Annotated in this window: 104 protein-coding genes, 4 tRNA genes and 2 pseudogenes (2 of these 110 cut by a window edge); 39 read left to right on the top strand and 71 right to left on the bottom strand. The window is 70.1% G+C overall.

From position 1 onward, the window contains the following. The 4 genes from fusA to ACIQM3_RS02205 all read right to left on the bottom strand — a co-directional run. Positions 1–924: the start of an elongation factor G gene (gene fusA, locus ACIQM3_RS02220; RefSeq protein WP_401617631.1), read on the bottom strand. It extends 1,206 nt beyond the left edge of the window; the window shows 924 of its 2,130 coding nt (coding positions 1–924); its start codon is at positions 922–924; its stop codon lies beyond the left edge, outside the window. 38 nt (positions 925–962) lie between these two features. Beyond that, entirely contained in the window at positions 963–1,433 is a 471-nt protein-coding gene (gene rpsG / locus ACIQM3_RS02215) for a 30S ribosomal protein S7 (protein WP_018101248.1), read from the bottom strand. Positions 1,434–1,435: 2 nt separating this feature from the next. Then, complete coding sequence (gene rpsL, locus ACIQM3_RS02210; protein ID WP_003948652.1) at positions 1,436–1,807, bottom strand: 30S ribosomal protein S12; 372 nt, start codon at positions 1,805–1,807, stop codon at positions 1,436–1,438. A gap of 220 nt (positions 1,808–2,027) precedes the next feature. Continuing rightward, the gene (locus ACIQM3_RS02205; protein WP_401617628.1) at positions 2,028–2,234 is read right to left on the bottom strand and encodes a hypothetical protein; all 207 of its coding nucleotides are present in this window, start codon (positions 2,232–2,234) and stop codon (positions 2,028–2,030) included. Between the two features lie 615 nt (positions 2,235–2,849). On the opposite strand from ACIQM3_RS02205, the gene ACIQM3_RS02200 reads away from it, so the two are divergent. Next, entirely contained in the window at positions 2,850–3,770 is a 921-nt protein-coding gene (locus tag ACIQM3_RS02200; protein WP_401617626.1) for a peptidoglycan-binding protein, read from the top strand. Between the two features lie 145 nt (positions 3,771–3,915). Here the strand turns inward: ACIQM3_RS02200 and ACIQM3_RS02195 are convergent, their stop codons facing one another. The 9 genes from ACIQM3_RS02195 to ACIQM3_RS02155 all read right to left on the bottom strand — a co-directional run bounded on the left by ACIQM3_RS02195 (position 3,916) and on the right by ACIQM3_RS02155 (position 16,352). Continuing rightward, positions 3,916–7,815 (bottom strand): DNA-directed RNA polymerase subunit beta', encoded by a 3,900-nt coding sequence (locus ACIQM3_RS02195; protein ID WP_401617623.1) that lies wholly within the window; start codon positions 7,813–7,815, stop codon positions 3,916–3,918. A 129-nt stretch (positions 7,816–7,944) separates the two neighbouring features. Further along, complete coding sequence (gene rpoB, locus ACIQM3_RS02190) at positions 7,945–11,430, bottom strand: DNA-directed RNA polymerase subunit beta (RefSeq protein WP_401617620.1); 3,486 nt, start codon at positions 11,428–11,430, stop codon at positions 7,945–7,947. Between the two features lie 611 nt (positions 11,431–12,041). Beyond that, the gene (gene rplL / locus ACIQM3_RS02185) at positions 12,042–12,425 is read right to left on the bottom strand and encodes a 50S ribosomal protein L7/L12 (RefSeq protein WP_329231823.1); all 384 of its coding nucleotides are present in this window, start codon (positions 12,423–12,425) and stop codon (positions 12,042–12,044) included. 85 nt (positions 12,426–12,510) lie between these two features. Next, the gene (gene rplJ, locus ACIQM3_RS02180; protein WP_103517761.1) at positions 12,511–13,074 is read right to left on the bottom strand and encodes a 50S ribosomal protein L10; all 564 of its coding nucleotides are present in this window, start codon (positions 13,072–13,074) and stop codon (positions 12,511–12,513) included. A gap of 395 nt (positions 13,075–13,469) precedes the next feature. Next, complete coding sequence (rplA, locus tag ACIQM3_RS02175) at positions 13,470–14,192, bottom strand: 50S ribosomal protein L1 (protein WP_401617617.1); 723 nt, start codon at positions 14,190–14,192, stop codon at positions 13,470–13,472. A gap of 82 nt (positions 14,193–14,274) precedes the next feature. After that, positions 14,275–14,709: a 50S ribosomal protein L11 gene (rplK, locus tag ACIQM3_RS02170; RefSeq protein ID WP_018550660.1), complete on the bottom strand. Its 435-nt coding sequence runs from the start codon at positions 14,707–14,709 to the stop codon at positions 14,275–14,277. 178 nt (positions 14,710–14,887) lie between these two features. After that, positions 14,888–15,811: a transcription termination/antitermination protein NusG gene (gene nusG, locus ACIQM3_RS02165; RefSeq protein ID WP_401617614.1), complete on the bottom strand. Its 924-nt coding sequence runs from the start codon at positions 15,809–15,811 to the stop codon at positions 14,888–14,890. A gap of 74 nt (positions 15,812–15,885) precedes the next feature. Continuing rightward, complete coding sequence (gene secE / locus ACIQM3_RS02160; protein ID WP_031096325.1) at positions 15,886–16,173, bottom strand: preprotein translocase subunit SecE; 288 nt, start codon at positions 16,171–16,173, stop codon at positions 15,886–15,888. 106 nt (positions 16,174–16,279) lie between these two features. Beyond that, positions 16,280–16,352, bottom strand: a tRNA-Trp gene (locus ACIQM3_RS02155). Between the two features lie 214 nt (positions 16,353–16,566). On the opposite strand from ACIQM3_RS02155, the gene ACIQM3_RS02150 reads away from it, so the two are divergent. Continuing rightward, entirely contained in the window at positions 16,567–17,793 is a 1,227-nt protein-coding gene (locus tag ACIQM3_RS02150; protein WP_401617611.1) for a pyridoxal phosphate-dependent aminotransferase, read from the top strand. Positions 17,794–17,917: 124 nt separating this feature from the next. Then, complete coding sequence (locus ACIQM3_RS02145) at positions 17,918–18,931, top strand: adenosine deaminase (RefSeq protein ID WP_401617608.1); 1,014 nt, start codon at positions 17,918–17,920, stop codon at positions 18,929–18,931. Here the strand turns inward: ACIQM3_RS02145 and ACIQM3_RS02140 are convergent. Continuing rightward, positions 18,924–19,505, bottom strand: coding sequence for a TetR/AcrR family transcriptional regulator (locus ACIQM3_RS02140; protein ID WP_401617606.1), 582 nt, complete (start codon positions 19,503–19,505; stop codon positions 18,924–18,926). The genes ACIQM3_RS02145 and ACIQM3_RS02140 overlap by 8 nt on opposite strands. 89 nt (positions 19,506–19,594) lie before the next feature. On the opposite strand from ACIQM3_RS02140, the gene ACIQM3_RS02135 reads away from it, so the two are divergent. Continuing rightward, positions 19,595–20,230 carry an NAD(P)-dependent oxidoreductase gene (locus ACIQM3_RS02135; protein WP_401617603.1) on the top strand — a complete coding sequence of 212 codons (636 nt, stop codon included), beginning with the start codon at positions 19,595–19,597 and terminating at the stop codon, positions 20,228–20,230. 28 nt (positions 20,231–20,258) lie between these two features. Here the strand turns inward: ACIQM3_RS02135 and ACIQM3_RS02130 are convergent, their stop codons facing one another. The 8 genes from ACIQM3_RS02130 to ACIQM3_RS02095 form a co-directional block, all read right to left on the bottom strand. Further along, the gene (locus ACIQM3_RS02130; protein WP_401617600.1) at positions 20,259–21,314 is read right to left on the bottom strand and encodes a UDP-N-acetylmuramate dehydrogenase; all 1,056 of its coding nucleotides are present in this window, start codon (positions 21,312–21,314) and stop codon (positions 20,259–20,261) included. Between the two features lie 64 nt (positions 21,315–21,378). Then, positions 21,379–22,809, bottom strand: a complete 1,431-nt coding sequence (locus ACIQM3_RS02125) for a DHA2 family efflux MFS transporter permease subunit (protein WP_401617597.1) — start codon at positions 22,807–22,809, stop codon at positions 21,379–21,381. A gap of 121 nt (positions 22,810–22,930) precedes the next feature. Continuing rightward, entirely contained in the window at positions 22,931–23,485 is a 555-nt protein-coding gene (locus ACIQM3_RS02120) for a TetR/AcrR family transcriptional regulator (protein ID WP_401617594.1), read from the bottom strand. Positions 23,486–23,593: 108 nt separating this feature from the next. Beyond that, the gene (locus ACIQM3_RS02115) at positions 23,594–24,022 is read right to left on the bottom strand and encodes a MaoC family dehydratase (protein ID WP_401512987.1); all 429 of its coding nucleotides are present in this window, start codon (positions 24,020–24,022) and stop codon (positions 23,594–23,596) included. Further along, positions 24,022–24,474, bottom strand: coding sequence for a MaoC family dehydratase N-terminal domain-containing protein (locus ACIQM3_RS02110; RefSeq protein WP_401617592.1), 453 nt, complete (start codon positions 24,472–24,474; stop codon positions 24,022–24,024). The genes ACIQM3_RS02115 and ACIQM3_RS02110 overlap by 1 nt, the downstream gene beginning before the upstream one ends. Before the next feature lie 110 nt (positions 24,475–24,584). Further along, on the bottom strand, positions 24,585–24,749 hold the full coding sequence (rpmG, locus tag ACIQM3_RS02105) for a 50S ribosomal protein L33 (protein ID WP_003956487.1): 165 nt from the start codon (positions 24,747–24,749) through the stop codon (positions 24,585–24,587). An 89-nt stretch (positions 24,750–24,838) separates the two neighbouring features. After that, positions 24,839–24,911 (bottom strand) — tRNA-Met (locus ACIQM3_RS02100). A 45-nt stretch (positions 24,912–24,956) separates the two neighbouring features. Further along, positions 24,957–25,029, bottom strand: a tRNA-Thr gene (locus ACIQM3_RS02095). Positions 25,030–25,335: 306 nt separating this feature from the next. Here ACIQM3_RS02095 and ACIQM3_RS02090 point away from each other — a divergent pair. From ACIQM3_RS02090 to ACIQM3_RS02050, 9 genes and pseudogenes are all read left to right on the top strand, one after another. Beyond that, a complete protein-coding gene (locus tag ACIQM3_RS02090) occupies positions 25,336–26,559 on the top strand; it encodes an amidohydrolase family protein (RefSeq protein ID WP_401617589.1) in 1,224 nt (407 codons plus the stop codon). Positions 26,560–26,593: 34 nt separating this feature from the next. Then, positions 26,594–27,250, top strand: a complete 657-nt coding sequence (locus tag ACIQM3_RS02085; RefSeq protein ID WP_401617586.1) for an SDR family oxidoreductase — start codon at positions 26,594–26,596, stop codon at positions 27,248–27,250. Positions 27,251–27,437: 187 nt separating this feature from the next. After that, entirely contained in the window at positions 27,438–28,100 is a 663-nt protein-coding gene (locus ACIQM3_RS02080) for a DedA family protein (protein WP_401617584.1), read from the top strand. 92 nt (positions 28,101–28,192) lie between these two features. Then, positions 28,193–29,335, top strand: a complete 1,143-nt coding sequence (locus tag ACIQM3_RS02075) for a sensor histidine kinase (RefSeq protein ID WP_401617582.1) — start codon at positions 28,193–28,195, stop codon at positions 29,333–29,335. Beyond that, complete coding sequence (locus ACIQM3_RS02070; RefSeq protein ID WP_401617580.1) at positions 29,326–29,970, top strand: response regulator; 645 nt, start codon at positions 29,326–29,328, stop codon at positions 29,968–29,970. Before ACIQM3_RS02075 ends, ACIQM3_RS02070 begins: the two co-directional genes overlap by 10 nt. Before the next feature lie 66 nt (positions 29,971–30,036). After that, positions 30,037–31,233, top strand: a complete 1,197-nt coding sequence (locus ACIQM3_RS02065) for an MFS transporter (protein ID WP_401617577.1) — start codon at positions 30,037–30,039, stop codon at positions 31,231–31,233. Positions 31,234–31,772: 539 nt separating this feature from the next. Next, entirely contained in the window at positions 31,773–32,351 is a 579-nt protein-coding gene (locus tag ACIQM3_RS02060) for a hypothetical protein (protein WP_401617574.1), read from the top strand. After that, complete coding sequence (locus ACIQM3_RS02055; RefSeq protein WP_401617572.1) at positions 32,348–32,722, top strand: winged helix-turn-helix domain-containing protein; 375 nt, start codon at positions 32,348–32,350, stop codon at positions 32,720–32,722. The genes ACIQM3_RS02060 and ACIQM3_RS02055 overlap by 4 nt, the downstream gene beginning before the upstream one ends. A gap of 102 nt (positions 32,723–32,824) precedes the next feature. After that, positions 32,825–33,478 (top strand): annotated as a pseudogene (locus ACIQM3_RS02050) (hypothetical protein); the annotation flags it as partial. Between the two features lie 134 nt (positions 33,479–33,612). Here the strand turns inward: ACIQM3_RS02050 and ACIQM3_RS02045 are convergent. Then, entirely contained in the window at positions 33,613–34,044 is a 432-nt protein-coding gene (locus tag ACIQM3_RS02045) for a hypothetical protein (protein WP_401617569.1), read from the bottom strand. A gap of 343 nt (positions 34,045–34,387) precedes the next feature. Then, positions 34,388–34,469 (bottom strand) — tRNA-Tyr (locus ACIQM3_RS02040). A gap of 162 nt (positions 34,470–34,631) precedes the next feature. Here ACIQM3_RS02040 and ACIQM3_RS02035 point away from each other — a divergent pair. Then, positions 34,632–35,120 (top strand): YajQ family cyclic di-GMP-binding protein, encoded by a 489-nt coding sequence (locus tag ACIQM3_RS02035; protein WP_014154639.1) that lies wholly within the window; start codon positions 34,632–34,634, stop codon positions 35,118–35,120. Positions 35,121–35,222: 102 nt separating this feature from the next. Here ACIQM3_RS02035 and ACIQM3_RS02030 read toward each other — a convergent pair whose 3' ends face one another. The 14 genes from ACIQM3_RS02030 to ACIQM3_RS01965 form a co-directional block, all read right to left on the bottom strand. Then, positions 35,223–35,495, bottom strand: a complete 273-nt coding sequence (locus ACIQM3_RS02030) for a GlsB/YeaQ/YmgE family stress response membrane protein (protein ID WP_104788223.1) — start codon at positions 35,493–35,495, stop codon at positions 35,223–35,225. Between the two features lie 78 nt (positions 35,496–35,573). Then, positions 35,574–35,966, bottom strand: coding sequence for a YccF domain-containing protein (locus ACIQM3_RS02025; RefSeq protein ID WP_401617565.1), 393 nt, complete (start codon positions 35,964–35,966; stop codon positions 35,574–35,576). After that, the gene (htpX, locus tag ACIQM3_RS02020) at positions 35,963–36,826 is read right to left on the bottom strand and encodes a zinc metalloprotease HtpX (protein WP_401617562.1); all 864 of its coding nucleotides are present in this window, start codon (positions 36,824–36,826) and stop codon (positions 35,963–35,965) included. Before htpX ends, ACIQM3_RS02025 begins: the two co-directional genes overlap by 4 nt. Positions 36,827–37,045: 219 nt before the next feature. Continuing rightward, entirely contained in the window at positions 37,046–37,510 is a 465-nt protein-coding gene (mscL, locus tag ACIQM3_RS02015) for a large conductance mechanosensitive channel protein MscL (protein WP_401617560.1), read from the bottom strand. A 117-nt stretch (positions 37,511–37,627) separates the two neighbouring features. Next, positions 37,628–39,163 (bottom strand): NADH-quinone oxidoreductase subunit N, encoded by a 1,536-nt coding sequence (locus ACIQM3_RS02010; RefSeq protein WP_401617557.1) that lies wholly within the window; start codon positions 39,161–39,163, stop codon positions 37,628–37,630. After that, positions 39,160–40,710, bottom strand: a complete 1,551-nt coding sequence (locus ACIQM3_RS02005) for an NADH-quinone oxidoreductase subunit M (protein ID WP_401619938.1) — start codon at positions 40,708–40,710, stop codon at positions 39,160–39,162. The genes ACIQM3_RS02010 and ACIQM3_RS02005 overlap by 4 nt, the downstream gene beginning before the upstream one ends. A gap of 27 nt (positions 40,711–40,737) precedes the next feature. Beyond that, positions 40,738–42,738, bottom strand: coding sequence for an NADH-quinone oxidoreductase subunit L (locus tag ACIQM3_RS02000; RefSeq protein ID WP_401617555.1), 2,001 nt, complete (start codon positions 42,736–42,738; stop codon positions 40,738–40,740). Beyond that, the gene (gene nuoK / locus ACIQM3_RS01995) at positions 42,735–43,160 is read right to left on the bottom strand and encodes an NADH-quinone oxidoreductase subunit NuoK (protein WP_401617552.1); all 426 of its coding nucleotides are present in this window, start codon (positions 43,158–43,160) and stop codon (positions 42,735–42,737) included. Before nuoK (ACIQM3_RS01995) ends, ACIQM3_RS02000 begins: the two co-directional genes overlap by 4 nt. Continuing rightward, on the bottom strand, positions 43,160–43,852 hold the full coding sequence (locus tag ACIQM3_RS01990) for an NADH-quinone oxidoreductase subunit J (protein ID WP_401617550.1): 693 nt from the start codon (positions 43,850–43,852) through the stop codon (positions 43,160–43,162). Before ACIQM3_RS01990 ends, nuoK (ACIQM3_RS01995) begins: the two co-directional genes overlap by 1 nt. Further along, positions 43,849–44,460 carry a NuoI/complex I 23 kDa subunit family protein gene (locus ACIQM3_RS01985; RefSeq protein WP_401617547.1) on the bottom strand — a complete coding sequence of 204 codons (612 nt, stop codon included), beginning with the start codon at positions 44,458–44,460 and terminating at the stop codon, positions 43,849–43,851. The genes ACIQM3_RS01990 and ACIQM3_RS01985 overlap by 4 nt, the downstream gene beginning before the upstream one ends. Next, entirely contained in the window at positions 44,460–45,428 is a 969-nt protein-coding gene (locus tag ACIQM3_RS01980) for a complex I subunit 1 family protein (protein WP_104788209.1), read from the bottom strand. The genes ACIQM3_RS01985 and ACIQM3_RS01980 overlap by 1 nt, the downstream gene beginning before the upstream one ends. Next, a complete protein-coding gene (locus tag ACIQM3_RS01975; RefSeq protein ID WP_401617544.1) occupies positions 45,425–46,546 on the bottom strand; it encodes an NADH-quinone oxidoreductase subunit C in 1,122 nt (373 codons plus the stop codon). Before ACIQM3_RS01975 ends, ACIQM3_RS01980 begins: the two co-directional genes overlap by 4 nt. After that, positions 46,543–47,178, bottom strand: coding sequence for an NADH-quinone oxidoreductase subunit B (locus tag ACIQM3_RS01970; RefSeq protein WP_401617541.1), 636 nt, complete (start codon positions 47,176–47,178; stop codon positions 46,543–46,545). Before ACIQM3_RS01970 ends, ACIQM3_RS01975 begins: the two co-directional genes overlap by 4 nt. Then, positions 47,169–47,570, bottom strand: coding sequence for an NADH-quinone oxidoreductase subunit A (locus ACIQM3_RS01965; protein WP_099173887.1), 402 nt, complete (start codon positions 47,568–47,570; stop codon positions 47,169–47,171). The genes ACIQM3_RS01970 and ACIQM3_RS01965 overlap by 10 nt, the downstream gene beginning before the upstream one ends. Positions 47,571–47,797: 227 nt before the next feature. Between ACIQM3_RS01965 and ACIQM3_RS01960 the strand changes: the two genes are divergently transcribed. From ACIQM3_RS01960 to ACIQM3_RS01940, 5 genes are all read left to right on the top strand, one after another. Further along, positions 47,798–48,997 carry a sensor histidine kinase gene (locus ACIQM3_RS01960; protein WP_401617538.1) on the top strand — a complete coding sequence of 400 codons (1,200 nt, stop codon included), beginning with the start codon at positions 47,798–47,800 and terminating at the stop codon, positions 48,995–48,997. Positions 48,998–49,184: 187 nt separating this feature from the next. Further along, positions 49,185–50,537, top strand: a complete 1,353-nt coding sequence (locus tag ACIQM3_RS01955; protein WP_401617535.1) for a sensor histidine kinase — start codon at positions 49,185–49,187, stop codon at positions 50,535–50,537. A 196-nt stretch (positions 50,538–50,733) separates the two neighbouring features. Then, positions 50,734–51,393 carry a LuxR C-terminal-related transcriptional regulator gene (locus ACIQM3_RS01950; RefSeq protein WP_401619935.1) on the top strand — a complete coding sequence of 220 codons (660 nt, stop codon included), beginning with the start codon at positions 50,734–50,736 and terminating at the stop codon, positions 51,391–51,393. 270 nt (positions 51,394–51,663) lie between these two features. Then, the gene (locus tag ACIQM3_RS01945; RefSeq protein WP_401617532.1) at positions 51,664–53,619 is read left to right on the top strand and encodes a 2-oxoacid:acceptor oxidoreductase subunit alpha; all 1,956 of its coding nucleotides are present in this window, start codon (positions 51,664–51,666) and stop codon (positions 53,617–53,619) included. Next, entirely contained in the window at positions 53,612–54,670 is a 1,059-nt protein-coding gene (locus ACIQM3_RS01940) for a 2-oxoacid:ferredoxin oxidoreductase subunit beta (RefSeq protein ID WP_401617529.1), read from the top strand. Before ACIQM3_RS01945 ends, ACIQM3_RS01940 begins: the two co-directional genes overlap by 8 nt. A gap of 7 nt (positions 54,671–54,677) precedes the next feature. Here the strand turns inward: ACIQM3_RS01940 and ACIQM3_RS01935 are convergent, their stop codons facing one another. Next, positions 54,678–55,100: a winged helix-turn-helix transcriptional regulator gene (locus ACIQM3_RS01935; RefSeq protein WP_401617527.1), complete on the bottom strand. Its 423-nt coding sequence runs from the start codon at positions 55,098–55,100 to the stop codon at positions 54,678–54,680. Positions 55,101–55,205: 105 nt separating this feature from the next. On the opposite strand from ACIQM3_RS01935, the gene ACIQM3_RS01930 reads away from it, so the two are divergent. The 6 genes from ACIQM3_RS01930 (at position 55,206) to ACIQM3_RS01905 (ending at position 60,894) form a co-directional block, all read left to right on the top strand. Then, entirely contained in the window at positions 55,206–56,066 is an 861-nt protein-coding gene (locus ACIQM3_RS01930) for an SDR family oxidoreductase (RefSeq protein ID WP_401617524.1), read from the top strand. 117 nt (positions 56,067–56,183) lie between these two features. Then, a complete protein-coding gene (rarD, locus tag ACIQM3_RS01925; RefSeq protein WP_401617521.1) occupies positions 56,184–57,173 on the top strand; it encodes an EamA family transporter RarD in 990 nt (329 codons plus the stop codon). 67 nt (positions 57,174–57,240) lie between these two features. Beyond that, a complete protein-coding gene (locus ACIQM3_RS01920; protein WP_401617518.1) occupies positions 57,241–58,857 on the top strand; it encodes an FAD-dependent monooxygenase in 1,617 nt (538 codons plus the stop codon). Positions 58,858–58,869: 12 nt separating this feature from the next. Continuing rightward, on the top strand, positions 58,870–59,319 hold the full coding sequence (locus tag ACIQM3_RS01915) for a hypothetical protein (protein ID WP_401617515.1): 450 nt from the start codon (positions 58,870–58,872) through the stop codon (positions 59,317–59,319). A 116-nt stretch (positions 59,320–59,435) separates the two neighbouring features. Next, positions 59,436–60,245, top strand: coding sequence for an HAD-IIB family hydrolase (locus tag ACIQM3_RS01910; protein ID WP_401617513.1), 810 nt, complete (start codon positions 59,436–59,438; stop codon positions 60,243–60,245). 103 nt (positions 60,246–60,348) lie between these two features. Beyond that, entirely contained in the window at positions 60,349–60,894 is a 546-nt protein-coding gene (locus tag ACIQM3_RS01905; RefSeq protein ID WP_401617510.1) for a flavodoxin family protein, read from the top strand. Here ACIQM3_RS01905 and ACIQM3_RS01900 read toward each other — a convergent pair. The 5 genes from ACIQM3_RS01900 to ACIQM3_RS01880 form a co-directional block, all read right to left on the bottom strand. After that, on the bottom strand, positions 60,887–61,528 hold the full coding sequence (locus ACIQM3_RS01900) for a TetR/AcrR family transcriptional regulator (protein WP_401617508.1): 642 nt from the start codon (positions 61,526–61,528) through the stop codon (positions 60,887–60,889). The two genes, ACIQM3_RS01905 and ACIQM3_RS01900, sit on opposite strands and share 8 nt — an antisense overlap. Before the next feature lie 198 nt (positions 61,529–61,726). Next, positions 61,727–62,614 carry an ABC transporter permease gene (locus ACIQM3_RS01895; RefSeq protein WP_401617505.1) on the bottom strand — a complete coding sequence of 296 codons (888 nt, stop codon included), beginning with the start codon at positions 62,612–62,614 and terminating at the stop codon, positions 61,727–61,729. Then, complete coding sequence (locus ACIQM3_RS01890; RefSeq protein WP_401617503.1) at positions 62,601–63,587, bottom strand: ABC transporter ATP-binding protein; 987 nt, start codon at positions 63,585–63,587, stop codon at positions 62,601–62,603. Before ACIQM3_RS01890 ends, ACIQM3_RS01895 begins: the two co-directional genes overlap by 14 nt. 123 nt (positions 63,588–63,710) lie before the next feature. Continuing rightward, positions 63,711–64,949, bottom strand: coding sequence for an outer membrane lipoprotein carrier protein LolA (locus tag ACIQM3_RS01885; protein WP_401617500.1), 1,239 nt, complete (start codon positions 64,947–64,949; stop codon positions 63,711–63,713). 209 nt (positions 64,950–65,158) lie between these two features. Then, a complete protein-coding gene (locus ACIQM3_RS01880; RefSeq protein ID WP_401617497.1) occupies positions 65,159–66,169 on the bottom strand; it encodes a polyprenyl synthetase family protein in 1,011 nt (336 codons plus the stop codon). Positions 66,170–66,325: 156 nt separating this feature from the next. Between ACIQM3_RS01880 and ACIQM3_RS01875 the strand changes: the two genes are divergently transcribed. The 4 genes from ACIQM3_RS01875 (at position 66,326) to ACIQM3_RS01860 (ending at position 71,837) form a co-directional block, all read left to right on the top strand. Next, positions 66,326–67,825 (top strand): peptide MFS transporter, encoded by a 1,500-nt coding sequence (locus ACIQM3_RS01875; protein WP_401617494.1) that lies wholly within the window; start codon positions 66,326–66,328, stop codon positions 67,823–67,825. 9 nt (positions 67,826–67,834) lie between these two features. Further along, positions 67,835–69,829 carry a CocE/NonD family hydrolase gene (locus tag ACIQM3_RS01870; RefSeq protein ID WP_401617491.1) on the top strand — a complete coding sequence of 665 codons (1,995 nt, stop codon included), beginning with the start codon at positions 67,835–67,837 and terminating at the stop codon, positions 69,827–69,829. A gap of 110 nt (positions 69,830–69,939) precedes the next feature. Beyond that, on the top strand, positions 69,940–71,169 hold the full coding sequence (gene fahA, locus ACIQM3_RS01865; RefSeq protein ID WP_401617489.1) for a fumarylacetoacetase: 1,230 nt from the start codon (positions 69,940–69,942) through the stop codon (positions 71,167–71,169). After that, positions 71,166–71,837 carry a GPP34 family phosphoprotein gene (locus tag ACIQM3_RS01860; RefSeq protein ID WP_401617486.1) on the top strand — a complete coding sequence of 224 codons (672 nt, stop codon included), beginning with the start codon at positions 71,166–71,168 and terminating at the stop codon, positions 71,835–71,837. The genes fahA and ACIQM3_RS01860 overlap by 4 nt, the downstream gene beginning before the upstream one ends. A gap of 179 nt (positions 71,838–72,016) precedes the next feature. On the opposite strand, the pseudogene ACIQM3_RS01855 reads toward ACIQM3_RS01860, so the two are convergent. Beyond that, positions 72,017–72,121, bottom strand: a pseudogene (locus ACIQM3_RS01855) (ABC transporter permease); the annotation flags it as partial. Between ACIQM3_RS01855 and ACIQM3_RS01850 the strand changes: the two are divergent. Continuing rightward, the gene (locus tag ACIQM3_RS01850; RefSeq protein ID WP_401619933.1) at positions 72,090–72,971 is read left to right on the top strand and encodes a HEAT repeat domain-containing protein; all 882 of its coding nucleotides are present in this window, start codon (positions 72,090–72,092) and stop codon (positions 72,969–72,971) included. The pseudogene ACIQM3_RS01855 and the gene ACIQM3_RS01850 sit on opposite strands and share 32 nt — an antisense overlap. A 35-nt stretch (positions 72,972–73,006) precedes the next feature. Beyond that, positions 73,007–73,615 (top strand): Uma2 family endonuclease, encoded by a 609-nt coding sequence (locus tag ACIQM3_RS01845; protein ID WP_401617483.1) that lies wholly within the window; start codon positions 73,007–73,009, stop codon positions 73,613–73,615. Positions 73,616–73,628: 13 nt separating this feature from the next. Here ACIQM3_RS01845 and recQ read toward each other — a convergent pair whose 3' ends face one another. The 15 genes from recQ to ACIQM3_RS01770 form a co-directional block, all read right to left on the bottom strand. Then, positions 73,629–75,599 (bottom strand): DNA helicase RecQ, encoded by a 1,971-nt coding sequence (gene recQ, locus ACIQM3_RS01840; protein ID WP_401617481.1) that lies wholly within the window; start codon positions 75,597–75,599, stop codon positions 73,629–73,631. A gap of 116 nt (positions 75,600–75,715) precedes the next feature. Then, entirely contained in the window at positions 75,716–77,380 is a 1,665-nt protein-coding gene (gene nuoN / locus ACIQM3_RS01835) for an NADH-quinone oxidoreductase subunit NuoN (RefSeq protein WP_401617478.1), read from the bottom strand. Then, positions 77,377–78,948: an NADH-quinone oxidoreductase subunit M gene (locus tag ACIQM3_RS01830; protein ID WP_401617475.1), complete on the bottom strand. Its 1,572-nt coding sequence runs from the start codon at positions 78,946–78,948 to the stop codon at positions 77,377–77,379. The genes nuoN and ACIQM3_RS01830 overlap by 4 nt, the downstream gene beginning before the upstream one ends. A gap of 4 nt (positions 78,949–78,952) precedes the next feature. After that, positions 78,953–80,848, bottom strand: coding sequence for an NADH-quinone oxidoreductase subunit L (nuoL, locus tag ACIQM3_RS01825; protein WP_401617472.1), 1,896 nt, complete (start codon positions 80,846–80,848; stop codon positions 78,953–78,955). A gap of 12 nt (positions 80,849–80,860) precedes the next feature. Further along, positions 80,861–81,160 carry an NADH-quinone oxidoreductase subunit NuoK gene (gene nuoK / locus ACIQM3_RS01820; protein WP_014154680.1) on the bottom strand — a complete coding sequence of 100 codons (300 nt, stop codon included), beginning with the start codon at positions 81,158–81,160 and terminating at the stop codon, positions 80,861–80,863. Further along, a complete protein-coding gene (locus ACIQM3_RS01815; RefSeq protein WP_401617469.1) occupies positions 81,157–82,011 on the bottom strand; it encodes an NADH-quinone oxidoreductase subunit J in 855 nt (284 codons plus the stop codon). Before ACIQM3_RS01815 ends, nuoK (ACIQM3_RS01820) begins: the two co-directional genes overlap by 4 nt. Continuing rightward, the gene (nuoI, locus tag ACIQM3_RS01810; RefSeq protein ID WP_401617466.1) at positions 82,008–82,604 is read right to left on the bottom strand and encodes an NADH-quinone oxidoreductase subunit NuoI; all 597 of its coding nucleotides are present in this window, start codon (positions 82,602–82,604) and stop codon (positions 82,008–82,010) included. Before nuoI ends, ACIQM3_RS01815 begins: the two co-directional genes overlap by 4 nt. After that, positions 82,597–84,015 (bottom strand): NADH-quinone oxidoreductase subunit NuoH, encoded by a 1,419-nt coding sequence (gene nuoH, locus ACIQM3_RS01805; protein ID WP_401617463.1) that lies wholly within the window; start codon positions 84,013–84,015, stop codon positions 82,597–82,599. The genes nuoI and nuoH overlap by 8 nt, the downstream gene beginning before the upstream one ends. Further along, positions 84,012–86,519: an NADH-quinone oxidoreductase subunit G gene (locus ACIQM3_RS01800; RefSeq protein WP_401617460.1), complete on the bottom strand. Its 2,508-nt coding sequence runs from the start codon at positions 86,517–86,519 to the stop codon at positions 84,012–84,014. The genes nuoH and ACIQM3_RS01800 overlap by 4 nt, the downstream gene beginning before the upstream one ends. Next, the gene (nuoF, locus tag ACIQM3_RS01795) at positions 86,516–87,892 is read right to left on the bottom strand and encodes an NADH-quinone oxidoreductase subunit NuoF (RefSeq protein ID WP_401617458.1); all 1,377 of its coding nucleotides are present in this window, start codon (positions 87,890–87,892) and stop codon (positions 86,516–86,518) included. Before nuoF ends, ACIQM3_RS01800 begins: the two co-directional genes overlap by 4 nt. Continuing rightward, a complete protein-coding gene (gene nuoE / locus ACIQM3_RS01790; protein WP_401619930.1) occupies positions 87,889–88,707 on the bottom strand; it encodes an NADH-quinone oxidoreductase subunit NuoE in 819 nt (272 codons plus the stop codon). The genes nuoF and nuoE overlap by 4 nt, the downstream gene beginning before the upstream one ends. 29 nt (positions 88,708–88,736) lie before the next feature. Then, on the bottom strand, positions 88,737–90,059 hold the full coding sequence (locus ACIQM3_RS01785) for an NADH-quinone oxidoreductase subunit D (protein ID WP_401617455.1): 1,323 nt from the start codon (positions 90,057–90,059) through the stop codon (positions 88,737–88,739). Further along, positions 90,059–90,775, bottom strand: coding sequence for an NADH-quinone oxidoreductase subunit C (locus ACIQM3_RS01780; RefSeq protein ID WP_401617452.1), 717 nt, complete (start codon positions 90,773–90,775; stop codon positions 90,059–90,061). The genes ACIQM3_RS01785 and ACIQM3_RS01780 overlap by 1 nt, the downstream gene beginning before the upstream one ends. Beyond that, complete coding sequence (locus tag ACIQM3_RS01775) at positions 90,772–91,326, bottom strand: NADH-quinone oxidoreductase subunit B family protein (protein WP_014154689.1); 555 nt, start codon at positions 91,324–91,326, stop codon at positions 90,772–90,774. Before ACIQM3_RS01775 ends, ACIQM3_RS01780 begins: the two co-directional genes overlap by 4 nt. A gap of 18 nt (positions 91,327–91,344) precedes the next feature. Continuing rightward, positions 91,345–91,704 carry an NADH-quinone oxidoreductase subunit A gene (locus tag ACIQM3_RS01770; RefSeq protein ID WP_003992243.1) on the bottom strand — a complete coding sequence of 120 codons (360 nt, stop codon included), beginning with the start codon at positions 91,702–91,704 and terminating at the stop codon, positions 91,345–91,347. 902 nt (positions 91,705–92,606) lie between these two features. On the opposite strand from ACIQM3_RS01770, the gene ACIQM3_RS01765 reads away from it, so the two are divergent. Continuing rightward, positions 92,607–93,434 carry a C40 family peptidase gene (locus ACIQM3_RS01765; RefSeq protein WP_401617448.1) on the top strand — a complete coding sequence of 276 codons (828 nt, stop codon included), beginning with the start codon at positions 92,607–92,609 and terminating at the stop codon, positions 93,432–93,434. A 66-nt stretch (positions 93,435–93,500) separates the two neighbouring features. Here the strand turns inward: ACIQM3_RS01765 and mptB are convergent, their stop codons facing one another. Beyond that, entirely contained in the window at positions 93,501–94,994 is a 1,494-nt protein-coding gene (mptB, locus tag ACIQM3_RS01760) for a polyprenol phosphomannose-dependent alpha 1,6 mannosyltransferase MptB (RefSeq protein ID WP_401617445.1), read from the bottom strand. 65 nt (positions 94,995–95,059) lie between these two features. Beyond that, positions 95,060–96,343, bottom strand: a complete 1,284-nt coding sequence (locus ACIQM3_RS01755; RefSeq protein ID WP_401617442.1) for a geranylgeranyl reductase family protein — start codon at positions 96,341–96,343, stop codon at positions 95,060–95,062. A 97-nt stretch (positions 96,344–96,440) separates the two neighbouring features. Here ACIQM3_RS01755 and ACIQM3_RS01750 point away from each other — a divergent pair, with 97 nt between their 5' ends. Continuing rightward, on the top strand, positions 96,441–96,959 hold the full coding sequence (locus tag ACIQM3_RS01750) for a GNAT family N-acetyltransferase (protein ID WP_401617439.1): 519 nt from the start codon (positions 96,441–96,443) through the stop codon (positions 96,957–96,959). 16 nt (positions 96,960–96,975) lie between these two features. Here ACIQM3_RS01750 and ACIQM3_RS01745 read toward each other — a convergent pair whose 3' ends face one another. After that, a complete protein-coding gene (locus ACIQM3_RS01745) occupies positions 96,976–97,668 on the bottom strand; it encodes a demethylmenaquinone methyltransferase (RefSeq protein ID WP_401617436.1) in 693 nt (230 codons plus the stop codon). A gap of 53 nt (positions 97,669–97,721) precedes the next feature. Between ACIQM3_RS01745 and ACIQM3_RS01740 the strand changes: the two genes are divergently transcribed. Next, positions 97,722–97,916 carry a hypothetical protein gene (locus ACIQM3_RS01740; RefSeq protein WP_401617433.1) on the top strand — a complete coding sequence of 65 codons (195 nt, stop codon included), beginning with the start codon at positions 97,722–97,724 and terminating at the stop codon, positions 97,914–97,916. 159 nt (positions 97,917–98,075) lie between these two features. Beyond that, complete coding sequence (locus ACIQM3_RS01735) at positions 98,076–98,897, top strand: DUF3152 domain-containing protein (RefSeq protein WP_401617430.1); 822 nt, start codon at positions 98,076–98,078, stop codon at positions 98,895–98,897. Positions 98,898–98,937: 40 nt separating this feature from the next. Here ACIQM3_RS01735 and ACIQM3_RS01730 read toward each other — a convergent pair whose 3' ends face one another. The 4 genes from ACIQM3_RS01730 to ACIQM3_RS01715 form a co-directional block, all read right to left on the bottom strand. Then, entirely contained in the window at positions 98,938–99,585 is a 648-nt protein-coding gene (locus ACIQM3_RS01730; RefSeq protein WP_401617427.1) for an imidazolonepropionase-like domain-containing protein, read from the bottom strand. A gap of 7 nt (positions 99,586–99,592) precedes the next feature. Beyond that, positions 99,593–100,792 (bottom strand): cyclic dehypoxanthinyl futalosine synthase, encoded by a 1,200-nt coding sequence (gene mqnC / locus ACIQM3_RS01725; protein ID WP_401617424.1) that lies wholly within the window; start codon positions 100,790–100,792, stop codon positions 99,593–99,595. Between the two features lie 72 nt (positions 100,793–100,864). Further along, positions 100,865–102,532, bottom strand: a complete 1,668-nt coding sequence (locus ACIQM3_RS01720; protein ID WP_401617421.1) for a serine/threonine-protein kinase — start codon at positions 102,530–102,532, stop codon at positions 100,865–100,867. 424 nt (positions 102,533–102,956) lie between these two features. After that, the gene (locus tag ACIQM3_RS01715; protein WP_401617418.1) at positions 102,957–103,835 is read right to left on the bottom strand and encodes a menaquinone biosynthetic enzyme MqnA/MqnD family protein; all 879 of its coding nucleotides are present in this window, start codon (positions 103,833–103,835) and stop codon (positions 102,957–102,959) included. A gap of 285 nt (positions 103,836–104,120) precedes the next feature. On the opposite strand from ACIQM3_RS01715, the gene ACIQM3_RS01710 reads away from it, so the two are divergent. The 3 genes from ACIQM3_RS01710 (at position 104,121) to ACIQM3_RS01700 (ending at position 108,157) form a co-directional block, all read left to right on the top strand. After that, positions 104,121–104,324: a cold-shock protein gene (locus ACIQM3_RS01710; protein ID WP_003967102.1), complete on the top strand. Its 204-nt coding sequence runs from the start codon at positions 104,121–104,123 to the stop codon at positions 104,322–104,324. A gap of 488 nt (positions 104,325–104,812) precedes the next feature. Continuing rightward, positions 104,813–107,770, top strand: coding sequence for an AfsR/SARP family transcriptional regulator (locus tag ACIQM3_RS01705; protein ID WP_401617415.1), 2,958 nt, complete (start codon positions 104,813–104,815; stop codon positions 107,768–107,770). 201 nt (positions 107,771–107,971) lie between these two features. After that, positions 107,972–108,157 (top strand): hypothetical protein, encoded by a 186-nt coding sequence (locus ACIQM3_RS01700; protein WP_401617413.1) that lies wholly within the window; start codon positions 107,972–107,974, stop codon positions 108,155–108,157. A 282-nt stretch (positions 108,158–108,439) separates the two neighbouring features. Here ACIQM3_RS01700 and ACIQM3_RS01695 read toward each other — a convergent pair whose 3' ends face one another. Both ACIQM3_RS01695 and ACIQM3_RS01690 read right to left on the bottom strand, forming a co-directional pair. Beyond that, the gene (locus ACIQM3_RS01695; RefSeq protein WP_401617410.1) at positions 108,440–108,592 is read right to left on the bottom strand and encodes a hypothetical protein; all 153 of its coding nucleotides are present in this window, start codon (positions 108,590–108,592) and stop codon (positions 108,440–108,442) included. Between the two features lie 23 nt (positions 108,593–108,615). Next, positions 108,616–109,152, bottom strand: a complete 537-nt coding sequence (locus tag ACIQM3_RS01690; RefSeq protein WP_401617407.1) for a hypothetical protein — start codon at positions 109,150–109,152, stop codon at positions 108,616–108,618. 225 nt (positions 109,153–109,377) lie between these two features. Between ACIQM3_RS01690 and ACIQM3_RS01685 the strand changes: the two genes are divergently transcribed. Next, entirely contained in the window at positions 109,378–110,049 is a 672-nt protein-coding gene (locus tag ACIQM3_RS01685) for a hypothetical protein (RefSeq protein ID WP_401617405.1), read from the top strand. Positions 110,050–110,055: 6 nt separating this feature from the next. Here the strand turns inward: ACIQM3_RS01685 and ACIQM3_RS01680 are convergent, their stop codons facing one another. After that, entirely contained in the window at positions 110,056–112,434 is a 2,379-nt protein-coding gene (locus ACIQM3_RS01680; RefSeq protein ID WP_401617402.1) for a PQQ-binding-like beta-propeller repeat protein, read from the bottom strand. A 194-nt stretch (positions 112,435–112,628) separates the two neighbouring features. Beyond that, on the bottom strand, positions 112,629–113,131 hold the 3' portion of the coding sequence (locus tag ACIQM3_RS01675; RefSeq protein WP_401617400.1) for a VOC family protein. 292 nt of this gene lie beyond the right edge of the window; only the last 503 of its 795 coding nucleotides appear in the window; its start codon lies beyond the right edge, outside the window; its stop codon occupies positions 112,629–112,631.

Raw genomic sequence — 113,131 nt, 5'->3', positions numbered from 1 at the left:
GTCCTTGACGTCGTGGCCCTCGATGGCCTCGACGTCCAGGGGGGAAGGCAGGTAGCGGACGACCGCGTCGAGCAGGGGCTGGACGCCCTTGTTCTTGAACGCCGTGCCACAGAAGACGGGGGTCACGGTGACGGAGTCGGCCGAGCCCTTCGACGCGAGGGTGATCCGACGGATCGCCTCGTGCAGCTGCTCCTCGGTGGGCTCGACGCCCTCGAGGTACAGCTCCATCATCTCGTCGTCGTTCTCCGAGACGGCCTCAAGGAGCTTGCCGCGCCATTCCTCGGCGGCCTCCTTGTGGGTGTCCGGGATCTCGACGGTGTCGTACATCTCGCCCTTGGCGGCTTCTTCCGACCACACGAAGGCCTTCATCGACACGAGGTCGACGACGCCCTTGAAGTCGGCTTCGGCACCGATGGGGAGCTGCATGACCAGCGGAACCGCACCCAGGCGGTCCACGATCATGTCGACGCAGCGGTGGAACTCGGCGCCCGTACGGTCGAGCTTGTTGACGAAGCAGATACGCGGCACGCCGTAGCGGTCCGCCTGACGCCAGACAGTCTCGGACTGGGGCTCGACGCCGGCCACACCGTCGAACACGGTGACGGCACCGTCGAGGACGCGGAGCGAACGCTCCACCTCGACGGTGAAGTCGACGTGACCGGGGGTGTCGATGATGTTGATGGTGTGGTCAACATCATTGAGCGGCCAGTGACAGGTCGTCGCGGCCGACGTGATCGTGATGCCGCGCTCCTGCTCCTGCTCCATCCAGTCCATCGTGGCTGCGCCGTCGTGGACTTCACCGATCTTGTACGAAACGCCGGTGTAGAAGAGGATCCGCTCGGTGGTGGTCGTCTTGCCCGCGTCGATGTGGGCCATGATCCCGATGTTGCGGACCTTGGCCAGGTCAAGCGAAGTGGTGGCCATAAGGCTCAATCTTCTCTCGGTCTCGATGGGGTGAGCGACTACCAGCGGTAGTGCGCGAAGGCCTTGTTGGACTCGGCCATCTTGTGGGTGTCCTCGCGCTTCTTGACGGCAGCGCCAAGACCGTTGGAGGCGTCGAGCAGCTCGTTCATGAGGCGCTCGGTCATGGTCTTCTCGCGACGGGCGCGGGAGTAACCGACGACCCAGCGGAGCGCGAGGGTGGCGGCGCGACCGGGCTTGACCTCGATCGGCACCTGGTAGGTGGCGCCACCGACACGGCGGGACTTGACCTCGAGCGAGGGCTTGACGTTCTCAAGCGCGCGCTTCAGCGTGATGACCGGGTCAGCGCCGGTCTTCTCGCGGAGGCCTTCCATGGCGCCGTACACGATCCGCTCGGCGGTGGAACGCTTGCCGTCGAGGAGGATCTTGTTGATCAGCGAGGTGACAAGAGGAGAGCTGTAGACCGGGTCGATGATGACCGGGCGCTTCGGGGCGGGGCCCTTACGAGGCATTCTTACTTCTCCTTCTTGGCGCCGTAGCGGCTGCGGGCCTGCTTGCGGTTCTTGACACCCTGGGTGTCGAGCGAACCGCGGATGATCTTGTAACGAACACCCGGCAGGTCCTTCACACGGCCACCACGCACGAGCACGATGGAGTGCTCCTGCAGGTTGTGTCCCTCACCCGGGATGTAGGCCGTGACCTCGATACCGGAGGTCAGACGCACACGCGCGACCTTACGGAGGGCCGAGTTCGGCTTCTTCGGGGTGGTCGTGAACACACGCGTGCAGACGCCACGGCGCTGGGGCGAACCCTCGAGCGCGGGCGTCTTGTTCTTCTCGACCTTGTCCTGCCGGCCCTTCCGGACCAGCTGCTGGATCGTAGGCACTACTTCTCCGGTTTCTGTGTGCCGTTCGGTGAAACTAACCTGGAACAGTCACCGACCCACGCGGTCGGGTGTGTCGAACACTGCACGCCCCTGCTGGAAGGCAGAAGGAACACAGATTGCGGTGGCCACTTACGGACTCGCCGTGCGGTTGAGGACACGCACCCGAGCCCAGGCACACCCCAGGCACAAGGCTTGAGCGTACCTACCTCACGGAGCTGGGTCAAAACAAATGCCCCGGGGGCGGCCACCAGGGGGCCGACCACAGGAAGCGCACTCCCAGGACCGCGCCCAGCAGCCCCGGAACCGCCGCGGCCGGCATGGGGCCGCGCACACCCACACGCCAGAAGTGTACGAGCAGCACGATCATCGCGGCCACGGAGATCCGGACCCCGGCGAGTCCGGCCGCGGCACCCGACTGGCACGGCACTCCGATGCGCGCTCCACAATTCGCCGCCCTGCCGGCGAAATTCCACAAGTAAGCACAGAACGCCGCAGCGCCGCCCCACACCAGGAAATTGAGGGCGAACAGGACGAGAACAGTGGAAGAGAAAAAAATGCGTTCGCGTCACCGGCGGGCGTGAAAGCACTCAGCTCGACACCGGGCCCGGCAGCACCGGCGCCAGGGCGCCATCGGGCCCTGTTTTCCGCCCGTCAGCCTCCCGAGGCCGTGATCCAGACCTCACGCATCGGCTCCACCGCGACAGGCTGAAGGCGTACGGAAGCTTTAGCGCAAATCCAGGATATTTCTTGGCTGCTCGGGTGCGGAATGTCTCTCTGACATTCCCTGGGGGCCGCATGGGGCGTAATGCAGAGTTTCACCTCGTGTGTGAGGGCTGCACCCCATAACCCGTTCTCAAATCGGCAGGACCGTGGTATTCCCGCCGACCTGGCGGCAACGCCCGGATGCCGGGTGAGTTCATCTGGTCGCGGACTCCGACGCGATCTGGGAAGCACTCTCCTGACGCTCCCGTGCGAGTGGCCCCGCACCGCCCGGTGCGAAGCCCTTGCCGTACCCGCACGGGCCCGACCGAAAGGAACATCCATGGCCACTCCCCTGACCGCCGAGCAGCTGCTCACCGCGCTGCGCGCCGAAGGCGTCGACGTCGTCGAGCACGCGAGCTGGCGCACCCACAACCGCAACCACAAGGGCGCCTGGGGCCCGCTGAACGGCGTCATGATCCACCACACCGTGAGCAGCGGTACCGACGCGTCCGTGGAGCTCTGCCGCAGCGGCCACTCCGCCCTGCCCGGGCCGCTCTGCCACGGCGTCATCGACAAGGCGGGCACCGTCCACCTGGTCGGCAACGGCCGCGCCAACCACGCGGGCGGCGGCGACCCCGTCGTGCTCCGGCGCGTGATCGCCGAGGACTACGGCGACCGGCCGCCCGCCCCGCAGGAACACGAAGGCAGCGCCGGTGCCGTCGACGGCAACGCCCGCTTCTACGGATTCGAATGCGTCAACCTCGGCGACGGCGAAGACCCCTGGGCCGCCGCCCAGCTCGACGCGATCGAACGGGCCACCGCTGCCCTCTGCCGGGCCCACGGCTGGTCCGCCCGCAGCGTCATCGGCCACCTGGAGTGGTCCGACTGGAAGGTCGACCCGCGCGGCTTCACCATGCCGTCGCTGCGCGACCGTATCGCCGCGCGGCTGAGCGGCCCGGCAAGCGGCGGTTCCGCGGGCAGACCGGTCGGCGGGACGTCCGCCCCCAGGTACGAGCCGTTCCCCGGCACCTCGTTCTTCGACGGCCGCACCAGCTCCCCCGTGATCACCGCCATGGGCCGCCGGCTCGTCGCCGAGGGCTGCTCGTCCTACGCCGTCGGGCCGGGCCCCCGCTGGAGCGACGCCGACCGCCGCTCGTACGCCGCCTGGCAACGCAAGCTCGGCTTCCGGGGCAGCGACGCCGACGGGGTCCCCGGCCGCACCTCCTGGAACGCCCTCAAGGTCCCGCACACGACCGTGTGAGCCGCCCGTGACCCATCCGGCCGACAAGCCGGCTCGCCGTCGTCCTGTGGGAATCCATGCGCTGAACCGCCGGACCACAGGCACGCGGAAGGGCGCCCACCCCGTGCGCGGTACTCGCCGGGGTGGGCGCCCTTCTCACTCACTTCTACTGGTTGTACGGACCGTAGTCGTAGTCCTCCAGCGGAACGGCCTGGCCGGAGCCCGTGCCGAACGGCGAGTAGTCGATGTCGTCGTAGCCGACGGCCGAGTACATCGCGGCCTTGGCTTCCTCGGTCGGCTCGACCCGGATGTTGCGGTAGCGGGAGAGACCCGTACCGGCCGGGATGAGCTTACCGATGATGACGTTCTCCTTGAGGCCGATCAGGGAGTCCGACTTGGCGTTGATCGCCGCGTCGGTCAGGACCCTGGTCGTCTCCTGGAAGGACGCCGCCGACAGCCACGACTCGGTGGCGAGCGAGGCCTTCGTGATACCCATCAGCTGCGGACGGCCGGAGGCGGGGTGACCGCCCTCGGTGACCACACGACGGTTCTCGGTCTCGAACTTCGAGCGCTCGACGAGCTCGCCCGGCAGCAGCTCAGCGTCGCCGGACTCGATGATCGTCACACGGCGCAGCATCTGCCGGATGATGATCTCGATGTGCTTGTCGTGGATCGACACACCCTGCGAGTTGTAGACCTTCTGGACCTCGCCGACCAGGTGGACCTGGACCGCGCGCTGACCGAGGATCCGCAGCACGTCGTGCGGGTTGGTGGCACCGACGGTGAGCTTCTGGCCCACCTCGACCGCGTCGCCCTCGCCGACCAGGAGACGGGCACGCTTGGAGATCGGGAACGGCGTCTCCTCGCTCCCGTCGTCCGGGGTGACGACGAGCTTCTTGGTCTTCTCGGTCTCCTCGATGCGGACCCGGCCCTTGGCCTCCGAGATCGGGGCGACACCCTTGGGGGTACGCGCCTCGAAGAGCTCGACGACACGCGGCAGACCCTGCGTGATGTCGTCACCTGCCACACCACCGGTGTGGAAGGTACGCATCGTCAGCTGGGTACCGGGCTCACCGATGGACTGGGCGGCGATGATGCCGACCGCCTCACCGATGTCGACCAGCTTGCCGGTGGCGAGCGAGCGTCCGTAGCAGAAGGCACAGGTGCCGACCGCGGACTCACAGGTCAGGACCGAGCGGGTCTTGACCTCCTCGACGCCGGCGCCCACGAGGGCGTCGATCAGGACGTCACCGAGGTCGACGTTGGCAGGCGCGATGACCTTGCCGTCGACGACGACGTCCTCGGCGAGCATGCGGGCGTAGACCGAGGTCTCGACGTCGTCCGTCTTGCGGAGGACACCGTCGGCACCCTTGACGGCGATCTTCAGCTTCAGGCCGCGGTCGGTGCCGCAGTCCTCCTCGCGGATGATCACGTCCTGCGAGACGTCCACCAGACGACGGGTCAGGTAACCCGAGTCGGCGGTACGCAGGGCGGTGTCCGCCAGACCCTTACGGGCACCGTGCGTGGAGATGAAGTACTCCAGAACGGTGAGGCCCTCACGGAAGGACGCCTTGATGGGACGGGGAATCGTCTCGTTCTTGGCGTTCGACACCAGACCACGCATACCCGCGATCTGACGCATCTGCATCATGTTTCCTCGGGCACCCGAGTCGACCATCATGAAGATGGGGTTCGTCTTCGGGAAGTTCGCGTTCATCGCCTCGGCAACCTCGTTGGTCGCCTTGGTCCAGATCGCGATGAGCTCCTGCGTGCGCTCGTCCTTGGTGATGAGACCGCGCTCGTACTGCTTCTGGACCTTCTCGTCCTGCTCCTCGTAGCCCTTGACGATGGCCTTCTTGGCCTCGGGCACGACGACGTCGGAGATGGCCACGGTCACACCGGAGCGGGTCGCCCAGTGGAAACCGGCCGCCTTCAGGTTGTCGAGCGTCGCCGCCACGATGACCTTGGGGTAGCGCTCGGCCAGGTCGTTGACGATCTCGGAGAGCTGCTTCTTGCCCACCGAGTAGTCGACGAACGGGTAGTCCTCGGGCAGCAGCTCGTTGAAGAGCGCGCGGCCCAGGCTCGTACGCAGACGGAAGGTGTCGCCCGGCTGGTACTCGGGCTCGCCCTCCTCGGCGACCGGCGGCACCCAGCCACGCGGGGGCATGGTGCCCACCGGGAAGCGGATGTCGACCTTCGCCTGCAGCGACAGCTCACGGGCGTCGAAGGCCATGGTGGCCTCGGCCGTGGAGCCGAACGCACGGTCCGTGCCCTTGACGTTGCGGCCCTCTTCGTCCGTGGTGAGGAAGAAGAGGCCCAGCACCATGTCCTGGGTCGGCATGGTGACGGGACGACCGTCGGCCGGCTTCAGGATGTTGTTCGAGGACAGCATCAGGATGCGGGCCTCGGCCTGCGCCTCCGCGGAGAGCGGAAGGTGCACGGCCATCTGGTCACCGTCGAAGTCCGCGTTGAACGCGGTGCAGACGAGCGGGTGGATCTGGATGGCCTTGCCCTCGACCAGCTGCGGCTCGAAGGCCTGGATGCCGAGGCGGTGCAGGGTGGGCGCACGGTTCAGCAGCACCGGGTGCTCGGCGATGACCTCTTCGAGGACGTCGTACACGACGGTGCGGCCACGCTCGACCATGCGCTTGGCCGACTTGATGTTCTGCGCGTGGTTCAGGTCCACCAGGCGCTTCATCACGAACGGCTTGAAGAGCTCCAGCGCCATCGCCTTCGGCAGACCGCACTGGTGCAGCTTGAGCTGCGGACCGACGACGATCACGGAACGCGCGGAGTAGTCCACGCGCTTGCCGAGGAGGTTCTGACGGAAACGGCCCTGCTTGCCCTTCAGCATGTCGCTGAGGGACTTCAGGGGGCGGTTACCGGGACCGGTGACCGGGCGACCACGGCGGCCGTTGTCGAACAGCGCGTCGACGGCCTCCTGCAGCATCCGCTTCTCGTTGTTCACGATGATCTCGGGGGCACCGAGGTCAAGGAGACGCTTGAGGCGGTTGTTGCGGTTGATCACACGGCGGTACAGGTCGTTCAGGTCGGAGGTCGCGAAGCGGCCACCGTCCAGCTGCACCATCGGACGCAGGTCCGGCGGGATGACCGGCACGCAGTCCAGCACCATGCCCTTGGGCTTGTTGCTGGTCTGCAGGAACGCGGAGACGACCTTCAGGCGCTTGAGCGCACGGGTCTTCTTCTGGCCCTTGCCGGTACGGATGATCTCGCGGAGGCGCTCGGCCTCCTCGTCGAGGTCGAAGGACTCCAGGCGCTTCTGCAGGGCGGCGGCGCCCATGCAGCCGTCGAAGTACGTGCCGAAGCGGTCACGCAGCTCGCGGTAGAGCAGCTCGTCGCCCTCGAGGTCCTGGACCTTGAGGTTCTTGAAGCGGCTCCACACCTCGTCGAGACGGTCGATCTCGCGCTGCGCACGGTCACGCAGCTGCTTCATCTCACGCTCGGCACCTTCGCGCACCTTGCGGCGTACGTCGGCCTTGGCGCCCTCGGCCTCGAGCTCGGCCAGGTCGGTCTCAAGCTTCTTGGCGCGGTTCTCGAGGTCCGAGTCACGGCGGTTCTCGACCTGCTGACGCTCGACGGAGACGTGCGCCTCCAGCGACGGGAGGTCACGTGTGCGGCGCTCCTCGTCGACGAACGTGATCATGTACGCGGCGAAGTAGATGACCTTCTCGAGGTCCTTCGGCGCGAGGTCCAGCAGGTAGCCCAGACGCGACGGGACACCCTTGAAGTACCAGATGTGGGTGACGGGAGCGGCAAGCTCGATGTGACCCATGCGCTCACGGCGCACCTTGGCGCGCGTGACCTCTACGCCACAGCGCTCACAGATGATGCCCTTGAAGCGGACACGCTTGTACTTGCCGCAGTAGCACTCCCAGTCCCGGGTCGGACCGAAGATCTTCTCGCAGAAGAGTCCGTCCTTCTCGGGCTTGAGCGTGCGGTAGTTGATGGTCTCCGGCTTCTTCACTTCGCCGTGGGACCAGGTCCGGATGTCGTCCGCGGTGGCAAGGCCGATCCGCAGCTCGTCGAAGAAGTTGACGTCGAGCACTTGTCGTCAATCCCTCTTTCGGGGGTTCGAGCCCCCTCGCTTCACGCGAGAAATCGGGGCACTTCAGCAATGGTCTGAACGGGTCCGGGGAGAGCCGGCCGGATCACGAGGATCCGGCCGGACAACCCGTCAGACCTCTTCGACGCTGCTCGGCTCGCGCCGGGACAGGTCGATACCGAGCTCCTCCGCCGCGCGGAAGACGTCCTCGTCCGTGTCGCGCATCTCGATGGACATGCCGTCCGAGGACAGCACCTCCACGTTGAGGCAGAGCGACTGCATTTCCTTGATGAGCACCTTGAAGGACTCGGGAATGCCCGGCTCGGGGATGTTCTCGCCCTTGACGATCGCCTCGTAGACCTTCACGCGGCCGGTGACGTCGTCGGACTTGATCGTCAGGAGTTCCTGGAGGGCGTATGCGGCGCCGTAAGCCTCAAGGGCCCACACCTCCATCTCACCGAATCGCTGCCCACCGAACTGCGCCTTACCACCCAGCGGCTGCTGCGTGATCATGGAGTACGGGCCGGTCGAACGCGCGTGGAGCTTGTCGTCGACCAGGTGGTGCAGCTTGAGGATGTACATGTACCCGATCGAGACCGGGTCCGGGAACGGCTCGCCGGAGCGGCCGTCGAACAGGTTGGCCTTGCCCGAGGGCTGGACCAGCCGGTCGCCGTCGCGGTTCGGGATCGTGGCCTGGAAGAGGCCGGTGATCTCGTCCTCACGCGCACCGTCGAAGACGGGCGTGGCGACGTTGGTGCCGGGGGCGACCTGGTCGGCGCCGATGGCCTGCAGGCGCTGGGCCCACTCGTCACCGAGGCCGGAGACGTCCCAGCCGCGGCTGGCGAGCCAGCCGAGGTGGATCTCCAGGACCTGTCCCGGGTTCATTCGGGACGGGACACCCAGCGGGTTGAGGATGATGTCGACCGGGGTGCCGTCCTCCAGGAACGGCATGTCCTCGATCGGGAGGATCTTCGAGATGACGCCCTTGTTGCCGTGACGGCCGGCGAGCTTGTCACCATCGGTGATCTTGCGCTTCTGCGCGACGTAGACGCGGACCAGCTGGTTCACGCCCGGCGGCAGCTCGTCGCCCTCTTCGCGGTCGAAGACGCGGACGCCGATGACCTTGCCGATCTCACCGTGCGGCACCTTCAGCGAGGTGTCGCGCACCTCGCGCGCCTTCTCACCGAAGATCGCGCGGAGCAGACGCTCCTCCGGCGTCAGCTCGGTCTCACCCTTGGGCGTGACCTTGCCGACGAGGATGTCGCCGGCGACGACCTCGGCACCGATACGGATGATGCCGCGCTCGTCGAGGTCGGCGAGGACCTCTTCGGAGACGTTCGGGATGTCCCGGGTGATCTCCTCCGGGCCGAGCTTGGTGTCACGGGCGTCGACCTCGTGCTCCTCGATGTGGATCGAGGAGAGGACGTCGTCCTGCACGAGGCGCTGCGACAGGATGATCGCGTCCTCGTAGTTGTGACCCTCCCACGGCATGAACGCCACGAGCAGGTTCTTGCCGAGCGCCATCTCACCGTTCTCGGTGGCCGGCCCGTCGGCGAGGACCTGGCTCTCGATCACGCGGTCGCCCTCGGAGACGACGACCTTCTGGTTGACCGAGGTGCCCTGGTTGGAGCGCGAGAACTTCGAGATGCGGTACGTGGTGTACGTGCCGTCGTCGTTCGTCACGGTGATGTAGTCCGCGGAGACCTCCTGGACCACACCCGCCTTCTCGGCCTTGAGCACGTCACCGGCGTCGGTGGCACAGCGGTACTCCATGCCGGTGCCGACCAGCGGCGCCTCGCTCTTGATGAGCGGGACGGCCTGACGCATCATGTTCGCGCCCATGAGGGCACGGTTGGCGTCGTCGTGCTCGAGGAACGGGATCATCGCGGTGGCGACCGACACCATCTGGCGCGGCGAGACGTCCATGTAGTCGACGTCGTCGCCGGGGATGTAGTCGATCTCGCCGCCACGACGGCGGACCAGGACACGGGCCTCGGTGAAGCGCATGTCCTCGGAGAGCGTCGCGTTCGCCTGGGCGATCACGAAGCGGTCCTCTTCGTCGGCCGTCAGGTAGTCGACGTCGTCGGTGACGACGCCCTCGACGACCTTGCGGTACGGCGTCTCGATGAAGCCGAACGGGTTGATGCGCCCGTAGGAGGCCAGCGAGCCGATCAGACCGATGTTCGGGCCTTCGGGCGTCTCGATCGGGCACATGCGGCCGTAGTGCGACGGGTGAACGTCACGGACCTCGAAGCCGGCCCGCTCACGGGAGAGACCACCCGGGCCGAGGGCGTTGAGACGACGCTTGTGCGTCAGGCCCGACAGCGGGTTGTTCTGGTCCATGAACTGGGACAGCTGGCTGGTGCCGAAGAACTCCTTGATGGAGGCGACGACCGGCCGGATGTTGATCAGGGTCTGCGGCGTGATCGCCTCGACGTCCTGAGTGGTCATGCGCTCACGCACGACGCGCTCCATACGGGCGAGACCCGTACGGACCTGGTTCTGGATCAGCTCACCGACGTTACGGATACGGCGGTTGCCGAAGTGGTCGATGTCGTCGGTCTCGACCATGATCGAGCGACCGGACTCACCGACGGTCTCGGCCTCACCGGCGTGCAGCTTCACCAGGTACTTGATGGTGGCGATGATGTCGTCGCTGGTGAGGACACCGGCGTCGAGCGGCTCGTCGGCGCCGAGCTTCTTGTTCACCTTGTAGCGGCCGACCTTCGCGAGGTCGTAGCGCTTCGGGTTGAAGTAGAGGTTCTCGAGCAGCGTCTGAGCGGCCTCGCGCGTGGGCGGCTCGCCCGGACGCAGCTTGCGGTAGATGTCGAGCAGCGCGTCGTCCTGGCCCTGGGTGTGGTCCTTCTCCAGGGTGGCGCGCATCGACTCGTACTCGCCGAACTCCTCGAGGATCTGCTCGGTGGTCCAGCCGAGAGCCTTCAGAAGCACGGTGACGGACTGCTTGCGCTTGCGGTCGATGCGGACACCGACCATGTCGCGCTTGTCGATCTCCATCTCCAGCCAGGCACCCCGGGACGGGATGATCTTGGCGGAGAAGATGTCCTTGTCGGACGTCTTGTCGATGGAGGAGTCGAAGTAGACACCCGGCGAGCGCACGAGCTGCGACACGACGACACGCTCGGTGCCGTTGATGACGAAGGTGCCCTTGTTGGTCATGAGCGGGAAGTCGCCCATGAAGACCGTCTGGGACTTGATCTCGCCGGTCTCGTTGTTGGTGAACTCGGCCGTGACGAAGAGCGGCGCGGCGAACGTGAAGTCGCGCTCCTTGCACTCGTCGATCGAGTTCTTCGGGGGCTCGAAGCGGTGGTCGCGGAAGGTGAGCGACATCGACCCGGAGAAGTCCTCGATCGGGGAGATCTCCTCGAAGATTTCCTCCAGGCCGGACTTGGTGGGGACGTCTTGTCCGCTGTCCAGAGCAGCCTCGACGCGAGCCTTCCAGGCGGCATTGCCGAGAAGCCAGTCAAAGCTCTCGGTCTGCAGCGCGAGGAGGTTCGGAACCTCGAGGGGCTCCTTGATCTTTGCAAAAGAGATGCGCAGCGGGGCGGTGCTGGCACCGTTGTTCGTATTCGAGGTCGAGGCGTTGCGCGAGGCGGCCAAGAGGGGGTCCTTCCGAGGGCTCGGACTCACTACGCGCGTACCGGCCCCAAGCCGCACACAGAGACAGGAATCCCAAGATCAGGGAATGTCCGGTCATCGGTGCTAGGCGTGGGCATGCCCCTGGTGACGGGCAGGAGGCAGCTAACAGGCAGCGCAAAGGGTCAGTGTAGCCAAGCGGCACACTGATGTCCAGTCGGGGTTCTCAGAGACCCACGTTGCTCTCAACAGCTGTTCTCAACACCTATGAATAGCCCTCGCGCGGTGTGCGCTCTTCTTTACTGCCCTCTTCGCTCTCGATCCATGCCTCGGATGCGGATCGAGATGACGACGCGTCCTGAGAATTGCGCGCCGCGTGCGGTTCGTCAAGGGCCCGAGGGCCTCAGCGGACGTCCGGCGATCTTCACCTGCGCCCGGAGGACGCCGGTTGACGCCTCTCGGCGCCCCTGGAGAAACGCACGGCGAAGATCACCCTACTCGCAGCGCGCGGAAGATCAAGGCAGCCTCCCGGGGCACGCCAAAGGGCGACCACCCGGATGGGTGATCGCCCTTTGCGATGTGACATCCCGGCCTTACGGCAGGGTCTGCCTCACGGAGTCAGATGACTCGCAGGGTCACTTGACCTCGACGGAGGCGCCGGCGCCCTTGAGGGACTCGGCAGCCTTCTCGGCGGCCTCCTTGGCGACCTTCTCGAGGACGGGCTTCGGGGCGCCGTCGACGAGGTCCTTGGCCTCCTTGAGACCCAGCGAGGTCAGCTCACGCACGACCTTGATGACCTGGATCTTCTTCTCGCCGGCACCCGTGAGGATGACGTCGAACTCGTCCTGCTCGGCCTCGGCCTCGGCGGCGGGGCCCGCACCGGCGGGGCCGGCGACGGCGACGGCCGCGGCGGCGGTGACGTCGAACTTCTCCTCGAAGGCCTTGACGAACTCGGAGAGCTCGATGAGGGTGAGCTCCTCGAACTGGGCGAGCAGGTCTTCCTGGCTGAGCTTCGCCATGATGGCGTCCTTCCACTAATTCGGCAGGTGCCGGTTGTTTATGTAGGCGGGCGTACGGGCCCGCTGCGAGCCGTGGAGCGGAGTGTTACTCCGCCACCTCGGCATCGGCGGGAGCCGGCGTACCGGCACCGCCCTGCTCGGCCTTCTTGGCGCGAAGCGCTTCCGCGGTGCGGACGAACTTCGACGGCAGAGCCTGGAAGAGCTGCGCAGCCTGAGTCTGCTTGCCCTTCATGGCGCCGGCCAGCTTGGCGAGCAGAACCTCGCGGGACTCGAGGTCCGCGAGCTTCTTGATCTCATCGGCGGACAGCGCCTTACCGTCAAGGACACCGCCCTTGATGATGAGGTTGGGGTTGTCCTTGGCGAAGTCACGAAGACCCTTCGCCGACACCACCGGGTCGCCGGTGACGAAGGCAACCGCCGTCGGACCCGAGAACAGGTCGTCCAGCGTGTCGATCCCGGCCTCGTTGGCCGCAATCTTGGTCAGCGTGTTCTTCACCACGGCGTACTGGGCGTTCTCACCGAGCGAACGGCGCAGCTCCTTGAGCTGTGCCACGGTGAGACCCCGGTACTCGGTCAGCACGGCGGCGTTCGAGCTGCGGAACTGGTCCGTCAGCTCGGCTACCGCGGCAGCCTTGTCGGGCCTTGCCATGAGCGTCGGCCTCCTTCCGGGTGATGAGGACCGCTCAGAAGGGGCCGGGAAAGACGAAACGCCCCGGCGCAGGCGCCAGGGCGTAGCTCGACCGGACGGATCCGGGAGCTTTCCACAGTCACCTGCGCAGGTCGCCCGTTCTTGACGGATCCTTCGGTCACCGTTTCCCCTTACGAGGACGCGGCGACGACCAGCGGTCTTTGGCTTCTTGGTGAGAGTACGCGACCGGGGCCGTTCGGAGCAAATCCGTCCCGGTTCGACCGGTGCGGGAGGTTTAAGCGCCTCTCGGACGGCCTGCGGAGCACTCGCGCGTACGAGGACGGGCCCCGCAGCCTCCGAGGAGGCTGCGGGGCCCGTCCCATGCCGTGACGCGGCTACCGGGTGAGCACGGGGGCTCAGACGGCGGCCGGGTCCTCCTCGACGAGGAGGTTGCGCACGCGGTTGGCGTCCAGCGGGATGCCGGGGCCCATCGTCGTGCTCATGGTCGCCTTCTTGATGAAGCGACCCTTCGCGGCGGACGGCTTCAGACGGAGGATCTCCTCCAGCGCCGCGCCGTAGTTCTCGACCAGCTTCGTGTCATCGAAAGAGGTCTTTCCGATGATGAAGTGCAGGTTCGAGTGCTTGTCGACGCGGAACTCGATCTTTCCGCCCTTGATGTCGTTGACAGCCTTGACGACATCGGGGGTGACGGTGCCGGTCTTCGGGTTCGGCATCAGACCACGCGGACCGAGCACGCGGCCCAGGCGGCCGACCTTGCCCATGAGGTCCGGCGTGGCGACGACGGCGTCGAAGTCCAGACGGCCCTTCGCCACCTCGTCGATGAGCTCGTCGGCGCCGACGATGTCGGCGCCCGCGGCTTCCGCGGCCGCAGCACGGTCACCGGTCGCGAAGACCAGGACCCGGGCGGTCTTGCCGGTGCCGTGCGGGAGGTTCACGGTGCCACGGACCATCTGGTCGGCCTTGCGCGGGTCGACACCCAGGGCAAAGGCGACCTCGACGGTGCTGTCGAACTTGGTGGCGGCGGTGTCCTTGGCGATGCGGACGGCCTCGAGCGGGGCGTACGTACGCTCCCGGTCGATCTTCGCGTCCGCAGCGCGGAGGTTCTTGCTGCGCTTCACATCTACTCCTGTGGTTTTCAGAGTGTGGAGTCGTGGTGCGGACCAGCGCTTGGTCCTACCACTGTGGGGCTACGGGGCTGACTCAGCCTTCGACCGTGATGCCCATGGAACGGGCGGTGCCAGCGATGATCTTCGACGCGGCGTCGAGGTCGTTGGCGTTCAGGTCGGGGAGCTTGGTCGTGGCGATCTCGCGGACCTGGTCGGCCGTGAGCTTGGCGACCTTGGTCTTGTGCGGCTCGCCGGAGCCCTTGTCCACACCCGCGGCCTTGAGGATCAGCTTGGCGGCCGGCGGAGTCTTCGTGATGAAGGTGAAGGAGCGGTCCTCGTAGACCGTGATCTCCACCGGCACGACCATGCCACGCTGCGACTCGGTCGCGGCGTTGTAGGCCTTGCAGAACTCCATGATGTTGACGCCGTGCTGGCCCAGTGCGGGACCGACCGGCGGCGCCGGGTTGGCCGCACCGGCGTTGATCTGGAGCTTGATAAGCCCCGTGACCTTCTTCTTCTTGGGAGGCATTGCTCTCTCCGGGTCCTAGTGAGAGTGTTTCGCCGCCATTCCGGTCATCCGGATGGAGGCATACCGCACAACGATAACGGGTATAGCTGCGCGACCAAAAACCGAGCAGGTCAGACCGGCTGCGAAGCCTGTCTGACCTGCTCGGTAGGCATGTGTCCAGAGAAGGGCCGAAAGGCCGTCAGTTCTTCTGGATCTGGTCGAAGCTGAGCTCGACCGGGGTCTCGCGACCGAAGATCTCGACGAGGCCCTTGACCTTCTTCGAGTCGGCGTTGATCTCGTTGATCGTCGCCTGCAGGGTCGCGAACGGGCCGTCGGTGACGGTGACCGAGTCGCCCACCTCGAAGTCCAGGACCTGGACCTCGACCTTGCGGGCCGGAGCCGGCTTGCCCTCGGCCTCGGCCGCCTCGCGGGCCGCCTTCTCCTCGGCCTCGGGGGCGAGCATCTTGACGATCTCGTCCAGGGTCAGCGGGTACGGGTCGTAGGCGTTGCCCACGAAGCCGGTGACGCCGGGCGTGTTGCGGACAACACCCCAGGACTCGTTCGTCAGGTCCATGCGCACCAGGACGTATCCCGGGAGCTTGTTCTGACGGACGTTCTTCCGCTCACCGTTCTTGATCTGGACGATCTCTTCCTCGGGCACCTCGGCCTGGTAGATGAACTCCTCGACGTTGAGCGAGACGGCGCGCTGCTCCAGGTTGGCCTTGACGCGCTTCTCGTAACCGGCGTACGTGTGGATGACGTACCACTCGCCGGGCAGTCCACGGAGCTCTTCGCGCAGGGCGGCGACAGCGTCGACGGGGGCGGCCGGCTCGGCTTCCTCGTCGGCCTCTTCGTCGGCGTCGGATTCTTCCGCGGCCTCTTCGTCGGCGTCGGACTCGTCCGCGGGCTCTTCGTCCTCGACGGACTCGGCAGCCTCTTCGTCCTCGTCGGACTCGACACGCACGGCATCCTGCTCGGCGGGCTCGCCCGCGGCGGCGTCAGCAGCGTCGACCTGGTCCGGGGCCACGGCATCCGCCGCCTCGACGATGTCGAGCTCGTCCTCGGCGGACTCGACGGCGCTCGCCGTAGGCTCGGCGTCGTCGTTCAGGTTCGGGTCAGACACGATGGCTGCTTCTTCCTGGATACAAATGGGTGGAACATGCGAAAGGGGCGCCGATGAGGCGCCCTCCGCGGGGATCAGCCGAAGACGTACTTGATGACCCGCGCAAATCCGAAGTCAATCACGGTGACGAGACCGATCATGACGACCACGAACACGATCACCACGGCCGTGTACGTCGACAGCTGGCTGCGCGTGGGCCATACGACCTTGCGGAGCTCGGCGACGATCTGGCGGTAGAACAGCGCGAGACGGCCCAGAGGGCCCTTCTTGCCGCGCTTGCCGCCCTTCCGGGTCTTCTTCTTCGACTCGGGGGCTTCGTCCTCGGCATCAGGCATGTCGATGGAGCCCACGGCGTCCGTCACGCTACTCACCTGATTCCGGGTCGTGGCCGTGCCGCGCCCGGTGGAGCCGCACGGCGGTGCATTGAAGTACGTACATGCGCACACATCCTGGCGAAGGAGTGTGTAGCAGGGCCGGAGGGACTTGAACCCCCAACCGCTGGTTTTGGAGACCAGTGCTCTACCAATTGAGCTACGACCCTTTGTGGTTTCCACCAACCTACCGCATCTTCACCGGTGGGCCGGTTGGGAAAACGGTGTGGCTGATGAAGGCCAACGACAGGTGAGTGTACGTGCTCAGGGGCGCCGCGTCGAACAGACAACAACCGACCGGTCCTGTCCGGATGCTGTCCGAGTCCTGTCCGGTCCCTGAAACCCCTGTGCCGAGGGGTTTTCCGGTCTGCGAGCATGGGGGGCATGAGCGCTGCAACTTCTCCGTCCGAGCGCCGGGTCTCGGCCCGCATCGGTGCGATCTCCGAGTCCGCCACCCTCGCCGTCGACGCCAAGGCCAAGGCCCTGAAGGCCGCCGGGCGTCCGGTGATCGGCTTCGGCGCCGGCGAGCCCGACTTCCCGACCCCCGGTTACATCGTGGACGCCGCGATCGAGGCGTGCCGAAACCCGAAGTACCACCGCTACACCCCGGCGGGCGGGCTCCCCGAGCTCAAGGCCGCCATCGTGGCGAAGACGCTGCGCGACTCCGGCTACGAGGTCGACGCCTCCCAGGTCCTGGTGACCAACGGCGGCAAGCAGGCCATCTACGAGGCCTTCGCCGCGGTTCTCGACCCGGGCGACGAGGTCATCGTCCCCGCGCCGTACTGGACGACCTACCCCGAGTCCATCCGTCTCGCCGGCGGTGTCCCGGTCGACGTCGTGGCCGACGAGACCACGGGCTACCGGGTCTCGGTCGAGCAGCTCGAGGCAGCGCGCACCGAGCGCACGAAGGTCGTCCTGTTCGTGTCCCCGTCCAACCCGACGGGCGCGGTCTACAGCGAGGCCGAGACCGAGGCGATCGGCCGCTGGGCCGTCGAGCACGGCCTCTGGGTGATGACGGACGAGATCTACGAGCACCTGGTCTACGGGGGCGCGGCGGCCGCCTCGCTCCCCGCGGTCGTGCCCGAGCTGCGTGACAAGTGCATCGTGGTCAACGGTGTCGCCAAGACCTACGCCATGACCGGCTGGCGGGTGGGCTGGATCATCGGCCCGAAGGACATCGTGAAGGCCGCGACCAACCTGCAGTCGCACGCCACCTCCAACGTCAACAACGTCGCGCAGGCCGCCGCGCTGGCCGCCCTCACGGGGAGCCTGGACGCGGTCGCCGAGATGCGGACGGCCTTCGACCGCCGCCGCAAGACGATCGTGCACATGCTCAACGAGATCAACGGCGTGCTCTGCCCCGAGCCCGAGGGCGCGTTCTACGCGTACCCCTCGGTGAAGGGCCTGCTGGGCAAGGAGATCCGCGGCAAGCGCCCCGCGGACTCCGTCGAGCTCGCGGCCCTCATCCTGGACGAGGCCGAGGTCGCCGTGGTGCCGGGCGAGGCATTCGGCACGCCGGGTTACCTGCGGCTCTCGTACGCGCTGGGCGACGACGACCTCGTCGAGGGCATCTCCCGGCTCCAGAAGCTGCTGGGCGAGGCCCGCGACTGACGCGGGAAACTCACCTGCGTGGTGTGGCCCCCGGCTCCGGCCGGGGGCCACTTTTTTGTTCGACGGGTAACTCACATGGGCATCCCGCTACCGCCGCGCCCCTCGGGTGCGGCAAGATCGATCGATGGAGCGTGACGTACGGCTGTTGCCCAAGGCCCACCTGCACCTGCACTTCACCGGGTCGATGCGGCCCACGACCCTGCTCGAACTCGCGGACAAGTACGGCGTGCATCTGCCCGATGCCCTGACCGGCGGGGAGCCGCCCAAGCTGCGGGCCACCGACGAGCGCGGCTGGTTCCGTTTCCAGCGCCTGTACGACATCGCACGGTCCTGCCTCCGCACGCCGGAGGACATCCAGCGGCTCGTACGCGAGACCGCCATGGAGGACGTCGCGGACGGCTCCGGGTGGCTGGAGATCCAGGTCGACCCGACCTCGTACGCCCCGCTGCTCGGAGGGCTCATCCCGGCGATCGAGATCATCCTGGACGCCGTCGACCGTGCGGCCCGCGAGACCGGGCTCGGGATCCGGGTGGTGATCGCGGCGAACCGGATGAAGCATCCGCTGGACGCCCGGACGCTGGCCCGGCTCGCCGTGCGGTACGCGGACCGGGGCGTCATCGGCTTCGGGCTCTCCAACGACGAACGCCGCGGGATGGCCCGGGACTTCGACCGCGCCTTCGCCATCGCCCGCGAGGGCGGACTGATCGCGGCCCCGCACGGCGGCGAGCTGTCGGGCCCGTCCAGCGTCCGGGACTGCCTGGACGACCTCGACGCGGCCCGGGTCGGGCACGGCGTGCGGGCGGCCGAGGATCCGAGGCTGCTTCGCGAGCTCGCGGAGCGGGGGGTGACCTGCGAGGTCTGCCCCGCGTCCAATGTGGCGCTCGGCGTCTACGAGAAGCCCGCCGACGTACCCCTGCGCACTCTGTTCGAGGCCGGGGTGCCGATGGCGCTCGGCGCGGACGACCCGCTGCTCTTCGGTTCCCGGCTGGCCGCGCAGTACGACCTCGTACGCCGTCATCACGCCTTCACCGACGAGGAGCTGGCCGAGCTGGCGCGGCAGTCCGTGCGAGGGTCGGTGGCGCCCGTCGAGGTGCGGGAGAAGCTGCTGGACGGGATCGACGCGTGGCTGGCTAGCTGATGCCGCCCAGCAGGGTGCGGGCGAGGGACGCGGCGAAGTCGTCCAGCGACTGCGGGGCCCCGCCCATCTCGTAGGCGAAGGCACGCTGGGCGCAGGCGCCGAGCAGCAGCGAGGCCGCCGCGTAGGTATCGGCCCCGGGGACGACGCGGCCCGCCCGCTGTTCGGCGCGGAGATAGGCGTCGAGGCCCTGGATCGGCTTGTGCGGGCCGGTGCCCATCTCGCGCATCGCCGCTTCGTGACGGTGCTTGAGCCGGGGCTCGGCGTACAGCGAGGCGAGGACCGGGAAGGTCTGCTCGTAGAAGAGCGCGGCCTGGCGGGCGACCTCGGTGAGGTTCTGTTCCAGATCCCCTTCGCCCGCCTCCAGGTCCCCCAATAGCGGGCCGAGCCTCGGCATGCGTTCGCCGAGCACGGTCACGAAGAGCTCTTCCTTGCTCGCGAAGTACTTGTACAGCGCCGCTTCGGAGCAGCCGGCCGTCTTGGCGATCTCCTTCGTCGTCGTCCGTGCGAGACCGATGCCGAGCATGAGCTCATGAGCCGCATCGACGATGCGGACGCGGGCCGGCTTCTGCTCCATGGATGCTCCAGCAAGGCTTGACGAAGAGGTGAGCGTCCACTCACTCTATGGGTAAGTGAATACTCACCCACTCAGGAGGGGCGTGCGCGATGAGGCTCACAGTGTTCGGGGCGACGGGGGCCGTCGGCCAGGAGGTCGTGCGGCAGGCGCTGGCGGCGGGGCACGAGGTGACGGCGGTGGTCCGTGATCCCGCCCGGCTCCCGGACGGTCTCGGTGGCTCCGCCCTGCACGCGGTCGTGCCGCTGGGCGACGGGGCGGCGGTGCGCGAGGCGGTCGCGGGGCGGGACGCGGTGCTCTCCGGGCTCGGGGCCCGGGGCCGGAAGGCCGGTGACGTCGCGGAGCGGCTCACCGGGCAGGTGCTGGAGGCGATGGAGGCCGAGGGGGTGCGGCGGCTGCTGGTCGTGAGCGCGGCCCCGGTCGGCCCGGAGCCGGCGGACGATCCGCTGCTGGACCGGGCGGTCCGAAGGGTGATCGGCGTGCTCCTCAAGGAGGTGTACGCGGATCTGACGCGCATGGAGGCCGCGCTGGCCGCGAGCGCGACCGACTGGACGTCGGTGCGGCCGCCGAAGCTGACGAACGGCCCTCTGACGGGGGCGTACCGGACGGTCGTGGGCGGCACCCCGCGGAGCGGCCGGTCCATCGCGCGGGCCGATGTGGCCCACGCGATGCTGGCACTGATCGACGAGCCGGCCGCACTGAAGCAGGGCGTGGGGGTCGCCTACTGAGCCTCGGGCCACATGTGGCCCGAGCCGGCTACAGGCTGACGCCCACCGTCACCGGCTCGTTGACGAGCGTGACCCCGAAGGCCTCGTGCACCCCGGCGACGACCTCGCGGGCCAGGGCCAGCAGGTCCTCGGTGGTCGCGCCGCCCCGGTTGGTGAGGGCGAGTGTGTGCTTGGTGGAGATGCGGGCGGGCCCCGTGCCGTAGCCCTTGGTGAAGCCGGCCTTGTCGATGAGCCAGGCTGCCGAGGTCTTCACCCGTCCGTCGTCCGTGGGGAAGGCGGGGGGCGTGACGTCCGCGCCCAGGCGCTCGCCGGCGCGGGCGAGGAAGAGCGCGTGCTCCGCCTCGTCGAGGATCGGGTTGGTGAAGAAGGAGCCGGCCGACCAGGTGTCGTGGTCCTCCGGGTCGAGCACCATCCCCTTGCCCGCCCTCAGCCGGAGGACGGTTTCGCTGGCGGAGGCGGCGGGAACGCGATCACCCTGTTCGACGCCCATGGCCCTGGCCGTCTCGGGGTAGAGGAGGGGCGCCGACTGTCCGCCCGCGTCCTCGAGGCCGAACCGCACTCGCAGCACGACGAAACGGTCGGGCTCGGCCTTGAAGCGGCTGTGGCGGTACGAGAACGCGCACGCCTCGTTCGGGAGGGTGACCGTCTCCCGGGTGTGCCGGTCGTAGGCGACGACCTCGGTGACGACCGAGGACACCTCCTGCCCGTAGGCGCCGACGTTCTGGATCGGTGTCGCCCCGGCGGACCCGGGGATCCCGGCGAGGCATTCGATCCCGGCCAGCCCCGCCTCGACCGTACGGGCCACGGCGTCGGTCCAGACCTCGCCGGCGGCCAGTTCGAGCGCCGTACCGGAGAGCTCGAAGCCCTTGGTCGCGATGCGCAGGGCCGTTCCGTCGAAGCCCTTGTCGCCGATGACCAGGTTGGAACCGCCGCCGACGACCAGGAGCGGGGTGCCGCTGTCGTCGGCCTCGCGTACGGCGGCGATCACCTCCGCGTCGGTGGTGGCCGTCAGGAGACGGTTGGCCGGACCGCCGAGCCGGAAGGTGGTCAGGGGGGCGAGGGGGGCGTCGTGGAGTTCCTGCACGGGGACAAGAGTACGGTCCACGTCCCGGGAGCGGGCCATGGACCGTACGGACGGGGACGGGGTGTCAGGCGGCGACGGACACACGTTCCTCGGAGGATTCGGGCGCCGGGCCGGTCACCCGCCCGCGGCGCGGGATGAGCAGGGCCATGAGCGCGGCGGCGGCCACCACACCGGCACCGATCCATACGGCCGGCACGGTCCCGTCGGTGAAGGCCTGCGGGGAGCCGTATCCGCCCTGGGCGGAGAAGACCGCGGCGAGTACGGCGACCCCGAGGGCCCCGCCGACCTCACGCAGGGCGTTGTTGGCCCCGGAGGCGATGCCCTGCTCCCCCGGCCTGACGCTGGACATCACGAGGCTGGCGGCGGGCGCGAAGTACAGCGCCATGCCGATGCCGCCGACGATCAGGCCGGGCAGCTGGGCCGCGTAGGCGACGTCCGGTTCCAGGACCGCCGCGAAGAGGCCGAGACCCAGTGCCTGGAGGGCGAGGCCGGTCACCACCACGGGGCGGCCGCCGAACCGGTCGGCCAGATATCCGGCGACGGGCGCCACGAGCATCGGCATTCCGGTCCACGGCAGCATCCGCAGGCCCGCCTCGGTCGGCGAGTAGCCCAGCACGTTCTGGAGGAACTGACTGAGCAGGAAGATCGAGCCGAACATGCCCAGGAACATCAGCAGGCTCGCCATGTTGATCCCGAGGAAGGCCCGGTCGCGGAAGAGCCGCATGGGCAGGACGGGGTTCTTCGCGCGGAACCCGTGGCGGACGAAGACACCCAGGAGGAGCGTCCCCGCGATCAGCCCGGTCAGCACGAGCGGGTCGGTCCAGCCGTCGCTCGTGCTGCTGACGAGCGCGTAGACGATGCCGAAGAGCCCTCCGCTGACCAGGACGGTGCCGGGTACGTCGAGCCGCGCCTCAGGGGCGTAGGACTCGGCCAGCCGCAGTCGCGCCAGGGGCAGCAGGATCAGGCCGACGGGGACGTTGAGCCAGAAGATCCACTGCCAGGAGATGTGTTCGGTGAGGCTCCCGCCGATCAGCGGGCCGCTGGCGACCGCGAGTCCGGTGACCGCGCCGAAGAATCCGAGCGCCATCCCGCGCCTGGCGGGCGGGACCGCCGCGGTGAGCAGGGTGAGGGTGAGCGGCATCATGATCGCGGCCCCGACGCCCTGGACGGCCCGGAAGGCGATGAGTTCGTTGATCCCCGGCGAGAGGGCGGCGGCCGCCGAGGCCGCGGTGAAGACCGTGAGGCCGGCCAGGAAGAGCCGGCGCCTGCCGAAGCGGTCACCGAGGGCGGCGCCCGTCATCAGCAGCACCGCGAAGGTGAGCGTGTAGGCGTTCACCGTCCACTCGAGCTCCTCCAGCCGGCCCCCGAGGCTCTCGCGGATGGACGGCAGTGCGGTGGTGACGACGAGGTTGTCGAGCGCCGCCATGAATCCGGCGATGCTCGTGATGACGAGGGCCCAGACGGCTCCCCCGCGGCTGGATGCTTGCTGCTTCACTGCTACCCCCCAAGGGTTAGTTATCAATGACTAACTTAAGCGGACAGAAGAACGGGCGGCCCGCCCGGCGGGCCCGGGTCACCCCGCCCCGCCGGGCCCCCGGGCCGATGGCGCCGTCCGGTCAGCTGGGCCTGGTCGCGAGATGGAAGCCGGACCACACCCGATGGCCGGCCGGAAAGCCCATCGAGGCCAGTGTGTTGATGAGCATGCCGTAGGCGAGGAACGACGTGGTCTCGCCCTGGTCCGCCCCCAGCAGGAGGTGGATCTCGTCCCACATCGCCACCCAGTTGAGCCGCAGGCGCTCACCGAACTCGTGGTCACCCGCGGCTTCGGCCGCCGCGACAGCCGCGTACATCTGCATCTGCATCTGCAGCTTGTCGGGGTCGTCCACGATCAGCCGCTGATACGCCTGGGCCAGGGCCTGTGACAGCTCCTCACCCTCCAGCCCCTCGGCCGCCTTCATGAACACCGCCCGGGTGTCCGCGAGACACCGCTCGGCCGCGGCGAGGAAGATGGCCTGCTTGCCGGGGAAGAGCCGGAACAGATACGGCTGCGAGACGCCGACACGCTTGGCGATCGCCTCCGTCGAGGTGCCGTTGTACCCACTGCGGGCGAACTCGGCGACCGCCGCCCGCACGACACTTTCCCGCCTGTCCTCTGCGCTCATCCTTGCCATGCCTGCAAGTTATTGGCCACTCACTAACTTGTCAAGGGCGGCGTCCGCGCGGAAGCCGACAGCGCAGGGGCGCCGCGTGGGCGTCCCTGCGCCAGGTGGCTGTGCCGCTCAGGCGAGGCGGACGACGGCGCGGGACATGCCCAGCACCTTCTTGCCGTCGCTCATGGCGATCAGGTCGACCCGGACGGTGTTGTCGTCCAGCTTCGCGGCGACCTTGCCGCTGACCTCGATCAGCGCCCCGGTGTCGTCGTTCGGCACGACGACCGGCTTGGTGAACCGCACGCCGTACTCGACGACCGCGCCCGGGTCACCGGCCCAGTCCGTGACGACCCGGATCGCTTCGGCCATGGTGAACATGCCGTGCGCGATCACGTCGGGCAGACCGACCTCGCGCGCGAACTTCTCGTTCCAGTGGATCGGGTTGAAGTCGCCGGAGGCGCCCGCGTACTGCACCAGCGTGGCCCGGGTCACCGGGAACGACTGCGCCGGCAGCTCCGTACCGACCTCGACCGCCTCGTAGGCGATGCTCGCCGTCATCACGCCTCCTCGGCGGCGCGCGCCACCAGCTTGGTCCACGCGGTCACCACGTGCTCACCGGACTCGTCGTGCACCTCACCGCGGATGTCCACGATGTCGTTGCCCGCCATCGTCTTGATGGCCTCGATCGTCGAGGTGACCGTCAGCCGGTCCCCCGCCCGCACGGGACGCACATAGGCGAACTTCTGGTCACCGTGCACCACGCGGCTGTAGTCCAGGCCCAGCTGCGGGTCCTGCACCACCTGGCCCGCGGCCTTGAAGGTGATGGAGAACACGAACGTGGGCGGGGCGATCACATCCGGGTGCCCCAGAGCCTTGGCGGCCTCCGGATCCACGTACGCGGGATCGGTGTCACCCACCGCCTCCGCGAACTCCCGGATCTTCTCCCGGCCGACCTCGTACGCCGGGGTGGGCGGATAGGTCCGCCCCACGAAGGACTGGTCGAGCGCCATGAGCCCGGTACCTCCTGGTGAAAGTCGAATGGGGCGTTGACCACCCGAGTCATCAAGATAAACGACACGAGGCCGCCCCCAGTGGGGACGGCCTCGTGTACGAGCCTGTTTCAGCGCGTTTCGCGGTGCGCGGTGTGCGAGTTGCAGCGCGGGCAGTGCTTCTTCATCTCAAGACGGTCCGGGTTGTTACGCCGGTTCTTCTTGGTGATGTAGTTCCGCTCCTTGCACTCCACGCAGGCCAGCGTGATCTTCGGGCGGACGTCGGTGGCAGCCACGTGAGTGCTCCTTGGACGGACGGATGGACGGATGAACGCAAAAAAGAGTAGCCGATCGAAGGACCGACCCCACAATCGGCTACCGTTAGTAGCGGTGACCGGACTTGAACCGGTGACACAGCGATTATGAGCCGCTTGCTCTACCGACTGAGCTACACCGCTTTGATGACGAGCTTCCCCGCCGAAGCGGGGTCACCCGATCACCAGAGCCCCAATGCGGAATCGAACCGCAGACCTTCTCCTTACCATGGAGACGCTCTACCGACTGAGCTATTGGGGCGAGCGAGGAAGACATTACACGCTCTGTCGCCGATCGCCCAAATCCGTTTCCGCGGCCCGCAGCGGCCCCCCTCCCGCCCCCCGGACGACCCCGGCGGCCGACCCCCTGATCAGGCCCTTGATCAGCCTGTACGCCACCTTCGCGGACCGGCTCACGGGCCCCGGTGGCGCCGCTTCCACCGCCCGCCCCGCGAGGCCACATTCGTACGACTAATTCGCTCCTCCTCGGAGTGCACCGGGCACCGGCCTAGGCTCGGCGCACTCTGCGTGATCTTGTATTTCGTCCAGGACCTCCAGGAGCGGTGCAATGCCCGAAAGTCGCGGCGAGGCGCCCGCGCTCCTCCTGAGCGGGGCACGGCTCACGGACGGTCGCTCCGTCGACGTGCGGATCGACGGGCAGCGCATCGAGGCCGTCGGGACGGCGGGCAGCCTCACCGCTCCGGGGACCCGCCTGGACCTGCGCGGATACCTCCTGCTGCCCGCCCCCGCGGAGCCCCACGCCCACCCCGGCACAGCGCTCACCGCCATCACCGGGGGCTCGCCGTCCCACCGCCCCGAGGACGTCCGGCGCCGTGCGACCGAGGCCGCGCTGCTCCAGCTCAGCCACGGGGCCACCGCGTTGCGCGCCCATGTGCGCGTGGGCGGCGTACAGGAGCTCGGTCTGCTGGAGGGTGTGCTGGCGGCCCGCCGCTCCCTGCGGGGCCTCACCGACCTGACCGCCGTCGCCGTGCCCCGGCTCCTCACCGGGGTGGCCGGCGCCGACGGCCTCGCCGTGCTCCGTGACGCCGTGGACATGGGGGCGGGCGTGATCGGCGGCTGCCCCGACCTCGATCCCGACCCGGCCGGTCACGCCGAAGCCGTCCTTGATCTGGCCGCCGCCCACGGGCTCCCCGTCGATCTGCACACGGACGGTGACGACCCGGCCCGGCTCGCCCGGCTGACCGCCATGGCCGGCGGGCTCCGCCCGGGCGTCTGTATCGGACCCTGCGCGGGCCTCTCGCGGCTTCCCGGCGACGAGGCGGCCCGCGCCGCCGACCGGCTCGCCGCCGCGGCCGTGTCCGTGGTCTGCCTCCCGCAGGGCGGCTGCTCCGAGGCCCGGCTCCGCGGCACCCCGCCCGTACGGCTGCTGCGGGACGCCGGGGTGCGGGTGGCGGCGGGCAGCGGAGCCCTGCGGGACGCCTCCAACCCGGTCGGCCGGGGCGACCCCCTGGAGGCGGCGTACCTGCTGGCCTCGCAGGAGGGGCTCCGGCCCGAACACGCCTACGACGCCGTCTCCGGCGCCGCCAGAGCGGCCCTGGGCCTGCCCGGGGTGCGCGTCGAGGCCGGCTTCCCCGCCGAGCTGCTCGCCGTACGCGGGGACGGACTGGCCGGAGTGCTCTCCCTCGCCTACAGCAGGATCGTCGTGCACCGGGGGCGCGTGGTGGCACGGACCAGTGCCGTGCGTGAGTACCGCGACTCCGGGGCCGCCGCCTCGGCCCTCGACCTCCCCCGCCAGGGCCGGACCGATTCCGGCCCCGGCGGCGGGCCTTGAGCACGAGCGCTCCCCGCGGCGTACGGTCGGAAGCATGCGCATTGTCATTGCAGGTGGACATGGTCAGATCGCGCTGCGGCTCGAGCGACTGCTCGCCGCGCGCGGTGACGAAGCGGTGGGCGTCATCCGGAATCCGGAGCAGAGTGACGACCTGAGGGCGGCAGGCGCCGAACCCGTCGTCCTCGACCTCGAATCGGCGTCCGTCGAGGAGGCGGCGGAGGTCCTGCGGGGCGCGGACGCCGCGGTCTTCGCGGCCGGCGCCGGCCCGAACAGCGGTTCGGCACGCAAGGACACGGTGGACCGCGGAGCGGCCGTGCTCTTCGCGGACGCGGCGGAACAGGCGGGGGTGCGGCGCTACGTCGTGGTGTCCTCCATGGGCGCCGACCCGGATCACACCGGCGACGAGGTCTTCGACATCTACCAGCGGGCCAAGGGCGAGGCGGACGCGTACGTACGTTCCAGGAGCGGCCTGGACTGGACGATCCTGCGCCCCGGAATGCTCACGAACGACGCCGGGACAGGCCAGGTCCTGCTCGCCGCCTCGACGGGCCGCGGCCCGATCCCCCGCGACGACGTGGCGGCGGTGCTGACGGAGCTGCTGGACACCTCCGCGACGGCGGGACTGACGCTGGAGCTGATCAGCGGGAGCAAGCCCGTGGCGGTCGCGGTGAAGGACGTCGCCGGGAACTGAGTGCGGGGCCGTCCCGCACCCCCGCGCGGGCGCAGGGGGTGCGGTTCTCCGCAGGTCCGCTTCCTGCGGAGAACCGCAGCGGACCGGGCGGCCATCCGCATACCGGCCGATGAGCTGCGGTTTCTAACGTGGAGGGTGATCGGGGGTACACGCCCCGGGGTAACGACCCGCCGCCTTGGAGACTCATATGCATCTCATGTACTCGGCTTCATCGCAGGAGCCCTCGGGCGGTATCGCGGGCTGGGCCACCGAGCTCGTCGACACCATGGGCGGTCCCGGAGCCGGTCTGGCCATCGCGCTGGAGAACCTGTTCCCGCCGCTGCCGAGCGAAGTGATCCTGCCGCTGACCGGCTTCGCCGCCGGCCAGGGTGTCCTCAGCCTGCCTTCCGCACTGTTCTGGACCACGCTCGGCTCGGTCGTGGGGGCCGTGGTCCTCTACTGGATCGGCGCGGCCTTCGGCCGTGACCGCATGCACACCATCTGGGGGAAGCTGCCGCTGGTGAAGGCCTCCGATCTGGAACGCACGGAGAAGTGGTTCGCGAAGCACGGCACCAAGGCGGTCTTCTTCGGCCGTATGGTGCCGATCTTCCGCAGCCTCATCTCCGTCCCCGCCGGTGTGGAGCGCATGCCGCTCCACGTCTTCGTCGCGCTGACCGCACTCGGCAGCCTGATCTGGAACTCGGTCCTGGTGATGGCCGGTTACTGGCTGGGCGACCGTTGGGAGACGGTGGAGACCTACGTCGGGTTGGCCTCCAAGGCCGTACTGGTCCTGGTGGTCGTGGCCGTCGTGACGTACGTCGTCCGGAGGCTGCGCTCCACCGACCGGGCCCAGCACCGCCGCAGTTCATGACCCATCCCGGGCATCCGGGGGCGGCGGTCCCGCCTCCGCATCAGCCCGGTCGATCTTGCTGCGTCCCCGCGACCGCACTAGGCTCCGCGGTCGTGGGCGGTCGGACACTCTCCTGGTTGCGCCGGGGCCTGGGCACGATCCTCGGCTGCGCGACCGCCTTGGCCGGATCTCTCTACTTCCTCGTGGCCGGCACCGCTCTCGGCCCCTTCCTGCTGTGGTCGCTCACCCGGGCCCGCGCCCTCGGCGTCCTCGTGGCGGGAGCTCTGCGGCTGACGGGCGTGGAACGGGCGCGGAGGTCCTTCTTCTTCGACGACCGCTTACCGGAGCACTACGAGGCGTCCGGCCCGAAGGTCCTCCGCTACCTCGCGGTCCGCAGCTGCACCGGCCTGTTGTGCGCCCTCGTGATCGGGCTGCTGGGTTTTGGTGTCGTCCTGGCGGGACTGCTGTCCCGGGGTGTGGTCCAGGGCTCGCTCGGGTGGGACGAACTGCTGGTGCAGGTGGTCCTCGGCGGGGTGCTGCTCTTCCTCGACCTCCAGGGGCTCCGCTCGCTCGTCGCCCTGGACTCCCGGCTCGCCCGCGAGTGCTTCGGCCCCTCCGAGCAGGAGCTGTTGCGCCGTCGTATCGACGAACTGTCCAGCAGCCGGGCGGCGGTCGTACAGGCGGTGGACGCCGAACGCCGGCGCATCGAGCGGGACATCCATGACGGGATCCAGCAACGTCTGGTGGCCCTGGCCATGCTGCTCGGACGGGCCCGCAGGGGGCGCGAGCCCGAGCAGGCGGACGCCCTGCTGCTCCAGGCGCACCAGGAGTCGAGGGACGTACTCGCGGAACTGCGCGAAGTGGCCTGGCGGGTCTATCCGTCGGCGCTCGACAGCCTGGGTCTCGAGGAGGCCCTGGGTGGGGTGTCCGAGCGGTGCTCCATACCCGTCCGTACGGTGTTCGATGTCAGCCGGCCTCTGCCACGGCCGGTGGAGACCGCCGCGTACTTCGTGGTGTCGGAGTGCGTGACCAACGCGGCCAAGCACTCCGGCGCCACGGCCGTGTCCGTACGCGTGGTGCTGGGCGGGAGTGTGCTCACGGTGCGCACCCAGGACAACGGCAAGGGCGGCGCGGATCCTGCGGGCATCGGGCTGAGCGGCCTGCGCAGCAGGGTGGACGCGCTGGACGGCACTCTGCACATCGACAGCCCCGAGGGGGGACCCACCATGGTGACCGCGGAGCTTCCATGCGCCTGATGCTCGCCGAGGACTCGACGCTGCTGCGGGAGGGCCTGGTACGGCTCCTCGTCGAGGAAGGGCACGAGGTCCTGGCCTCGTTCGGGGACGCGGTGTCCCTGATGGAGGAGATGGAGACGCGGCGGCCGGACATCGTCGTCCTCGACATCCGGATGCCTCCGACGCACACCACCGAGGGGCTGCGCGCGGCCCTGGAGATCCGCGAGCGATGGCCGGAAACCGGCGTGCTGGTGCTCTCCCAGCACATCGAACGCCACTACGCGGCCCAGTTGCTGGCCTCCAGCGCGGAACGCGTGGGGTATCTCCTCAAGGACCGGGTCGCGCAGGTCGACGAGTTCCTGGACGCGTTGGAGCGTATCCAGGCGGGTGGCGCCGCCATCGATCCCGAGGTGGTCCGGCAGCTGGTCATCCGCTCCACGCACGGGGACCCCCTGGCCCGCCTCACGCCCCGCGAGCGCAGCGTGCTCGAACCTCTGGCCCAGGGGCTCACCAACACGGCGATCGCAAAGCAACTGCACATCTCCGTGAGTGCGGTGGAGAAGAACCTCAACGCGATCTTCGACAAGCTGGAGCTGTCGCACACCACCGGTCACAGCAGGCGGATCCTCGCGGTCCTGAGATACCTGGAGTCCTAGGGTCTTCGTGCTGGGCCCGCGAGGCGTTGCGGCTCGCGGGAGCGTCGGCGGGCTACCGTCGGGCCCATGAACGGTGGCCCGGACAGCCGAGGCTGGCTCCCCTGTTACCTCAGCGGTGCGGTGTTCGCCGTGTGCATGGCGGGGACGACCCTGCCGACCCCGCTCTACAGCCTCTATCAGGACGAACTCGGCTTCTCCGAGCTGACGGTGACGGTCGTGTACGCCGTGTACGCCTTCGGTGTCATCGGGGTGCTGTTGCTCGCCGGAAACGCCTCCGACGCGGTCGGCAGACGACCTGTGCTGCTGGGGGGTCTGGGCTTCGCGGCGGCGAGCGCCGTCTGCTTCCTGTGTGCCACCGCCCTGGGCTGGCTCTTCGCGGGGCGGCTGCTGTCGGGCCTGTCGGCCGGGCTGTTCACCGGGGCGGCCACCGCGTACGTCATGGAGCTGGCACCCGGCAAGGGCTCCCCCCGGGCCTCGTTCGTGGCGACGGCCGCCAACATGGGCGGTCTGGGCTGCGGGCCGCTGCTGGCCGGAATCCTCGCGCAGTACGCCCCCTGGCCGCTGTATCTGCCGTTCGTCGTACACCTGGTGCTGCTGGCCGTCTCCGGGGTTGTCCTGCTCGGCCTGAAGGAGACCGTGAGCGAGCGGCGCCCCCTGAGCACCGTCCGCCCGCAGCGCCCGGGGCTGCCGCCCGAGGTCCGGAAGGTCTTCAGGCCCGCGGCGCTCGCCTCCTTCGTGGGGTTCGCCCTGTTCGGGGTGTTCACCTCGGTCAGCCCCGCGTTCCTCGCCGAGTTCCTGGACGTGGACAACCACGCCGTGAGCGGGCTGATCGTCGCGCTGGCCTTCTTCGCCTCGGTCGCGGGTCAGTCGGCGGTCGGCAGGATCGGAGAACAGCGGTCGCTGTCGCTGGGCTGCGCCGGCCTCCTGGGCGGACTGGCGCTGCTCGCGGCCGCACTGTGGTGGCAGCTGCTGCCCCTGATCGTGCTGAGCGCGCTCCTCGGCGGCGGAGGCCAGGGACTGGCATTCCGGGCGGCCCTGGCGCAGGTGGCGGCGGCATCGCCCGCAGGCAGCCGAGCGGCGGTGATCTCGACGCTGTTCGTGGTGGCGTACACGGGCATCTCGCTGCCGGTGATCGGCGTGGGCATCCTCTCGGGCCACATCGGGCTCCAGGACGCGGGGCTGGTCTTCATCGCGTGCATGGCCGTCCTGGTCACCTGCGCCGGCCTCTACCTCGTGCGGCGGCCGGCCGTGAAGCGGGCATGACGGCGGCTGTCGCGGCCTGTCGCACGATTGCGCATCCCCGCACCCGCACGGCCGAGGACGGTTGAGGGAGCACCGTCGGCCGTACGGGCGACCGGTCGTGCGATCCGGGGGGCCCTGCGCATCAGGTGTGCCGGGCTGCCTCAGCCCGGTCGACAGCGGCCTCGATGACGGCGGTTCAGTGCAGTCACTCTTGACCACCATGTACTTTGCATCGCAAAGTTGAGAGAGGGGCGGCCGCCCGGCGGCCGCTTCCTCACGCTGACGCAGCGCGACCACAAGGGGAACATCGTGGGTACACCGTCACCGAGCAGTGCGGAAACCGGGCCGAGGGCGCACGCCGCCGATCTGCTGGCCGCCACGGAAGGCCTGCGCGCCAGGACCCGGGCGCAGATGAACGGCTCGTGGGTCTCTCTTCTCAGCTTCGGCCTTCTTGCACTGGTGGCCGCTCCGATGGCCCGGTACGCCTTCAACTTCGGGCCCACGGCCGCAGCATCGGGTCCTACCCGGCTTTCGCCTACGCCGAGTTGAGCGGCCTGTGCGTGGTCCATGAACCGGGGACCCCCTGCCTGAAGGGCGAGTTCGACGGCGCCGCCCTGCGCTTCGCGGCCTGGGGCGTGTGGTTCGCGCTCCTCCCCCTGGCATGGTTCGTCTTCGCTCGCTGGTACCACCTGCGTGGCGAGTCCCGGGGCGTCGTCCCCCGCCGCGGCGCGTGGATCCGTACGACCGCCATAGCCACCGCGGCCGTCGCGACCGCCGTGTCGGCGCTGCTGTTCGGCAGGGACCAGCCGTGGGAGGCCGTGGTACTGGAGAACAGCTACGCCTCTCCGTGGTACCTGGTCGGGATCGGGCTCGTCGCCCTCGGGCTGGTCGAACGCAGCTGGATCACCGTAGCCGCGGGCATCACCCACGCCCTGTCGCTCACCGGCTACCTCGGCGCCTCATGGGGCAGCGGATGGCTCCCCTGGCAGCACCCCATGCACCCCGGCTGGACCGACGGGCCACAGGCTAAGGCGCTGCTGCTCGCCGCCGTCCTGCTCCTCGCCGGCCTGGCCGAGTGGGCGGTGGCCCGTCACCGGGCCACGTCCGGCACCGCCGGTGCCGGTACGGTTGCCGCATGAGTGTCGGAGGCCCGGCTGCCACGTGGGACGACCGGGAAGGACTCCATCCGACCCAGTCGCTGGACGACACCGTCCATCAACGTGTGCGGCTCGGCATTCTCACCATCGCTCGAGAAGCCGACCGGGTCGAGTTCGGCTTCCTCAAGCAGCAGCTCGCCGTCACGGACGGAAACCTCTCCCGGCACCTGAGGGTGCTGGAGGAATCGGGTCTGATCACCGTGGAGAAGGGGTACGCCGGCCGGCGCCCCCGGACGTGGGTCGCCCTCACCCGCGAAGGCGCGCAGGCGCTGGACGCCGAACTTCGCGCACTGCGCGCACTCGTCCTCCGCTTGGAGAACCCCCACCCCGCTCCCGGTCCACCCGGCTCGTGACCATTGCTGCAGGAGTCCGCTCGCGCCGGCCGCGACCGTGCGGCCTCACACCGCTGCGGCCGTAAATGGAGTAAAGGCCCACCAAACGGCTGGGGTCGGCGGGTGAGCCGAACCGAGGAGATAGCCGAAGGCGCGGGGCCGTTCACGACCCCGCTGACCTGGCATCCCAGCGACGGAGGCACGGCGGGCTGGGAGTCGCGGCGGGCACAGGCGCGGCCTGCTCGCTGTGCGGGCCGCCGGCGGAGCGGCGCCCCGTACACGAAGCCCGGACAGCGAATCGGTCGGCCGCCTCAGGCGGCTGAACACCATTGCCTCGGGTGCCTTCACGGTGGGTGGGGCCTGTTCGCCGCCGGTGCCGCGGTGGCCCAGTTCGGCACCGGCGAGGCGACGAGCGCCTGGATCTACTTCGCCGGCGGCCTGTTCTTCAACACGGGCGGCTATGCGTCACTGCTCCAGGTGGTCAACGCACCTCGCCGGGACAGTGGAATCGGCGCTCTTGCCGCAACGCGCTGGAAATGGTGGAGCTACGAGCCCGGCCGGATCGACTGGCTGAGCACCTTCCTGCTGTTCGTGGGAACGCTCGTGTTCGGCATCAACCTGCTCAGCTCCCTGCTGCAAGGGCTCTCCGTGCAGCAGGAGAACAGACTGACCTGGGATCCTGACCTGGTCGGATGCATCCTGTTCCTGGTCTCGGGGCACCTCGCCCTGGCTGAGGTCTGCCACGGCCGGCCGGGCATCCGCCCCCGCGATCTCGGCTGATGGATCGTCGCGGTCAACCAACTCGGATCCGCGCTCTTCATGCGTTCGGCACCACCGCGAGACCACTTCGCCCCGCCGGGTCCGGGTCCCGGCGGGGCGAAGTGCACGACTCTCGGCTGGGGCGCGGCCCGTCAGGCGCCGGCCGGGAACGACTCCCATGCGCTGCATGTCGCCGTCACCACCGTGCCGTTGTTCCGCAGGCACACCTTGAGGTAGATCCGGGAGCTCTCTGACGCACTGGCGTTGACGTCCTCGCAGGTGGCACGCCCCTTGCCGTTGTAGAGCGAGTGGACGGTCCCGCCGCTGCCGACCTTCCAGTAGCCGATGACTCCCGCGCCGTCCGTCGAGTTGTCGCAGGTCGAGATGTGCTCGCCGTGCGTGGCGAGGTCCATCGAACCGGCTGCGCTCAAGTAGCTGCCGGACGGCTTGGTCGTCACGTCGTAGATCTCGGCGGCCGACGCGGGGCCCGCGATCACCAGGCCGCCGACGGCCACGGCGAACGCGACACCCGCCACGGACACCGAACGCCGCTTGCTGCTCAGCCGACTCTGCAGAAAGGACATAGTTCCCCACCCCCATATCGCACACTCACTCGAACGTGCATACGAGGAAAACTACTGGCAGACGCACGGACGCACTCCCGCTTCGCGCATCGGGCACATCCCCTTCACGTACTGATCACTTCAGCTCGCATCACTCAGCCCGGGCCCCGAGCCAGGCACCCGGCGTAGCCGAACTTGCCCGCTTCCCACGTATGGTCGCCCCACGCCCGTCCCACGGGGCTGGTCGGCACGCGAGAGACACCCAGCCCGAGCGGGAACGCGGACCCTCTGAGCTCATCGCGCCAGGCAATGAGAGAGGGCCCGTGAGCAGCATTTCTGCTGTTCACGGGCCCTCTCGTTCGTGTGGCGGCGCCAGGGTTCGAACCTGGGTAGGCTGAGCCGGCAGATTTACAGTCTGCTCCCTTTGGCCACTCGGGCACACCGCCTCGAACGACGCGTTGGATCCCGGTTGGGGCTCCTTGGCGACGTCGTAAACGATACCTGATGCCCAGGGGTGCTACGCCACCTGATTGATCAGCACCGGGCGCGCCCGGGTGGCTAGGCTTTGTGCCGTACCCCAACGCATACGACGCAAGGAGCCACACGTCATGGCCGACTCCAGTTTCGACATCGTCTCGAAGGTCGAGCGGCAGGAGGTCGACAACGCCCTCAACCAGGCCGCCAAGGAGATCTCCCAGCGCTACGACTTCAAGGGGACGGGCGCGTCGATCTCCTGGTCCGGCGAGAAGATCCTGATGGAGGCGAACGGCGAGGAGCGGGTCAAGGCGATCCTCGACATCTTCCAGTCCAAGCTGATCAAGCGTGGGATCTCGCTGAAGTCGCTGGACGCGGGTGAGCCGCAGCTTTCCGGCAAGGAGTACAAGATCTTCGCCACGATCGAGGAGGGCATCTCCCAGGAGAACGCCAAGAAGGTGGCGAAGATCATTCGCGACGAGGGCCCGAAGGGCGTCAAGGCGCAGGTCCAGGGCGAGGAGCTGCGGGTCAGCTCCAAGAGCCGGGACGACCTGCAGGCGGTGCAGGCGCTGATCAAGGGCAAGGACCTCGACTTCGCGGTGCAGTTCGCCAACTACCGGTAGACGGTTCGCTGCCGTGTGCAGCGGGTCGTGGGCGGGGCGGGGTATGCCGGTCGGCATGGCCCGCCCCGTAGCCGTGTCCGAAGGGGCTGGGCGGGCGCCGGGTCAGCGGCGGTCGCGGGAGTTGCCGAAGAGCAGGCGGTAGGCGATCAGCAGGACGAGCGATCCGGCGATGGCCGCCACCCAGGTGGCCGTGTCGTAGAAGTCCGTGCTGATGGGGCGGTCGAGGAAGCGGGACGACAGCCACCCCCCGAGGAAGGCGCCCACGATGCCGATGACGGTCGTGCCGATGATGCCCCCGGGGTCGCGGCCCGGCAGGAGAAACTTGGCTATGGCTCCGGCCAGCAGTCCGAGGATGATCCAGCTGATGATGCTCATGTTCGCGTACCTACCCGTCACTTGTTCCTGCAAGCCAGGACGCTTGCGGGGACGGGTGCGGTTGCCCGGGCCGGCTGTCTAGCGGGTGGCGAACGGCTGGTCCGTGGGGACGATCTCCTTGCCGAAGGGCATCAGCGAGACCGGGATGAGCTTGAAGTTCGCGATGCCCAGGGGGATGCCGATGATCGTGACGCACAGGGCGATGCCGGTGAAGATGTGGCCGAGCGCGAGCCACCAGCCGGCCAGGATCACCCAGAGGACGTTGCCGATGAGGGAACCGCCGCCCGCGTCGTGACGGTCGACGACGGTGCGGCCGAAGGGCCAGAGGGCGTAGACGCCGATACGGAACGCGGCCACACCGAAGGGGATGCCGATGATCGTGATGCAGAGCAGGAGCCCTGCGGCGATGTAGCCGAAGAACATCCACAGTCCGCACAGGACCAGCCAAATGACGTTCAGGATTGCGTTCATGGTCGGTACCCTGCCATCTGCTCGAGTCGGGCGATGCGTTCGGCCATGGGCGGGTGGGTCGAGAACATCTTGGACATGCCCTGGCCGGGACGGAACGGGTTCGCGATCATCATGTGACTCGCGGTCTCGATCCGTGGTTCGGGTGGGAGCGGAAGCTGTTTGGTCCCGGCGTCGAGCTTGCGCAGGGCGGACGCCAGGGCGAGCGGATCCCCGGTGAGCTGGGCCCCGGACGCGTCGGCCTGGTACTCACGGGAACGGCTCACGGCGAGCTGGATCACGGAGGCGGCGAGCGGGCCGAGGATCATGATCAGGAGCATCCCGAGGAGGCCGGGGCCGTCGTCGTCGTCGGACCGGCCGACGGGGATGAGCCACGCGAAGTTGACCAGGAACATGACCACCGAGGCGAGGGCACCCGCGACCGACGAGATGAGGATGTCGCGGTTGTAGACATGGCTCAGCTCGTGGCCGAGGACACCGCGCAGCTCGTGCTCGTCAAGGATCTGGAGGATCCCCTCGGTGCAGCACACGGCGGCGTTGCGCGGGTTGCGTCCGGTGGCGAAGGCGTTGGGTGCCTGGGTCGGGGAGATGTAGAGCCGGGGCATGGGCTGGCGGGCCGCCGTCGAGAGCTCGCGGACGGTGCGGTAGAGCTGCGGCGCCTCGAATTCGCTGACCGGGCGTGCCCGCATGGCGCGCAGGGCGAGCTTGTCGCTGTTCCAGTACGCGTAGGCGTTGGTGGCGAGCGCGACGAGGAGGGCCACGATCAGGCCGGTCCGTCCGAAGAAACTGCCGATGACGATGATGAGGGCCGAGAGGCCCCCGAGGAGTACAGCGGTTTTCAGCCCGTTGTGCCGGCGGTGCACGGTACGCCCTCCAAGTGGTGCAGCAGGGGAACCCTTGCTCGGTGGTGCTCCACTCCCCAGTGGAGCCTCCCGTACTGGTCAACGCGAGGCGGCGGAAGCTAGTTCCCTTGTGCGAGGTGGCCGGGGGCACAGGCACCAGGGGCGGATCCGGTCGGATCCGCCCCTGGGCCGTACGGGTGGGTGTGCCTGCGCGGGCCCGTGAGGGCCGTCGGCGGCAGGTCAGCGCTGGGCGGGGAGCTCGGCGAGCGCCCGGGCCTCCGCGTCCGGCTCGACCTCGCTGGTGCAGTGGGCGCAGCGGGAGGCGATGGAGGGGATCTCGCTGAAGCAGTGGGGGCAGTCGCGCAGGGCGGCCTTGATGTCGGCCTTCTGCTCTTCTTCCTTGGTCGTGAAGCGGTTCTGGACCTTGGCCATGGGGAGGACGACCAGGAAGTAGAGGACCGCGGCGGTGATGAGGAAGGCGATGGCGGCGCTGACGAAGAGGCCGTAGGGGAACGTCACGCCGTCGACGCTGTAGGAGGCCTTGCTGAAGTCGCCGGTACCGCGGGTGAAGAGGCCGATGAGCGGCACGATGAACGCGTTGCTGAAGCCGGTGACCACCGCGGTGAAGGCGGCTCCTACGGCGAGGCCGATGGCCATGGAGATGACGTTCCCGCGAAGGATGAAGTCCTTGAACCCGTTCAGCACCGCTCTGGCTCCTCTGTGCTCTTCAATGTGTGCTCGTCCTGCGCGCTCCGATACGTGACGCGTGCACGCATGACCATGCCCTGCGCGTGGCTGCACGGGCAAGCTGGTCGGAGCCGGTCAGAAGAGGCTGAGGGTGGCGAAACGGAGGATGAGCTGGGGGGCGCCGGACAGTGTGATTCCGGCTACGGCGGTGAGGGCGATCGCCAGGGTGAGCGGGACGGGGACCCGGAGCGCCGGGGCCTTGGGCGCCTCCTCGGAGACCGGGCCCGGCTCCGGGGCGCTGAAGAGCGCGGCGGTCCACCTGAGGTAGTAGTACAGCGCGATCACCACGTTGACGGCCATGACGACGGCGAGCCAGCCGAGCCCGGCGTCGACGGCCGAGGAGAAGACGGTGACCTTGGCGAAGAGCCCGATGATGCCGGGCGGCAGGCCTGCCAGGCAGAGCAGGAAGAAGCCCATGGCGAGCGCGGCCAGGGGGCGGGTGGCGTACAGGCCGCGGTAGTCGCTCAGGCGGTTGCCGGGGCGGCTGCGGGCGACCAGGGCTGCCACCGCGAACGCCCCGAGGTTCACCACGGCGTACATGAGCGCGTAGGCGACGGTGGAGCCGATCTGGGCGTCGCTGGAGTACGCGGCGGCGGCGATCGGGACGAGGAGGTAGCCCGCCTGCCCGACGGACGACCAGGCGAGGAGGCGAACGGCGCTGCGGGCGCGGGTCGCGGTCTGCCGAAGTGCGGCGACGTTGCCGACGGTCATGGTGAGCGCGGCGAGGACGGCCAGGGCGGGGCCCCAGACGTCGGCGTACGAGGGGAAGCCGATCACCGTGACGAGGATGAGGCCGGAGAAGCCGACGGCCTTGCCGACGACGGAGAGGTAGGCGGCGATGGGGAGCGGCGCTCCCACATAGGTGTCGGGGACCCAGAAGTGGAACGGCGCGGCGGCCGTCTTGAAGGCGAAGCCGACGAGGGTGAGGACGACGCCTGCCTCGGCGAGGGTGGAGAACCGGCCCGGTACGTCGTCGAGGCGGGCGGCGATCTCCGTGAGGTGCATCGTGCCGGTGGTCGCGTAGACGAAGCTGACGCCCAGGAGCATCACGGCGGTGGCGACGACGGAGGACAGGAAGAACTTCAGGGCCGCTTCGGAGGAGCGGCGGTCCCCGCGCTTGATGCCGACGAGGGCGAAGGCGGGGAGCGACGCGACTTCGAGGGCGACGACGAGGGTGGCGAGGTCCCGGGCGGCGGGGAGGAGCGCGGCTCCGGCCGCGGAGGACAGCAGCAGGAACCAGAACTCGCCCGCGGGGAGCTTGCGGGTGTCGCCGATCGAGAGCAGCGCGGTGAGCAGGGCTCCGCCGAGCACGAGGGCCTGGATGACGAGGGCGAAGTGGTCGGCGGTGTAGCTGCAGGCCTGTGTTCCTCCGGTGAGGCAGAACGTGGAGCGGTCCCCGGCGCGCAGCGGGACGAGCATGGCGAGCGCGGCGACGAGCCCGGCCACGGCTCCGTAGCCGAGGAGCGGCTTGCGGCGTTCGCCGGTGAAGAGGTCGGCGACGAGGACGAGCAGGGCCACGGACGCCGCGATGACGGGCGGTGCGATCGCGAGCCAGTCGACGGACTGGACGAGGCTTGCCGCCCCGGTTGCGCTGTCGGCTGCCACGGTCACGACTTGCCTCCTGCGAGGAGCTTCTGCACGGCCGGGTCGGTGAGGCCGAGGAGGACGGCGGGCCAGAGTCCGGCGAGGACGGTCAGGGCGGCGAGCGGGGTCCAGGCGGCGAACTCGTAGCGCTGGATGTCGGCGACCGGCTGCTGCTGCTCACGGTGCTCGCCCATGCAGACGCGGCGTACGACGACCAGCATGTACGCGGCCGTGAGCAGGGTGCCGAGGGCGCCGATGGACATGAAGGTGAGGAAGGCGGGACGGCTGAGCCCTTCGGCGGGGTCGAAGGCGCCGAACAGCGTGAGCATCTCCCCCCAGAACCCGGCGAGGCCGGGGAGTCCGAGCGAGGCGACGGCGGCGAAGGCGAGGAGGCCGCCGAGCCGGGGCGCACGACCGTAGAGAGCGGCTCCGGTGGCTCCGGACAGGGTGTCGAGGTCCGCCGTGCCGTAACGGTCCTTGACGGCGCCGACCAGGAAGAACAGCAGGCCCGTGATGAGGCCGTGGGCGATGTTCGCGAAGAGCGCCCCGTTCACGCCCGTGGGGGTCATGGTCGCGATGCCGAGGAGCACGAAGCCCATGTGGCCCACGGAGGAGTAGGCGATCAGGCGCTTGAGGTCGCCCTTGGCGCCGGGGCGCGCGAGGGCCAGGCAGGCGAGGGAACCGTAGATGATCCCGACGACGGCGAACGCCGCGAGGTACGGCGCGAAGGTCTGCATCCCGTCGGGGGTGACGGGGAGCAGGATGCGGACGAATCCGTACGTGCCCATCTTCAGCAGTACGCCGGCGAGGAGCACCGAGCCGACGGTCGGGGCAGCGGTGTGGGCGTCGGGCAGCCAGCTGTGCAGGGGCCACATCGGGGTCTTCACGGCCAGCCCGATCCCGACGGCCAGTACGGCGATGACCTGCACGGATGTGGTGAGGCCCCGGCCGTTGTCAGTGGCGAGTGCCACCATGTCGAAGGTGCCGCTCTTCAGTCCGATGAGGAGCAGTCCCAGCAGCATGATCACGGAGCCGAGCAGCGTGTAGAGGATGAACTTCCAGGCGGCGGGCTGCTTCCGGTCGCCGCCCCACCGGGCGATGAGGAAGTACATCGGGATGAGGACCATCTCGAAGGCCAGGAAGAACAGCAGCAGGTCGAGGACGGCGAAGGTCGCGAGGGTGCCGGACTCGAGGACGAGGACCAGGGCGACGAAGGCCTTCGGGGAGGGGCCTGCGGGGAGCTTGAAGTAGCTGTAGAGCGCGCAGAGGAAGGTCAGCAGCGCGGTCAGCACGAGAAGGGGGAGCGAGATGCCGTCGGTGCCGAGGTGGATCCGGACGTCGAGTGCCGGGATCCAGCTGATGTCCGTGGTGGCCTGCATCTTCGACGGGTGGTCATGGTCGAAGCCCGCGGCCAGGACGAGCGCGGCGAGGAGTACGGCGCCGGTGACGGTCACGCCGTGGCGGAGCACGGCCTGGTCGGGGTTCCTGCCCTTGAGGCCGGGCGGGGCGGGCAGGAGCGCGGTGGCCGCGCCGAGGAGCGGGCCGACGACGATGAACGCCAGAAGGAACTGCATCACGGATGCGCTGATATCGAACACGGCTCACGCCCCGGCGTAGACGTTGGCAAAGACGACGGCGGCGATCGCCAGGACAAGGGTTCCGGCGAGCAGCGCGCCGAGGTAGGTCTGCACGTTGCCGGTCTGGGCGCGGCGGATCAGGGTGCCGAGTCCGCGGGCGATGCTGCCCGAGCCGTGTACGTAGGTGTCGACGACCTCACGGTCCAGGAAGCGGACGAGCCGTGCGGCGGCTCCCACGGGACGGACGAACAGCACCGTGTACAGGGCGTCGAGGTGGAAGCCGGTGACCGCGTGGCGGTGCAGTGGGCCCAGCAGGAGCCGGCCGGGGTCCGACGGGTCCTGGGCGTCCGCGATGGTGCCGTACGCCGCGGTGTGCGAGGCCATGGCCTCGGCCTCCACGAGGGCGGGTTCGGCGTCGGGGTGGGCGGCTACCGCGCCGACCGGGGGACGGTCGGCGAGCGCCGTGGTGTGGCGCCAGGCCCCGTAGGTGACGAGTCCGCCGACGAGTCCGACGCCGGTGGAGAGGACGGCGGTCGTGAGGGACGGGGTGAGGCCGTGTCCGTCGAACCAGTCGGTGAGGACGCCGGTGGTGAGACCGAAGGCGATGGTGGGGACGGCGAGGACCCAGAGGACGGAGGTCATCGCGGCGGGCTGCTTGCCGTGGTCGGGGGCTGCGGTGCCGCGTCCGCGGAAGGCGAGGAGCCACAGCCGGGTGGCGTAGGCGGCGGTGAGGACCGCGGCGGCGAGTCCGGCGACGAGGATCGTCCAGCCGGCCGCGGCGGGGGCGACGTCACGGTCCCCGAAGGCGGTGTGCTCGGCGGCGACGAGGACGGCTTCCTTGGAGAAGAAGCCGGCGAACGGCGGGATGGCGGCGAGCGCGAGGAGGGCGACGGTCATCGTCCAGTAGGCGTCGGGGATGCGCTTGGCCAGCCCGCCCATGCGGGACATGGCGGCGAGTGAGTTGGTTCCCGCGGCGTGGATGACGACGCCCGCCGCGAGGAAGAGGACGGCTTTGAACGCACCGTGCGACAGGAGGTGGAAGACGGCGGCCCCGCGGTCGCCCACGGCCAGGGCACCGGACATGTAGCCCAGCTGGCCGATCGTCGAGTAGGCGAGGACGCGCTTGATGTCGTCCTGTGCGAGTGCGGCGAGTCCGGAGCCGATCATCGTGACGGCCGCCATGACGGCGAGGACGATCAGGGCGGCGCCGGAGGCTGCGAAGACGGGGAGGAGCCGGGCCACGAAGTAGATACCGGCGGCGACCATCGTCGCGGCGTGGATGAGCGCGGAGACGGGGGTGGGGCCGGCCATCGCGTCGGGCAGCCAGGTGTGCAGGGGGAACTGCGCGGACTTGCCCGCGACACCGGCGAGGAGCAGCAGGGCGATGAGGGTGGGGTGGTCGAGTCCGCCGTTGGTGACGGCCGCCAGGATCCCGGTGATGCGGAAGGTGCCGGTGTCGGCGGCGAGCGCGAACAGGCCGATGAGGAAGGGCACGTCGCCGAGTTTGGTGACGAGGAAGGCCTTGAGGGAGGCCGCGCGGGCCTCGGGGGTCTCCCAGTAGTGGCCGACGAGGAAGTACGAACAGATGCCCATGATCTCCCAGCCGACCAGGAGCACCATGAGGTCGCCGGAGTAGACGACGAGCAGCATCGCGGAGGCGAAGAGGGAGACGAGGGCCGCGTAAGACGGGTAGCGGACGTCGTCCTTGAGATACGCCGTCGAGTAGATCTGCACGCAGGTGGCTACGAGTCCGACGAGCACGGCGACGAGGACCGCGAAGCCGTCCAGGTGCAGGGCCAGGTCGACCGGGACCGAGCCGGTGGGGGTCAGCTGGGTCGCGGCGTCGATGGGCCGGCCGCCTCCCTGGCGGGCGGCGACGAGGACGGCGAGGACGGCGGCGGCGAAGGTCGGCAGCACGGCGAGGGGACGGACGAAGCCGGGCGCGGTCCGGCCGAGGAGAAGCCCCGCGGCGGCGCCCAGGAAGGGGAGGAGGGGGACGAGGACGGCGAGGGTCGTGGTGGTCACGCGGTGGCCTCTGCCTTCTTTGCCTTCCCTGCCGGAGCAGTGGCCTGGTCTGCGGTGGTGTCCCGGGCGTCGTCGTCCGCGTCGTCCGCCTCGTCGGGGAGCGTCTCGGCGTCGTCGGTCTCCGCGGTGTCGCGGAGGCGGTCGACGTCCGAGCTGCCGCGGTTGCGGTAGACGGCCAGGACGATCGCGAGGCCGATGCCGATCTCGGCGGCGGCGATGGCGATCGTGAAGAGGGTGAGGGCCTGGCCGGCGTGGAGTGCGTCGCGGAGCCAGACGTCGAAGGCGACCAGGTTGAGGTTGACGGCGTTGAGCATGAGCTCGACGGACATCAGGACGAGGATCGCGTTGCGGCGGGCGAGCACGCCGTAGAGCCCGGTGCAGAAGAGGAGGACGGCGAGGACCGCGGGATAGGCGAGGTGCATCAGCTCTTGTCCTCCCGGTCGGCGGCGGGCCGTCCCTGCTCGTCCTGGTGCCGGCCGGCCGGCCGGCCCTGGATGCCCGGCCTGACCTGGATGCCCGGCCCGCCCCGGCGGCCCTGTCCGCCTCGGCGGCCCTGTCCGTCCTGCTTGTCCTGGCGGTCCTTGCGGGACAGGACGATCGCTCCGACGAGGGCGGCGAGCAGCAGGACGGAGAGCGCCTCGAAGGGGAGCACCCAGTGCCGGAAGAGGAACTCCCCCGAGGCCTTGGTGGAGCCCTGGGCGGGGCCGTCCAGATCGATCCAGGTCGTCCGGAAGGCGTCCACGACGACCCAGACGAGGGCGCCCGCGGCGGCGAGGGAAGCGCCGAGGGCGATCCACCGGTTGCCCGAGTCGGCGTCCGGGGAGCGGCCGATGGGGGCTCTGGTGAGCATCAGCCCGAAGAGGAGGAGGACCACGATGGAACCGACGTAGATCAGCACCTGCACCCATGCGATGAACTCGGCCGTGAGGAGGAGGTACTCCACCGCTATGCCGCCGAGCGCGACGACGAGCCAGAGGGCCGCGTGCACGAGTTGCCTGGTCGTGACGGTGATGAGAGCCGCGCCGAAGGTGGCGAGCCCGACCAGGAGGAAGGCGATCTCGACGCCGGTGGGTGAGAGGAAGCCGGGGTGGCCGGCCGTAGCCGCGAGGGTCATTCCTGGCCCTCCTCTTCCGGGGCCTGCCCCGGCCGGGCCTGCTCAGCTTCCTGCGCCGCCTGGGCTTCCTGGGCCGCTTGGGCTTCCTGAGCCTGGAGCTTGTCGGCCGTCTTGCGGGCGGCGGCGATCTCCTTGGGCTCCTCGGCTCCCGGGTCGAGCGCGGGCGGCTCGGGAACGGTCCACATCCACTCGCGGAGCTTGTCGCGCTCGTGGGTGAGTTCGTGGATGTCCGTCTCCGCGTACTCGAACTCGGGCGACCAGAACAGCGCGTCGAAGGGACAGACCTCGATGCAGATACCGCAGTACATGCACAGGGCGAAGTCGATCGCGAAGCGGTCCAGGACGTTGCGGCTGCGCTCACGGCCACCGGAGGCGGCCGGGGGCACCGTCTCCTTGTGGGAGTCGATGTAGATGCACCAGTCGGGGCATTCGCGGGCGCAGAGCATGCAGACCGTGCAGTTCTCCTCGAACAGCCCGATGACGCCCCGGGTGCGGGGCGGCAGTTCGGGCTGGACGTCCGGGTACTGCGCGGTGACCGTGCGCTTCGTCATGGTCCGCAGGGTGACGGCAAGACCCTTGGCCAGGCCTGAGCCGGGGATCGGGGGCACTAGTTGATCGCCACCTTCACGATGCCGGTGAGCGCGATCTGCGCGAGAGCGAGGGGGATGAGCGTGGTCCAGGCGAGCTTCTGCAGCTGGTCCTCGCGCAGACGGGGGTAGGTGACCCGGAGCCAGATGACGACGAACGCGAGAACACCGGTCTTGAGCAGGGTCCAGACCCAGCCGAGCCCGTCCGCGCCGAGCGGCCCGTGCCACCCGCCGAGGAACAGGACCGTCGTCAGACCGCACAGGACGACGATCCCGGCGTACTCGGCGAGCAGGAACAACGCGAACCGGAGTCCCGTGTACTCGGTGTACGCCCCGAAGATGATCTCCGAGTCGGCGACCGGCATGTCGAAGGGCGGGCGTTGGAGTTCGGCGAGCCCTGCCACGAAGAAGACGAGCGCGCCGACGATCTGCCAGGGCAGCCACCACCACTCGAAGGCGTTGAGGATGCCGGGGAGCGAGACGGTGCCTGCCGCCATGGCCACGGAGGCGGCGGCGAGCAGCATGGGCAGTTCGTACGCGAGGAGCTGCGCGGCGGTGCGGAGACCGCCGAGGAGGGAGAACTTGTTGGCCGACGCCCACCCCGCCATCAGCGACCCGAGCACGCCGACGCCCATGACGGCCAGCACGAAGAAGATGCCCGCGTCGACGACCTGACCGACCGCACCCTCGCTGGGGCCGATCGGGATGGCGACGATCACGAGGAGGTACGGGAGCAGGGCGACGGCGGGTGCCAGCTGGAAGATACGGCGGTCCGCCTCGGCCGGTACGACGTCTTCCTTCTGCGCGAACTTCACCCCGTCCGCGACGAGCTGGGCCCAGCCGTGGAATCCGCCCGCGTACATGGGGCCGAGACGGCCCTGCATGTGGGCCATCACCTTGTGTTCGGCCTGCCCCACGATCAGCGGGACGACCATGAACACGGCGAAGACGATGACGAGGCGGAGGGCGACGTCGAGTACGTCGTTCACGCGGTATCGCCTCCGGCGGGGGTGTCGGGGGGTCGGGGGGCCTCAGGGGTCTCCGGCGCCTCGGGGGTCTCCGGCGCCTCAGGAGTGTCCGGTGCCTCGGGGGTCTGCTCGGCCGAAGGTTCGGGGGCAGGGGTGTCGGGGGTGCCGCTGCGCGGGGCTTCTCCCCTACCCGCCCCTTCCCGAACCGGGGGCTCCGCCCCCGGACCCCCGCTCCTCAAACGCCGGAGGGGCTGGGATTCACCGGGTTCACCAGGTTCGCCGGAGTCACGAGCTTCACCGGACGGTTCGTCGAATGCCGGGCGGGCGTCGTGCCACGGTGCGTCCTTGGCTGTGCCCGACTCCGGGGTCGCCGGTGGCTGCTGGCTGGCCGAGCCCTGGGAGACGCTACGGGTACGGCGTGGTGGCACCGGCTGCGGGGTCTCCGCCGCGTCCGGCCGCTGGCCGGCCGAGCCCTCGCTCGCGCTGCGGGCCCGGCGCACCGGACGGTCGCCCGCCGCGCGGGCTCCTCGGGCGGGGCGGGCCGGCGCGGGCGGGAGCTGTCCCTTGAGCGGACCCCACTCGTTGGGATCGGGCACCCCCGGCGGCAGCATGGTCCGCCGCTTGGGCCCGCCGTGTTCGGACTCGCCCGGCTCCTTCGCCCCCGGCCAGGCCTTGGCGACCCGGGCCGCCAGGACGAAGTCCTTGCGCAGCGGGTGGCCCTCGAAGCTCTCGGGCAGCAGCAGCGGGACCAGATGGGGATGGTCGTCGAAGCCGATGCCGAACATCTCGTGCGTCTCACGCTCGTGCCACGCGGCGCCCGCGTAGACGCCGACGGCGGTGGGCAGGGTGGCCGCGTCGTGCGGGACGGTCGTACGGACCAGCAGGCGCCGGACCGTCCCCCCGCCGAGGGCCGCGACATGGGCGCAGACACGGAAGCCGGTTCCCGGTTCGTCCACGGCGCTCAGCCAGTCGAAGTAGGTGCAGCCCAGCTCGTCGCGGGCCGTTTCGAGGGCGGCAGTCCAGGAGCCTGCCGGAACGTCGACGGTCAGCAGGTCGTACGCGTGCGCGGCGGTGGCCTCCGCGCCGAAGAGGTCGGTGACGGCGTCGGGCAGCGTGCTGTAGGGGTCCGGGGCGGTCACTCCCCCTCCTCCCCCGGTGCCTTCGGGGCCTCGACGAGACCGCTGCGCAGGGCGGCGGCCGACGGGCGAACCGTGTCCTCGGTGCTGTACCGCTCGGCCAGCGATTCGCGGGCGATCTTCTCCTGGAGCTTGAGGATGCCCTGCAGGAGCGCCTCGGGCCGGGGAGGGCAGCCGGGTACGTAGACGTCGACGGGGATGATCTGGTCGACGCCCTTCGTCACGGAGTACGAATCCCAGTACGGTCCACCGCAGTTGGAGCAGGCGCCGAAGGAGATGACGTACTTCGGCTCGGGCATCTGCTCGTAGAGCCGCTTCACGGCAGGGGCCATCTTGTCCGTCACCGTGCCGGACACGACCATCAGGTCGGCCTGCCGGGGGCCGGGCGCGAAGGGGATGACGCCGAGCCGGATGAAGTCGTGCCGCGCCATGGAGGCGGCGATGAATTCGATGGCGCAGCAGGCGAGTCCGAAGTTGAAGACCCACAGGCTGTAGCGGCGGCCCCAGTTGAGTACCACCTTCATCGGTTCGGGCGCGAGCCGGGACAGCACGCCGAGCCTCTTCGGCTCGGGCAGCGGCGTCGGGTCGGGCAGCGACACGGGGGGTTCGGGGTTCGGCCGGCTCGTCACGCCCATTCGAGGACGCCCTTCTTCCATGCGTAGAGCAGTCCCACGGCCAGGAAACCGAGGAAGATGAACATCTCCACCAGCGTCGTCGCCCCGTATCCCGGGGCCGCGAAGACCGTCGCCCACGGGAACAGGAAGATCGAGTCGACGGCGAAGATCACGTACAGGAAGGCGTACACGTAATAGCGAACCTGGGTGTGGGCCCAGCCCTCGCCCACGGGGTCCACGCCGCACTCGTACGTGAGGAGTTTCTCCGGCGTCGGGACCACGGGCCTCAGCAGCCGACCGGCCCCGAAGGCGACGGCGACGAACACCACGCCCACCAGGGCGAGCAGTCCGACCACTGAGTAGCTCTGGAAGTAGTCCGACGCGAGAACGGTCGGTCCCGGCACGTCCGCCACGTCCGCCCCTCGCTCCCTCAACCTGTTCGACGGTCTGTACGCACGGGAGTCTAGGCCCTGTTAAAGAGACGGTAAGCAGCCCCGTCGCACAACGGGTGAGGCAGGAGTCGCACAACGGGTGGGGCAGGAGGTGGCAGGGGAGAGCCGACGCGAGGTGGGGTTATCCCTACTCCGCCTCACCCACGAACCCCATGGCGTGGGCGCGCCCGGCCCGGCACGCTGGTCGTATGACCATGAGCCCCTCCCTGCCGGACAACGACCGGCCGCCGCCCGCGCGCTTCGCCCTCGACCGGTGGACATGGAAGGAGATCGCGTATCTCCTGGCCAATCTGCCGATGGCGATCGTCGGGTTCGTCTACGCCGTGTTCCTGGTCGCCGTGGGCGCGGGGCTCTCCGTCACCGTGATCGGGCTGCCGCTGCTCGCGCTGGGGCTGAAGGGCGCGCGCGGTCTCGGCCGGGCCGAGCGCGGCAGGGCGCGCAGGATGCTCGGGGTGCGGATCGAGGACCCGAGCCCGATGGTGCGCGGCCGTCGGGACCAGGGCTTCTTCAGTTGGCTGTGGTCGGGGCTGAAGGACCCGGTCGGCTGGCGGGCGTTGCTGTATTCGTTCATCCGGCTGCCGTGGGGTGTGGCGACGTTCGCCGTGACGCTGGTGAGCCTGTTCGTCCTCTGGCCGGTGCTCCCGTACCTCGCGCGCGGGCTGACGAACGCGGACCGGGCGATGGTGCGGGGGCTGCTCTCGCCCTCCGACGAGCTGGAACGCAGGATCGCCGAGCTGGAGTCGGACCGTGGTGTGGTCGTGGACACGGCCGCCGCGGACCTGCGCCGCATCGAACGCGACCTCCACGACGGCGCACAGGCCCGCCTCGTCGCCCTCGCCATGGGCCTGGGGCTGGCGAAGGAAAAACTGACCGCCGACCCCGAAGCCGCCGCCCGCATGGTCGACGAGGCCCACGGCGAGGTCAAGGTCGCCCTCCAGGAACTCCGCGACCTCGCCCGCGGCATCCACCCCGCCGTCCTCACCGACCGCGGACTCGACGCCGCACTCTCCGCCATCGCCTCCCGCTGCACCGTCCCCGTGACCGTGTCGGTGCAGCTGACGGCCCGCCCGGCCGAGGCCATCGAGGGCATCGCCTACTTCACGGTCTCCGAACTCCTCCAGAACGTCAGCAAGCACAGCCGCGCCCGTCAGGCGTCGGTCGACGTGTGGCGCTCCGGCGACCGGCTGATGCTCCAGGTCCGGGACGACGGGACGGGCGGCGCCCGCCTCGACGGCGGTACGGGCATGTCGGGGCTGGCGGAGCGGCTGGGAGCGGTCGACGGGGTGTTCGTCCTGGACTCCCCCGAGGGCGGCCCGACCACGGTCACCGCGGAGCTGCCCTGGCGCGACCGCCTCGCCGCCGGGGCCGAGCGGGCCGGTGCGGCGTGACACGGCGACGGCGGGAGCTCCCGTCGCGGGTCCGGGACGGGGCGTCCCCGTGGTGGGGAAAACCCCCGTCCGGATACGGAGACGGCCCTCATGGTGAGGCGGCCCCCGGCACAGCACTCTTGAGACATCAGCCGTTGTATCGGTCCGCGGGGAGTTCCCGCTCAGAAGAAACGGACGGACGCCACTGATGGCCACGGCATACGGACCGGACACCCGGGACCAGCACAGGCCCGGCACCGGGTCGGGGGGCTACCCGCCGGCGAAGCACTTCTTTCCCGCGGCGCTCCGCGCGCCCTTCGAGGCGCGTACGTGGCGCGAGCTGGCCTATCTGCTCCTGAGCCTGCCGATCAGCGTGGTGCTGTTCTCCTTCGCGGTGACCATGGTGTCGCTCGGCCTCGGCATGCTGATCACCTTCCTCGGCATTCCGATACTCGCCGCCGGCCTCGTCATGTGCCGCGGCTTCGGTGTCGTGGAACGCGGCCGGGCGCGGGGGCTGCTGAGGCTGGATGTCGCGGATCCCGCGCCGGTGCGCGGCCAGGGCGGACTGATGTCCTGGGTCGGCGCGACGCTGAAGAGCGGGGTGTCCTGGCGGCATCTCCTCTACGCGGTGCTGCACATGCCCTGGGCGGTGTTCGCGTTCACCGTGGCGGTGACCTTCTGGTCCTACGGCTGGGCCGCGTTCACCTATCCGCTGTGGCACTGGATCTTCCCCGCGTACGTGGGTGTCGACGGCCTCCAGCTGTACGGCGACAACACGCACCAGGTCTACCTCGACTCGTCCTTCGAGCTGGGGGTCACCGCCGCGCTCGGCCTGGCTCTCGTGCTGATCACGCCGTGGATCATCCGGGGCCTGGCGACCGTGGACCGGGTCATGGTCGCGGGCCTGCTCGGCCCTTCCCGGCTGGCCACCAGGGTCTCGGAGCTGGAGTCGGACCGTGGTGTGGTCGTGGACACGGCCGCCGCGGACCTGCGCCGCATCGAACGCGACCTCCACGACGGCGCACAGGCCCGTCTCGTCGCCCTCGCCATGGATCTGGGGCTGGCGAAGGAAAAGCTTGATCACGACCCCGAAGCCGCCGCCCGCATGGTCGACGAGGCCCACGGCGAGGTCAAGGTCGCCCTCCAGGAACTCCGCGACCTCGCCCGCGGCATCCACCCCGCCGTCCTCACCGACCGCGGACTCGACGCCGCACTCTCCGCCATCGCCTCCCGCTGCACCGTCCCCGTGAAGGTCGTGGTGGATCTGGAGTCGCGGCCCGCGCAGGCCATCGAGGGCATCGCGTACTTCACGGTCTCCGAACTCCTCCAGAACGTCAGCAAGCACGCCCGGGCCACCCGTGCCTCGGTCGACGTGTGGCGGGCGGCGGACCGGCTGATGCTCCAGGTCAGCGATGACGGGCGCGGCGGAGCCGGTGTGTCGACGGGCAGCGGTCTCGCCGGGCTGACGGAGCGGCTGGACGCGGTGGACGGCATCCTCGTCGTCGACTCCCCCGCCGGGGGACCCACGACCGTCACGGCCGAGCTGCCCTGGCGGGGCTGAGCTCCGCACCGCGTCGCAGTGCCCCGGCCGCCACCACGGCGGCCGGGGCACTGCGACGCGTCCGGTGTCGCCGGAACCGCTGGTGTACGGCCCATCCGGGCGCCGGAGCTGGAATGCTGGGCAGACGAGCGGCCGCGGGCCGGCGGCGAACACACGGAACACCGACAGTGGGGGACACAACGTCGTGGAGGAAAGAGTGCGGGTCGTCATCGCCGAGGATTCGGTGCTGCTCCGGGAGGGACTCACCCGGCTGCTGACCGATCTGGGGCACGACGTCGTCGCGGGGGTCGGGGACGCCGAGGCGCTGATCAAGACGGTGGACGACCTCGCGGGGCAGGACGCGCTGCCGGACGTGGTGGTCGCCGACGTGCGGATGCCGCCGACCCACACCGACGAGGGCGTGCGGGCGGCGGTGCAACTACGCAAGGACTACCCGGGCATCGGGGTTCTGGTGCTCTCGCAGTACGTCGAGGAGCAGTACGCCACCGAGCTGCTGGCGGGCAGCAGCCGCGGGGTGGGTTACCTGCTGAAGGACCGGGTCGCCGAGGTCAGGGAGTTCGTGGACGCCGTGGTCCGGGTGGCGCAGGGTGGGACCGCCCTGGACCCGGAGGTGGTGGCACAGCTGCTGGGCCGCAGCCGCAAGCAGGACGTGCTGGCGCGGCTCACGCCGCGCGAGCGGGAGGTCCTGGGTCTGATGGCGGAGGGGCGTACGAATTCAGCCGTCGCCCGGCAGCTGGTGGTCAGCGACGGAGCGGTGGAGAAGCACGTCAGCAACATCTTCCTGAAACTCGGCCTGTCACCCAGTGATGGGGATCACCGGCGTGTTCTCGCTGTTCTCACTTATCTGAACTCGTGACAAGGCGATGATCTAGTCGCGATGATCTGGATGATCCACCGGTAGCCGAGTGAGACCTCGGGACCAGGACGAAAGGATGAGCACCGGGGGCCTCGTCCAGTGATCGAAAGGTCCGGAAAAATATGGCAAAGCGTGACGCATTCATGTCTCAAAAACGCGTCCACCATATGACCGGTCCGAGGAAGGCGACCCTTACAGAAGTAGGGTGGGGCCTGGACCGCCGGCGGGTCGGCCGGTCCCGAGCCGCCGCCCCGAGGGAGGTCCAGTTCAGTGACCAGCCAGGTCAGTAGCCCAGCCGGAAAGTCCGATGAGGCCAACGAGGCTGTCGTCGGGGAGCAGCGAGCCCCGCGCATTGATCGTACGGGTGCCACCGAGAAGGAAATCCGCCGCCTGGACCGGGTGATCATCCGTTTCGCGGGTGACTCCGGTGACGGCATGCAGTTGACGGGCGACCGGTTCACTTCGGAGACCGCGTCGTTCGGGAACGACCTGTCGACGCTGCCCAACTTCCCGGCCGAGATCCGGGCACCCGCCGGGACGCTGCCGGGTGTGTCGTCGTTCCAGCTGCATTTCGCGGACCACGACATCCTGACCCCGGGCGACGCGCCGAACGTGCTGGTCGCGATGAATCCCGCCGCGCTGAAGGCGAATATCGCCGATGTGCCGCGCGGGGCCGACATCATCGTGAACACGGACGAGTTCACCAAACGCCCGATGGCGAAAGTCGGGTACGCCGAATCCCCTCTCGAGGACGGCTCGCTCGAGGCGTACAACGTGCATCCGGTGCCGCTGACGACCTTGACGATCGAGGCATTGAAGGAGTTCGGTCTTTCCCGCAAGGAGGCCGAGCGGTCGAAGAATATGTTCGCGCTCGGGCTGTTGTCCTGGATGTACAACCGTCCGACCCAGGGGACGGAGACATTCCTCCGGTCGAAGTTCGCCAAGAAGCCGGACATCGCCGAGGCGAACGTGGCGGCGTTCCGTGCGGGCTGGAATTTCGGTGAGACCACGGAGGATTTCGCGGTCTCGTACGAGGTCGCACCGGCGTCGCAGGCTTTCCCCACGGGCACGTACCGCAACATCTCGGGGAACCTGGCATTGTCGTACGGGCTGATCGCGGCGGGCCGGCTGGCGGATCTGCCGGTGTATCTGGGCTCGTATCCGATCACTCCGGCGTCCGACATCCTGCACGAGCTCAGCAGGCACAAGAATTTCGGCGTACGGACGTTCCAGGCGGAGGACGAGATCGCCGGGATCGGGGCGGCGCTCGGTGCGTCGTTCGGCGGGTCGCTGGGTGTGACGACCACGTCGGGTCCGGGTGTGGCACTGAAGTCGGAGACGATCGGTCTGGCGGTGTCGCTGGAGCTGCCGCTGCTGATCATCGACATCCAGCGGGGCGGGCCGTCCACCGGCCTGCCGACCAAGACCGAGCAGGCCGACCTGCTCCAGGCCATGTACGGGCGCAACGGCGAGGCGCCGGTCCCGATCGTGGCGCCGAGAACCCCGGCGGACTGCTTCGACGCGGCGCTCGACGCCGCCCGGATCGCGCTGACGTACCGGACGCCGGTGTTCCTGCTCTCGGACGGGTATCTGGCGAACGGCTCCGAGCCGTGGCGGATCCCGGAGATCGACAGCCTCCCGGATCTGCGGACACAGTTCGCGACCGGCCCGAACCACGAACTGGCCGACGGCACCGAGGTGTTCTGGCCGTACAAGCGGGACCCGGAGACGCTGGCCCGGCCGTGGGCCGTGCCGGGCACGCCGGGCCTGGAGCACCGGATCGGCGGGATCGAGAAGCAGGACGGCACGGGGAACATCTCCTACGATCCGGCCAACCACGACTTCATGGTCCGTACCCGTCAGGCGAAGGTCGACGGCATCCAGGTGCCCGACCTGGAGGTCGACGACCCGGCCGACGCCACGACCCTGGTCCTGGGCTGGGGTTCGACGTACGGGCCGATCACGGCGGCCGTACGCCGGCTCCGCGCGGCCGGGGAGACGATCGCGCAGGCCCATCTGCGCCACCTCAACCCTTTCCCGAGGAATCTCGGTGAGGTGCTGAGGCGTTACGACAAGGTCGTCGTCCCGGAGATGAACCTCGGGCAGCTCGCCCTGCTGCTGAGGGCCGAATACCTCGTCGACGCCCGGAGTTACAACCAGGTCAACGGAATGCCCTTCAAGGCCGAGCAACTCGCCACCGCCCTCAAGGAGGCCATCGATGCCTGACGCCAACGAACTCCTCCAGCTGGTCCCCAAGGCCGAGGGCAAGCAGTCCATGAAGGACTTCAAGTCCGACCAGGAGGTGCGCTGGTGCCCGGGCTGCGGTGACTACGCGGTCCTCGCGGCCGTGCAGGGCTTCATGCCGGAACTGGGGCTGGCCAAGGAGAACATCACGTTCGTCTCCGGCATCGGCTGCTCGTCCCGCTTCCCGTACTACATGAACACGTACGGGATGCACTCCATCCACGGCCGCGCCCCCTCCATCGCGACGGGCCTTGCCACCTCCCGCCGCGACCTGTCCGTCTGGGTCGTCACCGGTGACGGCGACGCGCTGTCCATCGGCGGGAACCATCTCATCCACGCCCTGCGCCGCAACGTCAACCTCAAGATCCTGCTGTTCAACAACCGGATCTACGGGCTCACGAAGGGGCAGTACAGCCCCACCTCCGAGGTCGGCAAGATCACCAAGTCGACGCCGATGGGGTCTCTGGACGCCCCCTTCAACCCGGTCTCCCTCGCCCTGGGCGCCGAAGCCTCCTTCGTCGCCCGCACAGTCGACTCCGACCGGAAGCACCTCACGAGCGTGCTGCGCGCGGCGGCCGACCACCCCGGCACCGCGCTGGTGGAGATCTACCAGAACTGCAACATCTTCAACGACGGCGCCTTCGAGGTGCTCAAGGACAGGGAACGGGCCGAGGAGGCGGTCATCCGCCTCGAACACGGCCAGCCGATCCTCTTCGGCGCGGACAACTCCAAGGGGGTCGTGCGCGACGCGCTCACGGGTGACCTCGGCGTCGTCGCCGTCACCGAGGAGAACCGGTCGCGGATCCTCGTCCACGACGCCCACAACCCCAGCCCGACGACCGCGTTCGCGCTGTCCCGGCTGGCCGACGCGGACACCCTGCACCACACACCGATCGGTGTCCTGCGCAGTGTGGAGCGCCCGGTCTACGACGCGCTCATGTCCGACCAGCTCGACGCCGCGATCGAGCAACACGGCAAGGGTGACCTGAGCACCCTGCTGGCCGGCAGCGACACCTGGACCGTGGTCGGCTGATCCGCCGTCACGCCTGTCCCCCGGGGCCCGGAGCCGACTGGTTCCGGGCCTCGTCGTATGCGGCGCGGGCGGCCTCGACCCCGTCCACCTGCCGCTCGGACCAGCGGGCCAACGCCCAGACCTGGTCGGCGGCATCCTTGCCGAGCGGGGTGAGCGAGTAGTCGACGCGGGGCGGGATCACCGGCTTCGCGTCCCGGTGCACGAAGCCGTCGCGCTCCAGCGTCTGGAGGGTCTGGGCCAGCATCTTCTCGCTGACGCCGCCGACCGTGCGGCGCAGTTCGCCGAACCGGTAGGAGCGCTCCAGCAGCGCGGCCAGCACGAGCACGCCCCACCGGCTGGTGATGTGCTCGAGGATCAGCCGGGAGGGGCAGTTCTGCTGGTTGACGTCCGCGCGCCAACCGCCCACTTCGTCCAGGATGCTCACTGTCATACCAGTACCTTACTTCAAAGTGGGTACTTTCCCAGAGTTAGTACACCTCCTATGGTGAGTTTCGTTCCACTCGCAGCAGGCCCAGCGCCACCAGGAGAGAACCTCATGAGCATCGTCGTCACCGGAGCCACCGGCGCCCTCGGCCGCCTCGTCGTCGAGCGTCTGCTCGACACGGTCCCGGCCCACCAGGTCGTCGCGCTCGTCCGCGACAAGGAGAAGGCGGCCCCGCTCGCCGCCCGGGGCGTCGAGCTCCGCATCGCCGACTACGACCGCCCGGAGACCCTCACCGGCGCGTTCCGGGCCGGCGACCGCGTCCTGCTGATCTCGGGCAGTGAGGTCGGCAGGCGGGTGCCCCAGCACACCGCGGTGATCGACGCCGCGAAGGCGGCCGGGGTCGCGCAGCTCGCGTACACCGGGGCGCTGGGCGGACCGGACGCCGACTTCCTGCTGGCCGAGGAGCACAAGGTCACCGAGCAGCTGATCCTCGACTCCGGGCTGCCGTACACCTTCCTGCGCAACGGGTGGTACACCGAGAACTACACGGCGAATCTGGCACCCGTCCTGGAGCACGGCGCCGTCGTCGCCAACACCGGTGACGGGCGCATCGCCTCCGCCACCCGGGCCGACTACGCGGACGCCGCCGCCGCCGTGCTGACCGGCGAGGGCCACCTGGGCGCGGCGTACGAGCTGAGCGGTGACGTGGCCTGGTCGCTGGCCGAGTACGCCGACGTGGTGGCCGCCGCGACCGGCAAGCAGATCGTCCACAAGAACGTTCCGGCCCCGGTGCACCAGGAGATCCTCGTCGGCGCCGGGGTGCCCGAGCCCTTCGCCGCGATCCTCGTCGACGTCGACGAGGCCATCGCACGCGGCCTGCTCGCCGGGACGAGCGGTGACCTGGCCCGCCTGATCGGCCGACCGACCACTCCGCTGGCCGAGACGGTCACGGCGGCGGTCGCCACCGCCTGAACGGGCACGCCCGCGCCTGTCACGACCGTTTCCCTGAGACGGCAATGACAGAGGGCTCTTCCGGCGCTACCGTCGTGCAGTCGGCCGTCCGCCGACGCAGGAGTGCCGGGAGGGCCCGTGAAGGGGAAGAACGAACAGCGGGCAGGCCTGCTGTACGGAATCGGCGCGTACGGGATGTGGGGCCTCGTGCCCCTCTTCTGGCCGCTGCTGGAACCGTCGGGGGCGGTGGAGATCCTCGCCCACCGGATGGTGTGGTCGCTGGGCGTCGTCGGCATCGCCCTGCTGTTCCTGCGCCGCTGGGCGTGGATCGGCGAGCTGCTCCGGCAGCCCCGGCGGCTGGGGCTGATCGCGATCGCCGCGACGGTGATCTCGGTCAACTGGGGTCTCTACATCTGGTCCGTGAACAACGGCCACGTCGTCGAGGCGTCGCTCGGCTACTTCATCAACCCGCTGGTCACCATCGCCATGGGCGTCCTGCTGCTCGGCGAGCGACTGCGGCCGGTGCAGTGGACCGCGGTGGCGACCGGCTTCGCCGCGGTACTCGTGCTGGCGATCGGCTACGGGCAGCCGCCGTGGATCTCGCTGGTGCTGGCGTTCTCCTTCGCGACGTACGGCCTGGTGAAGAAGAAGGTCAACATGGGCGGCCTGGAGTCCCTGGCCGCCGAGACCGCCGTGCTGTTCGTGCCCGCGCTCGGATTCCTCGTGTGGCTCGGGGCGAGCGGCGACGCGACGTTCCTGGCCGGGGGCGCGGGCCACGGGGCCCTGCTCGCCGCGACCGGACTCGTCACCGCCATCCCCCTCGTCTGCTTCGGCGCCGCCGCGATCCGGGTGCCGCTGTCGGTCCTGGGCCTGCTGCAGTATCTGGCCCCGGTGTTCCAGTTCGCCCTCGGCATCCTGTACTTCCACGAGGAGATGCCCCCCGAGCGGTGGGCCGGATTCGCACTGGTCTGGGTGGCCCTGATGTTGCTGACCTGGGATGCGTTGCGCACGGCACGTCGCACGAGGGCCGAGGCCCTCCGCCTGGCCGTACGGGCGGCGGAGGCCGCGGCTCCCGTCGGAACGGCTTCCGCTTCCACGCCGGACACGGACACCCCGGCCATAAAATAGTTACTGAGTTGCCTTTTTAACTCGGTTGCGTTTTCCTGTACGGCAGGACGACGACCGAGGAGCAGACATGACCGACGTACTGATCGTGGGCGCGGGCCCGACCGGACTGACACTGGCCTGCGATCTGGCCAGGCGTGGCATCGCGGTCCGGATCGTGGACAAATCGCCGGAGTATCCGCGCAGTTCGCGGTCGAAGGGCCCCAACCCGCGCTCCCTGGAGGTGCTGGAGGACCTGGGGGTCGTCGAGGCGGTGCTGGCGGCGGGTTCACCGCCGCTCCCGATGCGCAAGTACCGCGACGGCGTGCCCGTCGCGGACGCCGATCCGTACGCCGGTTCCTCGCCGACACCGGACGCCCCGTACGACCGGGGATGGCTGATCGCCCAGTGGCGGCTGGAGGAGATCCTGCGCGACCGCCTCGCCGGGCACGGCGTGGCGGTGGAGACCGGGACCGAGGTCGTGGGCCTCGGCGACGACGGGACCTCGGTGACCGTCACCCTCGCCGACGGCTCAGCCTTCGGCGCGCGGTACGTCGTGGGCTGCGACGGTGCCCACAGCCGCGTACGGAAACTGCTCGGTGTCCCGTTCGACGGGGAGACGGACGAGGAGCAGATGATGGTCTGCGGCGACGTCGAGATCACCCCGGGCGTCCTGGACCGGGGCATCTGGCACCAGTGGTTCGACGAGGACGGGGCCGTCATGCTCTGCCCCATCCCCGGCACGCGGACGGGCTGGTGGTTCCAGTCGGGCCCGGAGCGTGACGCGGACGGCCGGCCCCTGGCCCCCGCCCTCGACGGTTTCAGGCGGCTCTTCGCCCGGCACACCCGGCTGCCGGCCGACAGTCTCACCGCGGCCACGCTGCTCTCGACGTACCGCGTGAACGTGCGCATGGCCGACCGCTATCGGGTGGGCCGGGTGCTCCTGGCCGGGGACGCCGCCCATGTGCACGCCATCGCGGGCGGGCTGGGCATGAACACCGGCATCCAGGACTCCTTCAACCTCGGCTGGAAGCTCGACCGGGCGCTGCGGGGGCGGGGCGGCCCGGGGCTGCTGGACACCTACGAGGAGGAGCGGCTGCCGGTCGCCGCCTGGACGCTGGACCTCACATCGGAGCGGCTGCGGGCCACGCTGGAGGCGATCAGGGAACCGGGCGGCGGGCTGGACACCGCGATCACCCCGTCGACGGCGGGCCTCGACCGCGGCTACCGGTGGAGCTCCCTCGCCCGCCCCGGGGGCGGGGAGGGCGTACGGTCGGGCGACCGCGCCCCGGACGCCCCCTGCACCGAGGCCGCGACCGGTGCGCCCACCCGCCTGTTCCGCGTCTTCGCCGGGCCGCACATCACGGTGCTGGGCTTCGGGGCGGGTGCGGAGAGGGCGTTGCGGGAGGCGGCCGACGCCCACGGCGACGCGGTGCGGACCTTCCGCGTGTACGGCGCCGGGGCCTCCGGGCCCGGGGCCGGCGCCGCCGCTCCGGACGCGCTGCACGACCGCGAGGGGTTCGCCCACGCGGCCTACGGCGTCGACGGTGACACCGTCGTCGTGGTCCGGCCCGACAACCATGTGGGGCTGATCGCGGACGCCCGCGACCGGGACACGGTACGGCGGTATCTCGACGCGCTGGACGGGGTGCGGGAGCCGGATCCGATGAGTGTGGCAGGCATGGTGGACGGCACCCGCAAAGGCTGATTGAGTGCGCGGATGGGGACGATCCTGAGGGACATGAGGCACGTTCAGTGGCATGAGCTGCGCCATGCCCAGGGCTCCGCGTCCCAGGTCCCCGGGTTGCTGTCACTGATCGCCTGGGGCGACAGCGAGTCGGCCGAGGACGCCCTGAGCGATCTGGGGCAGTGGATCGGCGCCATGGCCGTGTTCGACGCGACGGTCGCCACGGTGCCGTTCCTCTGGGAGCTCGCCGCCATGGAGACCGTGAAGGACCGCGTGGGGGTGCTCGGCCTGCTGGGGACGATCCTCGCCCATGGCCACGCGCACCATCCGGAGTGGACCAGGGACGCGCATCTGGCGGTCCTGGCCGGCCGGGCGACGGCCGAGCGGCTCGCCACGGACGGCGATCCGGCGGTGAACGCGGCGGCCGGGACCCTGCTGACCGCGTGCGCCGGGCACGTCTGCTCGGCCTGCCCGCCACGGTGAGGGCGTGGGCGGCCCCGGCCCCCGGGAGCCGGTGAATCCAGCCTCCGCCGAGGGGGCCGACCGTCCCCGCAGGTCAGCGACGTACGGCTGGAAGGCGATCTCTCTAGGCTGACCCCATGTTCACGCCACCCGCCGCATACACCCTTGTCGCCACGGACCTTGACGGCACACTGCTGGGTTCCGACGACACCGTGAGCGCGCGCTCGCGTGCCGCCCTCGCCCGCGCCACGTCGGCCGGCGCACGGCATCTGATCGTCACGGGCCGGCCGGTGCCCGGCATACGCGCGCTGCTCGCCGACCTCGGATACGACGGGCTCGTGGTCTGCGGGCAGGGCGCCCAGGTGTACGACGCCGGGTCGGGCGGCATGCTGAGTTCGGTGACCCTGGACCGGGAGCTGGCCGACACCGCCCTCGGCAAGATCGAGGCCGAGGTGGGGCAGGTGTTCGCCGCGGTGGACCAGGACGGCGCCGACGGCCGGACCCTGATCGAGCCGGGCTACCGCATGCCCCACCCCTCGCTCCCCGCCCAGCGCGCCGGCCACCGGTCGCAGCTGTGGACGGCGCCCGTCATCAAGGTCCTGATACGCCACCCGGAGCTGACGGACGACGAGCTGGCCACCGCCGCCCGGGGAGCGGTGGGCGACCTGGCGTCCGTCACGATGGCGGGCCCCGGCACGGTGGAGCTGGCCCCCTTCGGCGTGGACAAGGGCACGGGGGTCACTCTGGCCGCCGGGCTGCTGGGCCTCGACCTCGCCGACGCGGTGGCGTTCGGCGACATGCCCAACGACCTGCCCATGTTCCGCCTCGTCGGCCACCGGGTGGCGATGGCCGACGCACACGCGGAGCTGCGGGCCGCCGCCGACGAGATCACGCTCTCGAACGACGAGGACGGCGTCGCGGTGGTCCTCGAGCGGCTGTTCGCCTGAGAACGCGCGTGCCCCGGCCGAAAAGCACCTCCCCAAAACTTCATGCACATGCATATGATGCGTACGCCGGTAAAAGCCGTATGCAATTAATTGGGGGCATGGCATGACCACGCGCGACTTCCTCTTCCTGCTCGGCAGCAGCCGCACCGGCGGCAACACCGAGACACTGGCCCGGCTCGCGGCCGAGCAGCTCCCTGCCGGCACGGGCCAGCGGTGGCTGGACCTGCGGGAACTCCCGCTGCCCGACTTCGAGGACCGGCGCCACACGGACGGCCACCTCTTCCCCACGGGCAACTCGGCGGCCCTCCTGGAGGCGACACTCGCCGCCACCGACGTGGTCATCGCCTCGCCGCTGTACTGGTACTCCGTCTCCACCTCCACCAAGCGCTACCTCGACCACTGGTCGGGCTGGCTGGAAGCCCCCGGCGCCGACTTCCGGCGGCGGATGGCCGGGAAGACGCTGTGGGGGGTCACCGCGCTCGCGGACGACGACCCGGCGGTCGCCGAACCGCTCGCGGGAACCCTGCGCAATTCGGCTCGGTACCTCGGGATGCGGTGGGGCGGGGTGCTGCTGGGCAACGGCAGCAGGCCCGGCGACGTACTGACCGACACCGGGGCCGCGGCCCGGGCGAAGGTCTTCTTCAGCTGACGCGCCCGGCCCCGGGGGCGCCCCCACCGCCGGGGGCGTCCCCGGGCGCGCCGGCCCCGGTCAGGGACCGCAGGACATGGGCCACCAGCGTGGCGACCGTCGCCTCGTCCTGCGCCGGCTTCCGCAGCACATGGCGGTAGTAGACGGGCCCGTAGAGCATCTCCACCGCGAGCGGCAGATCGGCGCCATCCGGTATCTGCCCCTGCTCCTGGGCGCGCCGCATGCGCCCTACGGCAGCCTCGAAGCGCGGGTCGACCAGCTGTTCGCGTACAGCCAGCGCGAGTGCGTCGTCATGATGCATCTCGGACAGGATCCCGGCGTAGGCCGGGCCGTACGGCGCCGTGGAGACCAGCTTCACCGCGCTGTTGATGTGCGTCCGCAGATCGGCCTCGATGTCACCGGTGTCGACGAACGGCGTGGAGCCGACGAACACCTCGGCGAACGCCTCCAGCATCACCGCGCCCTTCGACGGCCACCAGCGGTAGATCGTCTTCTTGCTCACGCCGGCGCGGGCCGCGATGGCCTCGACGGTGACCCGGCCGTACCCCTTCTCCGTACACAGCTCCAGGGCGGCGTCCAGCGTCGCCCGTCGTGACCTCTCGCTGCGGCGCAGGGAACTCGGCGATGTGATCATTCGGTGAGCATAGGGGGATTCCGCCCACCGCTTATTGACAGGTCGTCGCCAAAAGTCGAACAATGACCAGGCTGGAAACGGAACGTACCGTGTCGTGACGTTCCGTGCAGCAATCCGTTCGTGCCGTTCGTGCCGCGACGAGCCGATCGGGGGACGGCTCGACCGGCCGACGGTACGGACGGCCCGTGCCGGGCCTCCTCAGACGGTGACGTCCTTCGTGGTGAACCGCGCCCAGGCCGCTGAGCCGAACACCGCCGCGTACACCGCCTGCAGCCCCAGATTCCTGGCCATCTCGTCCCAGTAGACCGGGTCGCGCAGGAGGTCCGTGAAGGACAGCCAGTAGTGCGGGAAGAGATACGGGTGGATCCCGTGCAGCTGCGGCATCGTGTCCAGGATCTGCACGGTGATCAGCACGCCGACGGTGGCCGCCATCGCCGCGATCCCGCTGTTGCTGAGCGTCGAGACGAAGAGGCCCAGCGCCGCGAAGCCGACGAGTGACACCGCCACCGCGACCGCGATCAGTCCGGCCCGCAGGAGTCCCTCGCCGAAGCCGATCCGGGTGCCCGAGATCGTCGTGACCTCCCCGACGGGGAAGAGCAGCGCCCCGGCCGCGAGCGCCGATGCCGCCACGACCAGGGTGGCGACCAGGCAGAACACCAGCACCGAAGCGTACTTCGCGAGCAGCAGCCGGGTGCGGCCCGCCGGCGCCACCAGCAGATAGCGCAGGGTGCCGCCGCTCGCCTCGCCCGCGACGGAGTCTCCCGCGATGACGCCGACGGCCATCGGGAGGAAGACGGGCAGCGTCGCGGAAAGGGCCGCGAAGACCAGGAAGAGTCCGTTGTTGGTGACCTGGGAGAGGAAGGCGGGCCCGCCCCCGCCGCCGGGCCCGGTCCGGGAGCCGTCACCCGTCTCGATGCGCACGGCGATCCCGATGAGGACGGGGACGGCCGCCAGAACCCCGAGCAGGGCCAGGGTCCGCCACCGGCGGAGCGTGGTGGTCAGTTCGGAGCGGAGGATCCCGAGGGTCCACAGCGCACGGCGCGCCGCGGGCGGCGCCGGGGGCGCCATGAGTTCAGCCTGCGACATCGAATCCCTCTCCGGTGAGCGCGACGAAGGCGTCCTCCAGCGAGGCGCGTTCGACGCCGAAGGCGCGTACGCGAACACCGCCGCGCACCAGGGCCGCGTTGAGGTCCGCGAGTTCCACCTCACCCGGCGGCGCGTCGGCGCTCACCCGGTCCCCGTCGGTCACGATCCCCGTCGCCCCGTGTTCCGCGAGGACGCGGGCCGCGTCACCGGGGTCGGGGGTGGTCACGGCGAGCCGGCCCCGGGCGCCAGCGGCGAGGGTGGTGACCGGGCCCTGGACGAGGAGCCGGCCGCGGGCCATCACGGCGGCGTGGGTGCAGACCTGTTCGATCTCGTCGAGCAGGTGGGAGGAGAGGAAGACGGTGGTGCCCTCTCCCGCCAGCTCCCGCACCAGGGAGCGGATCTCGCGCATGCCCTGCGGGTCGAGGCCGTTGGTCGGCTCGTCCAGCACGAGCAGTCTGCGCGGCTGGAGGAGGGCGGCGGCCAGCCCGAGCCGCTGCTTCATGCCGAGTGAGTACGCCTTGGCCTTCTTGCCGGCCGCGGCGGCGAGCCCGACCCGCTCCAGGGCGTCGCCCACTCGCGCGCGCCGGGTGCGTGGGTCGGCGGCCGGGTCGGCGGAGTCGAAGCGCACGAGATTGTCGCGGCCCGTCAGAAAGCCGTACAGCGCGGGCCCTTCGATGAGCGCGCCGACCTGCGGGAGCACCGCTCGGGCGGCCGCCGGCATGGGGCGGCCCAGGACCTGTGCGGTGCCGGAGGTCGGGTCGATGAGCCCCATGAGCATCCGGATCGTGGTGGTCTTGCCGGAGCCGTTGGGCCCCAGGAAGCCGAAGACGCTTCCGGCGGGAACGGCGAGGTCGAGCCCGTCGACGGCCAACTGCCCGCCGCGGTAGCGCTTGGTGAGCCCCCGCGTCTCGATCACCGCGCCGGGCTCCCGCCCCGTCTCCGGTCCGGCCGTAGCGGCCGCTGTGTCGGTCATGCGCACTCCCGGTCCTGTCCCGCCGTGGTCCGGCACCCCGCGACCTGTGTCCGCCGGCGCCCGTCGCACGGACCGCCGCCCCGCCGTACGGAGCGTACGACGGGGCGGGGCGTACGGTGCGTCCTACTTGGCGGTGTCGGCCGCCTTCACCAGCGCGTCCTTGGTGACCGCGCCGACGTAGACCTTGCCGTCGTCCGTCAGCAGCGCGTTGACCAGGCGCGTCTTGAAGACCGTGCCCGAGCCGAAGTCGCCGGTGACCTTGTCGCCGAGGGCGTCCAGGAACTGCTGCGCCTCCGCGGGGACACCGCCGGAGCCCTGGGCGGGCAGCCCCGCCCCGCCCGGGGCCTCGATCTCCGCGACGGCGTTCCAGCCCTCGCCGATGACGTTGAGGCCCTTGAAGTCCTCCAGCGTGCCCAGGTCCTTGTGCGCCTTGTCCGCCGCGCCGTTCTTCTCCGCCTCGGCCTTCAGCTCGTCGGCCTCGGTCACCTTCGCGCCCTTGGGCGGGGTGAAGGAGAAGGAGGAGGCGTCGGGCTTCGCGAAGTCGACCTTCGTGAAGCCGGCGTCGACCGCCGCCTTGCCGCCGCTGCTCGGGGCCAGGGTGAACTTCAGCGGTACGCCGGTGGAGGCATCGACCGCGACGGTGACGGAGCCGATCGTCGAACCGGACTGCTTCGGCTTGATCACGAGCTTGTAGGCGTCGCGCCCCGCCACCTGCGCCGTGCCGCCGACGGTGACGGACGTGGTGTCGTCCGCGGCGGCGAGCGCCTCCTCGGCGAGCTCCTTCGGAGTGGCCGGCACCCCCTCCGGCGCCTTGTGCTCCTCGGCCTTGCCGCCCGTACGTCCGTTCCCGTCGGACTCCGCGTGGTAGACCTCGTTGCTCTCGCTGTCGTATCCCCAGATGTCGTCGCCGTTGTGGACGAGGCTGTACTCGGAGCCCTCACCGAGGATCGAGAGACGCTGCTTGTCGGGGCCGTCGGCCGCGACCCGGAGCGTGTGGGTCCCGGAGGCGAGCTCCATCAGCTTGGCGTCGGGGGACGCGCTCGACTCCCCCGATCCCGATGCGGCGTCCGGCGCGAAGGAGCCGGCGAGGCCGCCGAGCGACGGGATGCCGAGGTCGGTGCTGACCTTCACCGTGCCGGACAGCTGCTCCTGGTCCGATGCGGCGATCTTCTCGATGAGTTCCTGCGCGGTGATGTCCGGGAGCTCCGGGTCTCCGGAGTCCGCGAGCGCCGGGACGAGTCCGATCGTCGCGGCCGCCACTCCCGCCACCGCGAACGGGACGATGTAGCGCGCCGCCTTCCGGCGGCCCACGACAGTGCCCGTAGCCTCGCCGTTGGTCTCTGCGCTGTCGTTCGGTGCCATGTGTGCTCTACCTCCGTGGTCGGCGGCTGCCATCCCGTTGCACGTGTCCACTCCCCGCCGCCATTCTCACCCGATGTGGTCAGGAGTGGTTGTTATCCATCTGACCAAATCGGGCGAGGACAAGCGTCAGCCCTCGGGAGCAACTGTGCGTACCTCTCCGGGATGACCCCGGAGCAGCGGGGGTGCGGGCACCCTTAGGGGTCCTCGGCTCAGCCTGCCCGGTGCACCACGGCGTCGCACAGCTCTTCGAGTGCGGCCTTCGCGTAGCACTCGGGCAGCGGCGCCAGCGTCGCCCGTGCCTCCTGGGCGTACCGGACGGTGTCGCGCCGGGCCTGCTCCAGCGCCGGGTGGGCACGCAGCCTGCGCAGCGCCTCCGCGAGCCGGGCGTCGTCGGCGAGGTCGCCGTCCAGCAGCTCGACGAGCTCCTTGTCCTCCGGACGGCCCTCGGCCGCCGCCCTCGCGCGCAGGTGGAGGACCGGCAGTGTGGGGATGCCCTCACGCAGGTCGGTGCCGGGCGTCTTGCCCGACTCGTGGGAGTCGGAGGCGATGTCCAGGACGTCGTCGGCGAGCTGGAAGGCGATGCCGAGGCGTTCGCCGTACTGGGTGAGGATGTCGACGACCGACTCGTCGGCGCCGGCCATCAGGGCGCCGAACCGGCCGGACACGGCGACCAGGGAGCCGGTCTTGCCGCCCAGCACGTCCATGTAGTGGTCGACGGGGTCGCGTCCGTCGCGCGGGCCCGCGGTCTCCAGGATCTGGCCGGTGACCAGGCGTTCGAACGCCTCCGCCTGGATGCGGACGGCCTCAGGCCCGAGGTCGGCCAGGATGTGCGAGGCGCGGGCGAAGAGGAAGTCCCCCGTCAGGACGGCGACGGAGTTGCCCCAGCGGGTGTTCGCGCTGTCCACCCCGCGGCGGACGTCCGCCTCGTCCATCACGTCGTCGTGGTACAGCGTCGCCAGGTGCGTCAGTTCGACGACCACGGCGGAGGGGACGACGCCCGGAGCGTCGGGGTCACCGAACTGGGCCGCGAGCATCACCAGCAGCGGCCGGAAGCGCTTGCCCCCCGCGCTGACGAGGTGCTGCGCGGCCTCCGTGATGAACGGGACCTCACTTTTGGTGGCATCCAGCAGCCCCGCCTCGACAGCGGCCAAACCGGCCTGGACATCGGCCTCAAGAGCCTGGTCCCGCACGCTCAGTCCGAACGGCCCGACGACGGTCACGAGGGGATCTCCTGTCTGCTGACGATCACACGGAATGTCGATGTGTCGTTGTCCTCACTCAACTCAGCGTATCCGGTCCCCTTTGGATCACCGTGGGCGCCTTCCCGCCACCGCCGGTATGTTCGGCATCAGCTCATACGATCAGGAGTTGTCGCTTTGTCCCACGCCCCGACCGGTACCGAACCGGCCCAGCCACCGCCCGGAGACGATCACGCCTTCTTCGGCCAGCCACGGGGCCTGATGACCCTGTCCGGGCTGGAGGTCTGGGAGCGTTTCTCGTTCCTCGGGATGCAGGCCATCCTGGTCCTCTTCTTCGCCGACACGGTCTCCGCCGGCGGCATGGGCATGGACCCGGGCACCGCCGCGTCCGTGTCCGCCGCCTACGGCACCCTCGTCTACCTCGTCTCCGTCGCGGGCGGCTGGCTGGCCGACCGGATCCTCGGTTCGTACCGCGCCGTCCTCTACGGCGGCATCCTCATCGCCTGCGGCCACTACGCGATGGCCGTGCCGACCGCCACGATGACCTGGGTGGGCCTCGGCCTGATCAGCGCGGGAACGGGCCTGCTCAAGCCCAATGTCGCCTCGATGGTCGGCAAGCTCTACCGCACGGAGGACCAGCGCCGCGACGCCGGCTTCGCGCTGTACTACATGGGCATCAACATCGGTGCCTTCGCCGGACCGCTGGTCACCGGATGGCTCGGCGAGCACGCGGGCTGGCACTGGGGGTTCTCGGCCGCCGCGGTCGGCATGACGCTCGGCCTGATCCAGTACGTCGCGGGCCGGCGTCACCTGGCCGGGCGAAAGCACACGGCGGAGTACGCCCTCGCGCCCGGCCCGATGCGCCGGGCCGTGCTGACGATCGTGGCCGGTGTCGTGGTGGCCGCCCTGGTGGCGACGGCCCTGGTGCTGGCCGGCTGGCTCACGATGGACCGGTTCGTCGACGTGCTCACCCTCGTCTCGGTGATCGCGCCCGTCGTGTACTTCGCCGTGATGTTCAGGAGCCCCCGGGTCACCCCGGAGGAGCGCGGCAGGCTCCGGCCGTACGTCGTGCTGTTCCTGGCCTCCGTCGTCTTCAACTTCATCCTCTTCCAGGCGTACTCGACGATGATGCTGCTCGCCTCGACGAACGCCCGTACGGAGATCTTCGGCTTCCACTTCCCGGCGAGCTGGTACGCCTCCGCGCTGGGCGCCTTCGAGGTCGCGCTGGCGCCCGTCGTGGCCGCCGTCTGGGCCCGGATGGGACCGCGCCAGCCCCACGCCTCGAACAAGATCGCGATCGGGGTGATCCTCGGCGGTCTGTCCTTCCTCCTGATGGTCATCCCCACCTCGGGTCACGCCGACGACACGTACCGGATGGCCGCCTGGTGGATCGTCGGCTCCTATCTGCTGCTCGGCCTCGGCGACATCCTGCTGGAGACCTCCGGCATGTCCGCCACCACCAAGCTCGCCCCCAAGGCGTTCGCCAGCCAGACGATGGCGCTGTGGTTCCTCTCGCTGGCCCTAGCCAACGGCATCCAGGCACAGATCGTGAAGCTCTACGGCGAGGTCTCCAACCCCGCCTACTTCGGTGTCAATGGCGCTATCGCGGTGGCGGCCGGTGTGGCCGTCATCGCCGCCGCTCCCTGGCTCAAGCGCACCATGCACCCCGTCCACTGAGGTACCGCCATGCAGATCCGCACCGATTTCCCGTACGAGACCACCCACGAGGACCTCTACATCCCTCTGGCGGACGGCACCGAGCTGTACGCCCGGATCTGGCGGCCGGTCACCGACGAACCGGTGCCCGCGCTGCTGGAGTACCTGCCCTACCGGCTCAGCGACTGGACGGCGCCGCGCGACTGGCAGCGCCACCCCTGGTACGCGGGCCACGGCTACGCCTCCGTACGGGTCGACGTCCGCGGGCACGGCAACAGCGAGGGCATGCCGGGCGACGAGTACGACGCGCAGGAGCTCGCCGACGGGGTCGCCGTCGTGCACTGGCTGGCGCAGCAGGAGTGGTGCTCCGGGAAGGTCGGCATGTTCGGCATCTCCTGGGGCGGCTTCAACTCGCTCCAGATCGCCGCGCTCGCACCGGAGCCCCTGAAGGCGGTGGTCACCGTGTGCTCGGCCGACGACCGCTACGACAACGACGTCCACTACATGGGCGGCTCCGTCCTCGGTGTGGACATGCACGCCTGGGCCTCCACCATGCTGGCCTTCGTCTCCCGGCCCCCGGACCCGGCGGACGTCGGCGACGACTGGCGGGACATGTGGCTGCGGCGGCTCGAAAAGGTGGAGCCGTTCATCCACACGTGGCTGGCGCACCAGACCCGCGACGACTACTGGAAGCACGGCAGCGTCTGCGAGGACTACGGCGCCGTCAAGGCGAAGGTCCTCGCGGTGGGCGGCTGGCACGACCCGTACCGGGACACCGTCCTGAGGCTCGTCGAGCACCTGGACCCCGGGCAGGTGCGCGGGCTGATCGGCCCCTGGTCGCACCAGTACCCGGACCGGGGTCTCCCCCCGGGACCCGCGATCGGCTTCCTCCAGGAGACCCTGCGCTGGTGGGACCAGCACCTCAAGGACGAGGACACCGGGGTGATGAACGAGCCCCTCCTGAGGTCCTGGATCAGCGGCTCGCACCCGCCTGCCACGGTGTACGAGACGCTGCCCGGCCGCTGGGTCGGCGACGCGAGCTGGCCGTCCGAGAACGTCGCCCCGGTGACGTACGCCCTGGAGGGCGGACCGCAGACCGTCCGCTCACCGCAGCAGACCGGGCTGGACGCCGGGCGCTTCTTCCCGTTCGGCAACGACGCCGACCTGCCGCCCGACCAGCGGGACGAGGACGCCAAATCGGTGTGCTTCGAGTTCCCGGTCGAGGACGCCCCGATCGAGATCCTCGGCCGTCCGCGGGTGACACTCCTGGTCCGGATGGACGTGCCGCGCGGCCAGGTGATCGCCCGGCTCTGCGACGTGGCCCCGGACGGGGCCTCCACCTTGGTGACCCGGGGGGCCCTCAACCTGGCCACCCGTCACGGGCGCGACCGTGCGGAGGACTGGCCCGTCGGGGAGACCGAGTACGTGACCTTCGAGCTGAACGGCATCGGGCACACCTTCCCGCCCGGCCACCGGATCAGGGTCGCCCTCTCCTCCTCGTACTGGCCGTGGATCTGGCCCCAGGCCGGTTCTGCGGGCTTCACTCTCGAGGCGGAGGGCAGCCTCGTCGAGCTCCCGGTGCGCCGGCACACCGAGGACCCGGGCATCACCTTCGGCGAACCGGAGCAGTCGGAGCCGCTCGGCGTCGTGTACCCGGTCACGCTCGACGAGCAGCGCCCGGAGCGTCTGGTGGTCCGGGACGTCGCGAAGGGCGAGTGGCGCCTGGAGGTCGATCCGCGTTACGGCGGCACGCGTGTCTACCCCGACGGGCTGGAGTTCACCGAGGACGCCCTGGAGACGTACACGATCCAGGAGGACGACCCGCTGTCGGCGCGGGCCCGTTCGGACTGGACGATCCGGCTGCACCGGCCCGAGATGGCCTGGGACGTGCGGATCGAGACGCGTTCGGAGACGAGCGCGGACGCGGACGACTTCATCACGTCCAACGAGGTCGTGTGCAGGGACGGCGCCGAGATCGTCTTCCACCGGACCTGGGAGAAGCGGATCCCCCGCACGGCGGGCTGACCAGGGTTATCGCGTAACTTTCCGGGCATTACGCCTACTTGAGGCGCTGCCGCCCGCCGGCGGCGGCCACGTACCGTATCCCTCAAGCGACTGGAAAGGGGCAGCGACAGATGCCCGAGCAGAGCAGCCCGCTCGACCTGGCCGAGGGCGATCCCTTCGGTCCGCACAACCTTCCGTACGGCGTGTTCTCCACCCCTGGACACCCCGAGGACCGAAGGGTCGGAGTCCGTGTGGGGAAACACGTGCTGGACGCCGGGGCGGCGGCACACGCACTGGGCTCGCCGTACGCCCGGCTGCTGGCGCAGCCGAGCCTGATGCCGCTGCTGGCGGCGGGCCGCACCGCGTGGCGGGACGTGCGGCGGGCGCTGACGGCATGGGTGACGGTCCCGTCCCACCGCCCTGATCTGGAACCGCTGCTGTATCCGTTGGACTCCGTGACCCTGCACCTGCCGTACGAGGTCGCGGACTACGTCGACTTCTACGCCAGCGAGCACCACGCCACCAACGTGGGGCGGATCTTCCGTCCCGACGGTGCGGCCCTCACCCCCAACTGGAAGCATCTGCCGATCGGTTACCACGGGCGGGCCGGCACGGTCGTCGTCTCCGGTACGGACGTGGTCCGCCCCTCCGGGCAGCGCAAGGCGCCGGCCGACCCCGCCCCCGTCTTCGGCCCCTCGGTGAAGCTGGACATCGAGGCCGAGGTCGGCTTCGTCGTCGGTGTCCCCTCGGAGCAGGGCTCCCCCGTGGCGCTCGGTGACTTCCGGGAGCACGTCTTCGGGCTCTCCCTGCTCAACGACTGGTCGGCACGGGACATCCAGGCCTGGGAGTACGTGCCGCTGGGCCCGTTCCTCGGCAAGTCCTTCGCCACCTCCGTGTCGGCATGGGTGACCCCCCTGGAGGCCCTGGACTCGGCCCGCACGGCACCGCCCACGCGGGACGCCGAGCTGCTCCCCTATCTGGAGGACGCGGACGACGAGGAGCCGGGCGGCTTCGACATCCGGATCTCGGTGGAGATCAACGGACAGACCGTCTCCGAGCCGCCGTTCGCCTCCATGTACTGGACGGCGGCCCAGCAACTGGCGCAGATGACGGTGAACGGCGCGTCGCTGCGCACGGGCGACCTGTACGGCTCCGGCACCGTCAGCGGTGCGGAGCCGGAGCAGCGCGGCTCCCTGCTCGAACTCACCTGGAACGGCCGCGATCCGCTGGACCTGGCCGACGGCAAGCGGACGTTCCTGGAGGACGGCGACACCGTCACCCTGACCGCCTGGGCGCCCGGACCGCACGGCACGCGGGTCGGCCTCGGCGAGGTCACCGGACGGATCACGGCCGCACCGTGACCGGCACCGCGCCCACTCTTCCCGAGGCCCTGCTGCTGCTCGCCCTGGATCCCGTACGCGGCAAGCCGTACTGCCGGGGCCGGTTCCTCGAGTACGGCGTCGCCGGGGCGGTCCTGGCGGAGCTGGAGCTCCAGGGGCGGATCGCCGAGGAGCGCGGCCGGGTCGTCGTCGTGAATCCGCTGGACCCGCCGGATCCGCTGCTCGCGGTGTTCCTGCGGAGCCTTCCGCCTCCGGGGAAGAGCCGGTTCGGCTCGGGGATCTCGGCCCGGCGGTGGGTGCGGCAGTCGGGCCGGCGGGCCGAAGGGATGTATCTGGACGCCCTGGTGGAGCGCGGCGTCCTGCGCCGGGAGTCCCGCCGCTTCCTCGGCCTGATCCCGTTCCATCGCCACCCGGCGGGTCCCGCCTCCCCGGCGGAGCAGGTGCGGCAGCGCTTCGAGGAGTCCCGTGCGTCGGGCTTCGCCGACCGCGGGAACCGCCTGCTCGCGGCGCTGGCGGCGGCGGTGGAGCTGCCGTCCGTGGTGAAGCAGGGCGACCGCCGCACGCGCGCGGCCGTGCGGTCCCTGGCACGCGAGGAGTGGCCCGCGCATGCCGTGCACCGCAATGTGCGCCAGGACAAGGCCGCAGCGTCCGGTGGCGGGGACGGCGGCGGGGACGGCGGCGGCGACTGACGTCCCCCTGGTGTCCGAAGGGTGGTCGTCCTGGTGGCAGATCTTCGCCGGCCCGGCGGAGAACACCTGGTCACGGCGGTACGCCCGGCGTCCGCAGGTGGCGCAACACTGTGGCAACACCATCGCGCGGACCCCGTCGGTATGGTCCAGCGCATGCCAGCCGAACGCACCCGTGAGCGGGGCAGGACGACGGAGCCGAGGATCCGCCACCGGCCGCCGCCCATGGTCAGGACCGCCTCCTCCCAGACCGGGGTGAGCGCCCGTACCGCGTGCCGGGTGGAGACCCGTCGCCGCCGCCCGCCGGCGCCGGCTGCGCGCGGACCATGCCCGGCTGCTGGCCGACCTGCTGCGCCACCAGGTGCGTACGGGCGGCTTCCCGGGCGGGGTACTGCCCTTCCCGCGTCCCTGCGGGAGCTGGTCGAGGTGCTGCCGGCCGAACGGGCCCTGCGCGAACCGCTGGTGGTGGCGCTGGGTTCGGAGGACCCCGTCGTACGCGCCACCGCGCTGGACACCCTGCGGGCGCTGCGGCTGGGGGACGCGGAGCTGTACGCGCGCACGCTCGGCGACCCCGACATCGGCGTACGGGTCCACACGGTGAGCGCCCTGGTCTCGGTGGACGCCACGGACCTGCTGGCCGGGGCCGTGACGGACCCGTCCCGGGAGGTCCGGGTGGCCGTCGCGAAGGGCCTGTCGGCCACCCGCTCCCCCGGCCCGGAACCGTTGGTCCCGCTGCTCGACGATCCCGACCCGCTGGTGCGGGCGGCGGCCCTGGCGGCGCTCGCGGCGACGGGGTGCCCTCCCGCGTACGCGGGAACTGTGGTCAGCGCCCTCTCCGATCCGGCCTGGCAGGTCAGGGCGGGGGCGGCGACGGCGCTCTCCTCGGCGGAGCCGCTTCCGGCTGTGGCGGCCTTGGCGGGAGCGCTGGGAGACCCGAACGCCGACGTCAGGAAGGCGGCGGTCCTGGCCCTGCTCCACCACACAGCCCACGACGCGGCCCGGGAGGCCCTGGGGGGGGATGCTCACCGACCCGGACGCGGACGTGCGCGCGTACGCGGCCAGAGGTGCGCTGGTCAACGGCGCGTGACTCGCTCACACGTTTGGGCGGCCATGATCGCTTCCCGCCGGATACGCTGAACAGACCCGCGAGTCTCCTTCGTATGGGAGCACTGATGAGCATCGAACCCGAGGCCCCCGAGCCACGGTGGGCGGTCCCGCCCGTGGGCGGCTGGACCGCCGATGACCTGGACACACTCCCGAATCTGCCTCCGCACACGGAGCTGATCGACGGGAGCCTGGTTTTCGTGAGTCCGCAGACGTTGTTCCATACACGGGCGGTCAGCTTTCTCGAATGGCAGCTGGAGTCGCTGGCACCGCCTGAGCTGGAGGTCGTCCGAGAGTTCACCATCGACATCGACTTCCAGAACCGGCCGGAACCCGATGTCGTCGTCGTGCGCGCGGACGCGGTCGAGAGCCTGCGGCAGACGCGGTTCCCCGCGAGCAGCGTGCTGCTCGCGATCGAGGTGGTGTCCGACGAGTCCGTCACCCGTGACCGGGAGACCAAACCGGTGAAGTACGCGCGGGCGAGGATCCCGCACTACTGGCGGGTGGAGAACCAGGACGGCCGGGCGGTGGTCTACGTCTTCGAGCTGGAGCCCGCGACCGGCGCGTACACGTCCACAGGAATCTTCCACGACCGGATGAAGGTCTCGACGCCCTTCACCGTGGACCTGGATCTGACCGCGATCGTCTCGCGCCGCCGGGCGGCGAAGCCGGAGTAGACCCGGCCCCGGCTCACTCGAACTCCGGCGGCTCCTCGTCCCAGCCGAACTCCGGGTCCGCGTCCTGGACCGGGGTCCGAGCGGGCGGCACCGGTGAGGGAGCCGCGTCCGGCTCCGGAGCGGCTGCGGGGGCCGTGTCCCCCAGCCCCGCCAGCACCTCCAGCACGCCCTCGCCGTACGTCGCGAGCTTCTTCTCGCCAAGGCCGCTGACCCCGCCCAGCTCCGCCAGGGTCGTGGGGCGCAGGGCCGCGATCTCCCTCAGTGTCGCGTCGTGGAAGATCACGTACGCCGGGAGGCCCAGCTCCTTCGCCTGAGCGCCGCGCCAGGCGCGCAGCGCCTCGAAGACCGGGACGGCCTCGGCGGGCAGGTCGGCCACGGCCGCCGCCGACTTGGCCTTGCGCTCGCCCGAGCCGCCGGACCGCGTCGTGGGCTTCTTCGGCTCCTTGCGCAGCAGCACCTCGCGCTCCCGGCCGAGCACGGAACCGCTCTCCTCGGTCAGCACCAGCGTGCCGTACTCACCCTCGACTGCGAGCAGCCCCTGGGCGAGGAGCTGGCGCACCACGCCCCGCCACTCCGCCTCGGCCAGCTCCTCGCCGATGCCGAAGACCGAGAGCTGGTCGTGGTCGAACTGGATGACCTTCGCGGTCTTGCGGCCCAGCAGGATGTCGATGATCTGGCCGGCCCCGAACTTCTGGTTCCGCTCCCGCTTCAGCCGGACCACGGTGGACAGCAGCTTCTGGGCGACCACGGTGCCGTCCCAGGTCTCCGGCGGGGTCAGGCAGGTGTCGCAGTTGCCGCAGCTCTCGGCGCCGGGCTCCTGGCCGAAGTACGTCAGGAGCTGGGCCCGGCGGCACTGGACGGTCTCGCAGAGCGCCAGCATCGAGTCGAGGTGCGAGGCGGCCCGGCGCCGGAAGGCCTCGTCGCCCTCGCCGCCCTGGATCAGCTTGCGCTGCTGGACGACGTCCTGGAGGCCGTACGCCATCCAGGCCGTGGACGGTGCCCCGTCACGGCCGGCGCGGCCCGTCTCCTGGTAATACCCCTCGACGGACTTCGGCAGGTCGAGGTGGGCGACGAAACGCACATCGGGCTTGTCGATGCCCATGCCGAACGCGATGGTCGCGACGACGACCAGACCCTCCTCGCGCAGGAAGCGCGACTGGTGGGTGGCGCGCGCCCCGGCGTCGAGACCCGCGTGGTACGGCACGGCCTCGATGCCGTTGCGGCAGAGGTATTCGGCGGTCTTCTCCGTCGAGTTGCGCGAGAGGCAGTAGACGATGCCCGCGTCCCCCGCGTGCTCCTCCTTGAGGAAGGTCAGCAGCTGCTTCTTCGGGTCGGACTTCCCCACGACGCGGTACTGGATGTTGGGCCGGTCGAAGCTGGCCACGAAGTGCCTGGCGTCGGGCATGCCCAGCCGCTGGGTGATCTCCTTGTGCGTGGCGTCGGTCGCCGTGGCCGTCAGCGCGATGCGGGGTACGTCGGGCCAGCGCTCGCCCAGCACGGACAGGGCCAGGTAGTCGGGGCGGAAGTCGTGGCCCCACTGGGCGACGCAGTGTGCCTCGTCGATGGCGAAGACGGAGATCTCGCCGCGGGCCAGCAGCGCGAGCGTCGAATCGAGACGCAGCCGCTCGGGGGCCAGATACAGCACGTCGAGCTCACCGGCGACGAACTGGGCCTCCATCGAGCGGCGCTCGTCGAAGTCCTGCGTGGAGTTCATGAAGCCCGCGCGGACCCCCAGCGCGCGCAGGGCGTCCACCTGGTCCTGCATGAGCGCGATCAGCGGGGAGATCACGACACCGGTGCCGGGCCTGACCAGGGCGGGGATCTGGTAGCAGAGGGACTTGCCGCCGCCGGTGGGCATGAGCACCACCGCGTCGCCGCCCTCGACGACATGCTCGATCACCGCGCCCTGCTCGCCGCGGAACGCCTCGTAACCGAACACCCGGTGCAGCGTCTGCTGTGCAGCGCTCTCGGTCGTCACACTCATGGTCGCGCCCGTCCGTCCGTCTTCACCCGTCACCGGCAACCATAAGGGCCGCCTACGACAACGCCGGACGGGCTTGACTTTCCAAGCCCGTCCGGCGTCGCAGCGCGTTCGGCCGGTTACCGCACGAACACTCCCGCCTGGCTCGCCAGGTCGAGGAAGTACTGCGGGGCGAGGCCGAGGACCAGGGTCACGGCGACTCCGACAGCGATCGTGGTCATTGTCAGCGGGGACGGGACGGCGACCGTCGGGCCGTCCGCCTTCGGCTCGCTGAAGAACATCAGGACGATGACCCGGATGTAGAAGAACGCGGCGATGGCCGACGAGATCACACCGATCACGACGAGGCCGCCCGCGCCGCCGTCCGCCGCCGCCTTGAACACGGCGAACTTGCCGGAGAAGCCCGAGGTGAGCGGGATCCCGGCGAAGGACAGCAGGAACACGGCGAAGACCGCCGCGGTCAGCGGTGAGCGCCGGCCGAGACCGGCCCACTTCGACAGATGGGTCGCCTCGCCGCCCGCGTCCCGCACCAGGGTGACGACGGCGAAGGCGCCGACGGTCACGAAGGAGTACACCCCGAGGTAGAAGAGGACCGAGGAGACGCCTTCCGGGCTGGCCGCGATGACACCGGCGAGGATGAAGCCCGCGTGTGCGATCGAGGAGTAGGCCAGGAGCCGCTTGATGTCGGTCTGGGTGATCGCGACGATCGCCCCGCCCAGCATCGTGACGATCGCGACACCCCACATGACGGGGCGCAGGTCCCAGGTGAGGCCGGGCAGCACCACGTACAGCAGGCGCAGCAGCGCGCCGAACGCGGCGACCTTCGTGGCGGCCGCCATGAAGCCGGTGACCGGGGTCGGTGCTCCCTGGTAGACGTCCGGGGTCCACATGTGGAACGGGACCGCGCCGACCTTGAAGAGCAGGCCCATGAGGATCATCGCGCCGCCGATCAGCAGCAGCGCGTCGTTGCCCATGGTGGAGGCGAGCGCCGGGTCGATCTGCTGGACGCTGCCGTCCACGACGTTGGCGATGCCCGCGTACGAGACGGTGCCCGCGTATCCGTAGAGCAGGGCGATCCCGAAGAGTAGGAAGGCCGAGGAGAAGGCGCCGAGCAGGAAGTACTTCACGGCGGCCTCCTGCGACATCAGCCGCTTGCGGCGGGCGACGGCGCAGAGGAGGTAGAGCGGGAGCGAGAAGACCTCGAGCGCCACGAAGAGCGTCAGGAGGTCGTTGGCCGCCGGGAAGACCAGCATGCCCGCCACGGAGAAGAGGGCCAGCGGGAAGACCTCGGTGGTGGTGAATCCGGCCTTGACCGCTGCCTTCTCGCCCTCGCTGCCGGGCACCGAACCGGCCTGGGCGGCGAAGGAGTCCACGCGGTTGCCGTGTGCGGCCGGGTCGAGGCGCCGCTCGGCGAACGTGAAGACGGAGACCATGGAGACCAGAAGGATGGTTCCCTGGAGGAACAGGGCGGGTCCGTCGACGGCGACGGCGCCCATCGCGGCGATGTGCGCGTTCTTCGTGGCGTACCCGTCGGCGGCGAGTCCCACCACCGCGGCGAACGCGGCCGCGATCGCGACGATCGTCAGGAGCACCTGGGTGGTGTAGCGGGCCCGTCGCGGGACGAACGCCTCCACCAGGATCCCGATGACTGCGGCACCGACCACGATCAGGACGGGTGCCAGTTGGGCGTACTCGATGGTCGGGGCGGTGAACTTGTCGCCCGGGGCAGCCGATGTCACCCCGCCCGCCGTCGTCCACAGGCTGTGGACAGCTGTTGCGCTCACTTGGCGGCCTCCACCTCGGGCTGGGGGTCCTTCTTCTGTACGTCGTGCATGGTGTGCTGGACCGCCGGGTTGACGACCTCGGTGAGCGGCTTCGGGAAGACGCCCAGGAAGATCAGCAGGGCGATCAGCGGAAGGGCCACCGCCAGCTCACGGACCTTGAGGTCGGGCATGCCCCCGATCCCCTCCCTGACCGGTCCCGTCATCGTCCGCTGGTAGAGGACGAGGACGTAGAGCGCGGCGAGCACGATGCCGACGGTGGCGATGATGCCCGCCACCGGGTACGCGCTGAACGCTCCGACCAGGACCAGGAACTCGCTCACGAACGGGGCGAGGCCGGGCAGCGAGAGGGTGGCCAGACCACCGATGAGGAAGGTTCCCGCCAGGACGGGCGCCACCTTCTGCACCCCGCCGTAGTCGGCGATGAGACGGGAACCCCGCCGGGTGATCAGGAATCCGGCGACCAGCATCAGCGCGGCCGTCGAGAGCCCGTGGTTGACCATGTAGAGCGTGGCGCCCGACTGGCCCTGGCTGGTCATCGCGAAGATGCCGAGCACGATGAAGCCGAAGTGCGAGATCGACGCGTAGGCGATGAGCCGCTTGATGTCGCGCTGGCCGACTGCGAGCAGGGCGCCGTAGACGATGGAGATCAGCGCCAGGACGATGATCACCGGCGTCGCCCACTTGCTGGCCTCCGGGAACAGCTGGAGGCAGAAGCGGAGCATCGCGAAGGTGCCGACCTTGTCGACGACCGCGGTGATCAGGACGGCCACCGGTGTGGTCGCCTCCCCCATGGCGTTGGGCAGCCAGGTGTGCAGCGGCCACAGCGGGGCCTTCACCGCGAAGGCGAAGAAGAACCCGAGGAACAGCCACCGCTCGGTGGAGGTGGCCATGTCCAGCGAGCCGTTGGCCCGGGCCTCGGCGATCTCGGAGAGCGAGAAGCTCCCCGCGACGACGTAGAGCCCGATGACGGCGGCCAGCATGATGAGCCCGCCGGCCAGGTTGTAGAGGAGGAACTTCACCGCGGCGTAGCTGCGTTGCGCCGCGGCGTTCTCGTCGCTGCCCGAGTGCGCCCGGTCCCCGAAGCCGCCGATGAGGAAGTACATCGGGATGAGCATGGCTTCGAAGAGGATGTAGAAGAGGAAGACGTCGGTGGCCACGAAGGACAGGATCACCATCGCTTCGACCATCAGGATCAGGGCGAAGAATCCCTGAGTGGGGCGCCACCGGGAGGAGTGCGTCTCCAGGGGGTCGGCGTCGTGCCAGCCCGCGAGGATGACGAAGGGGATCAGCAGCGCGGTGAGCGCGAGGAGCGCCACCCCGATGCCGTCCACGCCCAGTTCGTACCGGACGCCGAAGTCCCTGATCCAGGCGTGCGATTCGGTGAGCTGATAGCGGTCACCGCCCGGTTCGAAGCGGGCGAACACGACGCCCGCGAGCACGAGCGTCGCCAACGAGACGAGCAGGGCGAGCCACTTGGCCGCGGTGCGCCGGGCGGCCGGGACGGCGGCGGTGGCGATCGCGCCGATCGCCGGGAGCGCCGCCGTCGCTGTCAGGAGGGGAAAGGACATGGGATCAGACCGCCCTCATCAGCAGGGTCGCGGCGATGAGGACCGCCGCACCGCCGAACATCGAGACCGCGTAGGAGCGGGCATAGCCGTTCTGCAGCTTGCGCAGCCGGCCGGACAGCCCGCCCATCGAGGCGGCCGTGCCGTTGACGACACCGTCGACCAGGGTGTGGTCGACGTAGACCAGGGAGCGGGTGAGGTGTTCGCCGCCGCGGACCAGGACCACGTGGTTGAAGTCGTCCTGGAGGAGGTCCCGGCGGGCCGCCCTGGTGAGCAGGGAGCCGCGCGGGGCGACGGCGGGCACGGGCTTGCGCCCGTACATGACCCAGGCGATCGCGACACCGATGACGAGCACCACCATGGTGGCGGCGGTGACGGTGGTCGCGCTGACCGGGGCGTGTCCGTGCTCGTGTCCGGTGACGGGCTCCAGCCAGTGCATGAAGCGGTCTCCGATGGAGAAGAAACCTCCGGCGAAGACCGACCCGAAGGCCAGCACGATCATCGGGATCGTCATCGACTTCGGTGACTCGTGCGGGTGCGGCTCGTGACCTTCGGCGTCGGGCACCCAGCGCTTCTCGCCGAAGAACGTCAGCAGCATCACGCGCGTCATGTAGAACGCGGTGATCGCGGCGCCCAGCAGGGTGACGGAGCCGAGGATCCAGCCCTCGGTGCCGCCCTTGGCGAAGGCCGCCTCGATGATCATGTCCTTGGAGAAGAACCCGGACAGACCGGGGAAGCCGATGATCGCGAGATAGCCGAGGCCGAAGGTGACGAAGGTGACCGGCATGTACTTCCGCAGGCCGCCGTACTTCCGCATGTCCACCTCGTCGTTCATGCCGTGCATGACCGAACCGGCGCCGAGGAAGAGCCCGGCCTTGAAGAAGCCGTGCGTCACCAGGTGCATGATCGCGAAGACGTAGCCGATGGGGCCGAGGCCCGCGGCGAGGATCATGTAGCCGATCTGCGACATCGTCGACCCGGCGAGGGCCTTCTTGATGTCGTCCTTCGCGCAACCGACGATCGCACCGAAGAGGAGCGTGACGGCACCGACGACCACGACGACCAGCTGAGCGTCCGGTGCCGCGTTGAAGATCGCTCCGGAGCGGACGATGAGGTAGACGCCGGCGGTGACCATGGTGGCGGCGTGGATGAGGGCCGAGACCGGGGTCGGGCCCTCCATCGCGTCACCGAGCCAGGACTGCAGCGGCACCTGGGCCGACTTGCCGCAGGCGGCGAGGAGCAGCATCAGGCCGATCGCGGTGAGCTTGCCCTCGCTCGTGTCGCCGGTCGCCTCGAGCACGGGCCCGAAGGCGAACGTACCGAAGGTGGTGAACATCAGCATGATCGCGATGGACAGGCCCATGTCGCCGACCCGGTTGACCAGGAAGGCCTTCTTGGCGGCGGTGGCCGCGCTGGGCTTGTGCTGCCAGAAGCCGATGAGCAGGTACGACGCCAGACCGACGCCCTCCCACCCGACGTACAGCAGGAGGTAGTTGTCGGCGATGACCAGGATGAGCATCGCCGCGAGGAAGAGATTCAGATAGCCGAAGAAGCGGCGGCGGCGCTCGTCGTGCTCCATGTAGCCGATGGAGTAGATGTGGATCAGCGTGCCCACACCCGTGATCAGCAGGACGAACGTCATCGACAGCTGGTCGAGCTGGAAGGCCACGTCGGCCTGGAACCCCTCGACGGGGATCCAGCTGAACAGCTTCTGGTGCAGGGCGCGGTCCTCGGCGCCCTTGCCGAGCATGTCGGTGAAGAGCACGACACCGATGACGAACGACGCGGCGGCGAACACCGTGCCGATCCAGTGTCCGGCCCGGTCGAGCCGACGGCCGCCGCAGAGCAGGACCGCCGCTCCGAGCAGGGGCGCCGCGACCAGCAGCGCAATCAGGTTTTCCACGATTCCGACCCCTTACAGCTTCATCAGGCTGGCGTCGTCGACCGAGGCCGAGTGGCGGGAGCGGAACAGCGACACGATGATCGCGAGCCCGATGACGACCTCCGCGGCGGCGACGACCATCGTGAAGAAGGCGATGATCTGGCCGTCGAGGTTGCCGTGCATCCGGGAGAACGCGACGAGCGTGAGGTTGCAGGCGTTGAGCATCAGCTCGACGCACATGAACACCACGATCGCGTTCCGCCTGATCAGCACGCCGGAGGCGCCGATCGTGAACAAAAGGGCCGCGAGGTAGAGGTAGTTGACGGGATTCACTTGGCGACCTCCTCCTCTTCTTCCGCCTGGTCACGGACTGGTCCGCGGTCACGGCCGAGCCGCTCCCCGGAGCGCTGTTCCAGCGCCTTGAGGTCGGCGAGCGACTCGCTGGACACATCGCGGATCTGGCCGCGCTGCCGCAGCGTCTGCATGACGGTGAGCTCGGACGGGGTGCCGTCCGGCAGCAGTCCCGCGATGTCCACGGCGTTGTGCCGGGCGTAGACACCGGGGGCGGGCAGCGGCGGGAGGTGGCTGCCGCGCATCCGCTCCTGGGAGAGCTCGCGCTGCGTCTTCGCGCGTTCGGTGCGCTCGCGGTGCGTGAGCAGCATCGCTCCGACGGTCGCCGTGATCAGCAGGGCGCCGGTGATCTCGAACGCGAAGACGTACTTGGTGAAGATGAGGTTGGCGAGGCCCTCGACGTTGCCGCCGTGCCGGGCGTTCGCCGCTCCCAGACCGTTGAAGGACGTGAGGGACGCCTGCCCGATGCCGGCGATCAGCAGGATGCCGAAGCCGAGTCCGCAGGCGGCGGCCAGCCAGCGCTGCCCCTTGAGCGTCTCCTTCAGCGAGTCCGCCGCCGTGACGCCGACGAGCATGACCACGAAGAGGAACAGCATCATGATCGCGCCGGTGTAGACGACGACCTGGACGATGCCCAGGAAGTAGGCGCCGTTGGCGAGGTAGAAGACCGCCAGCACGATCATGGTGCCGGCGAGCGAGAGCGCGCTGTGCACCGCCTTCTTCATCAGGACGGTGGAGAGTGCCCCGATGACGGCGACGGTGCCGAGGATCCAGAACTGGACGGCCTCGCCGGTCGAGGTGGCGGTGGCCGCTGCGGCCAGGGTGGAGGTCATGCGTCCACCTCCTTGTCCGCTTCTCCCTTGGAGACGGCGACCTGGCGCTCCGTGCCGGTTGCGGCCTCGGTCACCAGACCGCGGTAGTAGTCCTGTTCGTCCATGCCGGGGAAGATCGCGTGCGGGCTGTCGACCATGCCGTCCTCGAGCCCCGCGAGCAGCTCGTCCTTGGTGTAGATGAGGCTCTCGCGGGTGGTGTTGGCGAGCTCGAAGTCGTTGGTCATGGTCAGTGCCCGCGTGGGGCACGCCTCGATGCAGAGCCCGCACAGGATGCAGCGTGCGTAGTTGATCTGGTAGACGCGGCCGTAGCGCTCGCCCGGGGAGTAGCGCTCCTCGTCCGTGTTGTCCGCGCCCTCGACGTAGATCGCGTCCGCCGGACACGCCCAGGCGCAGAGCTCGCAGCCGACGCACTTCTCCAGCCCGTCCGGGTGGCGGTTGAGCTGGTGCCGGCCGTGGAAGCGCGGTGCTGTCACCTTCTGCGTTTCCGGGTACTGCTCCGTGAGCCGCTTCTTGAACATGGCCTTGAAGGTCACGCCGAAGCCGGCCACAGGATTCTGGAACTTCTCCCCTGAGGGTTCTGATGACTCAGACACCGTCAGCCTCCCTTCCGTCACTCGAACTTCCGGCACCCACCTGGTCGTCACTCCGAGTATCCGGCCCGCCACTGACAACGAGCTCCCGCTCGCGTCGGGGCGTGCGGCGCGGCACCGGCGGCAGGGACTGCCCGGGCAGCGGCGGCACGGGATATCCGCCCGCCATCGGGTCGAACGCCGGCTCCGGTCCGGCCGCCTCCTCGGCGGCCTTCGCCTTCCGGTCGCGGAACATGTCGGCGACGAAGGAGATCAGCAGGACCGCGATCACGGCTCCGGCGACGTACAGCAGGATCCTCGAGTAGTCGTAGCCCTCGTTGTTCAGCGCCCTGACCGTGGCGACCAGCATCAGCCAGACCACGGAGACCGGGATCAGGACCTTCCAGCCGAGCTTCATCAGCTGGTCGTAGCGGACGCGTGGCAGCGTGCCGCGCAGCCAGATGAAGAAGAAGAGGAGCAGCTGCACCTTGATGACGAACCAGAGCATCGGCCACCAGCCGTGGTTCGCGCCCTCCCAGAAGGTGCTGACCGGGTACGGGGCCCGCCAGCCGCCCAGGAAGAGGGTCACGGAGACCGCGGAGACGGTGACCATGTTGACGTACTCGGCGAGCATGAACATCGCGAACTTGATCGATGAGTACTCGGTGTTGAAGCCGCCGACCAGGTCGCCCTCGGACTCCGGCATGTCGAACGGGGCGCGGTTGGTCTCACCGACCATCGTGACGATGTAGATGATGAACGAGACCGGCAGCAGGAGGATGAACCAGCGGTCCTCCTGCGCCGCCACGATCTCCGACGTGGACATCGAGCCCGAGTAGAGGAACACCGAGGCGAACGCGGCGCCCATCGCGATCTCGTAGCTGATCATCTGTGCGCATGAGCGCAGACCGCCGAGCAGCGGGTACGTCGATCCGGAGGACCAGCCCGCCAGCACGATGCCGTAGATGCCGACGGAGGCGACCGCGAGGATGTACAGCATCGCGATCGGCAGGTCGGTCAGCTGCATCGTCGTACGGTGGCCGAAGATCGAGACCTCGTTGCCGGACGGGCCGAACGGGATCACGGCGATCGCCATGAACGCCGGTGCGGCGGCGACGATCGGCGCCAGGATGTAGACGAACTTGTCGGCCCGCTTGACGACGACGTCTTCCTTCAGCATCAGCTTGATGCCGTCGGCGAGCGACTGGAGCATGCCCCAGGGGCCGTGCCGGTTGGGGCCGATGCGCAGCTGCATCCAGGCGACGACCTTGCGCTCCCACACGATGGAGAACAGCACGGTCACCATCAGGAACGCGAAGCAGAACACCGCTTTGACGACGACGAGCCACCAGGGGTCCGTGCCGAACATCGAGAGGTCCTCGGCTGCGAGGACGGTGCCCTGCGGTGCCGCGGCGAGTTGGGCGAGGCCGGTCACTCTCCTACCTCCGTAGTCACGACGTGGGAGCCCGGGGCGGCCGGACCGATCCGGACGAGTCCGCCCGGCCGGGCGCCGGTGTCGGCGGGGACGCCCCGGCCGACGGAGTTGAGCGGCACCCACACCACCCGGTCCGGCATCTCGGTGACCGCCAGCGGGAGTTCGGTGGTGCCCGCGGGGCCGGTGACGGCGAGCAGATCGCCGTCCTTCACCCCGGACTCGGCTGCGGTGGCCGGGGAGAGCCGGGCGACGGCCGCGTGCCGGGTACCGGCCAGTGCCTCGTCGCCCTCCTGGAGCCGGCCCCGGTCGAGCAGCATCCGGTGGCCCGCGAGGACCGCCTCGCCGTCTCCGGGCCGGGGCACCGGGAGGGACGTCGCCCGCGGGTCGTCGGCCCAGCCGCCCTCCCGGCCGCCGAGGCGGTCGAGTTCGCGGCGGGCCGCCCTCAGGTCGGGCAGTCCGAGGTGTACGTCGAGGGCGTCGGCCAGCATGTGCAGCACCCGCGCGTCGGTCGGGCAGAGCGTCCTCGGCAGCTGCTCGGGCTTCAACGCCGCCTCGAACATCCGCGCCCTGCCCTCCCAGTTGAGGAAGGTGCCGGGCTTTTCCGCGACGGCCGCGACCGGGAGCACCACGTCGGCGCGCTCGGTCACCGCCCCGGGCCTCAGCTCCAGCGACACGAGGAAGCCGACCTCGTCCAGCGCCTCGATGGCGCGGGCCGGGTCGGGCAGGTCCTCGGGGTCGACCCCCGCGACCAGCAGCGCGCCCAGCTCGCCGATGGCCGCGGCCTCCACGATCTGGCCGGTGTCGCGGCCGAAGCGGGCGGGGAGTTCGGCGACGCCCCAGACGGACGCCACCTCCTCCCTGGCCCTGGGGTCCGTCGCGGGACGGCCGCCCGGCAGCAGGGACGGGAGCGCGCCCGCCTCCAGTGCGCCGCGTTCGCCGGCCCGGCGCGGGATCCACACCAGTGCGGCGCCGGTCGCCGTGGCGGTGCGCAGGGCGGCGGTCAGTCCGCCGGGCACCGCGGCGAGCCGCTCGCCCACCACGATCACGGCGCCTTCGCCGCGCAACGCCTCGGCCGCCGCGGCGCCTTCGGCCTCCAGGCCGACTCCGCCCGCGAGGGCGTCCAGCCATTCGGTCTCGGTGCCGGGAGCCGCGGCGAGCAGGGTGCCGCCCGCCTTCTCCAGGCCCCGGCTGGTGTGCGAGGCGAGCGCGAACGTCCGCTGCCCGTGCTTGCGGAAGGCCTTGCGAAGCCGCAGGAAGACGCCGGGCGCCTCCTCCTCGGACTCGAAGCCGGCCAGCAGGACGGCCGGCGCCTTCTCCAGCGCGGTGTAGGTGACCCCGCTGCCGTCCAGGTCGCGGCCGCGCCCGGCCACCCGCGCGGCGAGGAAGTCGGCTTCCTCACCGCTGTGGACACGGGCCCGGAAGTCGATGTCGTTGGTGTCGAGGGCGACCCGGGCGAACTTGCTGTACGCGTAGGCGTCCTCGACCGTCAGCCGCCCTCCGGTGAGGACCCCTGTCCTGCCGCGCGCACCCGAGAGTCCGGCCGCCGCGGCTTCCAGCGCCTCCGGCCAGCTCGCCGGCTCCAGCACACCCTCCGCGCTGCGTACGAGCGGAGTGGTGAGCCGGTCGCGCTGCTGGGCGTAGCGGAAGCCGAAGCGGCCCTTGTCGCAGAGCCACTCCTCGTTGACCTCGGGGTCGTTGGCGGCGAGCCGCCGCATGACCTTGCCGCGCCGGTGGTCGGTCCTGGTGGCGCAGCCGCCGGCGCAGTGCTCGCACACCGAGGGCGTCGACACCAGGTCGAAGGGCCGGGAGCGGAAGCGGTACGCCGCCGAGGTCAGCGCCCCGACCGGGCAGATCTGGATGGTGTTACCGGAGAAGTACGACTCGAAGGGGTCGCCCTCGCCCGTACCGACCTGCTGGAGCGCGCCGCGCTCGATCAGCTCGATCATCGGGTCACCCGCCACCTGGTTGGAGAACCGGGTGCAGCGCGCGCAGAGCACGCACCGCTCGCGGTCCAGCAGCACCTGGGTGGAGATGGGGACGGGCTTCTCGAAGGTGCGCTTCTTCCCGTCGAAGCGGGAGTCGGCGCCGCCGTGCGACATCGCCTGGTTCTGCAGGGGGCACTCGCCGCCCTTGTCGCAGACCGGGCAGTCCAGCGGGTGGTTGATGAGCAGGAGCTCCATCACCCCCTTCTGGGCCTTCTCCGCGACGGGCGAGGTGATCTGCGACTTCACGACCATGCCGTCGGTGCACGTGATGGTGCAGGAGGCCATCGGCTTGCGCTGGCCCTCGACCTCGACGATGCACTGCCGGCAGGCGCCGGCCGGGTCGAGGAGCGGATGGTCGCAGAAGCGCGGGATCTCGATGCCGAGGAGCTCGGCGGCGCGGATGACCAGGGTTCCCTTGGGGACGCTGATCTCGATGCCGTCGATCGTGAGCGTGACGAGGTCCTCGGGCGGAACGGCCGCTTCGCCGCCCCCGGAGGGCGCACTCGTGGTGACTGTCATGCGTTCACCCCCCGGTGAGCGTTCTTGTCGTCCTTGTCGTCGGCCCAGAGGGTCGACCTGGCCGGGTCGAAGGGGCAGCCCTTGCCGGTGATGTGCTGCTCGTACTCCTCGCGGAAGTACTTCAGCGAGGAGAAGATCGGCGAGGCGGCGCCGTCGCCGAGTGCGCAGAACGACTTGCCGTTGATGTTGTCGGCGATGTCGTTGAGCTTGTCGAGGTCGGACATCTGTCCCTTGCCGGCCTCGATGTCGCGGAGCAGCTGGACCAGCCAGTACGTCCCCTCGCGGCACGGTGTGCACTTGCCGCAGGACTCATGGGCGTAGAACTCGGTCCAGCGGGTGACGGCGCGCACCACGCAGGTGGTCTCGTCGAAGCACTGCAGCGCCTTGGTGCCGAGCATGGATCCGGCGGCGCCGACGCCCTCGTAGTCCAGGGGGACGTCGAGGTGTTCGTCGGTGAACATCGGGGTCGAGGAGCCGCCGGGGGTCCAGAACTTCAGGCGGTGCCCGGCCCGGATGCCGCCGCTCATGTCGAGCAGCTGGCGCAGGGTGATGCCGAGCGGGGCCTCGTACTGGCCGGGGCTGGTGACGTGCCCGCTGAGCGAGTAGAGCGTGAAGCCCGGGGACTTCTCGCTGCCCATCGACTTGAACCAGTCCTTGCCCTTGTTCAGGATCGCGGGAACCGAGGCGATGGACTCGACGTTGTTCACGACGGTGGGGCAGGCGTACAGACCGGCGACCGCGGGGAAGGGGGGCCGCAGCCGGGGCTGGCCGCGCCGTCCTTCGAGCGAGTCGAGCAGCGCGGTTTCCTCGCCGCAGATGTACGCCCCGGCGCCCGCGTGCACCGTGAGTTCCAGGTCGAGCCCGGAACCCAGGACGTTCGTCCCGAGGTAGCCCGCCTCGTACGCCTCGCGCACGGCCTCGTGCAGCCGCCGCAGTACGGGCACGACCTCGCCGCGCAGATAGATGAAGGCGTGCGAGGAGCGGATCGCGTAACAGGCGATCACGATGCCCTCGATGAGGCTGTGCGGGTTCGCGAAGAGGAGCGGGATGTCCTTGCAGGTCCCGGGCTCCGACTCGTCGGCGTTGACGACGAGGTAGTGCGGCTTGCCGTCGCCCTGCGGGATGAACTGCCACTTCATCCCGGTGGGGAAGCCCGCGCCCCCGCGTCCGCGCAGACCGGAGTCCTTGACGTACGCGATGAGGTCGTCGGGCTCCATGGCCAGGGCCTTGCGCAGCCCTTCGTATCCGTCGTGGCGGCGGTAGGTGTCCAGCGTCCAGGACTCCGGCTCGTCCCAGAAGGAGGAGAGGACGGGGGCCAGGAGCTTCTCCGGGCTGGTCCCGTTCTTGTCGATCTCGGCTGCCAAGGTCATCACTCCCCCTCCTCGGCGGCGGGCCCGGCCGGGTGCTCCGGGTCGGAGGCCGAGGTCTGCTGCGGTGCGTCGTGCGAGCTGAGGTGCTCGGCGCCCTTCTGCGGTTGTGCGTCCCCGGGTGCCTCGCCCCGCTGTCCGACCACGCGCGCGTGCGGACCGCCCTCGCCCTTGGCCAGCTTCAGACCGACCAGGGAGGCGGCGCCCGCTCCGCCGCTCGCCTCGACGGCGCCGGGGCGTTCGTCGGGGAAGCCGGCCAGGATCCGGGCGGTCTCCTTGTACGTGCAGAGGGGGGCGCCCCGGGTGGGCTCGACGGTGCGGCCGGCGATCAGGTCGTCGACGAGTCGCGTCGCGCTCTCCGGCGTCTGGTTGTCGAAGAACTCCCAGTTGACCATCACGACGGGCGCGAAGTCGCAGGCCGCGTTGCACTCGATGTGTTCGAGGGTGACCTTGCCGTCCTCGGTCGTCTCGTCGTTGCCGACGCCCAGGTGGTCCTTGAGCCGGTCGAAGATGGCGTCGCCGCCCATGACCGCGCACAGGGTGTTGGTGCAGACGCCGACCTGGTACTCACCGCTCGGCCGGCGGCGGTACATCGTGTAGAAGGTGGCGACCGCGGTGACCTCGGCGGTGGTGAGGCCGAGCTGGTCGGCGCAGAAGGCCATGCCCGTACGGGATACGTATCCCTCCTCGGACTGCACCAGGTGCAGCAGCGGCAGCAGGGCGGAGCGGCTGCCGGGGTAGCGGGCGATCACCTCCTTCGCGTCCGCTTCGAGCCGGGTGAGCACCTCGGCCGGGTAGGCGGGGGCGGGGAGCTGCGGCATCCCCAGGCTGACTTCTTGGTTGGACGCGGTCACCGGTCGACGCCTCCCATCACGGGGTCGATGGACGCGACGGCGACGATGACGTCGGCGACCTGGCCGCCCTCGCACATCGCCGCCATGGCCTGCAGATTGGTGAAGGACGGGTCACGGAAGTGGACCCGGAAGGGGCGCGTGCCGCCGTCCGAGACGACGTGCACGCCCAGTTCGCCCTTGGGGGACTCTATGGCGGTGTACGTCTGCCCGGCCGGGACCCTGAAGCCCTCGGTCACCAGCTTGAAGTGGTGGATCAGGGCCTCCATGGAGGTGCCCATGATCTTCTTGATGTGGTCCAGCGAGTTGCCGAGCCCGTCGGGTCCCAGCGCGAGCTGCGCGGGCCAGGCGATCTTCTTGTCGGCGACCATGACCGGTCCGGGCTCCAGCCGTTCCAGGCACTGCTCGACGATCCTCAGCGACTGGCGCATCTCCTCCAGCCGGATGAGGAAGCGGCCGTAGGCGTCGCACGTGTCGGCGGTGGGCACGTCGAAGTCGTACGTCTCGTAGCCGCAGTACGGATCGGTCTTGCGCAGGTCGTGCGGGAGCCCGGCGGACCTGAGGATCGGGCCGGTGGCGCCGAGCGCCATGCAGCCGGTCAGGTCGAGATACCCGACGTCCTGCATACGGGCCTTGAAGATGGGGTTGCCGGTCGCGAGCTTGTCGTACTCCGGCAGGTTCTTCTTCATGGTCTTGATGAACTCGCGGAGCCGGTCGATCGCACCCATGGGCAGGTCCTGGGCGAGGCCGCCGGGGCGGATGAACGCGTGGTTCATGCGCAGGCCGGTGATCAGCTCGAAGAGATCGAGAACGAGTTCACGATCGCGGAAGCCGTAGATCATGATCGTCGTGGCGCCGAGCTCCATGCCGCCGGTGGCGATGCACACCAGGTGCGAGGAGATCCGGTTGAGCTCCATCAGGAGCACGCGCAGGACGGTGGCCCGGTCCGGGATCTGGTCCTCGATGCCGAGGAGCTTCTCGACCCCGAGGCAGTACGCCGCCTCGTTGAAGAACGGGGTCAGATAGTCCATGCGGGTGACGAAGGTGGTGCCCTGCGTCCAGTTCCGGAATTCGAGGTTCTTCTCGATGCCGGTGTGGAGGTAGCCGATGCCGCAGCGGGCCTCGGTGACGGTCTCGCCGTCGATCTCCAGGATGAGCCGCAGCACGCCGTGGGTGGACGGGTGCTGGGGGCCCATGTTGACGATGATGCGTTCGTCGTCCGACTTGGCGGCGGATTCGACGACCTCGTCCCAGTCGCCGCCGGTGACTGTATATACAGTCCCCTCGGTCGTGGAGCGCGGTGTTGCACGGGGAGTGGTCATCAGCTGTACGACCTCCGCTGGTCCGGAGCCGGGATCTGGGCGCCCTTGTACTCGACGGCGATGCCGCCGAGGGGGTAGTCCTTGCGCTGCGGGAAGCCCTGCCAGTCGTCCGGCATCATGATCCGGGTCAGGGCGGGGTGCCCGTCGAAGATCAGCCCGAAGAAGTCGTAGGTCTCGCGCTCGTGCCAGTCGTTGGCCGGGTAGACCTCGACGAGGGACGGGATGTGCGGATCGCTGTCGGGGGCCGACACCTCCAGGCGGATCAGCCGCCCGTGGGTGAGCGAGCGCAGGTGGTAGACCGCGTGCAGCTCGCGTCCCTTGTCCCCCAGGTAGTGGACACCGTTGACGCCCGTACAGAGCTCGAAGCGCAGGGCCGGGTCGTCGCGCAGGGTGCGGGCGACCTGGACCAGGTGCTCGCGGGCGATGAAGAAGGTGAGTTCGCCCCGGTCGACGACCGTCTTCTCGATGGCGTTGTCCGGGAGCAGGTCCTGTTCCTCCAGGGCCCCTTCCAGCTCGTCCGCCACCTCGTCGAACCAGCCGCCGTACGGGCGGGAGGTGGCCCCCGGGAGGGTCACCGTGCGGACGAGTCCGCCATAGCCGGAGGTGTCACCGCCGTTGTTGGCGCCGAACATGCCCTTGCGTACGCCGATGACCTCACCGGAGTCGTCACGCGGGACGGGCACCTGGCCACTGTTGCTGTTGGGTTCCTCGCTCATCGCAGCAGCCCCTTCATCTCGATCAGGGGGAGTGCCTTGAGGGCCGCCTCCTCCGCCTCGCGGGCGGCCTCCTCCGCGTTGACCCCGAGCTTGGAGCCCTGGATCTTCTGGTGGAGCTTGAGGATGGCGTCGATCAGCATCTCGGGACGCGGCGGGCATCCCGGGAGATAGATGTCGACCGGGACAATATGATCAACACCCTGAACAATGGCGTAATTATTGAACATTCCGCCAGATGACGCGCAAACCCCCATGGAGATGACCCACTTGGGGCTCGGCATCTGGTCGTAGACCTGCCGCAGGACGGGCGCCATCTTCTGGCTCACCCGCCCGGCGACGATCATCAGGTCCGCCTGCCGCGGCGATCCGCGGAAGACCTCCATCCCGAAACGGGCCAGGTCGTACCGCCCGGCGCCGGTCGTCATCATCTCGATGGCGCAGCAGGCGAGGCCGAAGGTGGCGGGGAAGACGGACGACTTCCGTACCCAGCCGGCGGCCTGCTCGACAGTGGTCAGAACAAAGCCGCTCGGCAGCTTCTCTTCGAGTCCCATGGTGTGCCCCTCAGCCCCTCAGTCCCATTCCAGGCCGCCCCGGCGCCACACATACGCGTAGGCGACGAAGACGGTGAGCACGAAGAGCAGCATCTCCACGAGCCCGAAGATCCCCAGGGCGTCGAAGGTGACCGCCCAGGGATAGAGGAAGACGATCTCGATGTCGAAGACGATGAACAGCATCGCCGTCAGGTAGTACTTGATGGGGAAGCGGCCGCCTCCGGCTGGAGTGGGGGTGGGTTCGATACCGCACTCGTACGCTTCGAGCTTTGCTCGGTTGTACCGCTTAGGGCCGATAAGCGTGGCCATGACCACGGAGAAGATCGCAAACCCTGCCCCGAGGGCGCCGAGCACGAGGATGGGCGCGTAGGCATTCACGCTCCTCGCTCCTTCCAGTCGTCCTTGACCGTTGGACCGCATCGGGCGACCGGCTCGCCACCTCATCAAGATCGTGCACATGTGAGGCAGTTCACAAGCCCGACTGCCCCGCATCCTATGCCTGCCGTCCTGTGATCTGCGACACGGGGTGCACCAACGTCTTTGTGATCTCCACCACCTGACGAACGATCATGAAGTCGGATGAGCGGTGATCTTCATACGCGAAGCGGCCGTCCAGTTACGAGACGTGACATCTCGCGGCGTTATCGCTGGTCAAAGAGGCGTGGCTCTATCAATCGACGGACCGTACAAGCAAATTGGCGATGGACACCGGACGAGTGATATAGGAATCGGCCCCAGGTGGCAGCCACTCGGACGGGGGGACTCCGGTACCGATGTGGACAATGCGCACGCATTCACGAAGTTCCGGGCGGCTGGAGAGGGCCGGACCGGAGCGCGGCATCCGGATGCGCGGGGCGACGGGTTCTTCTCGGCCGGGCCATCCACCCGGAGGACTACGCGAGCGCCGACGGGGGGTCAGGGAAACGGACATGACTCCCCTATGGGGCACGTCGTCGCCAGGTGGTGCCCCGCCTCGCTCCGCACGCGGCGCGCGACCGCGCGGTTGCCTCTCACAGGAGAGTCATACTGTGACCTGCATCACTTCATGCACGCTTCAAGAAAAGCGGGCTTGGCCAACCGTGTGAACGGATGGTAAGCGACGGGCAATTAGGGCGTATTGAAAGAACACCGTGATCACAGGGGTGCATGGACGTGCCCGTTTTGTCCGTTAGGGCGTCAATAAGGGCCCGTAATAAGCGGATTCATAGATTCCGAACGTAACTGTGTCGCAACACACGTTTCTTGATGGGACCCCTACGGCCCTGATAGCGCTAGTACTCATGTCCCACACCGCTCACATACCCAGCCACCGGAAGCCCCGCCAGCGTGCCTCGAAGACGGCGCTGCGGGCAGGAGTTGCCGGTGGCGTCCTCAGCACCATCGCGGTCGCGGGTGCCGCCGGTCCGGCTCAGGCCGAGCCGGTGACCCAGACCATCGAGATGCCCACCATCACGGCCGGGCTCTCCACTTCCGTCGCCGCGTCCGCGCAGGCAACCCAGGCGGTCGCCCTCGACCTGGAGACCCAGGCGAACGAGGACGCCGCCGCCGAGACCGCCGCCAAGGCCGCCAAGAAGGCCAAGGCCGAGGCGGTCCGCAAGGCCGAGGCCAAGAAGAAGGCCGAAGCAGCCGCCGAGGCCAAGGCGGAGGCCGCCGAGCGCGCCTCCCGCACCGCCGAGCGCACCACGCTCAGCGCGGCCTCCGACTCCTCGTCGTCCTCCTCTTCTTCCTCCTCCTCCTCGTCGTCGAGTGCCACCGGGTCCGCCGCGTCCGTCATCGCGTTCGCGCAGTCCCAGATCGGCGACGCGTACGTCTCCGGCGGCACCGGCCCGAACTCGTGGGACTGCTCGGGCCTGGTCCAGGCCGCCTTCGGCTCGGTGGGCATCGACCTGCCGCGTGTCTCGCAGAGCCAGTCGACGGCCGGGACCCAGGTCTCGCTCGACAACCTCCAGCCCGGCGACATCCTGTACTGGGGCGGTGCCGGCAGCGCGTACCACGTCGGGATCTACGTGGGCGGCGGCGAGTTCGTCGGTGCGCAGAACTCCAGCACCGGCGTCGTGCAGAAGTCCCTGGACTACGACCCGCCGTCGGGCGCCGTCCGCGTTCTCTGATTCACAAGCTCCGCACGCCTGAGCACGACCGCGGGCCGTCACTCCTCCGCCCGGAGTGACGGCCCGTCATCGTGCCCGGCCGGCGTCCGCTTCCACGTCCGCCTCCGCCGTGGCTTCCGCCGGCAGGCGCTGGCCCGGCACCTGGCCGCGTTCCGGTTCGGCCTTCTCCCTGCGCAGGAGCACCAGGCCCGCCACGCACACGACGGCGGCCAGCACGAAGCCGTACGGCGGGGTCGAGCCCTTGGGCTGCGTCTCGTAGACGAGCGCGGCCGACAGCACGGTCACTGCGGCCACCGCCCGGCCGCCGCTCATGGTGGCGGCGAGCACCGCCGTGGCCCACAGCAGGTACCACGGCTGCACCATCGGCGAGAGCGCCACCAGGGCCAGCAGCGCGAGGCCCAGGGCGGGGACGGGTTCCGTACGCCCGGTCGTCGCCTGCCAGGCGAGGCGGGCGATGAGCACCAGGGCGACCAGCAGACCGAGGTTCTGCACGGCGGACTTGACCGGATCCGGGTCGGTCCCGGCCAGCAGCCGCAGGAGTTCGCCCAGCCCCAGGCCGAGGTCGCTGCTGACGGACAGCGCGGTGTGGATGCGTCCCGCGACGCTCTGGGTCCCGATCCAGCCGAATCCCGTGCCGCCGAGGAACGTCACGCCGACCACGACCGCCCCGGCGACCAGCCCGGGTGCCAGCAAGCCCTTCGCCACCCGCCGTACGACCGGCCCGCTCGTGGCCCGGCCCACCACGATGCCGACGAAGAGCAGCGCCACGGCAGCGGGCGACTTGACCATCATCGCGAGCCCGACGAGCGCCGACCCGGCGATCCAGCGCCCGCGCAGGGCCAGCAGCACACCGGCCAGCATGAGGCCGGTCATCAGGCCGTCGTTGTGGACGCCCCCGACCACATGGATGAGCAGCAGCGGGTTCAGTGCCCCGAGCCACAGGGCGGAGCTCTCGTCACGGCCGTGCTCCCGGGCGAGATTCCGCAGGGCCCACACGATCAGCACCAGTGCGCCCAGGGCGATCAGACGCATCCCCAGCACGGCCGGCACGATCGTGCCGCCGGTCGCCCACGCCACGCCCCGCGCCAGGACGAGGAAGAACGGGCCGTACGGCGCCGGGGTGTCGGTCCAGTGGCCGCCGACGCTCGCCGCGGCGTCTCCGCCCGGCCCGCCGGGGTCGAGGACGGACGGGCCCGCCTCGTAGACGTCATGGCCTTCGAGGACCATCGCGCCCTGCGCGATGTAGCTGTAGACGTCCGCGCTGTGGAGCGGTGGCGCCAGAACGAGCGGGGCGGTCCACCACGCGAGGGTGACGAGGGTGTCGCGTACGGAGGCTCCCGCCCTCCCGTGCAGCCACCAGGCGACGACGAGCACGGTCAGTCCGCCGTACGCCAGGGCGTAGCCCACGGCGGTCACAGCGGGCCCGTGAGGAACCCACAGCCCCCACGGGTCGTGCGCCGGCAGCGTGCCGACGGCCCAGCCGCCCAGCGCGACCGCCAGTGATCCGGCCGCGCCGAGCCGTCGGCAGCCGCCGGTGGTCCGTGCCCCTGTTGCCCCCATGGCCCGAACCTATCGCAGGCAGGGCCGCGGGGTCCGGGGCCCTGGTCGTCCCCGGGCCCGTCAAATCAGGCCTTCGGGGCGACCTTCGAGAGGCCGTTGATGATGCGGTCCATCGCGTCGCCGCCGGTCGGGTCGGTGAGGTTGGCGAGCATCTTCAGCGTGAACTTCATCAGGACGGGGTGGGTCAGACCGCGCTGCGTGGCGATCTTCATGACCTTCGGGTTCCCGATCATCTTCACGAAGGCGCGGCCCAGCGTGTAGTAGCCGCCGTAGGTGTCCTTGAGGATCTTCGGGTAGTTGTGCAGGGCCAGTTCCCGCTGGGCGGGCGTGGCGCGGGCGTGCGCCTGGACGATGACGTCCGCGGCGAGCTGGCCCGACTCCATGGCGTAGGCGATGCCTTCGCCGTTGAACGGGTTGACGAGCCCGCCCGCGTCACCGACGAGCAGCAGGCCCTTGGTGTAGTGCGGCTGGCGGTTGAAGGCCATCGGGAGCGCGGCGCCACGGATCGGCGTCGTCATGTTCTCGGGGGTGTAGCCCCAGTCCTCCGGCATGGAGGCGCACCAGGCCTTGAGCACCTCGCGCCAGTCGAGCTCCTTGAAGGCGGACGAGGAGTTGAGGATGCCGAGGCCGACGTTGGACGTGCCGTCGCCCATGCCGAAGATCCAGCCGTAGCCGGGCAGCAGACGGTCCTCGGCGCCGCGCCGGTCCCACAGCTCCAGCCAGGACTCCAGGTAGTCGTCGTCGTGGCGGGGCGAGGTGAAGTACGTACGGACCGCGACGCCCATCGGGCGGTCCTCGCGGCGGTGCAGGCCCATGTGGAGGGAGAGCCGGGTGGAGTTGCCGTCGGCGGCGACGACGAGCGGGGCGTGGAAGGTGACCGGGGTCTTCTCCTCGCCCAGCTTCGCGTGGACGCCGGTGATGCGTCCGGTGCGCTCGTCCTTGACCGGCTCGCCGACGTTGCAGCGCTCGTACAGCCGGGCGCCCGCCTTCTGGGCCTGGCGGGCGAGCTGCTCGTCGAAGTCGTCGCGCTTGCGGACCAGACCGTAGTCCGGATACGAGGCGAGGTCCGGCCAGTCGAGCTGGAGGCGGGAGCCGCCGCCGATGATGCGCAGGCCCTTGTTGCGCAGCCAGCCGGCCTCTTCGGAGATGTCGATGCCCATGGAGACGAGCTGCTTGGTGGCGCGCGGGGTGAGGCCGTCGCCGCAGACCTTCTCCCGGGGGAAGGCCGTCTTCTCCAGGAGGAGGACGTCGAGTCCGGACTTGGCGAGGTGGTACGCGGTCGTGGAGCCGGCTGGGCCCGCTCCGACGACGATCACGTCCGCGCTGTGCTCGGAGAGGGGCTCGGTCACGGTCGGATCTCCCGAAGACTCGAATTCGCGTGCCGCGCGGCACATGTCGCGTGCAGTCTATGGGTGCCTGCTGATCAACCTTCCGAAGGGCTCCCCGATGCCGCACGTGCCTGACTCGACTCCGTCCGTCCATCTGCGTGTCCCCACCGACGAGGACACCATGGCCTGGCACCGGGTGTTCGCCGATCCGGAGGTGATGGAATTCCACGGCGGCCGGGCGGCTGAGTACTCCGTGTACGAGGAGTTGACCGCCCGCCAGCGCCGGCACGACGCGGAGCTCGGCCACTGTCTGTGGACGGTGCTGGACGACGCCGGGGAGGTGCTCGGCTTCACGGGCGCCCAGCCCTGGCCGCACGAGTCGTTCGGACCGGTGGGCGAGATCGAGATCGGCTGGCGTCTGGGCCGGGCCGCCTGGGGGCACGGCTACGCGACCGCCGCCGCGCGCGCCACGCTGGAGCGGATGAAGGCGCTCGGGGTGCGGGAGGTAGTCGCGATGATCAACACGCGGAACGCCCGCTCGGTGGCGGTGGCCGTACGCCTCGGCATGCGGCAGGCCGAGACGTACACCTCCCCGGTGACGAAGCAGGAGGCGTACTGCTTCCGGCTGGAGCTCTGAATCCGGCCGGGGGGCCTCAGTCGCGCACGCCCCGGTGGAGTGCCACCACTCCACCGGTGAGATTGCGCCAGGCCACCTTCGACCAGCCGGCCTTCCGCAGCAGCGTCGCGAGGCCGGCCTGGTCGGGCCAGGCGCGGATCGACTCGGCGAGGTAGACGTAGGCGTCCGGGTTGGACGACACCGCCCGCGCCACCGGCGGCAGCGCGCGCATCAGGTACTCGGTGTAGACGGTCCGGAAGGGCGTCCAGGTCGGCTGGGAGAACTCGCAGATCACGACCCGGCCGCCGCGCTTCGTGACCCGGTACAACTCGCTCAGCGCGGCACCGGTGTCCTGGATGTTGCGCAGCCCGAAGGAGATCGTGACGGCGTCGAAGGTCTCGTCCTTGAACGGGAGCTTCGTGCCGTCGCCCGCGGTGAACGGCATCCACGGGTGGCGCGCCTTGCCGACCCGGAGCATCCCGATCGAGAAGTCGCAGGGCACCACATAGGCGCCGGCCCGGGCGAACGGCTGTGAGGAGGTGGCCGTGCCGGCCGCCAGGTCGAGGATCTTCTGGGCCGGGCGGGCGTCGACGGCCCGGGCGACCTCCTTACGCCAGAGCCGCGCCTGTCCGAGCGACAGCACGTCGTTGGTGAGGTCGTAGTTCGCCGCCACGTCGTCGAACATCGAGGCGACTTCGTGCGGCTGCTTGTCCAGGGATGCTCGGGTCACCCTCCCATTCAAGCAGCCCCGCCCCCGATATCCGGCGGCGGCGGGAGCGACGCGTGGAACGGTCTTTCGATTTCGGGAACAGCGACGCCCGAATCGTCGTCTCCTCCGATGAGAAGAAAGGGGTTTCCGCCCCGTTGGCACCCCAGCAACTCCTGGACTACGGACGGGAGAACGGACCGCTGGACGGTGCGCGGAAGGCGGACGGGCACCCGGTGCTCGAGGAGCAGGTCAACGTGCGGGGCGGATGATCATCCACCCTGGACGACCACACCGAGACCACGGATACTCACCACAACATGCACAGTGACGACACACATCGAATACGGAACGCCGCCGGCTCCCGGCGGGGGGCCGGGACACCCGCTCCGAGATCCAGACCCTCGCGCGCACAGTCCCGGAAGCGCTCCATGGCCCTCCGAAAACGGACGCGGCGACGGCGTGCGCTCCTCGCCGGGGCGGTGGTCGCGGTGGCGGCGGCCGCGGCCTTCCTCTACGCAGACCCACCGTGGCAGGACGACGGCGCCGCCGTGGCGGCCGACCGGACCACCCCGCCGTCGGCCACGACCGCACCGGAGGCTTCGGCCTCACCGAAGGCCCTGGTGAGCCCCGAGGCGTCGAAGTCCCCCACGGCCTCACCGAGCGCCGAGGAGTCCGTCGATCCGGACTCCGTGCCGGAGTCGGGCCCCGGCACCTTCACCGTGGCCGGCGAGGGCACCTCGTCCGGCGGCGGCGGCAGCCGCTACCGCGTGGAGGTGGAGGACGGCATCGGCGTGGACCCCGACAGCGCCGCCGAGGACGTGGCGGAGATACTCGCCGACCCACGGGGCTGGAGCAAGGGCGGGACCCGGACCTTCACCCGGGTCGACGACGATTCGGCCGGACTGGTGATCAAGATAGGGACGGCGAAGACCACCGACCGGCTCTGCGGACAGTACGGGCTGAACACCGGGGGCGAGGTGAACTGCCGCGGCGGGAAGAACGTCATGGTCAATCTGGACCGCTGGCAGCTGGGTTCGCCGACCTTCGACGGTCCGGCGACCGAGTACCGCGCCCTGATCATCAATCACGAGGTGGGCCACTGGCTCGGGCACGGTCACGAGACCTGCCCCGGCGCCGGCAAACCGGCCCCCGCGATGATGCAGCAGATCAAGGGGCTCAAGGGCTGCACCTCCAACGCCTGGCCGTACGACGGGAACGGCCGCTACCTGGGCGGCCCGTCCGTGCCGTAGGCCGCGTCGGCCCGGTGCGCCGGTCCCCGCGGGGCGGCCCTCACCGCCGCCGGTGGACCAGCCGTCCGCCGAGCACCGTGGCGACGCAGGTCCCGGCGCCCGCCGCGGCCAGCGCCGCCTCGTCGGGCACGTCGAAGACCGCGAGGTCGGCGCGGCCGCCGACCGTGAGTGGGGCGTGCACGGAACCCGGCAGGTCGCGGCCGCGGGCGAACGGATCGAGGCCCGGCCCGCCGCGGAGGCCGCCGGGAGCCCCGGCCACCGCCGTGAGACCCGAGCGGGCCACGGCGGTGCGTACGGCGTGGTCGTCGAACGGGCCCGCGACATGGGTGGTGCCGTGGCTCAGCATGCGCTGCAGCCCTCGGCGTACGCTGCCGGCCCGGCGGGGCTCGTCCATCCGCCCGGCCAGCCGCTCGAAGTCCGCCCCGGTCAGCGGCTGTTCGCCGAGCTCGTCCGCCTCGCGCGGGTCGGGGTGGTAGCAACGGGTCAGCAGCGGGACGGCGTCCCACTGGCGCAGGCCGGGGGTGAGGACGCCCGGCCACTGCCGGACCCGGGCCCCCGGGTGCTCCACGGTCACCACGTCGTACGGGCCGATGGCCACGATCCGGTCGCCGTCCACCGCGACCGCGCCGCCGTCGACGCCTGCCGCGCCGACCGGAAGGACCAGCGGCGCGGCGTGGATCGTCAGCACCGAAACGTCAGTTGGCGTTCAGGAGCTTGAGCTCCGGGTGCGCCGTGCCGCCCGCGATCGCCGTGGACGAGATGTGCGAGACGACGCGCTCGTCGACCGGGTCGTTCGCCGGGTCGTCGTGGACGACCAGGTGCTCGTAGGTCGTGGCGCGCTGGGCGGGGACGCGGCCCGCCTTGCGGATCAGGTCGATGATCTCGAGCCGGTTCGAGCGGTGCTTGGCACCGGCCGAGGAGACGACGTTCTCCTCCAGCATGATCGAGCCGAGGTCGTCCGCGCCGTAGTGCAGGGAGAGCTGGCCGACCTCCTTGCCCGTGGTCAGCCAGGAGCCCTGGATGTGGGCCACGTTGTCGAGGAAGAGCCGGGCGATGGCGATCATCCGCAGGTACTCGAAGAGGGTGGCCTGCGTCTGCCCCTTCAGCTTGTTGTTCTCCGGCTGGTAGGTGTACGGGATGAAGGCGCGGAAGCCGCCCGTGCGGTCCTGGACGTCGCGGATCATCCGCAGGTGCTCGATGCGCTCGGCGTTGGTCTCGCCGGTGCCCATCAGCATGGTGGAGGTGGACTCGACCCCGAGGCCGTGCGCGATCTCCATGATCTCCAGCCAGCGCTCGCCGGACTCCTTGAGCGGGGCGATCGCCGTACGCGGCCGGGCGGGCAGGAGTTCGGCGCCGGCGCCGGCGAAGGAGTCGAGGCCGGCGGCGTGGATGCGCTCGATGGCCTCCTTCGCGGAGACTCCCGAGATGCGGGCCATGTGCTCGATCTCGGAGGCGCCCAGCGAGTGGATGACGAGCTGCGGGAACACCTTCTTGATCGCGGAGAAGTGCTCCTCGTAGTACTCGACGCCGTAGTCCGGGTGGTGTCCGCCCTGGAACATGATCTGGGTGCCGCCGAGCTCGACGGTCTCCGCGCAGCGGCGCAGGATGTCGTCGAGGTCGCGGGACCAGCCCTTGGCGGTGTCCTTGGGCGGCGCGTAGAAGGCGCAGAACTTGCAGGCCGTGACGCAGACGTTGGTGTAGTTGATGTTGCGCTCGATGATGTACGTCGCGATGTGCTCCGTACCGGCGTAACGGCGGCGGCGCACGGCGTCGGCGGCGGAACCCAGGGCGTGCAGGGGAGCCGACCGGTACAGGTCGAGGGCCTCTTCCGGAGTGATCCGGCCGCCTTCGGCGGCTCGGTCGAGGATGGGCTGGAGGTCGGCCTTCTCGGTCACCGGGCTGTCACCTTTCGGCGGTTTTTCAACGGATCTACGGACCGATCCAGCGTACGCCAGCCCTTACCGGGGTCAGCCGCCGGACCGGCTGAGGGTGCCCTTCGGGTTGCCCGCGGCCTCCTCGTGGGACTCGTAGCGCAGGGTGTCGTCGGAGGTGAGGGTGAAGACGAGGTCGGCCTCGCCCCCGGTGCACAGCGCGCCGGTGCGGGCGTCCGGGTCGGCGCGCTCCCTGATCTTCAGCTCGGTGGCCGTGCCGGAGACGAGCGTGCCGATGCCCTTGCAGACGACGGTCGTCCCGAGCGCGTCGAACCTGTACGACAGCCGGACCACCTCCTCGTTCCTCTTCCCCTCGACGAAGACGGCGGTGACCGTGCCGTGCGGCGCGCCGCTGCGTTCGGTGGCGGAGCCCTTCCAGGTGCCGGCGAACGCCTTGGGCAGCGTGCTCACCGGTGCGGAGGGCGCGGGGGTCTTCGACCCGGCGTCCGTCGGCTTCTGCGACTGGCCGGACGCCGGGGGCTCCGCGGCGTCGTTGCCGTGGTCGTTGCCGCCGCCGCCCGGGAACAGGTCCCCCAGCGTCGCGACACCCACGGTCACCACGGCGAGCGCCCCGGCGACGGCCAGCGCGACGGTGCAGCTGACCCGCCGCCCCCGCCGCCCGCCGGGCTGCCGGCCGGTGTCCACGGTGACGCCGATCCGGGCCTCGGGGTCCCGCTTGCCCGGCGTGTCGGCGTGGGCCGGGGGCTCGGCCGGCGGGGGCGGCAACGGCGGGCCGAAGGTGCCGGGAGCCGCGCTCCCCAGTGAGGCGTTGCTGAACGGCACCGGCCCGGACCGCACCGGTGCGTCCTGCGGCTCCAGGTCCAGCAGGGCCACCGCCGACGTGCTGACCTCACGCACCAGCGGGCCCGGCAGCCAGCCCGGTGCCACCAGTGCGGCGGCCCCGCCGGGCGCGAGCCTGCGGGCCAGTTCGGCGGGGGCGGGCCGGTCGGCCGGGTCCTTGGCGAGGCACCCGGCGACCAGCTCCCGCAGTTCGCCCTCCAGGTCCCCGAGTTCGGGTTCCTCGTGCACCACCTTGTAGAGGAGCACAGCTGAGGAGTCACCGGGGAAGGGCGCGGTGCCGGTGGCCGCGTAGGCGAGGACCGCGCCGAGCGAGAAGACGTCGGCCGCCCCGGAGATGTCCAGGCCGCGGATCTGCTCCGGTGCCATGTAGCCCGGCGAGCCGACGGAGACGCCGGTGGAGGTGAGGGAGACCGTGGCGCCGAGGGCCCGGGCGATGCCGAAGTCGATCAGCCGGGGGCCGTCCAGGGCGAGCAGGACGTTGGACGGCTTCACGTCACGGTGGATCAGGCCGTGCGCGTGTACGGCGTCGAGCGCCTCGCCGAGCCCGGCCCCCAGGGCCCGTACCGCGTACTCGGGCAGCGGGCCGTGGCGGGTGACCGCGTCGGAGAGCGGGGGCCCGGCCACGTAACCGGTCGCGACCCACGGCACGGCCGCGTCGGGGTCGGCGTCGAGGACCGGGGCGGTCCACCGCGCGCCGAGGCGCCGCGCCGCGTCCACCTCGCGGCGGAAGCGCGCGCGGAACTGCTCGTCGAGGGCGAAGTGGGGGTGCACGACCTTGACCGCGACGGTGCGTCCGCCCGCGCTGCGGCCCAGATAGACCCGGCCCATCCCGCCGGCGCCGAGTCTGCCGAGCAGCCGGTAGGCGCCGATGGTGTGCGGTTCGCCGGCTTCCAGCGGCTGCATACGGTCTCCCCCTGTGGTCCCCGGGACTCGGACGGCAGCCTAGGCGGCCCGGGTCGCACGGTCACGGAGACCCCTTCCGCCGATATCGCCCCTATGGGCACGAAGCAGGGATTTCGCCACACGGAAAGGCGTGAATACGTCGTTCGTCCGCACACCCGGGGTTCACCGGAGGGAAACCGGAAGGCGTTACGGGAGACGTCCGCTATTCCTCCGCGCGTCCTTGGGGAGGCCCTCCGCGACAGAACTCCGGACATTCGCGCCCTTTCAAGGGAACGGAATGGAGCAGTCGCGCGTCAGGGCCCGCCGGGAGGAAAGGGCGGCCGGGGAAGGAAGGCCCCCGGGGGGAAGGCCCGGGAACGCGAGGGAAGGCCCGGGAAGGTACGGGATTCACCTTCTCTCCCGCACCATTCCCGTGTGTCCGGGGTCAGCCGCCGAGCAGCTCGACCTTGACGTCCGCCGGGAAGCCGGTCGTCGGACCCGTCCGCCGGGCGAACTCACGCACGCCCGCCAGCTGGTCCGGACCGAAGCGGAAGTCCAGGGTGGTGAAGTAGCGCTCCAGCACCTCGGCGTCGAAGGCCTCCCAGCGCGCCGCCTGCTCGGCCACCTTGGTGACCTCCTCCAGCGAGACGTCACGGGAGGCCAGGAACGCCTCGTGCACCTTCTCTACGTAGTCCGGGTGCGAGGCCAGGTAGTCCTTGCGGGCCGCCCAGACGGCGAAGACGAACGGCAGACCCGTCCACTCCTTCCACATCTGGCCCAGGTCATGGACCTGCAGCCCGAGCCTGGGGGCGTCGTGCAGGTTCGCTCGAAGAGCGGCGTCGCCGATGAGGACGGCGGCGTCGGCCTCCTGCATCATCAGGCCGAGGTCGGGCGGGCAGGTGTAGTAGTCGGGGGCGACGCCGTACCGCTCGGCGAGCAGCAGCTGGGCCAGCCGTACGGAGGTGCGCGAGGTCGAGCCGAGCGCCACCCGGGCCCCGTCCAGCTGCTCGAGGGGCAGCTGGGACACGATCACGCACGACATCACGGGGCCGTCGCAGCCGACGGCGATGTCGGGGAGGGCGACCAGGTCGTCGGCGTTGCGCAGGAACTCGACCAGGGTGACGGGACCGATGTCGAGGTCCCCCCTGACCAGCTGCTCACTGAGTCTTTCCGGGGTGTCCTTCGAGAGCTCGAGGTCGAGCAGGGTTCCGGTCCGCGCCAGGCCCCAGTAGAGGGGGAGGCAGTTCAGGAACTGGATGTGGCCGACGCGCGGCCTGCTGCGACGGTCGTCGCCTTCTGCGGGAGAGACGGTTGAATTGTCCACATCGCGAGGCTAGACCTGCCCCTCCCGGCCGGCATCATCGGGGCTCCCGGAGTGCTCCGCGGGGGCTTTGTCCGTCAGCTCTCCGACGGCTCAATCAAACATCCGGGTGAAGTGATCTTTCCCTCTACCGCTCCCCACAGACTGCGTGCTAGGCTCGCCGCAAGTTGCAGTTTGGTTTCCCTTGCAGTACAGAGCCTGCGGAGCATGTAACCCGCAGGCTTTTGTAGTTTTCAGACTTGTTTGCAGGTTCTGGAGCAGGGCAACCCTTTGGCCCAAGGAGGGCTTATGGCTACCGGAACCGTCAAGTGGTTCAACGCTGAAAAGGGCTTCGGCTTCATCGCCCAGGACGGCGGCGGCCCGGATGTCTTCGTCCACTACTCCGCGATCAACGCGTCCGGGTTCCGCTCCCTCGAGGAGAACCAGGTCGTGAACTTCGACGTCACTCAGGGACCCAAGGGTCCGCAGGCTGAGAACGTCACCCCGGCCTAGTTGCCCGGGTCGGCCGATCGCGGCCGAGTGAGCAGTACCCAAGGAGCCCCGCTCCCCCGCTTCGGCGGAGGAACGGGGCTCCTGCCTTTCCACCCCGGTCTTTCCAAAAGGGGTCCTGCGGTGCGGCCGGCACCCCGGCCGTCGGTCCCGGCTCCACCACGGTGCCGCGGCGCATCACCAGCACCTCGTCCGTGACGTGCTGGACGACCGCCGGGTCGTGGCTGACCCGGAGCGCCCGGGAGATCTCGCCGGAGTGCCCCGAGGACCGCGAGAAATGGGTCACCGAACTCCAGCTTCCCCTCATCGGCTGACCTGACGTCACCCTCCGCACAGGCTCTCGCTCCCCAATCATGTCGAGGGCCTGTGCAGAGGACCACCCGATACTGACGAGCCCGCCCATAACAAGGCAGACTGTTGACCGCGATACCAACGGTATGCGGCAGAGCGGGATCAGCAGGACCGGCGGGGCAAGCAGGACAGGGGGCATCATGGACCGCGACAACGGACCCGGTGTGCGCGTTCCGGAGCAGCGCACTCCACGGGAACGGCCGGCCGGCGCCGGACTGCGCTTCACCGTACTCGGCCCGGTACGCGCCTGGCGCGGCAGTGAACTCCTGCCGTCCGGGTCCCCGCAGCAGCGCGCCCTGCTGGCCGCCCTCCTTCTGCGCGACGGCCGCACGGCCACCGCCGGCGAACTCATCGACGCCCTCTGGGGCGACGACCCCCCGTCCCAGGCACTGGCCACCGTACGGACGTACGCCTCCCGGCTCCGCAAGATCCTGGGCCAGGACACCCTGGTCAGCGAGTCCGGGGGCTACGCGGTCCGGATCCCGCGCGAGGCACTCGACCTGACGCTCGCCCAGGACCTGGCGGCGGAAGCGGAGAAGGCACGCGGCGGCGGGGACCGCGGCCAGGCCCGCACCCTGATCAACAACCTGCTCGGCCTCTGGGACGGCGAGGGCCTCGCCTCCCTCCCCGGCCCGTACGCGGAGAACCAGCGGACCAGCATGGAGGAATGGCGTCTCCAGCTCACCGAGACCCGGCTGGACCTGGACCTGGAGCTCGGCTGCCACGCGGAGGCGGTCTCCGAACTCACCGCCCTCACCGCGGCGCACCCCCTGCGTGAACGGCTCCGCGAGCTCCTGATGGTCGCCCTGTACCGCAGCGGCCGGCAGGCCGAGGCACTCGCGGTGTACGCCGACACCCGCCGCCTCCTCGCGGAGGAGCTGGGCGTGGACCCGCGCCCCGAGCTCGCCCAGCTCCAGCAGCGGATCCTCCAGGCCGACGAGGAGCTGGCCCACCCCGCCGACGAGCCGGCACCGGTCACCGCCGTGATCCGCCCGGCCCAGCTCCCGGCCACCGTCCCGGACTTCACGGGCCGCGACGCGTTCGTACGCGAGCTGGGCGCCCGGCTCGCAACCGCCGAAGGCTCCGTGATGGCGGTCTCCGCGCTCGCCGGCATCGGCGGCGTCGGCAAGACGACCCTCGCCGTGCACGTCGCCCACCAGGCCCGCCCGTACTTCCCGGACGGCCAGCTGTACGTCGACCTCCAGGGCGCGGGCGCGCGGGCCGCCGAACCCGAGACCGTCCTCGGCGCGTTCCTGCGCGCCCTGGGCACCGCCGACTCCGCCATCCCTGACTCCCTGGACGAGCGGGCCGCGCTCTACCGCTCCACGCTGGACGGCCGCCGCGTCCTGATCCTGCTCGACAACGCCCACGACGCGGCCCAGATCCGGCCCCTCCTCCCCGGCACGGAGGGGTGCGCGGCCCTGGTCACCAGCCGCGTGCGCATGGTCGACCTGGCCGGTGCGCACCTCGTGGACCTGGACGTGATGTCCCCCGAGGAGGCCCTGCGGCTCTTCACCCGCATCGTCGGCGACGAACGTGTCCAGTCGGAGCGTGAAGCGGCTCTGGACGTGGTGGCCGCGTGCGGGTTCCTGCCGCTGGCCATCCGCATCGCCGCCTCCCGGCTGGCCGCCCGCCGCACCTGGACGGTCTCGGTGCTGGCCGCGAAGCTCGCCGACGAACGCCGCCGCCTCGACGAACTCCAGGCGGGCGACCTCGCGGTGAAGGCCACCTTCGAGCTCGGCTACGGCCAGCTGGAGCCGGCCCAGGCCCGCGCCTTCCGTCTCCTGGGCCTGGCGGACGGCCCCGACATCTCCCTCGCGGCGGCGGCCGCCCTCCTGGACCTGGACCCCCACACGGCGGAGGACCTCCTGGAGGCACTGGTCGACACCAGCCTCCTGGAGTCCGCCGCCCCGGGGCGCTACCGCTACCACGACCTGGTGCGCCTCTACGCGCGTGCGTGCGCGGAGCGCGACGAACAGCCCCCGGCGGGACGGGAGCTGGCGCTGTCGCGGCTGCTGGACTTCTACCTGGCCACGGCGGCGGGGGTGTACGCGCTGGAGCGGCCGGGGGACCGGCTTGCGGACCACCGGGAAGCCACGCAGTACGCCGGCCTCTCCTTCGCCAACCGGCACGACGCACAGGACTGGCTCTACACCGAGGCCAACTCACTGCTCGCCTGCGTGCGTCAGTCCTCCAACCAGTACATGCTCCGCCGCGCAGTAGATCTGCTCTGGGCCGCCAAAGACTTGGCCGAGTCCGGAGCGAACTCCAAGCAGTACGAGGCTGCCGCCACCGTCGTGCGTGATCTGGCACACGAGATGGGCGACGACCGGGCGGAAGGGCGCGCCCTCACCACCCTGACCAACGTGCGTCTCGTGGCAGGACGATTCGACCAGGCCGAGCAGGATGCCCAGCGTGCCATGGCGCTCGCACGGGCAGCCGACGATCCGCTGCCGAATTGCTGGGCCCCGAACGATCTGGGGATCATCGCGCTTTACCAGAACCGCCACTCCGAGGGAGAGGCGTATCTCCAGCAGGCCATAGCGAACTTCCGAGCCGATGAGAACCGGCCCGGCGAAGCAAGCGCGCTGTGCAATCTGTCGCGGATCCGTCTCGCGATGGGGCGTACCTCGAGTGCCGTGACATTGGCGCAGCAGGGCATCGACATCTACGACGGCATGGGCCATGCCCTGCGCGGTGCCAACGGCCGGTACGCACTGGGTCTCGCTCTGACCCAGCGTGGGCATCTCTCCGATGCTGCGGAGCAGCTCGAGGAGGCCCTGGCTGTCTTCCGTGACAGCAGGCAACGGCTCTGGGAAGGCATGGCGCTCTTCCGTCTGGCCGAAGTGGACTTGGCGGCGCACGTACCGGCGCAGGCAGCGGTCAAGGCCGAGAAGGCTCTCGCCGTCCTGCGCGGGATCGGCGGGGAGTGGCGAAGGGGCAACGTGCTGACGGTGCTCGGGAAGGCTCTGTGCGACATCGGTCAAGCAGGCCGGGCCCAGGTCTGCTGGCACGAAGCTCTGGTCATATATGAGGGTCTGGGTTCACCCGAGGCAGCGGAGGTACGCACGCTGCTCAGCCCTGCCGCCGCTGCCTGACTTCGCCATAAGAGGCGTTCATCGTTCGTTTATCGCGACCCGGCATTCTCTCCCTTGTCGAACCGTCGCGTCGGGGGGCAGGCGGCCCGGCACACGCCGCAGGGATAAGTTGAGCGGCCATGAAGGCCCGCCCGGGGACCCACGGGGGAGTTGCCGGGCGGGCCCGCCGAACGCAGGCAGCAATTCAGGGAGCTGATGACGATGACTGATGCAGAGAAGAAGCCCGTTGAGGCCAAGCCGCTTGACAACCACGCCACCGGCGAAGAGGTAACGACGCTGGACAACCACGCCACCGGCGAGGGAATCACCACACTGGGCGACAACCACGCCACGGGCGGCGAGGCCAAGCTGCTGGACAATCACGCCACGAGCGAGCCGGCCAACTAGACCTGACCCGCACGGGGAGCGGCCGCGGCGGCGCGGAGGGGGAGCCGTCGCGGCCGCCGCATGTCCCCGCGTAAGAAGGAGGGCCCGAGCCGGTCGGCTCGGGCCCTCCTTCGTGCTCCCCTGTCACCACGCCCGGACCTGGACCTCCGGCCGGCACAGCTTCCGCATGTCCTCCTCGTCCGAGGTGAAGACCGCGACCCGTCCTGGCTGCCGCCCCAAGAGAATTGAGAGCGCCGCTCGTGAAAGCGCCTCGCAGTCGAGCACGTAGCAGACCACCGGACATCAAGCAGTCCCGCGGCCGTCGGCCTGCGCTTCGCGCTCCTCGAACCATCGCTCGATCTCACGTCGCCCCGCTTCCGCCGCCGCCGGCTCGGCCTCCGTCAGCTGCCCGTGCTTCTCCTGCATCCACGAGCTCGCCCAGCCGTTCGTGCTCACGCTGACTCCCATACCGACCGCAGTCAGTACCGCAGCTCCGCCGTCACCACGCAGCGCCTCACCCGGGAGACCGAGCGCGGGCTGTCCATGGGGACCGAGATGATCTGCTTCTCGCCGGCCTCGAGGCCGATGTCGGCCCTGCCCGTGTCGACGGTCAGCCCCTTGGCGTCGACGAACGTCACGTCCACCTCGTACGTGTGCTCGGTCATCGCCGTCGAGCGGATCTCGACCGACGAGGCGGTGTACGCCCTGCGCTTGCCCTTCTTGGGCTGTGCGCAGCGGATGACGCGCAGGGAGGGTGACTCGGAGGCGGTCGCGGCGGGAGTGGCCGACTCGTACGTGGAGCCGCCGGACGAGCTCGACGAGCTGTCGTAGTCATCGTCGTCGTAGTCGTGGTAGCTGCCGTTGCTCTTCTTGGAGCTGGAGCAGCCACCCCCGCTCGAACCGCCGCTGCTCCGGCTCTTCCCGCTCTTGCCGCCGTGGCTGGACGTGGAGAATCCGGTGAGCGCGAGCACCACCACGACCAGTACCGCCGCGAACCTCATCTGTCGCCGCATCATTGGCGCGGCCCCCCTTGCTGTAGTCGGCTTCCCGGCCGTCGCACGGCCGCGCGACACCGTAACGCACAGCATCCCGGGCGATTACCCATGGTCCCGTCATGACCCTGTCACGGTCTCGTCATCGTCTCCGATGGCAGGGAGGATCGGCCCGGCGTAGCGTCGAGCGCGGGGAGCGGTGCGCACAGCCGTGCGCCTTGCCGTGCGCCTTGGCCCGGGAGGCTGTCGATGATCCGCAATGTCCTCGGCTCCGTCGTAGCGCTGGTGGGAGCGGCGGCGGCCGTCCAGAGCCCCTTCCACAGCTGGTTCAACGACCGCCTGGGGCGGGACTATCGCGTCCAGGACCTGTTCAACGGCATCAGTGGCGCCTCGTCGTCCGTGATGGGCTCGATCCTGCTGCCGTTCCTCTTCGCCGCCCTGGTGACCCTCGTCGGGGTCGTGTTCCGCTCGCGCTGGATCGTGGCCCTCGCAGGCCTGATCGTGATCGGCTTCACCGTGCTGTGGATGGTCCGGCAGGGCCAGGAGGCGGGCAGCCTCACGGTCGACGGCGACGGGCAGGGGCTGCGGTGGGGCGTCGCGCAGGCGCTGGCGGGCGGACTCCTGCTCCTGCTGGGCGCACTGCTGATGTCGGGGCGGAAGAAGCGCGCGGCCCGGGCGGGGCACACCGCCGAGCCCTACCCCGTGCCGCCGGACGACCGTCCCGACACCTGGCCGCCGACGCAGGAGCCGGGGCCTGCCGCGTACACGTCTCCCGGGCCGGAGCCCGAGGCGGATCCGTACACCGGGCCGGGCCGGCACCGGGCGTCCCCCGCCGACGAGGACACGGCCCAGTACCCCGTCCAGCACCCCGACGAGGGGGACCCGCAGGACCGGGACCGGTATCACCCGCCCCACCCCTGAGGGGCGTCAGGCCCGGGCCCTGTTTCCCGTCCCCGTGCCCTTGAGCGCGTCCAGGGCGTACACGCAGCGGTCCTTGCTGCACGCGTAGACGACGCCCGCCTGTGCCACCGGGGAGCCCGTGATCTCGCCGCCCGTGGCGAGCTTCCAGCGGAGCTGGCCACCTGCCGCGTCCAGGGTGTAGAGGACGTGGTCCGCCGAACCGAAGTGGACCCGGCCGTCCGCGACCACCGGTGCGCCCACGACCTCGCCGCCCGCCGCGAAACGCCACTTCGGCGTGCCGGTGACCGCGTCCAGGGTGTACAGCGCGCTGCCGCTGCCGACATGCACGTTGCCCGCCGTGACCAGCACGGGCTCGATGGACTGCCGGGCCTCCGTCGCGATCCGCCACCGGTCCTTGCCGGTGGCGGCGTCCAGGGCGTACACGGTGCCGAGGTAGTCGGCGAGGTACACCCCGCCGCCGGTGACCGCGGGTCCCGGCGCGAAGGCGGGCGGGGAGAGGAAGACGGCCGGTGACTCGAAGTGCCAGCGCACCCGGCCCGAGACCGTGTCCACGGCCAGCACCCGTGTCCCCGCCGCGACGTACACGAAGCCGTCGGGCGCGGGTGTGATCCGGACCGGGACCCCTCCGCAGGAGGCGGCGTCGCCGACGGGGTAGGACCACCGCTCCGTGCCGGTGCGCGCGTCGACGGCACGCAGCCGGGCGTCCTGCCACAGGAACACCGTGCCGTCGTGGATGACCGGACCGGCCTCCGCCGTCTCGAAGTCCGTCTGGACTCCGGAGGTCTCCCACAGCTTCTCGCCGCTGGACGCCTCCCAGGCCTGTACGCCGCCGCCTCGCGTCCCGGTCAGGACCGTGCCCCGGTCGGCCTTGAGGGAGTAGACCCAGGCGTCGGTCTGGAGCCGCCACCGCTCCGCGCCGGTCGCCGCGTCCAGGGCGTACAGGGACGGGCCGTCCGAGGCGTGGATCCGGCCGCCGTCGACCGCCATCGACCAGGCCACGTCGCGGGTCTTGAACTGGCGGCGCCCGTTGCCCACGTCCAGGGCGTGGACCTCGAAGGACGTCACGTAGAGCAGGTCGCCCACCACGACGGGCGTGCCCCACACGTCGTTCGACATACGGAAACGCCACGGCCGCCAGCGCTCCGGTGCGGCGGGTGCCGCGTCCGGGGCCGGTGCCGGGGCGGGCACCGGGGCGGCCGGCGCCGCCGAGGTCTGTTCTCCGGGTGCCCGCACCCAGCCGGTGGCCGGGTCGGCGTGCGCGGCCGCCGGACCCCGTACGTCCACGGGGCGCGGCCCGGGTCCGATCGGCACCTTGGCGTTGGGCAGCCGCACGGGGCCGCCGTCGGGGGCGGGCGCCGACACGGGCGCGGGGGCCGGCGCTGTCCGCAGATCGCCGCCGCTGCGCCACGCCCCGTCCCAGTCGGCACGGGGCGGCGGCTGGGACGGGGGCGGCGGCACGACCACGGGGGCGGGTGCGACGGCGACGGCACGGCCACCGCCGCGGCGCTGCTCGATCATCGCGGTCGCGACGGTCGGCAGCCAGGCCGACGCCGTGCCGCTGTCGTCGCCGCCGGAGGCGAACAGGTGCGGGGCCAGCTGCGACTGCAGGTCCGCGGGGCTGGGTCGCCGGGCCGCGTCCATCTGCATGCAGGACTCGATGAGCGGGCGCAGATCGTCGGGCAGCCCCTCGGTGTCGGGGCCCTCCCGCAGCAGCATGAACACGGTCTCGACCGGATTCGCCCCGTGGAAGGGTGCGTGTCCCGTCGCCGCGAAGACGAGGGTCGAGCCGAGCGAGAACACATCGCTGGCACCCGTCACGCTGCGCGAGTCGCGGGCCTGCTCCGGAGACATGTACGCCGGCGTGCCCACCGCGACGTTCGTCATGGTCAGCCGGGTGTTGGAGACGCCGGACGCGATACCGAAGTCGATCACCCGCGGCCCGTCCTCGACGACGAGGACGTTGGACGGCTTCAGGTCGCGGTGGACGAGACCGGCCCCGTGGATCGACTGCAGGGCCTCGGCGATCCCGGCGGCCAGCCAGCGCACGGCCTGGGTCGGCATCGGCCCGCACTCATTCACTATCTCCTCGAGGGAGGGGGCGGGGACGTAGGCGGTGGCCAGCCAGGGGACGGCCGCCCTCGGGTCGGCGTCGACCACCGCGGCGGTGTAGAAACCGCTGACCGCACGAGCGGCCTCCACCTCACGCGTGAAGCGGACCCGGAACAGCTGGTCCTCCGCCAGTTCCGTACGGACCGTCTTGATCGCCACCCGCCGGCCCGACGCCGAACGCGCCAGATAGACCAGCCCCATGCCGCCGGCCCCGAGCCGTCCCAGCACCTCGAACGGGCCGATCCGCCTCGGGTCATGCTGCGTCAGCTGCTCCACTTGCCTGCCACCTCCCCGTACGGACCTCAGGAACAGAAGCCCGCGAAATCCCGCCCTGTGCAGCGTCTCACCACTGGGCACCACTTGGCGGTGCGCACCCTGATTCTTCCTGGCTCGGGGCCCGGTTGCGAACCCGGGGGCGGAACGGAGTGTTGTGTGGCACTCCATCCCTTTCAGGACACCTCCAGAAATCCCTACGGCAGCAGCTCGGTCGGCTGGAGCACGGCGAAAGCCGCACCCTGGTCGTCCTGGAGGACCGCCATCCGCCCGTACGGGATGTCCAGGGGAGGCGCCGTGATCCGGCCACCGAGGCGTGCGGCGGCCTCGGCTGTGCCGTCGCAGTCGACGACGGCGAAGTAGCTGAGGAAGTAGCTGGGCAGCATCGCGGGAAACGCGTCCGTGATGACCGCGCGCCCGCCGACCGCGGTGTCCTCACCGGGCTCGGTCCCGGCAGGGGACCAGGTCCGGAACGGCTCGGCCGCCCCGGTGTCGCCCGGCAGTTCGATGTCCGTCCCCTGGAAGCCGAAGACCTCCTCGTAGAAGGCGTCCACACGCTCCGGCTGCCGGGTGTAGACCTCGGTCCAGCAGAAGGCCGCCGGCCTGTTCTGCTTCTCGAAACCCGCGCGCTCGCCCGCCTGCCAGAGACCGAAGACCGCGCCGCCGGGGTCGGCCGCCTGGGCGAGGACCCCGGCGGCGC

It is taken from the genome of Streptomyces sp. NPDC091271, assembly GCF_044757505.1.
GTDB lineage: Bacteria > Actinomycetota > Actinomycetes > Streptomycetales > Streptomycetaceae > Streptomyces.
Note: the sequence above shows the minus strand (reverse complement) of the source record. Positions and strands in the feature narration are given on the sequence as shown.

Bases quoted from the DNA above. Each gene is read 5' to 3' on its own strand.
- rpsG (WP_018101248.1), bottom strand. From the start codon at position 1,433: ATGCCTCGTAAGGGCCCCGCCCCGAAGCGCCCGGTCATCATCGACCCG.
- ACIQM3_RS02200 (WP_401617626.1), top strand. From the start codon at position 2,850: ATGGCCACTCCCCTGACCGCCGAGCAGCTGCTCACCGCGCTGCGCGCC.
- rplL (WP_329231823.1), bottom strand. From the start codon at position 12,425: ATGGCGAAGCTCAGCCAGGAAGACCTGCTCGCCCAGTTCGAGGAGCTC.
- rplJ (WP_103517761.1), bottom strand. From the start codon at position 13,074: ATGGCAAGGCCCGACAAGGCTGCCGCGGTAGCCGAGCTGACGGACCAG.
- rplK (WP_018550660.1), bottom strand. From the start codon at position 14,709: ATGCCTCCCAAGAAGAAGAAGGTCACGGGGCTTATCAAGCTCCAGATC.
- ACIQM3_RS02150 (WP_401617611.1), top strand. From the start codon at position 16,567: ATGAGCGCTGCAACTTCTCCGTCCGAGCGCCGGGTCTCGGCCCGCATC.
- ACIQM3_RS02145 (WP_401617608.1), top strand. From the start codon at position 17,918: ATGGAGCGTGACGTACGGCTGTTGCCCAAGGCCCACCTGCACCTGCAC.
- ACIQM3_RS02140 (WP_401617606.1), bottom strand. From the start codon at position 19,505: ATGGAGCAGAAGCCGGCCCGCGTCCGCATCGTCGATGCGGCTCATGAG.
- ACIQM3_RS02135 (WP_401617603.1), top strand. From the start codon at position 19,595: ATGAGGCTCACAGTGTTCGGGGCGACGGGGGCCGTCGGCCAGGAGGTC.
- ACIQM3_RS02120 (WP_401617594.1), bottom strand. From the start codon at position 23,485: ATGGCAAGGATGAGCGCAGAGGACAGGCGGGAAAGTGTCGTGCGGGCG.
- ACIQM3_RS02115 (WP_401512987.1), bottom strand. From the start codon at position 24,022: ATGACGGCGAGCATCGCCTACGAGGCGGTCGAGGTCGGTACGGAGCTG.
- ACIQM3_RS02110 (WP_401617592.1), bottom strand. From the start codon at position 24,474: ATGGCGCTCGACCAGTCCTTCGTGGGGCGGACCTATCCGCCCACCCCG.
- ACIQM3_RS02090 (WP_401617589.1), top strand. From the start codon at position 25,336: ATGCCCGAAAGTCGCGGCGAGGCGCCCGCGCTCCTCCTGAGCGGGGCA.
- ACIQM3_RS02085 (WP_401617586.1), top strand. From the start codon at position 26,594: ATGCGCATTGTCATTGCAGGTGGACATGGTCAGATCGCGCTGCGGCTC.
- ACIQM3_RS02080 (WP_401617584.1), top strand. From the start codon at position 27,438: ATGCATCTCATGTACTCGGCTTCATCGCAGGAGCCCTCGGGCGGTATC.
- ACIQM3_RS02070 (WP_401617580.1), top strand. From the start codon at position 29,326: ATGCGCCTGATGCTCGCCGAGGACTCGACGCTGCTGCGGGAGGGCCTG.
- ACIQM3_RS02065 (WP_401617577.1), top strand. From the start codon at position 30,037: ATGAACGGTGGCCCGGACAGCCGAGGCTGGCTCCCCTGTTACCTCAGC.
- ACIQM3_RS02055 (WP_401617572.1), top strand. From the start codon at position 32,348: ATGAGTGTCGGAGGCCCGGCTGCCACGTGGGACGACCGGGAAGGACTC.
- ACIQM3_RS02045 (WP_401617569.1), bottom strand. From the start codon at position 34,044: ATGTCCTTTCTGCAGAGTCGGCTGAGCAGCAAGCGGCGTTCGGTGTCC.
- ACIQM3_RS02035 (WP_014154639.1), top strand. From the start codon at position 34,632: ATGGCCGACTCCAGTTTCGACATCGTCTCGAAGGTCGAGCGGCAGGAG.
- ACIQM3_RS02030 (WP_104788223.1), bottom strand. From the start codon at position 35,495: ATGAGCATCATCAGCTGGATCATCCTCGGACTGCTGGCCGGAGCCATA.
- ACIQM3_RS02025 (WP_401617565.1), bottom strand. From the start codon at position 35,966: ATGAACGCAATCCTGAACGTCATTTGGCTGGTCCTGTGCGGACTGTGG.
- ACIQM3_RS02005 (WP_401619938.1), bottom strand. From the start codon at position 40,710: ATGCAGTTCCTTCTGGCGTTCATCGTCGTCGGCCCGCTCCTCGGCGCG.
- nuoK (WP_401617552.1), bottom strand. From the start codon at position 43,160: ATGCACCTCGCCTATCCCGCGGTCCTCGCCGTCCTCCTCTTCTGCACC.
- ACIQM3_RS01990 (WP_401617550.1), bottom strand. From the start codon at position 43,852: ATGACCCTCGCGGCTACGGCCGGCCACCCCGGCTTCCTCTCACCCACC.
- ACIQM3_RS01970 (WP_401617541.1), bottom strand. From the start codon at position 47,178: ATGGGCGTGACGAGCCGGCCGAACCCCGAACCCCCCGTGTCGCTGCCC.
- ACIQM3_RS01960 (WP_401617538.1), top strand. From the start codon at position 47,798: ATGACCATGAGCCCCTCCCTGCCGGACAACGACCGGCCGCCGCCCGCG.
- ACIQM3_RS01955 (WP_401617535.1), top strand. From the start codon at position 49,185: ATGGCCACGGCATACGGACCGGACACCCGGGACCAGCACAGGCCCGGC.
- ACIQM3_RS01940 (WP_401617529.1), top strand. From the start codon at position 53,612: ATGCCTGACGCCAACGAACTCCTCCAGCTGGTCCCCAAGGCCGAGGGC.
- ACIQM3_RS01935 (WP_401617527.1), bottom strand. From the start codon at position 55,100: ATGACAGTGAGCATCCTGGACGAAGTGGGCGGTTGGCGCGCGGACGTC.
- ACIQM3_RS01930 (WP_401617524.1), top strand. From the start codon at position 55,206: ATGAGCATCGTCGTCACCGGAGCCACCGGCGCCCTCGGCCGCCTCGTC.
- ACIQM3_RS01920 (WP_401617518.1), top strand. From the start codon at position 57,241: ATGACCGACGTACTGATCGTGGGCGCGGGCCCGACCGGACTGACACTG.
- ACIQM3_RS01915 (WP_401617515.1), top strand. From the start codon at position 58,870: ATGGGGACGATCCTGAGGGACATGAGGCACGTTCAGTGGCATGAGCTG.
- ACIQM3_RS01910 (WP_401617513.1), top strand. From the start codon at position 59,436: ATGTTCACGCCACCCGCCGCATACACCCTTGTCGCCACGGACCTTGAC.
- ACIQM3_RS01905 (WP_401617510.1), top strand. From the start codon at position 60,349: ATGACCACGCGCGACTTCCTCTTCCTGCTCGGCAGCAGCCGCACCGGC.
- ACIQM3_RS01900 (WP_401617508.1), bottom strand. From the start codon at position 61,528: ATGATCACATCGCCGAGTTCCCTGCGCCGCAGCGAGAGGTCACGACGG.
- ACIQM3_RS01895 (WP_401617505.1), bottom strand. From the start codon at position 62,614: ATGTCGCAGGCTGAACTCATGGCGCCCCCGGCGCCGCCCGCGGCGCGC.
- ACIQM3_RS01890 (WP_401617503.1), bottom strand. From the start codon at position 63,587: ATGACCGACACAGCGGCCGCTACGGCCGGACCGGAGACGGGGCGGGAG.
- ACIQM3_RS01885 (WP_401617500.1), bottom strand. From the start codon at position 64,949: ATGGCACCGAACGACAGCGCAGAGACCAACGGCGAGGCTACGGGCACT.
- ACIQM3_RS01870 (WP_401617491.1), top strand. From the start codon at position 67,835: ATGCAGATCCGCACCGATTTCCCGTACGAGACCACCCACGAGGACCTC.
- fahA (WP_401617489.1), top strand. From the start codon at position 69,940: ATGCCCGAGCAGAGCAGCCCGCTCGACCTGGCCGAGGGCGATCCCTTC.
- ACIQM3_RS01845 (WP_401617483.1), top strand. From the start codon at position 73,007: ATGAGCATCGAACCCGAGGCCCCCGAGCCACGGTGGGCGGTCCCGCCC.
- recQ (WP_401617481.1), bottom strand. From the start codon at position 75,599: ATGAGTGTGACGACCGAGAGCGCTGCACAGCAGACGCTGCACCGGGTG.
- ACIQM3_RS01830 (WP_401617475.1), bottom strand. From the start codon at position 78,948: ATGTCCTTTCCCCTCCTGACAGCGACGGCGGCGCTCCCGGCGATCGGC.
- ACIQM3_RS01815 (WP_401617469.1), bottom strand. From the start codon at position 82,011: ATGACCTCCACCCTGGCCGCAGCGGCCACCGCCACCTCGACCGGCGAG.
- ACIQM3_RS01800 (WP_401617460.1), bottom strand. From the start codon at position 86,519: ATGACAGTCACCACGAGTGCGCCCTCCGGGGGCGGCGAAGCGGCCGTT.
- nuoE (WP_401619930.1), bottom strand. From the start codon at position 88,707: ATGCCGCAGCTCCCCGCCCCCGCCTACCCGGCCGAGGTGCTCACCCGG.
- ACIQM3_RS01785 (WP_401617455.1), bottom strand. From the start codon at position 90,059: ATGACCACTCCCCGTGCAACACCGCGCTCCACGACCGAGGGGACTGTA.
- ACIQM3_RS01780 (WP_401617452.1), bottom strand. From the start codon at position 90,775: ATGAGCGAGGAACCCAACAGCAACAGTGGCCAGGTGCCCGTCCCGCGT.
- ACIQM3_RS01775 (WP_014154689.1), bottom strand. From the start codon at position 91,326: ATGGGACTCGAAGAGAAGCTGCCGAGCGGCTTTGTTCTGACCACTGTC.
- ACIQM3_RS01765 (WP_401617448.1), top strand. From the start codon at position 92,607: ATGTCCCACACCGCTCACATACCCAGCCACCGGAAGCCCCGCCAGCGT.
- mptB (WP_401617445.1), bottom strand. From the start codon at position 94,994: ATGGGGGCAACAGGGGCACGGACCACCGGCGGCTGCCGACGGCTCGGC.
- ACIQM3_RS01750 (WP_401617439.1), top strand. From the start codon at position 96,441: ATGCCGCACGTGCCTGACTCGACTCCGTCCGTCCATCTGCGTGTCCCC.
- ACIQM3_RS01735 (WP_401617430.1), top strand. From the start codon at position 98,076: ATGGCCCTCCGAAAACGGACGCGGCGACGGCGTGCGCTCCTCGCCGGG.
- ACIQM3_RS01720 (WP_401617421.1), bottom strand. From the start codon at position 102,532: ATGCAGCCGCTGGAAGCCGGCGAACCGCACACCATCGGCGCCTACCGG.
- ACIQM3_RS01710 (WP_003967102.1), top strand. From the start codon at position 104,121: ATGGCTACCGGAACCGTCAAGTGGTTCAACGCTGAAAAGGGCTTCGGC.
- ACIQM3_RS01705 (WP_401617415.1), top strand. From the start codon at position 104,813: ATGGACCGCGACAACGGACCCGGTGTGCGCGTTCCGGAGCAGCGCACT.
- ACIQM3_RS01700 (WP_401617413.1), top strand. From the start codon at position 107,972: ATGACTGATGCAGAGAAGAAGCCCGTTGAGGCCAAGCCGCTTGACAAC.
- ACIQM3_RS01690 (WP_401617407.1), bottom strand. From the start codon at position 109,152: ATGATGCGGCGACAGATGAGGTTCGCGGCGGTACTGGTCGTGGTGGTG.
- ACIQM3_RS01685 (WP_401617405.1), top strand. From the start codon at position 109,378: ATGATCCGCAATGTCCTCGGCTCCGTCGTAGCGCTGGTGGGAGCGGCG.